We start from the raw sequence: 109681 nt of genomic DNA, 5'->3' as shown, positions 1-109681 counted from the left end.
CGAGCGCCAGCGAGCGTCTCGAAACCAGCGATCCCCGAGACGTGGCCGCTCGGCGCGCATTCCTGGCCACTCGGCGGGAGGATGGGGCCATGGGCGAGACGCGGGTCGGTCGGCACCTCGGAGCGCCGCCGGAGCGGGTGTACCGGGCGCTGACCAGCGCGGACGACGTGGTGCGGTGGAAGGTGCCGGGCGGGATGACGTCGCGGGTGCACCACTTCGAGGGGTGGGAGGGCGGCACGTTCCGGGTGTCGCTGACCTACGACGCCACGGACCGGCAGGGGAAGACCGCGGCGCACACCGACACCTACCGCGGGCGGTTCGAGCGGCTGGTGCCCGGCGAGATGGTGGTCGAGGTCGACGAGTTCGAGACCGACGACCCGGCGTTCCGGGGCGCGATGACGATCACGGTCACGTTGAGCGCGACGGCAGACGGCGGCACCGACCTGCTCGCGGTGCACGAGGGGCTGCCGCCGGGCGTGGCACCGGCGGACAACGAGCTGGGGTGGACCGAGGCGCTGGCCCGGCTGGCGGCGCTGGTGGAGTCTCCGGGGATCAGCGGTACGGCGTGAGCGCGGCGTACAGCACCGAGTCCTGCCACGTCCCGCGCAGCAGGACGTGGTCGCGCAGCCGGCCCTCGACCGACATCCCGATCTTCTCCAGCACCCGCCGCGAGGCGACGTTGTCGGGCCGGCAGGTCGCCCAGACCCGGCGCAGACCGAGCTCGTCGAACCCGAACCCGAGCAGGGCGGCGGCGGCCTCGGTGGCGTAGCCCTGCCCCCACCGGTCCCGGCGTACCGAGAGGCCCATCTCCGCGTGGTGCGGCCCGTCGCGGTAGATCCCGACCGAGCCGAACGTCTCGCCGCCCGGCTCGGTGACCGCGAGCGTGAAACCGGTCCGCGGCGCGGCCTCCTGCTCCTCCAGCCAGACCTGGAGGAACATCCGGGTCTGGTCGAGCGTGTTCGGTCCCCAGGTCACGAACCGGACGCTCTCGGGGTCCGAGGTGAACCGGTGCGCGGCACGCAGGTCACCGGGCCGGTAGTCCCGCAGCACCAGGCGGTCGGTGACGAGCTCCATGCCGGTCACTGTCGCAGAACCGGGTCGGTCCGCTCACCAGAACTGGCCGCTCGGCACACAACACCTCGCCGCTCGACGCACAACACCTGGCCGCTCGACGGTCAGAGCTCCTCGGAGAGGCGGATCTCGACCATCAGCTCGTCGGCGAGGCCCTCGAGCATCGCGCGGAGGGCGTCGGTGTGGGTGGCGGGCGGGGCGGTGAGCACGGCGTGCGCCTCGAAGAGCGTGCCGCCGGCCATCGGGGCGTCACGCACGTCGGTGCTGAGCTCGTCGATGCTGATGCCGGCGGCGGCCAGCGACGCGGAGATCTCGGCGACGATGCCGGGGTGGTCGGCGCCGAGCAGGTCGAGGTGGAGGACCAGGGAGTCGTCGGTGACCGGCTCGTCGGTGCGCTCGATGGACACCCCGAGGCCTTCGGAGCCCAGGGCGGACAGGTCGGCGAGCAGCGCGTCGAGCCGGCCGTCGGGGACCGTCACCAGGACGATCCCGGCGAACTTGCCGGCCAGCCGGGAAAGCTGGCTGCGCTCCCAGCTGCCGCCGTGCGCGACGATCGGGGCCGACAGCGCAGACACGACGCCGGGGCGGTCGTCGCCGACGACGGTGAGGATGCAGGTCGCCATCCCCGCAGGCTAGGGGAACCGCGGCACCCGCGTCACTGGCCCGCCCGGGCGGTGGAAGCGGGGTCAGGCCTCAGCCGGGACGGTGCGCGGCGAGCAGGCCGCGGAGGACGTCGTGGCCGTGGTCGAGGTGCCAGTGCTCGGCCCGCAGGCCGACGGCCCGGGCACCGTCGACGTTGCGGGTCGAGTCGTCGACGAGCACGACCTCGTCGGGCGCGGCTCCGAGGGCCGCCAGGGCGGCATCGAAGTACGCCGGCTCCGGCTTCGCCGCTCCCATCTCGCAGGAGTAGAAGGCCCCGTCGAACAGGTCGCCGTACCCCAGCGCCTGCCGCATGTACGCCGCCCGCTCGGGGTTCTGGTTGGTCGCCAGGTGGACGCCGAGCCCGTCGGCCCGGAGCTCCCGGACCAGCGCGACGCTCCCGGGCGCCACCGCGATCCGCTCCCACACCGCCGCGTGCAGCTCGGCCGCCGGGACGTCGACCCCGAGCCGGCCCAGCAGGTCGTCGAGCACGGGCAGGAACGGCTCGCCGCGCAGGCAGGCCTGCTCGTCCGTCGCGAGTGCCCCGAGAAGCTCCTCGCTGCGCTCACCGAGGAACGGGTCCAGCGCGGCCCGCCAGCCGCCGGGAAGGTCCTGCATGACGCCGTCGGCGTCGAGCAGGACGTGCCGCACCGGCGGTCGCTCCCCCGTCACCGGCGCTCAGTCCGTGCCGTGCGCGCGCACGAACGCGATGATCCTGTCCGCCAGACCCGGCCGGCACACGACGAGGTCGGGCAGGGAGACGTCGTCCTGGTTGTAGGCCAGCTCGGAGCCGTCGACCCGCGAGCAGAACAGGCCGGCCGCACGAGCCACCGCGACGGGCGCCGCGTTGTCCCACTCGTACTGGCCGCCAGCGTGCACGTAGGCGTCGGCCACGTCACGCACCACGGACATCACCTTCACGCCGGCCGAGCCCATCGGCACCAGCTCGGCCCCGATCTCCTCGGCCAGGGCCTCGACGAACGCCGGCGGGCGGCTGCGCGAGACCGCGATCCGGGGCACCGGCGAGGTGGACGGTGGGACCACCGGCGGCACGCCGGTGTTGAAAGTCTCGCCGAGCGCCGGCTGGGCGACCGCGCCGGCCACCAGCGCGCCGCCCTCCCAGAGCGCCACGTGGACGGCCCAGTCGTCGCGCGGCGGCTCGGAGAACTCCCGCGTGCCGTCGAGCGGGTCGACGATCCAGACCCGGTGGGCCGAGAGCCGGGCCTTGTCGTCGGCGCCCTCCTCCGACAGGACCGCGTCTCCCGGCCGGTGCTCGCGGAGCAACCCCATCAGCAGGTCGTGCGCGGCCTGGTCGCCGGCGTCCTTGAGCGCCTTGCCCTCGAGGCCCTCCTCCCGGACCTGCAGCAGCCGCTCGCCGGCGGTCGTGGCCAGCCAGGTGGCGAGCACGTGGTCGTCGGTCGCGGCCTGCTCGGGCGGGGTTCCGGGTTCGAAAGTCACCCGGTCACCCTACTCACGCCCTAGCCTGTGGGAGACACGGCCGCAGGGGCAGGGGGCGCGCGCATGAGCAGGCAGTACGACGTCGTCATGGTGGGGGCCGGCATCGTCGGCCTGGCCACGGTCCGCGAGCTGCACCGCCGCCATCCCGGCCTGCGGATGGCGGTCCTGGACAAGGAGGACGCGGTCGGCAGGCACCAGTCCGGACACAACAGCGGCGTGCTGCACGCCGGCGTCTACTACCAGCCCGGGTCGCTCAAGGCGCGGCTGTGCGTGCGCGGCAAGACCCTGATGGAGGAGTACGCCGTCGAGCACGGCATCCCGTTCGAGAGCTGCGGCAAGCTGATCGTCGCGCTGGACGACAGCGAGCTCGGTCGGCTGACCAGCCTGCTCGAGCGCGGCACCGCGAACGGCGTGCCCGGCCTGCGCGAGGTCGGCCCCGAGGAGCTGCGCGAGATCGAGCCGCACGCGGCCGGCGTCCGCGCCCTGCACAGCCCCGGCACGGGGATCATCGACTTCGGCCGGGTGACCCGGGCCATGGCCGACGAGCTGGTCGCCGACGGCGTCGACCTGCTGCTCGGCCACGAGGTCACCGGCGTCACCGGGCGCGACGGCGTCCGGGTCGTGGCGACGACGGGCGGCGAGGTCACCACCCGCGCGCTGGTCAGCTGCGCCGGCCTGCACTCCGACCGGGTCGCGGCGCTGACCACGCAGCCGGACGTCCGGATCGTGCCGTTCCGCGGGGACTACTACACGCTGAAGGCTGATGCCCGCTTCCTCTGCCAGGGCCTCATCTACCCGGTGCCAGACCCGTCCCTGCCGTTCCTCGGCGTGCACTTCACCAAGCGTCACGACGGCGAGGTGTGGGCCGGCCCGAACGCCGTGCTGGCACTGGCCCGCGAGGGCTACCGCCGGCGCGACGTCGACCTGGGCGACTCCCGCGAGGTGCTCGGCTACTCCGGCTTCCGCAAGCTGGCCCGGAAGTACTGGCGCACCGGCGCCCACGAGGTCTGGCGGGACCTGGTGAAGCGGGCGTTCGTGAAGGAGCTCCAGCGCTACGTCCCCGAGGTCCGGTCCGACCAGCTCACGTTCGGACCCTCCGGCGTGCGCGCCCAGGCCCTGGCCCCGGACGGCGCGATGGTCGACGACTTCCACCTCCAGGAGGGTCCGGGCTCGCTCAACGTGCTCAACGCGCCCTCCCCCGCCGCGACCGCGTCACTGGCGATCGCCGAGCTCCTCGCCGACCGCGCGGAGGAAGCGTTCTCCCTCGCCTCCTGACCCGGTCACCTCGGCGAGCAGCCCCGAGCCCAGCAGGTCGGTCGCCGCCGCGTGCAACCGCTCGAACGGCACAGCGCTGGTCTCGGCGATCTCGAGCAGGCTGGTGCGCCCGTCGGAGTAGCCGAGCGTCCACAGCATCGCCATCACCGCGTCCGAGGCCGCCTTGCCGCCCATCGACGGGTAGAGCCCCCGCGCCCCCAGCTGCGGCTCGCCGTACGGGCTCAGGTTGGTGTACGTCGTGTCGCGCTCGAGCACGTCGACGATCGAGGTCAGCGCCTCGAGGGACTCCGCCAGCTCGGCGTCGGTGACGAAGTCGAGGTCGTCCGCGGAGGTGTGGTACTCGGGGTACTCCCCGTGCGGGGTGCGGGTGAGCCGCCCGACCGGGAGGTCGAAGCCGACCGCGTTGAACTGCCGCTCGTCGTACCCGTACGGCGAGTAGTCGCGCAGCTCCGACCGGTAGCGGCGCAGCACGTGCGTCGCCGCCCGGTCGACCGGCCGGTCGCCGTGCCGGGTGCGCTTCCACACCAGCGGCCCGCCCCCGCCGAGGCCGGTCAGCACGATGCCGTGCCGGATCCGCGGGAGGACGTCGGGGTTCTGGCTCAGCCAGGTCAGCGAGCCGATCGTCCCCGGCGCGAACAGGAACCGCCAGCCGTGCCGGCGCCGCGGGCGGTCGGCCAGGTCGGCGGCCAGCTCGACGGCCACGGTCAGCCCGGTGAGGTTGTCGTTGACCAGGGACGGGTGGCAGACGTGCGAGCTGACGACAACCTCGTCCTCGGTCTCCCCGGGCAGGAACAGCTCGCCGTACGTCAGCTCGCCCGGCTCGAGCGTGCTGTCGACCAGCACGTCGAACGGGCCGTCGCCGAGCCGGTCGAGCTGGTGCTGCGACAGGCAGAAGCCCCAGCTGCGGTTGTAGTAGCTGGTGCGGTACGGGATCCAGTCCGGGTGGTCGGGCAGCGTGTGCAGGTGCGGGAGCAGCTCGTCGCGGGTGAACCGCCCGCGCACCGGCGTGCTGTAGGAGACCAGGTGCAGCGTGTGGTCGGCGAGGTCGACCAGCCGGTTGCCGTCGGTGTCCGCGATCCACGCCTCGCGCGCGTTCCACTCGTCGTTGAGGGTCCAGTCGAACACCCGGGTCCCCGAGGGCACGCCGACGCGACGCAACGGCACCGTCTCGGCGAGCACGTCCAGCGTCGCCCTCACCCCGTCGCCGCTGATGCTGCGCAGCAGGGGGTACAGCCGCTCCATGCGCCGACGCATCCGCGCCGAGCGCTGCCGGTCGGCAGCCGACGTCATGCTCAGGGAGCCAGGACGAGCATGTCGTCCATCCGGCCGGAGGCCTTGAGCCGGTTGATCTGCTCGAGGCGCACGAACCGCGACTCGAAGTCCTCGCGGGACAGGCCGTTGCGCTCCATGGCCGCGGCCAGCTGCTCGATGCCGTTCGGCACGGTCCACGCAGGTCGGAACGACGGGAGCAGGCTGGTCACCTTCCCGAAGTCGACCCGGTAGTCGCGCTTGTCCGCCGACGCGCCGTCGGCGAAGGTCACCGGGCAGGCGAACCGCTCCGACACGGCGTTCGCGATGGCGCGCACCTGGACCACGTCCTCGTCGCGGCCGATGTTGAACGCCTGGTCGTGGACCGCGTCGCGGTCGGCCTCGAGCACCGCCAGGAACGCGCGCGAGATGTCCTCGACGTGCACCAGCGGGCGCCACGGCGTGCCGTCGCTCTGCAGGCGCACCTCTCCGGTGGTGAACGCGGCACCGCTCAGGTTGTTGACCACGATGTCGGCGCGCAGTCGCGGCGACGAGCCGTACGCGGTGGCGTTGCGGAGGTACGTGGGGCTGAAGTCCTCGTCGGCCAGCTTGCCGATCAGCCGCTCGGCGATCACCTTGCTCTCGCCGTACGGCGTGACCGGGTTGAAGTCGCTCTCCTCGGTGACCGGGGCGTCCCCGGCGGCGCCGTACAGCGAGCACGAGGAGGAGAACAGGAACCGCGGCACGCCCGCGTCCTTCGCCACCCGCGCCATGTGCGCCGCTCCGTGGGCGTTGACCGAGTACGTCGCCTCCGGGTTGAGCTGCCCGACCGGGTCGTTGGAGATCGCGGCCAGGTGGATCACCGCGTCGAACCCGGCCAGGTCCTCCGGCCGCTGGTCGCGGATGTCACCCGTGCGCGATTCGTACCCGGTGGGCTGCGGACCGAAGTCGCACCCGTCGTACCAGCCGGCGTCGAGGCCGGTCACCTCGTGACCGGCCTCCCTCAGCAGGGGGACCAGCACGGCCCCGACGTACCCGCGGTCACCGTCGACCAGAACCTTCATCTTCTCTTCTCCCTCAACCTGTGTAGACGGCGTGCGCGAGGAGCTCCTCGGGAACGCCCTCGTCGAACGGCGCGATGACATCTGCGGGCAGGCGCTCCAGGTCGGTCACCCGGAGGTAGTCGCGCAGGGTGGTGCCGGTGCAGTGCGAGTCCACGTTCGGTGCACCGCGGCGGGCCTGGACGTCGGAGCGGTGGACCGTGCGGAAGTCGACGCTGATCCGGGTCCGGCCCGACGTGTTGGGGACCGACGAGTGCAGCTGCGCGCCGGAGAACACCATCATTCCGCCGACCGGCGGCACCGGCCGGATCTGCGGCTCGAGGTCGATCTCCTCCTCGGGCTTCGGCTGCACCCTGGTGTCGACACCGATCTGGGTGGCCGCGATCGCGCGGCTGTCGCGGTTCCACTCGTAGTAGTTGTAGTTCGCGCTCCCGTTGGAGATGGCCCGGTCGAAGTACGCCGGGTGGAACGCGACCACGTTGTCGGGCTCCACGTCGTAGATCGGGAGCCACCAGTTCACCTGCATCATCGGCGCGGAGTACCACGTGTCCCGGTGCGCGTGGAACGCGTAGGCGATGCCGGTCGTGAGGTAGTCGTCCGACGTGGACGTGCGCAGCCGCGGGACGTCGAAGTAGGTCAGGTCCGGGTCGCAGCCGTGCTCGGTGAGGATGGCACGCAGGTGGGTCTTCGAGTCCGGGTGGTGGATGAACGCCGGCTTGAGACGTGCCAGCGTCATCGCGTAGGACTCGACGTCCATCTCGTGCTGCGCGCTCTCCGGATCGCGCCCCCCGAAAGCCTCCTCGACCATCCCCCGCGTGAAGGCGACGAACTCACGGATCGCCGGTGAGTCGGTGTGCACGAACAGCTCACCTCGGTAGAGGAGCTCGCGTCGCTGGTCGTCACTGATGGTCGGGTCGACGATGATGCTGGTCATGGTGTTGTTCTCCTTGGTTCACGACAGCCCCCGTGCTGCCGAGTCTGCGGGGAGTCGAACGCTCCCGTAGGGCGGGCGCGACCGGACGGCCGTGCAACAGGCCGTCGACGCCTCCCGCGCCCAGGCTCCGGCGGTAGACCTGCAACGCGTGTCGCACGGCCCCGACCGTGAGCTCGATGTCCTCGTCGGTGTGAGCGGCGGAGATCACGAACGACTGGCCCAGCACCCCGTGCTTGAGGAGCTCCTGCAGGAAGAGGGTCCGGTGGGCCTGCGACGGCTTCCCGTCGGCGTCGCGGGTCACGAAGACCAGGCACGACGGGCGCCCCGTCACCTCCACGTGGTCCTCCAGCCCGGCGACCCGGATCTCCTCGGTGACCGCCTCGGCCAGCTTCACCCCTTGGCGTTCCATCTCTCCGACCACGTCCCGCTCGCGGTAGGAGCGCTCGACGGCGAGGTACGCCGCCAGCCCGGCCGTCTCGGGTCCGTGCGTGGTCGAGAGCAGGAAGACCCGCCGCCCGGAGGTGCGCAGCCCGCCGAGCTCCATGAGCTCCCGTCGGCCGGCCAGTGCCGAGATCGCGAACCCGTTGCCGAGGGCCTTCCCCCAGGTCGAGAGGTCCGGGGTGACGCCGTAGACGTGCTGGGCGCCGTGCAGCGACCACCGCATCCCGGTGATCATCTCGTCGAAGACCAGCACGAAGCCGTCCCGGTCGGCGAGCGCCCGCAAACCCTCGAGGAAGCCCGGCGCGGGCTCGGCGAGGGCCGTGCCCGCCTCGAGGATCACGCACGCGACGTCGCCCGGGTGTGCCGCCAGCACGGCCCGCAGCGAGTCCAGGTCGTTGTAGTCGAAGCCCAGCGTCAGCGCGCTCTCCTCCGGAAGGGTGCCCGCGTTCATCGGCGTGGTGCCGATGAACCAGTCGTCGGTGGAGAAGAAGGGCTGGCTGCGGCAGATCGCGACGTGCCGGCGCCCGGTGGCGGCGCGGGCCAGCTTGACCGCCGCCGTCGTCGCGTCGGAGCCGTTCTTGGTGAACTTCACCATGTCGGCGCCGGGCACCTGCGCCAGGAAGGTCTCCGCCGCCCGCAGCTCCAGCTCGGTGGGTCGCGTGAAGCTGGTGCCTTCACCGATGGCGCGTCGTACCGCCTCGACGACGGGCTGGTACGCGTGCCCCAGCGTGACCGACCGCAACCCCATGCCGTACTCGACGTACTCGTGGCCGTCGAGGTCGACCACCCGGGCACCGCGACCCCGGACCAGGATCGGCGCCATGTCCTCGGGGTACTGGTCGGCACCACGGGCGTAGGTGTGTGCCCCGCCGGGCACGAGCTCGTGCAGCCGCTGCTGCGCGGCGTTCGACGCCGCGTAGCGTCCGGTCGCCGCTGCGCCCTCCGCCGGTGCGCGAGGGTCAGGCTCCGTCATCGTCACGACTCCCCCTCCCCGGTCGGGTCGATCAGTACCTTCCCTGCGAAGAAGGCCTCGGCGTACTGGTGCCGCGACTCCATGCCCCTGATACGCATCAGCCCGAGGAACATCTCGTCGTCCCACCAGTCGCGGTCGGCCTGGCTCGGGTAGGACTCGTCGAGGAGCTCCACCTTCCGGTGGGCGTCCTCCGCACTCAGCCCGACATAGTGCGTGGGGGCCGCCATGTCCCCGTCCCACTTCGGGATCTCGTAGTGCAGCACGAGCGCGTTCCGCCAGACCGTGGTCGCCAGGCGGCCCACCAGGCGGTGGTCCTGGTGCGCGTCGTCCACCCGCGGTACCAGCACCAGGTCCGCGCGGCCGGCCGCGGCCAGTCCTTCGAGCGACTCCTTCACCGCGTCCCAGTGGGCCGGGAGCCGACCGTCGGGGAGACCGAAGGCCTCGAGCTTCGCCCCCGGGACGAAGCGGTCCAGGGCGCCGCGTGCCTCGTCGACCCGGTCGGGCCTGCCGGTGAGCACTGCGCCGGACAGGCGCAGGCCGGGCCGTCGCGCGAGCCGCAGCAGCGTCCCCCCACAGCCGATCTCGATGTCGTCGGGGTGGGCACCGAGGCACAGCACCTCGAGCGCACCCGTCGGCAGGGTCAGCCCGATCATGTCGCCCCCCTCTGACGCGGTCGGGTGAATAGCCACGCTATCCGAATCGATCGGGTGGCGGCATCGTCCCGTAGGACACTGCTGCATGGTCCTCCCGGGTCGTGGGCTGGTCCACTCGGACCCCGGACACCCCGAGGGATCCACTGGGGTGGGTACGGCGTCGGCGCACGGCTGGCGCGCGCTGCGGTGGCCGTCCCGGCGCCGTTCCGGCTCAGCGCGTCCCGTTGACCGCGGTCAGCTCGGGCTCGACCGGCAGCACCGGGCGCCCCGCCTCGACCGGATGGTCGCGCCACAAGGCCCACGGGCTGATGCCCTGCTTGTACTGCGACTCCAGGGCGGTGCGCTCCTTGAGGGTGTCCATCGGCGCCCAGAACCCGCCGTACGGGACGGCGCGGACCTTGCCGAGCCGGGCCGCCTTCACGCACCCGTCCATCACCAGGTCGTCGCCCTCGTCGAGGTAGTCGAAGATGCCCTGGCGCAGCACGAAGTAGCCGCCGTTGATGCGCATGTCCATGTCGGCGACCGGCACCAGGCCCGACACCCGCCCGTCGGGACCCACGTCGACCACGTGGAAGGAGTCCTGCGGCTTGACGGCGAGGAACTGCGCGACCGCGTCGGTCCCGGCGAACTCCTCGATGAGGTCGTTCATCGGGGCGTCGGTGAGCACGTCCCCGTAGTTCGCGAGGAAGAACTCGTCGCCCTCGAGGTACGGGCGGACCCGGCGCAGCCGCTCCCCGATCGCCGTGTCCATGCCGGTGTCGATGAACGTGATCGTCCAGTCGCTGATGTCCGTGCTCAGCATCTCCACGTGCTGGCCGCCCTTGGTCAGCACGAAGTCGTTGGACGCGGTCTCGCGGTAGTCGAGGAAGTAGTCCTTCACCGCCTGGGCGCCGTAGCCCAGGCACAGGACGAACTCGGTGTGCCCGAAGTGGGCGTAGTAGCGCATCACGTGCCACAGCACGGGCCGACTGCCGATCGGCATCATCGGCTTGGGCAACGACTGGTTGTCGGCACGCATCCGCATACCGAGTCCCCCGCAGAACAGAACGACCTTCACGTCTGGCTCCCCGTCAGAAGATCTCGAGCTCGGGCAGCGCCACCACCAGCTGGCCGCCCCACTCGCGTACGTACTCGAGCTGGGAGCTGATCTCCTTGCGCAGGTTCCAAGGCATGATCAGCACGTAGTCGGGGCGGGCCTCGGCCAGCGCCTCGACGGGATGGATCGGGATGTGCGTCCCCGGCAGGAACTTCCCGTGCTTGTGCGGGTTCCGGTCGACGCTGAACTCCACCAGGTCGCTGCGGATCCCGCAGTGGTTGAGCAGGGTGTTGCCCTTGCCCGGGGCGCCGTACGCGACGACCTTCCGGCCCTCGCGCGAGCAGCCGATGAGGAACTCCAGCAGGTCGTTGCGGACCTTCGCGACCGACCCCGCGAAGCCGGCATGTCCCTCCAGCGTGTGCAGACCGGCCGCCGCCTCGTCCGCCAGCACCCGGGCGACCGCGGTCGACGGCTCCCCGGCGGACTCGGTCGGCATCGACCAGGTGCGCAACGAGCCCCCGTGGCTCGGCAGCTCCTCCACGTCGACGACGGTGAGACCCGCCGCCGCGAGCACCCGCTGCGTCGTGAGCAGCGAGACGTAGCAGAAGTGCTCGTGGTAGATCGTGTCGTACTCGTTGCCCTCGATCAGCCGCAGCAGGTGCGGGATCTCGATGCTGAGCGTGCCGTCGTCGGCGAGCAGCGAGCGCAGCCCCTTGCTGAAGTCGACGATGTCGGGCACGTGTGCGAACACGTTGTTCGCGCAGACCAGGTCGGCCTTGCCGTGCACCTCGGCCACCTTCGACCCGCTCTCCTCGCCGAGGAACATCACCTCGGTCGGCACGCCGCGGGCCACCGCCGCCTCGGCCACGTTGGCCGCCGGCTCGATGCCCAGCGAGCGGATGCCGCGGGCCACGCTGTGCTGGAGCAGGTATCCGTCGTTGCTCGCGACCTCCACGACGAACGAGCCCTTGCCGAGCCCCAGGCGCTCCACGGCAGTGTCGACGAAGTCCTTCGCGTGCTGCACCCACGAGTCCGAGTACGACGAGAAGTAGGCGTAGTCGGTGAAGATGTCCTCGGCCGGGATGTAGGCCGGGAGCTGGACGAGCAGGCACTCCGAGCACACTCTGACGTGGAGCGGGTAGAACACCTCCCCGGCGTCGATCTGGTCGGCACTGAGGTAGCTCTCGCACGGAGGCGACATGCCCAGGTCGACGAACGTGTGCGTGAGCTCGCTGCCGCACAGACGGCACAGCGGATTGGACACCGTGGTTTCCCCCCTTGGTGGTACATCCCCGAATGGCGCCGCTCGGGCGCTGCCTAGAAGGGTGTCAAGAAAGTCCGCCCCGGATACGCGGCGATGGGAAACACTGGGGGAAGACCAAGGGAGGGGCTAGGCCATGGAGTTCATGCCGACAGGCATCCCCGGACTAGTGAGGTTCCGTCCCACCCCGCACCGGGACGAGCGCGGCTTCTTCAGCCGCACGTTCGACGCGGAGGTGGCCCGGGACGCCGGGGTGGATCCGGACTCGTTCGTGCAGGACAGCATGTCGCGGTCAGCCCTCGGCGTGGTGCGTGCCCTGCACCTCCGGGTGGGCCGGGGCGAGGCCAAGCTCGTGCGGTGCTCGCACGGGCGGATCTTCGACGTGGTGGTCGACCTGCGGCCCGGGTCCCCGACGTACGGCCGCTGGGAGTCGTTCGACCTCGACGGCGACACCCAGGAGTCGATCTACATCCCCGCCGGGTGCGCCCACGGGTTCCAGGCGCTCACCGACCCCGCGGACACGTCGTACCGCATCGACCGGGAGCACGACCCGTCCGAGGCGCTCACCATCGCGTGGGACGACCCGGAGCTGGCCATCCCATGGCCGCTGCCTCCCACCGTGATGTCCGAGGCCGACCGTGCTGCGCTCCCGATGTCCCAGCTGCGCGACCGGCTCGGCGACGTGCAGGCGACGCATCACCCGTGAGCCGGCAACGGCTCGTTCGCGCTACGCACCACCGTCGTCACGCGCGTGCTCGGCTCGGCGCGAGGACGACTCGACCGGGCCCTGCCCGACACGAGCCGGCGCATCGGGGCCCCGGAGAGCGAGATCGGGCGCGTGCGTCGCACCCACCGTCTCGAGGAAGCTGATCAGGCGAGGGACCACGACGTCCGCGGCGTAGTCCCGCTCGAAGCGCGCCCGGGCAGCGAGCCCGGCGCGCTTCGTCTCGGCCTCCGAGGCCAGCAGCCCGACCAGCACGTCGGCCGCACGCGCCGGCTCGTCCAGGGGCCAGTACCGGCCCTCCTCCGGGTCGTCGATGAGCTCGGCCAGGGCCCCCGCATCCGTCGTGACCACCGGCAGCCCGGCGGCCATGGCCTCCATGACCGCGATGCACGACGACTCGGAGTACGACGAGTGCACGTAGGCGACATATCCCGGCAGCTTCTCCTCGACGTCGGGCTGGAAGCCGAGGAACCGGACCTGCTCCGCGATGCCGAGCTCCTCTGCCAGGCGGGCGAGACGTGCGTGCTCGATGCCCTCACCGAAGAGGTCCAGGGTGTAGACCTGTCCACGCGACCGGGCCTCGGCCAGGATCTGGAACAGGTAGCCGTGGTTCTTCACCGGCAGCAGGTTCCCCACGGACACCAGGTCCCCGCGGCGCGGACCCGGTCGTGCGGCCGCGGGACGACCGACGAAGTTCGTCACGACGCGACTCGGGACCTGTGCCGCCTCGGGCAGCCACTCCAGCAGAGCGCGCTGCGCCCAGCGCGAGACGTACACGAGACCGTCGACCGTGGGCACGACCTGCCGCTCGAGCCGGCGGATCGCCCGATGGGTGCGGCCGTTCCACGAGATGTAGGAGCGGTGCGCCCACTCGTCGGACTGCGAGCTCACGAAGTGGACCGCCAGCACGACCCGCTGCTCGGGACCACTCCGGGCCCGCAGCGCGGCCCGGGCAGATACCGGGCAGTGCACGTAGACCACGCACGGTCCGGTGCGCGCAAGCTCGTGGCGCAGGGCCCAGCGGAGGAAGACCTCGTGTGAGCGGCGGTACCACCGGACGTGTGCCGCGCTGCTCACCCTCTCGAGCACCGGCGAGACCGCGAACACCGCCAGGATCACCAGCCGTCGCCAGGGACTGGACCCGGCCCAGGTTCGTGGTGTGACGAGCTGCGGTGCTTCTCCGGATCCTGCCGCGACGTGCTCGCGCAGCTGACGCACGTGCGTGTGCACCCCGGTGATCCCCTGGTCTCGAGCCAGCATCGCGACGACCAGCGGCACGTGGTGCCGCGACCTCGAGTCGGCCGTGGTGGTCACGACACGGCCTCTGGCAGCGCCTGGGCCCGCAGCGCCCGGTCCTCGGCGACCTGGTTCCGGAGGGCACGCCATGCCAGTACGACGCCAGTCCATGCGGCGATCGCCGTTCCGATCATGGTGCCGGGCAACCCCGCCACGACGGCGCCACCGACAGAGAGCACGACGACGAGCGTCGAGCAGGCCAGCATCACCCGGAGGCTGCGTCGGGCCCCACCCAACGCATGCAGTCCGGCACCCGCTCCGGCCATGAGGCTCGTGCCCATCAGGGAGACCGTCGCCAGCGGGACCAGCGGACGGGCCTCCACCCACAGGTCGCCCACGACCAGCTGACCCAGACCGTGGGGCAGCAGGATCCAGAGCAGCAGCCCCCACGAGAGGGCCGCGGCCGCAAGGGCCATTCCCCGCACCAGGCACGCGGATCTCACACGGTCCAGGTTCTCGCGGGCGAGGACTCCCAGCTCCGGGATGAACACGGCACCGGATCCGTGCAGGAGCACCTGGAAGGGACCCATGAGCGTGTTGACCACCTGCAGGTACCCCACCGCACTCAGGCCGAGCGTGTAGCTGACGCCGGACGCGCGCAGCTGACCGGACCCGCTGCCGGCCATTCCCTCCATCATGAACCGGACATTCAGGTCGCGGTGAGCAACGAGCCAGGCGCGGGTCTGACCGGGCCGGGGAAGGCACCATGCCTGCCAGCACCCGGCGAGTGCCGCCACACCGGCACTGCAGCCCCACGCCAGGACGAACCCGAAGGCGCTCGGCTCGCTCATCTCCGCCACCACGGTGATGGTGGGCACGAGAGCTGCCGCCCACACGAGGTCGTTCACCAGCGCGGCCTTCGGTCGGCCGTCGACGAAGAAGGCGTAACGCCAGGCGTCCTGCAGCAGCAGGAAGGGGAGCACGAGACCGAGCGCGAGCATGGCACCGCTGATCGGCGCCGGCACGTAGAGCGCCACGAGCATCACGATCAGTCCGGCCGTGACACCGACGACCGTCGCGGTACCGGTGCTACGGCGTACCGCGGACCGCCACGTCGCGGGATCCGAGCCGCTGAGCCGCACCATGAGCGGATCGGTGGCGAGGCCGCGGGAGGCCGTCAGGGCGACCGTGTAGGTGAGGAAGGCGAGACTGTAGGCACCGAGGTGCGTCGCGTCGAGCTGGTGGGCGGCCGTGGCGGCCACCACGAAGTTCGTCAGGCTGGACACGGCCTGGTCCCCGATGCCCCAGCCGAGTCGGCGCAGCAACGAGATGCGCGGCCATGCGCGCCGCCGGCGATGCGCCGCAGGCACAGACGCCATCAACACCTCACTTCGACGCCCCCGCCCCGCCTGTGCATGAAGCTCCTGGGGCCTGATGCTCCATCCTCGCGCGTCCAGTCCGCACGGTCGCACTGATTGACCGAACACTGGGGTGACATGGTCCGGTCGGGGCATGTTGGGAGAACTTCGCCCGAAACCTGCATGCGCTCTCGCGCCCGGCCTAGGCTGGTGAGCACCGGGGACTCACATCGGTCCTCGCGTCGACCCTGCCGGGGGAAAGCAGAGGTGGAGGACGCATGCCGCCCAGGCTGAGCATCGGACTGCCGGTCTACAACAACGACGACTTCCTCGCCGAGTCGATCGACGCGCTCCTCGGCCAGACCTTCAGCGACTTCGAGCTGATCATCTCGAGCAACGCGTCCACCGACGGAACCGACGACATCTGCCGCGAGTACGCAGCACGGGACTCGCGGATCCGGTTCTTCCGGCAGGACCGCAACATCGGAGCGGCCCCACACCACGACTTCGTCTTCCGCAAGGCGCAGGCCGGGCTGTTCAAGTGGGCCTCCGGAGACGACCTCTACGCCCGCGACCTGCTCGAGCGCTGCGTCGACCTGCTGAGCGTCCACCCCGAGGCGGTCCTCGCCCACAGCTGGACGGCGGCCGTCGACTCGACCGGCACGGTCGTGCAGGCGTTCGAGTACCCCCTCGCCACCGACTCCCCGGATCCCCGCACCCGCCTCCACAGCATGCTGTTCGGCGGCGACGACCTTCCCGGCGCGATCCGGGCGGACGACTTCTACGGCGTGATCCGCTCCGACGTCCTGCGCAAGGTGAAGCCGCACGGCAGCTTCCACCATGCCGACCAGACCTTCATGTGCGAGCTGGCCCTGCACGGCCCGTTCGTGCAGCACCCGGACTTCCTGTACTTCCGGCGGCACCACCCCGGCCGTGCACACCAGGCCAATCCCAGCATCAAGTCCTGGTGCTCCAACCTCGATCCTCGACGGAGCGGCCCCCTGCACCCCACGGTCCGTCTGCTCGCCGAGTACCCACTGATGAACCTCGGGATGGTTGCCCGGGCCCCGCTGTCCGCTCGCGACCGCCGACGGTGCTACGTCGAGGTGGCACGGTGGATGGTCGACCGGGGGCTCCAGCGCTCTCACGGGCGCCCCGAGGACTCGCTCGAGATCGAGCCCGTCGAGCCCGGCTCGATCCCGATGCGCTCCCTCGTGGCCGGCCAGCAGTCCGGATCCTGATCTTGCCGCGACGGAGGAGGAACGGACCTGCCGTCGGCCTGTTCGGCCGCCTCGGCGCCGGGAACATCGGGAACGACGCGACCATGGAGGTGGTGCTGGCCGGGATCCGCGCCCGACAGCCGTCCGTGGTGATCGACTGCATGTGCTCCGGCCCGGAGGAGATCACCCGCAAGCATGGCCTCCCGGCCCAGCACCTGCACGCGTTCCACACCCAGCCGCGCGGCCGCCGCGGACCGGCCCGGACGATCGCGCGGATCGCTGCGGGAGCCGTCGTCGACGCCTGGCGCACCGCCGCCTGGGTACGCCGCCACGACGCGGTGATCGTCCCCGGCATGGGAACCCTCGAGGCGACCCTGCAGGAGCGCCCCTGGCAGATGCCATGGTCGCTCTTCCTCCTGGGTGTGTCAGGACGGCTCTTCGGCGTCGACGTCGCCTTCCTCTGCGTGGGAGCGAGCCACATCCCCGAGCCCGCGAACCGGTGGCTGATGGTCACGGGGGCGCGCCTTGCGCACTACCGTTCGTTCCGGGATTCCCGGTCGCGCGACGAGCTGGCCGCGATGGGCGTGCCGTGCCGCGCCGACGCGGTCTTCCCGGACCTGGTGCTCTCCCTTCGTCGTCCGGAGACACCCGCACCCGACGGACCCCTCACCGTCGCCGTCGGCGTGATGGCGTTCCGCGGGTCGAACACCGAACGTGGTCGCTCGGAGGCGGTCCACGCCACGTACGTCGACGCGATGGTGCGCGCGGTCGTCCGGCTCCTCGACGCGGGTCACCGGGTCCGGCTCGTCATCGGGGACGCCGAGGACCGCGACACCGCCCTGGCCATCGAGGAGCAGGTGCTCGCACGACGTGCCGGCGCCGCTGGGTACCTGCCCTTCGCCGCCGCGTCCTCCTTCGACGAGGTCCTGGCGCAGCTGGCTGCCTGCGACGTCGTGGTCGCAGCCCGCTACCACAACCTCGTCGCTGCGCTCGTCCTCCACAAGCCGACGCTCGCGATCGCCTACGGGGACAAGCACGAGTCCCTGCTCGCGTCGATGGGCCTGCCGGGCCACACGCTGCCGATCAGGACGCTTGACGTCGAGCTGCTCGAGTCGCGCGTCGTTGCCCTCCATCGATCACGGGAGCAGGTCGAGGGTCTCCTGCGGCAGCACCACGAGGCCGTCCTGGCTGAGGTCGACCGCCAGTTCGACGAGCTCGACTCCGCCCTCTTCGGTCAGCGGCGGACGTCGCCGTCGTCGTCGCGCTCGATGCCGTGAGCCGGTCCCGCGCCGGACTGGGGTGGATGTGACCCGTCTGGGTCAAGAGACGAACGAGGTGTACTGGGTAGGGTCGAGCCTCCGCGCCGTGGGAACGCGGGAGGGGGGCCCTCATGGTCTTGGGCACGGCCCGAACGGGGACCCGCCGGAGGTACGCCCTGGTGCTGGCGGTCGCTCTCGGGGTGGCCCTGACGTCCCTCGCCGCGGTGGGACTCGCCAGCGGTCGCCTGTCCGGCCCCGGGCCACTGCCCGGGTCGTCGATCGTCGACGACCCACCGGCCGACCCCGCCTCGGACCCAGGAGCCTCGGTGCCGGGCCCGGCGGCGCCGCGCACGCCCCCTGCCGAGGTCTGCGGCTCGCGGACCCTCGACGGTCCGGGGCGACCGCCGACCGGGGCGATCCGCATCACCACGGACCAGAACCTCATGACCGCCGCCGAGAACCACCCCGAGGGAACCACGTTCTGGCTCACGAGTGGGCGGCACGTCCTCGGTCCCGGAGAGTTCACGCAGGTTGTGCCCAAGGACCGACAGCGGTTCATCGGTGCCCCCGGTGCGGTGCTGGACGGTCAGCGGCAGAACAGCTACGCGTTCGGCGGCCCCGCGCAGCACGTGCGGATCTCCCACCTCACCGTCCAGAGCTTCGGAACCACCATCCGCGACAACTCCAGCGAGGCCGTGGTCAACCACGACGGAGGAGCCGGCTGGGTCGTCCAGCACACCACCATCCGCTGGAATGCCGGCGCCGGCCTCTTCCTCGGCAGTGACAGCGTGACCACCGGGAACTGCCTCGAGGCCAACGGCCAGTACGGCTTCACCACCGGCAGCGCCGACGGCGTGCTGCTCCGCCGCAACGAGATCACCGGCAACAACACGGCGGACTGGGAACGTCTCGAGGACGGCTGCGGGTGCACCGGCGGCGGGAAGTTCTGGGAGACGACGCGGGTGAGGGTCGTCGACAACTGGGTCCACCACAACCGCGGGGCGGGACTCTTCGTGGACACGAACAACGCGGGCTTCCGGGTGGAGGGCAACCTCGTCGAGGACAACACCGAGAGCGGCCTGATCTACGAGACCAGCTACAACGCCGTCGTCCGCGGCAACACGTTCGCCCGGAACGCGCTCGTCTCCGGCCCGACGGATCCCGGGTTCCCCCGCTCGGCGATCTACATCTCGGAGTCGGGGAGCGACACGCGTGTCGGCGCACCGTACGGGGACCGGCTCCTCATCGAGCACAACCGGTTCATCGACAACTGGGGCGGCGTGGTCGGCTGGGAGAACGCCGACCGGTTCGCGGGTTCGCCCGTCAACACCAGCACGGGCTACTCCACCCTCGTGAATCCGCGCGTCGCCACGGTCGAGGCGTGCGCGGACCCCGACCTGATCGGGACCGAGCCGTACGTCGACGACTGTCGCTGGAAGACGCAGCACCTGCGCGTGCGGGCCAACGTCTTCCAGTTCGACCCGTCCCACTTCGAGGGCGGCTGCCGGGCCGAGCAGGGATGTGGCTTCAACGGGCTCTTCGCGAACTGGGGCACGACTCCGGACTGGTCGCCGTACATGGAGGACGTCGTGATGAAGGCGATCACCTTCGACCAGGACAACGTCTGGGCCGACAATCGCTACACGGGCCCGTGGAGGTTCATGGTCGAGGACCAGGGCAACGTGGTCGGCTGGGAGGCGTGGCGCGGGGCGCCGTACCACCAGGACGCCGGGAGCACCCGTGACTAGCCGTACGAGAGCGGCATGACCCGCCGCGCGAGGACGGTGTTCGCCGCCGTCTGCGTCGCGGCGTTCGGGCTCCTGTCGTTCTGCGTCGCCCGGTCCCTCACGGACGGGCTCGATGACCGGGTGCGCCAGGTGTTCCGCCCGGACGACATCTGGAGCACCAACCAGCTCATCTTCGGCAACGTCGTCGACGGTCTGGAGCCCCCGATCGCCGTGGCCATCCTGGCCGTGGTGGCCTCGGTCGCCGCGGTCGTGCGTCGCTCGCCTGCTCCGCTCGTCTTCGCCGGCGCGATCACCGTCGTGGCCGCGGCCCTCACCATGGCGAGCAAGGCGCTCGTGGGACGCGCGGACCCGCACGGTGACCTGAACGGCCACGGTGGCGCCTACCCGTCCGGCCACATGGTCATGCTCGTCGTGGCGCTCAGCGGGTGCGTCCTTCTGCTGCGCCGACGCAGCCACTGGGGCGACTGGGTGCTGGTCACCGCGGTGGTCGTGACCATGGGCGTCAGCCTGCTGTTCCTCGCGACCCACTGGTTCACCGACGTGGTCGGGGGTGCCCTGCTCGGTGCCGTCGTCGCGACCGTGGCGACGCTCGTCCCCGCCCCTCGTGGACTACGCAGGGAGGGTCCGGAACAGCCGGCCTCAGCTCCAGATGTCCCGGTGCACGTTGAAGATGACGCGTGAGCCGAGTGGATCGATCTTGATCGGGAGCTCCTTCATGTCCGCGAACGACGCCCGCACCGCGGTCTGGCGCTCGATCGGGCAGCTGACCAGCACGAACCCGCCACCTCCGGCGCCGGCGATCTTGGCCCCGGTCGCGCCCTCGGCCAGCGCGCTCTCGACCGCCTCGTCGAGCCGTGCGTTCGAGACGCCCGAGGCCAGCGCCCGCTTGGCCTGCCAGCTCTTGCCGAGCGCAACCCCCACCGCGCCCGTGTCACCCGCCCGCAGCCCGTCGGCGGCCTCGCCGGCGAGGTCGCGCAGCTGGTGCAGCTGGGTCAGCTTGTCGCCGATGTTGGCCTTCTGCTCGCTGAGGATGGTGTCCGCGCTCCGGGTGATGCCGGTGTAGAAGAGCAGCAGCTCGTCCTGCAGCCGGCGGTGCGCGGTCGACTCCAGCCGGATCTGGTCGACCAGCACCCGGTCGCCCGGGCCGAACCGCAGGTCACAGATCCCGCCGTACGCCGCGGCGTACTGGTCCTGCTTGCCGATCGGCTTGCCGCACCGGTCGATCTCGATCGTGCAGGCGCGGTCGGCGAGCTCCTCGGCCGACACCTGCCGGCCGGCGTACGCGAAGAGCGCATGCAGCAGCCCGACGGTGACCGCCGACGAGGACCCGAGCCCGGACCCGGCGGACGGGATGTCGGCGAGCGTGGTGATCTCGACGCCGCCGCGCACCCCGGCCATGTGCATGGCCTCGCGGACCAGGTCGTGCCGGACGTCCTCGACCCGGCTGACGACCTCCTTCTGCGAGTAGTTGACGTAGATGTCGTCGTCGAAGCGCTGCTTGACGACCACGTAGACGTACTTGTCGATCGCGGCGTTGAGGACCCGCCCGCCGTGCTCGCGGTAGTACGCAGGGATGTCGGTGCCGCCGCCCACGAGGCCGACCCGCAGCGGGGTCTGCGTGATGATCATGCGCTCCTCCGTCCGATCCACTCCCGGCGCGCCCGGTCGAGGGCCTCGGGGGTGCCGATGTCGCACAGCCAGGCGTCACCGAGGTCGACGACGCCCGCGCGGCCGACCAGCCGCGGCAGCAGGTGGAAGCCGATGTCGCGGGGGTCCGGGCCCTCGACCAGGTCGAGCACCTCGGGCCCGAAGGCGTACATCCCGGCGTTCGCGAGGTCGCTGCGCGGGTGGGCGGGCTTCTCCTCGAAGCCGGTCACCAGCCCGTCGGTGACCTCGACGATCCCGCACTGGGTCGGGTCCGGTGCGTGGAACACGCTCAGTGTCGCCGCCTGCCCGCCGGTCCGGTGCGCGGCCACGAGGACCGCAGGATCGAAGTCCGTCAGGTTGTCGGCGTTCAGCGCGAGGAACATCTCCTCGCCGCGCAGGAAGGCGGCGTTGGCGCGCAGGGTGCCGGCGCTGCCGAGCAGCACCGGCTCCAGCACGGTGTGCACGACCGGGCCGACCCGGCGGGTGAGCAGGTGTGCCTCGACCAGGTGGGGCAGGTGGTGCAGGTTGACCAGCACCTCGTCCACGCCGGCTCCGGCCAGCGCGTCCAGCCAGGTGTCGAGCAGCGTGCGGCCGCCCACCTGCACCAGGCACTTGGGGGTGTGGTCGGTCAACGGGCGGAGACGCGTGCCCAGCCCCGCAGCGAGCAGGACGGCCTTCACGTCGCCGCCTTCCGCACCACGCCGAGCTCGCGCATCTTCGCGTCGGCGTCCGCCAGGACCCGGTCGAGGTCGGGCATCCCCTCCAGCCACGCGGCGTACTCCGCGACCGAGTCGGCGGGCGTGCGCGCCGGCTTCCAGCCGAGCTCCTCGAGCGCGGCGACGTCGGAGATGATGTGCCGGGTGTCGCCGAAGCGGTACTCCCCGGTGACCCGGGCCGGCTGGTCGGAGGCGTACTGGCGGCGCACGACCTCGGAGAACTCCAGTGTCGTGTACGGCGTCCCTCCGCCGACGTTGAAGACCCGTCCGGCGGCACGCTGGTCGGTGAGCACGAGCTCGTTCGCGTCGACGACGTCGTGGATGTTGACGTAGTCGCGGATCGCTCCGCCGTCCTCGTAGACCGTCGGCGCGCCGCCGAGCAGGTAGTGCAGCGAGAAGATCCGACAGGCCCCCGAGTAGGCGTTGTAGACCGACTGCCGCGGCCCCTGCACGATGCTGTAGCGCAGGGCCGCCGTGGGGATCCCGTAGCGCCGGCCGAGGTTGACCGCGACCATCTCCTCGCCGTACTTGGACATGCCGTAGGCGTTCTGCGGGTTCGACACGCGCTCGGGGGTCCGCTGCAGCTCCAGCGGCCCGCCGCACGCCGGGCACGGCACCTCCCACTCGGCGGCCAGCAGCGCCGACTCAGGCCGCATGCCGGGCGTCTGCTCACCGTCGCGCGGGCAGAGGTAGAGCCCCTCGCCCATCGCCGACTGCGAGGAGGCGACCACGACCCGCTGGAGGTCGAGCCCCTCCGCGACCGCGATCTCGTAGATCAGGGCGGTCGAGGTGACGTTGACGTCGGTGAACCGCGAGAAGTCCGGCAGGTAGTCCTGGTAGGCCGCGAAGTGGTAGACCGCGTCGGTGTCGCGCAGCAGGCGGGTCATCAGCTCCCGGTCGCGGACGTCGCCGACCACGAGCTCGGCGCCGGGCGTGAGGTACTCCGGCCGGCCGTCGCGGTGCACCGGCGGCAGCAGGGCGTCGAGCACCGTGACCCGGTGACCGAGCTCGGCCAGCCGGTCGGCGGTGTGCGAGCCGATGAAGCCGGCCCCTCCGGTGACGAGGATCCTCATGCTTTCGCCTTCCTGGCCGCATGCACGGTGCGGTACACCTCGAGCGTCTGCTCGGCGGTGGCGGCCCACGTGAAGTCGGCGGCCCGCTCGGGACCGAGCCGCCTCAGCTTCTCCCCCGCCTCACCGACCGCGTCCACGATCGCGCCAGCGATCGAGGCCGGGTCGTGCGGGTCGGCGAGCAGCGCGGCCCCGCCGGCGGTCTCGGGCATCGCGCTGCGGTCCGAGGTGACCACCGGGCAGCCGCAGGCCATCGCCTCGAGCAGCGGCAGCCCGAATGTCTCGTTGAACGACGGGTAGACGAACACGTCCGCGGCCCGGTAGAAGTCCGCGGTCTCCGCGATCGGCACGCCGCCCACCCACACCACGTCACCTGCGACACCCAGCTCCTCGGCCAGCGCCCGCAGCCGCCCCGTGTACGCCGTGTCCCGGCCCGGGCCGACCACCACCAGCTGGTGCCCGCCGAGCTCGCCGCGCGCCTGCGCGAAGGCCCGGATCAGCCCCTCGCAGTTCTTGTACGGCCACAGCGAGGAGACGAACAGCACGAACGGCCGCCGCACGCCGTACCGCTCGCGGACGAGCTCGGTCGCGGCCGCCCGGTCCCCGCGGTGGAACAGCTCGTGGTCGACGGCCTCGCGGATCAGGTGCAGCTTGGCAGGGTCGACGTCGAGGTAGCGCTCCACCTCCGAGCGCAGGCTCTCGGAGTTGATGATGATGGCGTCGGCGACGTCCGCGGTGTGCGGGTAGCCGCGCTGGCGGTACCACCGGACCAGCGGCGGGATCGCCTCCGGCTCGGTGAACGCGTGCATGGTCTTGAAGTGCGCCACCACCGCCGGGGCCGGCTTCACCATCGGTGCGATCAGCGTGTTGAACACGTCGATGCCCGCGGCCCGGAGCCGGGGCGGCGCCCACACCTGCTCGCTGAGGGTGCGCAGCCTCGGGTGCTCGTTGGACCACGGGAACGTCAGGTAGCCGACGCCGTCGCCGTAGTCCTCGTGCATCGCGCGGGACCGTGGGCTCACCAGCAGCCGGATCTCCTCGTCGGGGCGCAGACGGGCTGCCATCTCCGGGATGATCCGGGTCCAGAACCAGTGCGCCCCGGACGGGTGGTCCGGGTGGTCGGTGAGCAGGTTGATCGCGACGCGCATGTCAGAACACCTGGGCCGCGACCATCGACGAGGACATGCGGGACTGGCGCACGTACTGCGCGAGCAGGTGCATGCACGCCTGGTGCGCGTCCTCCACGACCCCGTAGTTGGTGCAGTCGACGTGGACCGACACGTTCGCCAGCGTCCGCGCCGGCCCGCCCTCGAAGCCGGTCAAGGCGATCGTGTGCATCTCGTGGGCGGCCGCCCACTCCAGCGCGCGCACGATGTTCGGGGAGCGGCCCGAGGAGGACACCACGACCAGCACGTCGCCCGGACGGGCCAGGGACTGGAGCTGGAACTCGAAGACCGCCTCGTAGCCGATGTCGTTCGCGATCGCGCTGAGGATCTCCATGTTGGAGCTCAGGCTGGTGACCCGGGTGTGCAGGTCGGTGCCGACGCGCACCCCCTTCACGTGGTCGCACATCAGGTGGTTGGCGATGGACGCGGAGCCGCCGTTGCCGCAGGCGAACACCGCGGCGTCGCGGTCGTAGGCCGCGTTCAGGGTCTTCGCGGCCCGCTCCACCTCGCCCAGGTCGACGCTGGCCATGGCCCGGCCGATCTCGGCCGTGTAGTCCTGCGCGAACAGGTCGGCCGACTCGTAGCGGGCAGCCGGGAACCGCATGGCGGCACTCTCGTCGAGCAGGCTCGGCTCGTCCGACTCGGGCCCGAGGATCAGCTGGACGGCGGCTGCCAGGTCGGGCACCGAGCGCACCTGCGGGTCGGTGGTGGCGCACCCGATGAAGATCGGCCTGGCGCCGATGGCGCGGGCCAGACCGACGTCGACCGGGCTGTCGCCGACCACCCACGAGGCGGCCAGGTTGAGGTCCAGGGCCTGGGCGGCGGCCAGCGCCATGCCCGGGGCCGGCTTGCGGTCCGCGCTGACCCGGGCGTACTCCGGCACGGTGCCGTCCGGGTGATAGGGGCAGAACAGCCACATGTCCACGCGTGCGCCGGCAGCGGCCAGCACCTCGTCGATGTGGGCGTGCACGCGCTGCACGTCGTGGACGCCGTAGAGCCCCCGGGCAACCCCGGACTGGTTGGTCACCACGACCACGGGGATGTCGGCGGCGTTCAGCGCGGCGATCGCCTCGACGGCGCCCGGGAGGAGCTCGACCCGGTCCACCGAGCCGACGTAGCCGGTGTCGACGATGATCGTGCCGTCCCGGTCCAGCAGGACCCCCGCGCGGCTCACCGGACCGGTCCCGTCAGGCTGTCGTGCTCGAACATGTTCCCCCACCCCTGTTCGTGATCGTAGGTACTCGGAATGCCGCTCGGGGCGGCTCGGCGCAAGACTGGGGTCGATGGCCCAGTCGGATTGGTCACGGGGGCCACCCGGCTACGCTCGTGCTGCACGGGCACCCCCTCCTTCGGCACTGGCCATGGGATCGCGTCCCGGCGCCGCGAGCAGCGAGGCCGCGATCGCCAGGTCGAGCGTGTACGTCGACGCCGTTCCGAGGCCCGTCTCGGTGATCGAGGCCACGATGCAGTAGACGACCAGGAACAGCGCCACCGCGCGCTCCGGCCCCCGACGGTGGCTCGCGGCCATGAGCAGCAGCACGAGCACGAGCGCGGCGTCCACCAGCACCCCGAACCAGCCTTGGTCGACGTAGTTGGCCACCCAGCTGCTGTCGATCGCCAGGCCGCGGAACGTGTTGTTGGACAGGCCCGTCCCGAACATGTCCTCGAGCGGGGGCCGGGAGTGGCTGAAGACGTCGGACCACACCTTGGTCCGACCCGTCAGCTGCCCGGCGTCCTCGGCGCTCTCGCCCCGCAGGGCCCACGACTTCACCTGCGACGCGAAGACCGTCGTCAGTGCGACGACGGCGACCGCCCCGAGCGCGGAGGTGCGACGGACGCGCACGTGCCCCAGGAAGAGGCTCGCCGCAGCGATCGCCAAGCCGATGGTGAGTCCGAGCAGGGCAGTCCGCGTGTGCGTCAGGAGCATCACTACTGCGGGTACCACGATCCCGAACGCCGCGTTCCTGCTCGAGATGACGCGACAGAGCCAGAGCACCGCAGAGGTGCCGACGAGGACGGCTGAGTAGTGGGCCACCTGCGTCGGTGGGATCGGCCACACGGCGCCCGCGAGTCGTCCGTCGAACCCGAAGGCGTAGCCCGGGGCCACCAGCGCACCCACGACGACACTCCCGACGATCACGCCCAGCACGCGACGGTGGCAGCGCAGCAGGAGCATGTCGCTGCGTCCCCACCACCTCGTGGTCAGCCACAGAACCAGGACGAACCCGGCCAGGCGAAGCGATCGGTAGGTCGATCCGATCGGAAACTCACTGTGGAGGCTGACCATGAGTGACACGACGGAGAGGACCGTCAGCAGCACGAGGAAGAGGCTCGGCCTCACGAGGCCGCCCCGGTTGGCGGCGAGCGCGAGCAGCAGGGCGAGGGGCAGGGCGGCCTGGTTCGCGAGCTGTCCCAGGGGACCGGGGATGGGGAGGATGGTGGGGTTCCCCGCGACGGTGAGCACGTTGAAGTAGAGAGCGGCCCACACCAGCTGGACGCTCCAGGGGACCTCGCGAGCTCGAGGCCCTGTTCGTCGGAGCGCGAACTGCAGACTGGTCATGTCGAAGATCCGCGCAGGTCCCGACCCAGGCTGTCGTCGCGGCGGTCGTCCGCGACCAGCACGGCGAACTCCGGCTCCAGTCCGGCGGCCCGGATCAGCTCCCCTGCCGTGCGAAGGCGCTCGGCGCTGCACTGCCCGGCCGTGACGACCATGCGCACCTCGTTCACCCACGAGGAGAGCTCGTAGACGCCGACCGCAGGGTCGACGTCGACGAGCACGAGCACGACGTCCGCGTCGTCCCACCGGGCGCGAAGCGGGTGGTCCTCCCCCAGCGGTCCGCCATCCCGACGGTGTCCGTACGGACCGCTGGCCAGGGAGGGGATGCCGTCGGGTCGGAACACCACCAGCCCGTCATCCCCACCGTCCTGCGCCTCGGGTCCGGCCTGGCGAGCGAGGTTCCCGTCCTCGGTCAGGTCCACCACGAACACGCGAGCCCCCCGCTGACGGACCCGCTGAGCGAGAGCCGACATGAGGGCGACGCCGTCGCTCGTGTTGCCGATGGTCGCCAACGCCATCCGGACCGGCTCGTTGCGCGAGCGGGTCAGGTCGGGCTCCAGCGCGCTGACGAGCAGCTGCCGGTTCCGGTCGGGCGACCCCCCCCTGTGCACCAGCAGGTGCCAGAGGTGGTTCCCGCGAACCGGTCCGGCGCTCATCCACACCGGCACCCCGAGCGCGACCGCGATCTCCTCGCGACGCCGGAGCCGGTCAGAGGTCAGGGCCCAGAAGAGCACGAGTCCCGCGCCGAGGCAGAACCCACCCACGAGTCCGGCAGCTCCGGCCAGGACCGTGCGCATGCCGGACATGGGAGCAAGGGCCGGCGGGTCGAGCACGTGGCTGGCCGCGCGGACCCCGCTCACCTCGAGCTCCTGCTCCTCGATGAGCGACTGGAGCCGGTCGATCTCCGCGTTCAGCGACGCCCGTTCCGTCAGCACCTCGGCCGCCTCGGCCTGTCCGGCGCCGCCCACGCCACCGAGGGCGTCGTACTGCGCGGTCAACGACTCGACCCGCTTCCGCAACCGGTCGATCCGGGCCTGGTAGCCCCCGACGATCGCCTGCACGTGATCGTCCATCTGCTGGTTCCGGAGTTCAAAGAACTGCTCCACCACCGCGTCGGCCCGGGCCACCGCCTGTTCGGCGTCCGGAGCGGCGACGGTCAGGGCGATGACCCGACCGCTCTCCGGCAGCACGCTCACCGACGCTCGCAGAGCCTCGGGCGAGATCCGCAGGTCCATGTCGTCGACCACGGCCGCCGCCAGCCTCCGGGTGCGCAGGAGCGTCATGTCGGTCGCCAGGCCGTCGGCGGGGTCGACACCCTGCTCCTGGGTGAGCACGAGGGTCGCGGTGGCCTTCGGCGCGACCGGCACCAGTACCGAGGCGAGCACGCCCAGCGCGAGCCCGGCCACGGCGAAGGCGGCCCACACGCGCCAGTGGGTCATCAGGGCCGAGCGGAGGAAGTGCAGGCTGACGAGCGTGGCTGCCGGCTCTCCGGCGAGCTCTTGCTGCTCCGGGACTTCCTCGAGGATCCAGCCGCGGTTCATCGCTTCCTCCTGCGGCGCAGGTCGGAGACGCTCCCGGCGACCTTGGACGGATCCTGCTCGGAGCGACGCTTGGAGCCGCGGTGCGACGTCGCACCGCCGGGCAGCCCGGTCAGGCGCATCGGCAGTGCTGCCTGCTGGGCCCTCTCGCCGGCAAGAAGGCGACCCGTCGTGCGGTCGAGGTTGTCCGGGTCGGCGACGACGATCCCGTCGATCCAGTAGCCGGCGTCGTCCGCGACGACCGCGAGGCGCGCCAGGTCGTCCGCCGTCGCCGACCCCGCTGAGACAGCGAGGACGGTGGCCGCGGTCCGCGGCAGCTCGAGCAGCTCGGGATCGCGCCGGTCGACGACGGCGAGGACGACGGTCAGCTCCGCCTCGTCGTCGTCGCGGTCGTGCGTGTCGACGGTGAGGCCGGGCCGCACCTCCCCACCGATCAGATGACCGCACGCCGCCCACAGTGCGGCAGCGGACTCGTGGCTCTGTGCTGCGACGAGGCGGGTCTCGACGCCGACCGAAGCGACGTACGACGCCAGCTGCGGTCCCATCGACAGGCCCTTCATGTCCTCGGACAGGCTGATGACGGTGAGAGAGTCGGGATGCTTGATCGCGCCCTCGGAGCCCTCGGCGGCCTGGGCGTCGGTGCGACCCCGGCCCATCACCTGGCGCAGCGTCTGACGTATCGACCACGCATCCACGGTGGACGGCGCATAGTTTCCGAGCAGCGACGCCCAGCCCGCCACGTTGGTCGGGACCCGCGCGTGCAGGGATCCCACCACCGTCGTTCCGAGCGCGTCGGCGAGCTCGTCTCGGAGCCTCAGCCGCTGGTCCCGGCGCGCCAGCGCGACGATGACGGCGCTCGCCAACCCCATCACGGCCATGGCGCTGATGAAGGCAGGCACCCCGAACCGCACCACCGCGGACGGGCGGGCGGCCGGTGTGGCCGACTGGATGACCTGGGCATCCGCGGTGACGCCACTCCCGGACAGCTGGTCCTTGACCCGGTCGATCTGCAGGGACAGGTTCGCCTGCTCCGCGGTGAGCTGGCCCAGCGCGGCGGCGTCCGCCCGGCCGGCAGCGCTCAACGGGTTCGTCGTCCTCTTGCGCGCCAGCGCCTTCTCGATCTCCGCGTTGACCGTGGTCAGGCTCTTCTCGAGCGTCTGCTGGCGCTCCTGGAGGCCGGCCTTCTCGGCGTTCGACAGCGAGCTGGCCGCATCCTGCACGTAGGCCACCATGGCGGCCGCAACCGCGTTCGCCATCGACTCCGCCCGACCCGGGTTGTCGGCCTCGGCGGTGAACTCGAGCACGTCCTTGCTGGCCGCCATCACGTCGACCTGACGGCTCATCGCCCTCGCGCCGAGCACGGGCGACAGGTGGGCACCCGCGGGACGGAGGACGGCCTCGCTGCTCGCCACACGGATCTCGGTGGCGACGTCGCGCTCGATGCTCTGGCCGTTGGCGTCCTGGGCCGGCGGCAGGAGGACCTGGGTGGTGCTCGAGTACATCGGCGGGTTGTCGAGCACCAGACCGACACCCATGGCCGCTCCCACCAACGCAGCGCCGGCCAGCACCGCGCGCCTGCGCCGCAGGATGGTCAGCGCGGACCGGAGGTCGACGACCTGCTCACCCATGGACCACACCCCCCGTCGTCGCTCCGGCCAGCGCCACACAGCGTGTGGCCCCCTGGAGCCGGAGGGCCTGCTGGCCGCCCGAGCAGCCCAGCCGCGTCCGAGGCGCAACGTTCGCGCTGGTGTTCTCGGGGGGGACGAGCCCAACGACGACGTTGCCTCCCTTCGCGGCGAGCGTGCTCGCGACGGCCAGCAGACGTCCGTGCCGTCGTGGGCACGCTGCCCACGCACGGAGAACCGGTGTCTTGTCAATCACGACGAACGCCTCCTGCAACCTTGGCGTAGGTCCTGCCACGAATCGTCGAGCCCTCGAACACCAGGGCCGTCCGGAGCTCGAGCCGCCCTTCCAGGCTGCCGTTGCCGAGCAGCGTGGTGGTGGGAACCCGCTCGCCGAAGCGCGGGGAGTACCACCCGAGCACCGGTGCGGTCTCGCCGCGGTGCGCGGACCAGCGCAGGGCGGCAGGCAGCGTCATCGTCGCGGTCATCGGCCCGTCCGGGCCCTCCCACGACAGCAGCGCGGTGGCGCCGCGCAGCTCGACGGCGACCTCGGGACCGAGGTGCAGGGCCAGCCGCACGTGGTGCCGGGACTCGCCCTCGACCACGTCGGTCAGGGTGAGGCCGCGGGTGGCCCGGTCCAGGGTGACCGTACGACGGTGCGCGACGCCGAGCCGCGCGTAGCCGTCGTGCCGGGCGGTCCAGCACAGCCGGTCGGCGGCCGGATCCACCTCGGAGGCGAGCACCTCGCTGTGCGGCTGGGTGCTCCACAGGAAGGGGCCACCCTCGACGGCCTGGCTCTGCCCGTCGACCTCGAGGGTGTTGTGTGCGACCGTCGACCGGAAGTAGCTCCGCCACTCCGGCTCGCCGTGGTAGCAGTACGTCCCGGGGTCGACCAGCACCTCCACGCCCCCGTGCCGCACCTCGACCGCGAGCGCGTCGGCGTGGCCGTGTGCGGCGATCGACAGGAACCCGTGCGGGCCGGCGTCGCAGCGGCACCACACCTCGGAGCCCTCCTCCGGCGCCGTGCGCAGCAGGGTGATCCCGGCGTCGTCGAAGACCCGCGGCGCTGCGACCGGACGGCCGGGCACCCGGACCCGGCCCCCGAGCAGCGCCGGTACGACGGTGCTCGCGACGGTGCCGGTCCGGCGCTCGGGCCACCACGGGAGGGAACCGACGACGCCGTCGCCGAGCGCGAGCATCTGACCCCAGGCGGCCGCCTCGGGGTCGTCGAGCACCAGCGCGCGCCCCTCGTCGCCGTCCCCCTGGCGGGGCGGGTTGCCGGCCGCGTCGGTGAGAGCGGCCGCGGCGTCGAAGGAGCGGCCGAGCAGCGACCAGGTGCCGGCCGAGAGCGGGTGCCCGGCCGCGGCGGCCTCGGCCCCGGCGACCACGCCGAGCTCGGTGACGAACCGGTGGTAATCGGTGGCCAACTCGCGGTTGACGCCGCTGGGGAACGTGTTGGCGTGCAGCTCCCGGTGGAGCTGGGCGGCGGCGTCGGCGCGCCAGCGGGAGCTCTCGGCGAACCAGGGGAACGCGCAGGCCCCGGCCACGCGGCCGACCGCCTCGGCGACGACGTGGTTGTTGGCCGAGGAGCCGGTGCTGCGGAACGCGTCGAGGTACTCCTGGTGCCAGCGGATCTGGTGCAGCGCGACCGGGTTCTGCTCGAACAGGTCCGCGGCCCCGGCCCACCCGTCGAGCAGCCGTCGCGCCCACGCCCAGGCGGTGAGTCGGACGCCGAGCTCGATGCCGCTGGTCCAGTGGATGCCGGACAGGAACGGGTTCGCGTCCCACCAGGAGCGCAGCTGCCGGTCGACCGCCTCGGCGTACCGCGCGTCCCCGGTGAGCCACCAGCCGGCCGCGAGGACCGTGAGGTGGTGATGCCGGGAGAGCTCCCAGACCGACTTCACGTTGCCGGTCACCGCCTCGTCGCGGTGGTCGACCCGGAAGGCGAGCGTGCGCTGCGGCGCCCGGCGGCCGGTCACCGGGTCCCGGAACCAGTCGGGGTCCGCGATGTCCGGCCGGGGCGTGCCGAGCAGCAGCCACTCACCGGTCAGCACCCGGTCCGCGGCGGCGACGGCGGCGGCCCGGGCCGCAGGAGGCACCAGCTCCTGCGTCCCGGACGGGATCACGGTGGTGAACCGGCGCTCGTCCCGCAGGCGCGGGACCGGGCCCGGGTCGGCGCCCGGCAGGACCTGGCGGCGCGCCCAGGCACGGCGCCGGGCCTCGTCGGCGGTCCGGGAGGCGATCTCGGCGGGTGACATGCGCCGGAGGCGACGGGCGTACCAGCCCAGGCTGCGGCTCACAACGGCACCGCCCGTCCGCTCGAGGCGCTGGCGCCGGCGGCCAGCGTGGCCCGGGTCGTGGTGACCAGGGACTCCCAGTGGATCGGCATCGTCCCGCCGCTGCGTACGGCGTCCAGGAACGCCCGCAGCTGCGCCTTCTGGCCCTTGTCCTGGCCGAGCGCCCGCTTGGTGTCGCGGCCGCCGCGGCCCCAGACCGTGGCCCGGGTGAAGTTGTCCAGCCGCGCGTTGCGGCCGCCGCCGGTGACGTCGAGGGTCTCCTTGGGGAACCGGGCGTGGCCGCCGGTCGCGTAGGTGATCGACCCGAGCGAACCGTCGGCGTACCGCAGCGTGACCTGGAGGTCCTCGCCGCCCGGGGTCTGCCAGGCGTGCACCTCGACCGGGTCCTTGCCGACGATCGCGGTGAGCGCGTCGACGAAGTGACCGCCCTCCCCCGCGAAGCGGGACCCCTCGAGTCCCTCGTTGAGGTACCAGCTGTCCGCGGCGAGGCGTCCGGCGTTGACCAGGTAGCGGGCGCTGACCGGCTGCTCCAGCGGGCCGAGCTTGCGGCGCAGGTCGACGAAGAGCGGGGCGAACCGGCGGTTGAAGCCGACCATCAACCGGTCGTTGCCGGTACGGACGACGGTCTCGACGACCCGCTGCACCTGCTCCTCGCTGAGGGCCAGCGGCTTCTCGACGAAGACCGCCTTGCCCGCCTCGAGCGCCCGGCACACGAATTCGGCGTGCGAGGCGTGCCGGGTGACCACGAAGATCGCGTCGAGGTCGGGGTCGTCCAGCACGGCGTCGGCGTCGGTGGTCAGGCGGTCGAAGCCGAACTTCTTCTGCGCGTTGACCGCCGACAGCGACCGCGTGGTGGCGACCACCGACAGCCTCGCGGACTCGTCCTCCGCGAGGTGCGGCAGCAGCATCGACGAGGCGTAGTTGCCGGCGCCGACGAAGCCGATCCGCACGTCGCGGCGTCCGGTCGTGCTGGTCCCGGCCCGGCGCGGTTCCTGCACCGGGAGGGCGCCCCCGTGCGCAGGCACCGCAGTCGGGCCGGGCGTCTCGGTGGAGGTCTCCGCGTCCTCGACGCGGGGGTACTCCAGGAGGAAGCCGACGCCGGTCAGCGTGCCGGTCCGCAGCTCCTCGTACGTCGCCTCGGCATCCGCGATCGGGCGCACCGCCGAGACCAGCGGGGCGACGTCGATCGCGTCACCGGCGATCAGGTCCAGGAAGCACCCGAGGTTGCGCCGCTCGGTCCACCGGACGTAGCCGGCGGGGTAGTCGACGCCCTCGAGCTCGTAGCTGTCGTCGTAGCGGCCCGGGCCGTAGGACCGGGAGAAGCGGACGTCCAGCTCCTTCTCGTAGTAGTCGTTCCACGGCAGGTCCAGCCTGGTCTTGCCGATGTCGACGACCGTGGCCCGGTCGCGGGCGATCCTCGCGGCCAGCTCGACCGGCCCGTTGGTCGGACCGCCGGCGGCGATCAGCACGTGGTCGGCACCGAGCCCGCCGGTGGCCTGGCGGCACACCTGCTCGATGACCGCGGCGCCCTCGGCGTCCGGGCCGGCTGCGGCCAGCGCGCCGGCCTTCTCGGCCATCCGGCAGCGCTCCTCGACCGTGTCCACGCCGACGACGCGGACCCCGGCGGCGACCAGCAGCCGGACCGCGAGCTGGCCGACGAGGCCGAGCCCGATCACGCAGGCCAGCTCGCCGAGCTGCGGCTCCGCGCGGCGGACGCCCTGCATCGCGATCGCGCCCACCGTGGCGAACGCCGCGTGCTCGGGGTGCACCCCGTCGGGCACCTTCACGCACAGGTTGGTCGGCACCCAGTTGACCTCGGCGTGGAGCGCGAACTCGTTGCCCGCCGCCGCGACCAGGTCGCCGACCTGGAACTCCTCGGCGCCGGCCCCGACCTCGACCACCACGCCGCACAGCGAGTAGCCGAGCGGGGTGTAGCTGTCGAGGCGGTTCATCGCCTTCTTGTACGTCGCCACCGGACCCTGCTGGGCGACAGAGTCGACCAGCTTCCTGACCTGGTCGGGACGCGCCCGGGCCTTGCCGAGCAGCGACAGCCGGGCCTCGCTGACCTTCATCATCTCGGTGCCGGTGGAGATCAGCGAGAAGAGCGAGCGCACCAGCACGCCGCCCGGCCGGCAGGCCGGCTCGGGCACGTCGAGCACCACGAGCTCTCCCGACTTGTAGTTCTGCGCCACCTGCTTCATGCCGCCGTCACCCCTGCCCCCCGGACGTTGCGGTACCACAGCTCCAGGCTCAGGAGCTGCCAGATCTGCTTCGAGTTGTCGCGGCGCCCGCTGCGCTGGTCCGCGATGAGTCGGTCGAGCGGCTGCCGGCGCAGGTAGCCGGTCGAGACGAGGTCGCCCCCGACCAGCACGTCGTCGATCAGCGGACCGAGGTCGTTGGTCACCCAGGCGCGCAGCGGGGCCCCGAACGAGGCCTTGGGGCGGTCGATGATCTCGTCCGGCACCCAGTCGCGCGCGGCCTGCTTGAGCGCCGCCTTCTGCACGCGGCCGTGGATCTTGTCGCGGCCGGGCAGCGAGAACGCCGCCTCGAACACCACCGGGTCCACGAACGGGACCCGCACCTCGGTGGACGCGGCCATGCTGGCCCGGTCGGTGTAGGCCAGGTTGAGGCCCTGCAGGAACAGCCGCGAGTCGGCCAGGCACATCCGGTTGACGTGGTCGGTCAGCCCGGCGTCGTCGACGTACACCGCGCGGTGGCTGTCGAGGACCGCGTCCACGGTGCCCGCGAGGTCCGGGTCGAGCAGCTCGACCAGGTCGTCGCGGCCGTGCAGCGTGTAGCTGCGGCGGAACGCCTCCTCCTCCCCCAGCTCGGCGAAGGTGAGGAACCGCTGTGCCCAGCGGACGGTGCGCAGCCCCCGGCCGCCGGCGACCACCGGCATCCGGTCGACCAGCGGCGCGATCACGCCACGGCGGATCGGGCCGGGCACGTGCCGGTAGCGGCCGCTGAGCAGGTTGGCGAGGTGCTTGCGGTAGCCGCCGAACAGCTCGTCGGCGCCCATGCCGGAGAGCAGCACCTTGACCCCGGAGGCCCGGGCGGCGTCGCACATCAGCAGCGTGTTGATCGCGGCCGGGTCACCGATCGGCTCGTCGAGCACGTCGACGATCCGCGGCAGCAGGTCCACCACGTCGGGGGCGATCTCGATCTCGTGCAGCGGTACGCCGAGGTGCGCGGCCATCTTGCGCGCGTAGTGCGCGTCGTCCGGCATCGCCTCGAGCTTCTGGTCCTGGCTGCGGAACGCGATCGTGTAGGTCTCGACGGACGGGTCCTGCCGGGCCGCGACCGCGGTCACCATGCTGGAGTCCAGCCCGCCGGACAGGAACGAGGCGACCGGCACGTCGGCGACCAGGTGGTGCGCCACCGAGGACGCGATCACCTGGTGCAGGTCGGCGCGCGGCCCCGCCGCCGCGCGGCGCGCCACCTCGACCGGGTCCCAGTAGACGGCGCCCGTGCTGGTGCCGTCCCGGTGGTAGGTGCGCCACGAGCCGGCCGGCAGCTTCCGCACACCGCGGACCGCCTCCTGCTGCGGTGGCAGCCAGTAGAACAGCGTCGAGGCGACCATGCCGGCCGGGTCCACGGCGAGCTCCGGGCCGACCGCCGAGACGATCGCCTTGAGCTCGGAGGCGAACACGATCCCCGGACCGCGGCGCATCACGTAGAGCGGCTTGATGCCCAGCGGGTCGCGGGCCAGGGTCAGGTCACCCGTGGCCGCGTCGTGCACGGCGAAGGCGAACATGCCGCGGAACTTCTCGAGGGCGGCGGGTCCCCACGCCCGCCACGCCTCGAGAACGACCTCGGTGTCGGAGTGGGTCACGAACCGGACGCCCAGGCCCTCGAGCTCGTCGCGGATGACCCGGTAGTTATAGAGCTCCCCGTTGTAGCTGAGCGTCAGCCCGTCCTTCACGAGCGGCTGGTCGGCCGCCTGGCTCAGGTCGATGATCGACAGCCGCCGGTGCGCGAGGCACACGTCGGTGGTCGGGTCGACGATCTCGAGCACGCCACAGGCGTCGGGGCCGCGGTGGCCGATCCGGTCGATCATGGTGTTCACCACGACCTTGCCGTCGGACTGCTGGTAGGTCCCCGCCACGCCGCACACGTCAGGCCTCCGTCGCCGGAGCCGCGCCGGCGCCGCCGGTCAGCTCGTCGTACACGCCGACGTACGCGTGCTGCTGGTGGCTCCACGCGAGCTCGCGCTCCACCCGCTCCCGCCCCAGCCGGCCCATCTTCTCGCGCCGGTCCTCGTCGTCGACGAGCTCGACGATGCGGGCCGCGAAGTCGGCGACCTCGTTCGGCGTCGCGTAGACCGCGGCCTCGCCGGCCGACACCCGGGTCTCCTTCAGGTCGAAGGCCACCACCGGGAGGCGGAACGACATGTACTCCATCGTCTTGTTCATCGTGGAGACGTCGTTGAGCGGGTTCTTCGGGTCCGGGCACAGGCCGACGGTGGCCGTGGACAGGACCGCCTTCACGGTCTCGTCGGGCACCCGTCCGGTCAGCTCGACGTGGTCCTGGAGACCGCGCCGGTCGCGATCGGCGACGAGGTCCTCCCAGCAGTCCCCTCCGCCCATCAGCGTGAACGCGATGTCGGTCCGGCCGAGCGTGTGCACGATGTGGTCGGCGGCGGCCAGCACCAGGTCGACGCCGTCCTGGGGCCCCATCACGCCGAGGTACGCCGCGAGGTGGCGGCGGCCGCGCCGCAGCACCGGGTCCGGGTCGACCTGCTTGAGCTTCTCGGGATCCGGGCCGGTGCGCACGACCGTGACGTGCTCGGGGCGCTTGCCCCCGCGACGTACGGCGATGGCGGCGTAGGACTCGTTGGTCGAGGTGACCCGGTCGGCGGTCCGGAAGGTCATCCGCTCGAGGAACAGCAGCCCGCGGTGCGGCAGGGTGGCCCCGTCCGGGAACCGTGACTCGTAGAGCTCCGGGCACAGGTCGTGGTGGTCGAAGAGATATTTCGAGCCGTCCCGCCGGCGGTACCACCGGCCCAGCGGCCAGAAGATGTCCGGTGGGTTGCAGGCCTGGATGACCGCGAAGGAGCCCCGGCGGCGTGCCCTGCGCACCAGGCGGGCCGTGGCCAGGAACGAGTAGAGGTACTCGATGACGAAGCCCAGCGCGCTGCCGCCCGGCGCGTACGGCTTGTAGGTGTGCACCGCGACGCCGTCGATGACCTCGTACGGCTTGGAGTCCTTGCCGCGCGGGCAGACCACCGTGACGTCGTACCCGGCGTCACGGAGCGACTGGCACTCCAGCCACACGCGCCGGTCGAACGGCACGTGCAGGTTCTGGATGATGATGAGGACCCGGAGCCCCCCGACCCGGTTCGTCACCATCCGACCCCTTCGTAGCCCGGCAACGCCTCGACGGCGTCGCCGAGGCGACCGTGCAGGTCGATGACGACCCGGGGCGAGGCGGCCTCCAGCGCCGCGAGCAGGCCCGGGTCGGACGAGGCGACCACGACCACCTCGGCCCCGGCCAGCGCCTCTCCGGGGTCGCAGGCGAGCAGCCGGTTGAGGTGCGGGAGCTTGGCCTCGACGTGTCGGCGGTTGGCGCCGACCAGCCGGTCGGGATTGATGATCGGGTCGTAGATCGTGACGTCGTAGCCCTTGCCGATCAGCCGCTCGGCGAGCTCGACGTTGGGGCTCTCGCGGAGGTCGTCGGTGTCCATCTTGAAGCTGAGACCCAGGATGGCGACCCGGCGGTGGCCGGTCGCGATGATCCGCTCGACGACGCCGCGCACCACCATCTCGTTGGTGAGGGCGGTGCCGGCCAGCAGCGGCACGTCGACGCCGCTCACCCGGGCGAAGTGCTGGAGGGCGCGGAGGTCCTTGGGCAGGCACGAGCCGCCGTAGGCGAAGCCGGGACGGAGGTACGTCGGCGCGATGTTGAGTTTGGTGTCCTCCACGAAGATCTCCATGACCTCGCGGGAGTCGACGCCGTGGAACCGGAAGACCCGGGCCATCTCGTTGGCGAACGAGACCTTGGTGGCGTGGAAGGCGTTGCAGGCGTACTTCAGCGCCTCGGCGGTGCCCACCTCGACCCGGCGGACGTCGCGGTCGAGGAACGCGAACAGCTCGGTGAGGTCCGCGGCCACCGCGTCGTCAGCGGTGCCGACGACCACGAACGGCGGGTCGAAGAAGTCCTTGACGCCGACGCCCTCGCGGAGGAACTCCGGGCACATCGCGGTGCCGACGGTCCAGCCCTCGGGGCACAGCTCGCCGGCGAAGGCGGGGGCGACCACGCCGGCGCCGGTCCCGGGCGGGACGGTGCTGCGCATCACCACGGCGTGCCGGCCGCTCGCGGGCGGGGCGGTGACCAGCATCGCCTGGCGCAGGTCCTCCAGCGCGCGGCGTACGTAGGTCAGGTCGGTGTCGCCGCTGGCCGCCGACGGCGTGCCGACGCAGATCAGCGACACGTCGGCGCCGGCCACCGCCTCGCGGGTGTCCGTGGTGGCACGCAGGCGCCTCGCGGAGACGCCCTCGGCGATCAGCTCCTCGATCCCGGGCTCCACGACCGGGCTGCGCCCGCTCGCGATGGCCTCGACCTTGCCGGGGTCGACGTCGATGCCGACGACCTCGTGACCGCGGGACGCCAGGCCCGCGGCGGTCACGGTCCCGACGTAGCCGAGACCGAAAACTGCAACCTTCATTGTGTTTCCCCCCAGTTGACGCACGGCGCTCCTACGCCGTGACGGATGTCAGTAGGCGCCCTTCGCGCTGATCACGGCACGGACCGTGTTCGCCCCGATGGCGAGGTCGTCGGCCAGGCGCCAGTTGTCGGTGTAGAAGACGTCGAGCTGGATCGTGGAGTCGTAGCTCAGCGCGGCCCGGCCGTTGACCTGGCTCAGCCCGGTCAGCCCCGGCTTCACGGCGAGGCGCCGGAGGGCGACTTCGTCGTACTGCTTGACCTCCTCGGGCAGCGCCGGACGGGGCCCGATGAGGGACATGTCACCCCGCACCACGTTCCAGAGCTGCGGCAGCTCGTCCAGCGAGGACTTGCGGAGGAACCGGCCGACGCGGGTGACCCGCGGGTCCGACTCCATCTTGAACAGCACCCCGTCGCGCTCGTTCAGCGCGAGCAGCGAGCTGCGCTGCTGGTCGGCGTCGGCGCACATGCTGCGGATCTTGTACATCGTGAACGGCTTGCCGTTCCTGCCGATGCGGGTCTGCTTGTACAGCGGCTTGCCGCGGCTCTCGATCCGGACGGCGGCCAGGAGCGTGAGCATGACCGGCGCCGCCACCACCAGCGCCAGCGTGCCGACCGTGCGGTCGATCGCGCCCTTGACGACGCGGACGAACATGGACCGGTGGCCCGGCTGGATGTGCAGGATCGTCGATCCGGCGAACTGCGTGGTGTCGATGCGGTGCGGCGCCACGGTGTCGAGCAGGCTCAGCACGGCCAGGGTGGTGCCGGTGTCCTCGAGCGACCAGGCGATCCGGCGCAGCGAGTCGGAGTCGATGTCGTGGCCGGGCAGGGCGACGGCGATCTCGGCGTCCCAGTCGACCGCGCGCTCGCGCAGCCGTCCGAGCCCTCGCTCGACCGGCACCCCGAACAGCTCGACGTCGTCCTCGGCGTCCTCGCCGACCAGCATGGCGCCGACGACCGCGACGCGGCGGCTGCCGGCCCACGTGGTCGCGGTCCGGGCGATGGCCTCGGCGTCGCCGATGAGCAACACCCGGACCCGGCCGGAGAGGTGGCGGCGGGCCAGCGTCGCGGCCGCGGCCGCCAGCGTCCCGGCGACGACCATCTGGATCGAGTCCCCGATGACGCCCCGGCCTCGTGCGTAGAACTCGGCGGCCGAGGCCATGGCGGCAATCGGGATGGCCATGTCGCGCAGCACGCGACCGAAGTGCGGCAGTCCCTGCCGGGTGACCTGGCGGCCCGAGTGGTAGAGCGTGACCAGGACGAGCGCGAGGCAGGCGGCCACGGTCAGCGACGGGCCACGGGTCACCCACCCGGTCCAGACGACGACGGTCGCGACCAGGGCGATCTCCGCCAGCAGCGCGACGTCACCGCGTCGGCGGCGCGCCCCCGGCAAGGTCACCGGTGCAGCCAGGTCGACCCCCGTCGACGAGGCGCTGAGTACGTCGTGTTCCCCCGTTCGTGGGCGCACCCACGCTGTCACAGATGGCTGCGTCTGAGCCATGACATCTCCCCGCTTCAACCCCCCAGGCGTGCCGTCCCAGACCCAACGTCACGCGCATCCGGCGCCGCCCCTGTCGGCACCTGCTGGCAAGGCTAGGTCTCGGGAATCGAGGAGGTCCGCCCCAGAAGGGAGATACCGGGGCACCCATGGTCCCTTTGGGCCAATGGTGACTAGGCCTGTCGATTTCGTCTGTAGGCAGGGCGTGCCGACTTGGCGGATGGTCCGCGCGGAATCAGGAGTTGAAGCGGGACTGGGTCTTGTCCAGGCCCTCGGTGACCAGGGTCACGACGGCGTCTGCCGCGTCGCCGACCTGGAAGGGCAGCTCGGCCCGTTCGGTGCTCGAGTAGTTGGACAGGACGAAGTCCGCGACGGGCTGCCGGCCGGGCGGTCGGCCGATGCCGGCGCGTACCCGGTAGAAGTCTCCGGTGCCCAGCGAGGACCGGAGGGAGCGCAGCCCGTTGTGCCCGTTGTCGCCGCCCCCGAACTTCACGCGCAGGGTGCCGAAGGGGATGTCGAGCTCGTCGTGGATGGCGACGACGTGGTCCGGCTTCACGCCGTAGAACTTCGCGACGGCCGACACCGGGCCACCGGACTCGTTCATGTAGCCGCGGCCGCGCACGAGAACGACGCGGGGTCCGGGGGCACCGGGCGGGGTCAGCCGCCCCTCGACCACATCGGCCCGCCCGGACTTGTGCGCCCGGAACGGCGAGCCCATGCGCGAAGCCAGCTCGTCGGCGACGAGGTAGCCGACGTTGTGGCGGTGCCCGGAGTAGGACGGGCCGGGATTCCCCAGCCCGACCACGAGCCACAGGTCCTGTGGTGCGGTCATGGCAGAAGTATCCCGGCCCCTCGACGGCCGGGCCCGCCGGCCTCCGGAGAGACGGCCTCCGAGGAGGCGGCGGACCCAGCCGGTGGTCACTCCTCCGTGGACGCCTCGGCGGCCTCGCCCTCGGCGGCCTCGCCCTCGGCGGCCTCGCCCTCGGCAGCCTCGGCGGGCTCCTCGGCCTCGTCGCGCTCGATACCGACCTCGGCCTCGGCCTCCTCCAGCTCCGCCTCGAGCTCCTCGGCGGTCGGCGCGTTGGTGATGTTGACGACCAGGATCTGGCCGTCGGTGAGCAGCGTGGTGCCTTCGGGCAGCCGCAGGTCGGAGGCGTGGATCTGGGTGCCGACCTCGGCGCCCTCGATGGAGACCTCGACGTACTCGGGGATGTGGGTGGCCTCGGCCTCGACCGACACCACGGCGTTCTCGGTGACGACCAGGGTGTCCGGGCCGGCCTCGCCGACGAGGTGCACCGGGATGTCGACGGTGACCTTCTCGCCCCGACGGACCGCGACGAAGTCGATGTGCTCGAGCACCCGGCGGATCGGGTCGACCTGGACCTGCTTGGTCAGGGCGAGCTGGGCGGTGCCCTCGATGTCGAGCTCGAGCAGCGCGTTCGCACCGCCGTGCTTGAGCGCCATCATCGTCTCGTGGCCCGGCAGGGTCACGTGGACCGGCTCGTTGCCGTGGCCGTAGATGACGGCGGGGACCTTGTGCTCACGGCGGATGCGGCGGGCGGCACCCTTGCCGAACTCGGTCCGGGTCTCGGCGGCGATCTTCTCGGCGGCCATGCGTCTGTTCTCCTCGTGCGTACGTCGTTGTGTGCGTTCGTGCAGCGACAGTTCGTCGGCGACTGGTGGCTGCCCCGCGCGGACCCCGCGGCCCGGAGACGACGAGCGCCGCGCGACCGGGTCAGCGCGGCGCAGCAGGAGGTCTGGCCGGCCCAGTCGATCACGGACACCCGCGTGAGGCGCAGGTTCCCTCGCCGAGGCAACTGTCCGATCTTAGCCGCGGGCCGGGGCGGGCGCGAATCCGCGTCCGCCCACCATCGTCCACGCCGGGGTCACGCCCAGGGGTCGGTGATCTCCCGCAGCGACGTGAGCGCGTCCTGCAGCGCGGCCATCCGCTCCTGGCCGAGGTGCTGCTCCCACTCGTGCCGCACCTGTCGCTCGACGTGACGCGCCTCGCGCTGGGCCTCGCGCCCGCGCGGGGCCAGCCGGACCAGGCGGGCCCGGGCGTCGGTCGGGTCGGGCACCCGCTCGACGTACCCCAGGCGTTCGACCTGGTCGACGAGGAACCCCGCGCTCTGCTTGGTGATCTGTGCCCGCGCGGCCAGGTCGGTGAGCCGGGTCCCCTCCCCGTCGATGCCGGCCATCAGCCGGCCCTGGGCGAGCGTGAGCTCGTGACCGGCCTCGTGCAGGGCCCGCATCACCCGCATCTCGACGTGTCGAGCGGCGATCGACATGAGCAGCCCCGGGTGCAGGTCGGGCACGCCTCCTCCTCGACGGTCGAGCCTTGACAACCTAGTCAGACAGACTGACCATAATGGTCAGGGACTCTGACCATCCTACCGAGGTCGACCATGGACCACGCACAGCTCTGGAAGCACATCCACACCGAGCGCGCCGTCCTCGCGGCGACCCTGACCGGGCTCTCCGACGAGCAGTGGGAGCACGACACCCTCTGCCCCGGCTGGACGGTCAAGGACGTGGCGGCGCACGTGATCTCCACTCCGCAGACCGGCTGGCGGCAGATGCCGGGCATGCTGCTGCGCAACCTCGGCCGCGGCTACAACACGATGATCTTCCGCGAGGTCAGGCGGCTCGGCGAGCGGGAGACGCGGGAGTCGATCCTGGCCGACTTCGAGCGCTTCGCGACCTCCACGCACCACGTGCCCACGACCACGTCCGTCGAGCCGCTGATCGACGCGCTGCTGCACCACCAGGACATCGTCCGCCCGCTCGGCCTGCGGCGGGACATGCCGCCCGAGGCCGCCGCGGTCGCCGCCGACCGGGCTCGCCTGCTGTGGTCCCTGATGGGCAACCGACGCGTGGTGCGCGGGACGCGCATGAGCGCCACCGACATCGACTGGGTGCGCGGGTCCGGCCCCACGATCGAGGGACCGGTGCAGGAGCTGCTCATGCTCTGCTCGGGCCGGTCACCCGACCCGGACCTGGTCGGCGGTGACGGACTGGCGCTGCTCGCCACCGGTTGAGCGGGGACGTGCGGCGTCGTGCGCCCGGGTCAGGCGTGCCCGTCGAACATCGAGGTCACCGAGCCGTCCTCGAACACCTCGCGGATCGCCCGGGCGATGAGCGGAGCGATCGACAGGCAGGTGAGCTTGTCGAAGCGCCGGTCGTCGGTGAGCGGGAGGGTGTTCGTGACGACCACCTCGGTGGCCGGGCTGTTCTTGAGCCGGTCGACCGCCGGCTCGGAGAGGATCGCGTGGGTCGCGGCGATGATCACGCCCGCGGCGCCGTCGGCCATCAGCGCGTCGGCGGCCTTCACGATCGTGCCGCCGGTGTCGATCATGTCGTCGACCAGCACGCACATGCGGCCCTTGACGTCACCGACCACGCGGTTCGCCACGGTCTCGTTGGGCCGGTCGATGCGGCGGGACTTGTGGATGAACGCCAGCGGGGCGCCGCCGAGGCGGGCGGACCAGCGCTCGGCCACCTTGATCCGTCCGGCGTCCGGAGACACCACGGCCAGCCGCTCGTCGCCGTACTTCTGCTTGACGTAGTCGGCGAGGATCGGCAGCGCCATCAGGTGGTCGACCGGGCCGTCGAAGAAGCCCTGGATCTGGTCGGCGTGCAGGTCGACCGTGATCAGCCGGTCGGCGCCGGCGGTCTTGAACAGGTCGGCCATCAGCCGGGCCGAGATCGGCTCGCGGCCACGGTGCTTCTTGTCCTGGCGGGCGTACCCGTAGAACGGCATCACGACGGTGATGCGCTTGGCCGAGGCCCGCTTGAGCGCGTCGACCATGATCAGGTGCTCCATGATCCACTCGTTGATCGGAGCGGTGTGGCTCTGGATCACGAAGGCGTCGCAGCCGCGGACCGACTCCTCGTAGCGGACGTAGATCTCGGAGTTGGCGAACTCGTACGCCGACTGCGGGACCAGGCCGGTACCGAGCTGCTCGGCGACCTCCTGGGCGAGGTCGGGGTGCGCCCGGCCGCTGAAGACCATGAGGTTCTTCTCGGTGGTCCGCTTCATTCCGCTCACGCCGGATGCTCCTCGTGGTGTGCGTGCTGACGAGCCGGTCACCCGATTGTGCCTCCCCGACCGGCCCGGCCGCGAATCGGGTCCGGCGTGGCGAGACGGCTCATCCGGACGTGCTGTCGGAGGGGGCGCCGTCGGTGGCTCCGGGGAGCGCCTGCTCGGCGGCCTCGGCCTGCTTCGTGCCCGCCCGACGGGAAAGCACCCAGCCCTCGAGGTTGCGCTGGGGACCACCGCTGACCGCGAGCGACCCGGGCGGCACGTCGCGGCGGATGACCGCCCCCGCGCCCGTGGTGGCGCCGTCACCGATCGTGACGGGCGCGACGAACGTGTTGTTGCACGAGGTCTTGGCGTAGCGGCCGACCACCGTGCGGTGCTTGGCGACGCCGTCGTAGTTGGCGAAGGTCGTGCCGGCGCCGATGTTGGCGCCCTCGCCGACCTCGGCGTCGCCGACGTAGGACAGGTGCGGCACCTTCGCGCCGTCCCCGATGTGGGAGTTCTTGACCTCGACGAAGGTGCCGATCTTGCCACCGGCGCCGAGCCGGGCCCCGGGCCGCAAGTAGGCGAAGGGGCCGACGGTCGCGTTCTCGCCGATCACCGCGAGCTCGGCATGGGTGCGGACCACCCGGGCACCGGAGCCGATCTCGCAGTCCTTGAGCGTCGTGTCCGGGCCGACCACCGCGTCCTCGGCGACCACGGTGGCACCGAGCAGCTGGGTGCCGGGCAGGATCGTCACGTCGGGGGCCAGCACCACGTCGGACTCGATCCAGGTGGTCTCGGGATCCATCACGGTGACCCCGTCCCGCATCCACCGGTCGACGATGCGGCGGTTCATCTCGCGCCCCAGCGCCGCGAGCTGGGCGCGGTCGTTGGCGCCTTCGGTCTGCATGACGTCGTCCACCGGGAACGCCCCGACGGTCAGCCCGTCCGCGCGGGCGATGCCGACGGTGTCGGTGAGGTAGTACTCCCCCTTGGCGTTGTCGTTGCCGACCCGGTCGAGGGCGTCGACGAGGAAGGCCCCGTCGAAGGCGAGGATGCCGGAGTTGATCTCGTCGATCTCTCGCTGCTCGGGGGTCGCGTCCTTCTCCTCGACAATCCCCTCGACGTCGCCCTCGGTGTTGCGGACCACCCGGCCGTACCCGAACGGGTTCGCGACCCGTCCGGACAGGATGCTGACCGCACGCTGGGCCGCGTCGTGCTCCTCCGCGAACGCGCGCAGGCTCTCTCCGCGCAGCAGCGGGGTGTCGCCGGTGACCACCACGACCGTCCCGTCGACCTTCCCGCCGAGGGCCTCGAGCGCCACCTTGACCGCGTGCCCGGTGCCGTCCTGGGTCTCCTGGACGGCGAGCACCGCGTCGGGCACCAGCTCGTGGATGTGCGGACCCACCTGCTCGCGCTGGGTGCCGACCACCGCGACGATGCGCGACGGCTCCATCTGTTGCACCGCGGTCAGCACGTGGCCGACCATGCTGCGGCCGCCGACCGGGTGCAGGACCTTCATGGTCTTGGACTTCATGCGGGTGCCGCCGCCGGCGGCGAGGACCACCACGGTCAGGTTGCTTGCCACAGACTTCCTCCTGGGTAACCGAGACCAGCTCCCCGGGTAGGAGTCGAACCTACGTCGCTAGTCCTGATTCAAAGTCAGGCGGGCCCTGCCGGCAGACCAACCGGGGAATGAACGGCATCACCCTAATCCCCGCCCCCTCCCGTTGAGTTGCGCCTCCCTCGCCGTCGAGTTGCGCCTCGCTGGGCGAGGGAGGCGCAACTCGATGTGCAGCGGGGCGCGACTCGACGGTGCGGGCTAGGGTCCCGGGTATGGACCTGCCGGTGATGCCTCCTGTCCTGCCGATGCTGGCCAAACCGGTGAAGGGGATCCCCGACCCCGCGAAGTACGGCGGCCTCTCGTTCGAGCCGAAGTGGGACGGCTTCCGCTGCCTGGTCTTCAAGGACGGCGACGAGGTCGAGCTGGCCTCGCGCAACACCAAGCCGCTGACCCGCTACTTCCCCGAGGTGGTCGCCGCGGCCCGCGAGCAGCTGCCCGACCGGGTGGTGCTCGACGGCGAGCTCTTCGTCGCGCTCGGCGAGGAGGGCGAGGCCCGGCTGGAGTTCGAGACGCTCCAGGAGCGGATCCACCCGGCCGAGTCCCGGATCACGATGCTCGCCGAGAAGACCCCCGCCGAGTTCGTGGCGTTCGACCTGCTCGCCCTCGGCGACGCGTCGTACGTCGACCGGCCGTTCGCCGAGCGCCGGGCCGCGATGGAGGAGGCGCTCGCCCACCTCGACGGCCAGGACGGCGCCTGCCACCTCACCCGCACGACCACCGACCCGGCCGAGGCGGAGCAGTGGTTCCACACCTTCGAGGGCGCCGGCCTCGACGGCGTCATCGCGAAGCCGCTGGACGCGGCGTACCAGCCGAACGCCCGCACCATGCTCAAGATCAAGCACTCCCGCACCGCCGACGTGGTGCTCTGCGGCTACCGCGAGCACAAGACCTCGACGAAGGACCGGCCGCTGCTCGGCTCGATGCTGCTCGGTCTGTACGACGAGGGGACGCTGCAGCACATCGGCGTCTCGGCCTCCTTCACCGAGAAGCGCCGGGCCGAGCTGTTCGAGGAGCTCCAGCCGCTGGTCTGCGCCATCGAGGACCACCCGTGGGGCGCGTGGCAGAACGGGGCGATCGCCAACCCCGACCGGGTCCCGGGCACCCAGAGCCGGTGGAGCCAGGGCAAGGACCTCTCCTTCACGCCACTGCGCCCCGAGCGGGTGCTGGAGGTCGGCTACGACCACATGGAGGGCCGGCGGTTCCGGCACACGGCGCAGTTCAAGCGCTGGCGCCCGGACCGCGACCCGGAGTCGTGCGGATACGGCCAGTTGGAGGAGCCTTCGGGCTACGACCTCGCTAAGATTTTGAGCATCCGTTGAGCTGGCCGGAGGCGAGTGACATGAGCGGTGAAGCGGCTGCCGGGCAGACCGGCGCCTACGACGTCGTGCTCCTTTGTGAGCAGGCGCTGTCTGCCGAGGACGCCCGCCAGGTGACCTCGCTGCACCAGGAGCTCGACGGGCCGGTGACCTACCACGTGCTGCTGCCCGTCGAGGACGCCGCCGCCCGGGTCGAGGCCGCGATGGGCTCGCTGGCGGCCGGCGAGGTGATGGCCTCCCCGGCGATGGTGATGAACGAGGTCGACCTCGACCAGGTGCGCCAGGACTGCCTCGACCGTTCGAAGCAGGAGCTCCAGGCCACGCTCACCCGGCTGCGCGAGGCCGGGGCCACGGCCGAGGGCCGGGTGGTGCACGAGCACCCGATCGACGCGCTGTCCACGGCGGTCACCGAGTCCGGTGGCCGTGAGGCGATCATCCTGACCCGGCCGCACGTGGTCGCGGAGTTCTTCCACCTCGACTGGACCTCCCGAGCCCGGCGCAAGATCGGTGTGCCCTGCCTCCACCTGCTCGAGCACGAGACCGTCGAGGAGCAGGCCGGTGGCGGCGAGGGCGTGACCGGCCTCTGAGCGTGGAGTCGGAGGGCCGGACGGCGTTCGTCCTCGGCGGCGGGGGCCTGCTCGGTGCCGTCGAGGTCGGCATGGTCCGCGCCCTGCTCGAGCACGGCGTCCGCCCAGACCTGGTGCTCGGCACGTCGGTCGGCGCGCTGAACGGCGTGGTGGTCGCCCAGGACCCGACCGTGGGCGCGGTCGACCGGCTGCGCGCGATGTGGCGCTCGGTCGCCGAGGAGCGCGACGTGTACGCCGACGGGCCGTTCAAGCAGGCCCGACGCGCGCTGGCGACCGGCACCCACCTGCACGACTCGGCTCCCCTGCGCCGCCGGCTCCAGGAGGAGTTCGGCGACACCACGTTCGCCGACCTCGCGGTGCCGTTCCAGTGCTGCGCGGCCAGCATCGAGCGGGCCACCGAGCACTGGTTCAGCGCCGGGCCGGTGGTGCCCGCGGTGATGGCGAGCGCCGCCGTACCCGGCCTGCTGCCCCCCGAGAAGGTCGGCGCCGAGCACTACCTCGACGGCGGCATCGTGAACTCCATCCCGGTCGGGCGGGCGGCGGACCTCGGGGCCACCCGGATCTTCGTGCTCCAGGTCGGGCGGGTGAACCGGCCGCTCACGGTCCCGCGCCGGCCGTGGGAGGTGGCCCGGGTGTCGTTCGAGATCGCCCGCCGGCACCGCTTCCACCGGGAGATGAACGAGCTGCCCACCCACGTCGAGGCGCACGTGCTCCCCTCCGGCACCGGGACGGAGCGCGACGACAACCCGCTCTCCTACCGCGACCATGCGCGCGTGCAGCAGCGCATGGACGAGGCGTACGCCGAGAGCGCGGCGTACCTCGAGGGCCTGAGATGAACCACCCCCCGAGATCACTGGCGAGCTCGCGATCCCGCGGGGACCCCGGATGATCGCCGCCCTCGTGCGCCGGGTGGTGCTCGCCCCGGCGGTGATCGCGCTGACCGTCTTCCTCTGGGTGTTCGCACCGTTCTGGCTGATCGGGACCGGCATCGCCTCGGCGTTCGTCCCCGGCTGGCTGCGGCCGGTGCGCCTGGCCTGGGTGGCCATCGTGCACCTCACCCTGGAGAGCCTCATCCTGGTCGAGCTGCTCGGGCTCTGGATCGCCAGCGGGTTCGGGCTCTTCATCCGGCGGCCGTTCTTCGAGCGGATCCACTACGACCTCGTGCACGCCTACCTGGTGGTCTTCGTGCGCGAGTCCCGCCGGGTGCTCCGGCTCAAGATCGAGACCGTCGGCCCGACCCCGGACGCGTTCCCCGGCGACCCGCTGCTGGTGTGCTGCCGGCACGCGGGACCGGGCGACTCGTTCATCCTGATGTACGCGCTCATGCACTGGTACCACCGCGAGCCACGCGTGGTCCTCAAGGACACCCTCGCGTGGGACCCGGCGATCGGGATCATGCTGCACCGCCTCCCGGCCCGGTTCGTCCAGCCCAACCCCGGCGCCGGCGAGGACGTCGAGAGCCAGATCTCCGAGATGGCGCGCGGCCTCGACGCCAACGACGCGTTCGTGATCTTCCCCGAGGGCGGCAACTTCACCCCGGCCCGGCGCGAGAAGGCGATCCGCAAGCTGCGCTCGCTCGGCCTGGAGCGGATGGCGCAGCGGGCGGAGCGGATGAAGAACGTCCTGGCCCCGCGGCCGGGCGGCTTCCTCGCCGCGCTCGATGCCGCCCCGGACGCCGACGTGCTGCTGGTCGCCCACACCGGCCTCGACCACGTGCTGACGCTGCGCGACGTCTGGCACGAGCTGCCGATGGACAAGCAGATCATCATGCGCTGGTGGCGGGTGCCGCGCGACGAGATCCCGACCGAGCGGGAGGAGCAGATCGACTGGCTCTTCGACTGGTGGGCGCGGATCGACGCCTGGGTCGAGGAGAACCGGCCGGCCGAGCTGCCCCGACGGTAGGACCGGGTCCCGCGTCGCCGTACCGCCGCGCGCTAGTGTCGAGAGACCGGCTGCCGCGGGCAGCCCACCACCAGGAGGTTCGTCGTGCAGGTCCTCGGTCTGATCGTCATCGGGCTCGTGATCGGCTACCTCGCCCGGCTGTTCAAGCCCGGCCGGCAGCGGATCGGTTTCCTCTGGACGCTGCTGCTCGGCGTCGCAGGTGCGCTGATCGGCGGCATCGTCGCGAGCTGGTTCGGCACCGGCGACATCTGGGAGCTGAACTTCTGGGGGACGGTCGTCGGCATCCTCGCCGCGATCGTGCTGATCGGCCTGGCGGAGGGCCGGGTCGGCAAGTCGAAGGCCTGACCCCCTCGACGATCGATGAAGGATCCCCGGCACCCGGTGCCGGGGATCCTTCACTGTCCGGCGGGATCCGCGGCGCCCAGCTCGCGGACGATGTCGAGGTGGCCGGCGTGCCGGGCGTACTCGTGGACCACGTGCTGGCAGATCCAGCGCAGCGTCGGCGTGCCTTCGTCGAACCGGGGGCCGGGCACCGCGCGCGCCTCCGTCGGGAACTCCCGCAGCAGCTTCCGCACCCGCACCGCGAGCCGCTCCAGCCGGGCCGCGAGGTCGTCGGCGGACACGCCGTCCGGCACCTGCCAGCGCACGTCCGGGTCGTCCTCGTGCTCCCACGGGTCCGGCCGCGACCAGTCGCCCCACACGTCCGGGACGTCCTCGCCGAGGAAGCCCCAGAGGAACCAGCGCCGCTCCATGTGCAGCACGTGGCTGAGCAGCTCGATCGGCGTCCAGCCCGACGGCACCATGCTGCGCCGCTGCTGGTCCGGCGGCAGCGAGGTCACGCCGTCGGCGATCGTGGCCCGGTAGAAGTCGAGGTACGCCGACCAGTGCGCGCCCTCGTCGCCGATGTCCCCGCGGGGCTCCTCCGGTTCCACCGCGCTCAGTCCTCGACCCGGTTGCCGTGCTCGTCCCAGTGGGCCGCGACTTTCTTCGACGGCTGCACCCGCGGCGGCTCGCCCGGCATCTTCGGGTAGTCCGGCGGGAACGGCATCTCGCCTCCGGGCAGCTCCTCCCACAGCGCCAGCAGCGGCTCCAGCGAGAACGCCTCGTCGTCGATGTCCGCCCACGGGTCGCCGTCCTGCACCCGCCCGGGCACGGTGAACAGGTTGAACCCACGTGGGTCGGTGAGGTCCGCCAGCTCCGCCCAGGTGACCGGCGTGGAGACCGGGGCGCCGGGGATGGGCCGCAGGGAGTACGCCGAGGCGATGGTGCGGTCGCGGTTGTTCTGGTTGAAGTCGACGAAGATCCGCTCCCCGCGCTCCTCCTTCCACCAGTTCATGGTCACCCCGTCGTCGCGCCGGGCCAGCTCGCGGCCGAACCCGATCGCGGCGTGCCGGAGGTCGGTGAAATCCCACCGCGGCTCGATCCGCACGTAGACGTGCACCCCGCGGTTGCCCGAGGTCTTGGGGTAGCCGCGCAGCCCGAGCTCCTCGAGCAGCTCCTTCGCCACCCCGGCCACCCGGACCGCGTCCGAGAACGTGGTGCCGGGCTGCGGGTCGAGGTCGATCCGCAGCTCGTCGGGGTGGTCGACGTCGGCCCGCCGTACCGGCCACGGATGGAAGGTCAGCGTGCCCATGTGGGCGCACCACACCGGCACCGCGATCTCGGTCGGACAGACCTCCTCCGCGGTCCGCCCGGACGGGAAGGTGACCTGCACGCTCTCGAGGTAGTCGGGCGCTCCCTTGGGCACCCGCTTCTGGTAGAACGCGTCGGCGTTGCGGTCCTGCGGGCCGGTGGCCAGCCGCATCCCCTCGCGGACCCCGGAGGTCCATCGCTCCAGTGCGGTCGGCCGCTCCCGCAGCGCCCGCATCAGCCCGTCCTCGACGGAGGCGAAGTACTCCGCGACCATCAGCTTGGTCACCTCGGGCGTGTGCTCGGTCTTCTCGTAGATGACCCGGTCGGGGCTGGACACGCGCACGGAGCGCTCGCCTGCCCGGACCTCGGCTGCGGGTGGCTTGGCCATGCCGCCAACCTAGCGGTCCCCCGGGTGCCACACTGCCGGCGTGGATCCCCGCCTGAGCACCGCCGTGCAGACCAGCGTGCGCTGGTACGACGACATGGCCGCCCTGCACGCCGTGCCCACCACCGTCACCGACGGGTTGTGGCACGCGCTCGCCCCGATGCCGCCGCTGCACTCGGCGGCCAAGACCCTGCGCCCCGGCGTGCCCCGTGAGACCGTGCTGCGCGCGGTGGCGGCGTACGACCAGGTCAGCGTGGCCGACTCCTTCGGCGACCTCGACCTCACCGCGGACGGCTTCGACCTGCTCTTCGAGGCCACCTGGATCCACCGCCCCGCGCTCGACACCGGGCCGGTGCCGGCAGGCTGGGCGCCGGTCACCGACCCGGCCGGGCTCGACGCGTGGGTGGCGGTGCACGGCACCGGTGGCATCTTCGTGCCCGGCATCCTCCGCCGGCCGGAGTTCACGATGCTGGCCCGGCACGACGGCGACCGGGTCAGCGCGGGGTTCGTCGTGCACGACGGCGGTACGGCGGTCGGGGTCTCCAACGCCTGCACCCCGGCCGGCGACGAGCTCGGCTGGTCCGAGGTGCTGGCGGTCACCGCCGCCGTAAGGTCCGGTCAGCCGGTGACCGACTACACGTACGGCGATGAGCTGGCCTCGGCCCTCGCACACGGGTTCAGCCCGCTGGGCCCGCAGCGGGTCTGGGTGCGCTGAGTAGGCTGAACGGCATGCGGAAGTCGAAGTCCGACGCGCCGGCCGGGGACACCGGCAGCTACGCCGTCACCAAGAGCGACGCCGAGTGGCGTGAGCAGCTCTCCCCCGACGAGTACGCCGTGCTCCGCCAGGCCGGCACCGAGCGCGCCTTCACCGGCACCTACACCGACACCGAGACCGTCGGCGTCTACCGCTGCAAGGCGTGCGACGCGAAGCTCTTCGAGTCCGACACCAAGTTCCACTCGGGCTGCGGCTGGCCGTCGTTCTACCAGCCGCTGCGCACATCCGAGGGGGCGGACACCATCGAGTACCTCGAGGACTCCTCGCACGGGATGAAGCGGGTCGAGGTGCGGTGCGCGAGCTGCGGCTCGCACCTCGGCCACGTCTTCCCGGACGGCTACGGCACGCCCACCGGCGACCGCTACTGCATCAACTCGATCGCGCTCACGCTCGAGCCGAAGGAATGACCGCCAGGTCCGCCTCGCGAGGGGTGGACGCGAGCACCGGCCGTTCGGCCACGGGCAGCCCGGCCTCGCGCCAGGCGGCGAACCCGCCCACGACGTCGGTGGCCCGGCGCACCCCGAGGCGGACCAGCGCGTCCGCGGCCAGCGACGACGTGTAGCCCTCCTGGCAGAGCACGATCACGCGAGCGTTGTACGACGCCTGCTCGACGCGGGCGCTGCTGCGCGGGTCGAACCGCCACTCGAGCACGTTGCGCTCGACGACCAACGGGTGGACGACGGAGTGGACCTCCCCCTCGGCGGTCCTCTGCGCCTCCGGCCGGATGTCGACGAGCACGGCCTGCCGGGCCAGCAGCTCGCGGTACGCCGCGCGGGGCGGCACCCGGTCCAGGCGCGACCGGGCGTCGGCCAGCATCGCGTCGACGCCGTCGAACCAGATCTCGGGAAACGGCTGGTGGAAGCGGTGCACCGTCACCAGTCCGCCCCCGCCTTCTCGACCCCGGCCAGCACCAGCCGTCCATCGGTCACGTCGTAGCGGGTCATCGTGGTCAGTCGCGGCGAGTAGGCGTGCACGGACACCGCCGCCTTCTCGCCGAGGTTGCGCACGTCGTGCAGGTGTCCGGGCGCGAACGAGCGGCTGTCGCCGACGACCAGGCCGTGTGGCTGTGGGCCGTGGTCCCAGGTGTACTCGTGCAGCCGGCCGGCGATCGTGGTGAACGCACCGCCGGCGGTCCCGTGGTCGTGCCAGCCGGTGCGGGCTCCGGGTGGCCAGGTGATCAGCCAGACCTGGAGGTCGGGCGTCGCGTGCAGCTCGGTCCAGGCCCGCTCGGTGGCGGTGGGGTCGTGGAGCTCGAGCAGGTCGGGGTCCGCCGCGATCTCACGCAGCGTCTGGAGCAGGGGCAGGACGGTCAAGGCAGTCATCGGTTCTCCTGTGGGTCGAGGTGTGCGGGTGGCGGATGCTCACCCCGCGACACAGGTCGCTCGCCGTGCGGAGCAGGTCGACATGCAGCCGTCGCTGTCTCTCGTCAATGTTTATCAACTTACTCATGTTTAAAGAATGCACGGCCCCCCAAGCCCGGGCAAGTCGAAACGCCGGCGTCTCAGCCGGTGGTCGGCCAGAGCCGGGAGCCCGTCTCGAAACCACCACCAACCCCGGTGGTTGAGGAGGGCGAGGAACGAGCCCGTCTCGAAACCACCACCAACCCTCGGTGGCTTCGAGACGCTCGCTGGCTGCTCGCTCCTCGACCACCGGCGCGAGGCGTCAGGGCAGGCGGGCGACCAGGTCGGCGACGTCGGCGCGGGCGCCGGTGTAGAACGGCACCTCCTCGCGCACGTGCCGTCGGGTCTCGGAGCCGCGCAGATGCCGCATCAGGTCGACGATGCGGTAGAGCTCGTCGGCCTCGAAGGCGAGCATCCACTCGTAGTCGCCGAGCGCGAAGCTGGAGACCGTGTTCGCCCGGACGTCGGGATAGTCGCGCGCCATCTGGCCGTGCTCGGCGAGCAGGCGGCGGCGCTCGCCGTCGTCGAGGAGGTACCACTCGTAGGAGCGGACGAACGGGTAGACGCACACGTGAGCGCGGGCCTCCTCCTCGGCGAGGAACGCCGGGATGTGGCTCTTGTTGAACTCCGCCGGGCGGTGCAGCGCCATCTGCGACCAGACCGGGTCGAGGCGTCGGCCGAACGTCGTGCGGCGCAGCTCGTGGTAGGCGCCCTGGAGCTGCTCGGAGGTGGCGGCGTGCCACCAGACCATCAGGTCGGCGTCGGCGCGCAGGCCGGCCACGTCGTACGTCCCCCGCACCACCACGTCGTCGGCGGCCAGCTTGTCGAACAGCGCCTGCACCTCCTGCGCCTCGGCGGCACGGTCGGCGTCGCCGAGCAGGTCCCGGAGCCGGAAGACCGACCACATCGTGTAGCGGATGGTGTCGTTGAGCTCGCGGGTCCGGGCGGCGTTGCTGGTCATGCCTCCATTGTGCAAGGGCGCCACCGGAGACCCCTCGGCGACCCCGTCGGTCGAGGACGCCTCAGCCGAGGTCGGCGACCGCGCGGCGGGCGGAGGCGATGCAGGCCGGGATACCCAGCCCGTCGTACGCGGCGCCGCAGACCGCCAGCCCGGGCACCCGGGCGACGTCGGCGCGGATCCGGGCGACTCGGTCGAGGTGGCCGACGGCGTACTGCGGCAGTCCGCCGCCCCACCGCTGCACGAACGCGTCGACCGGCGCCGCGGTGAGCCCGGTGGCGTCGGCGAGGTCGGCCAGCGACACCGCGACCAGCTCCTCGTCGGAGCGCTGGAGGGCGGCCTCCTCGCGGTGCCGTCCGACCGAGGTGCGCAGCAGCAGGACGCCCGCGGCGGCGCCGGCCTCGCGGACCCACCCCCACTTGGTGGCGCTGAAGGTCGAGGCCTTGATCGTGCGGCCGTCGACCGGCGGCACCAGGAACCCGGAGGCCTCGTCGAGCGCGGCGACGCCGGCGACGTCCTCGACCCGGAAGGCGAGGGTGACCACGGCCATCGAGGCGTACTCCACCGCGGCCAGCTCGGCCGCCGCGGCCGGGGCCAGGTCGGCCAGCAGGCGGGCGGTCGGGGTGGCCGGGGTGGCCAGCACCAGGCGGTCGCAGGCAACGGCCTCGGGCGCCACGGTCGGTCCGACGGTGAGCTCGAAGCCGGTGGCGGTACGCCGGGCCGCACGCACCGTGGCGCCGGTGCGGACCGCGAACCCGCCGTCGCGGGCGAGGACCTGCGGCAGCCGGCCCACGCCCCCGGCCAGCCCGGCGAAGACGGGGGTCGCGGGGGCGTCGGCGGGCACGCGGGCGGCCGCGGCCACCAGCGACGGGCCGCGGTCGAGCAGCGCCACCACCTGCGGGACGGTCGCCCGGGCGGACAGGGATCGGGCGTGGCCGGCGTACACCCCGCCGAGGAGAGGCTCGACCAGCCGGTCCACCACCTCGTCGCCGAGGTGGGTGGCGATCAGGTCTCCGACGGAGACGTCGTGGCCGGGCGCGGGCGCGGCCACCTCGGCGCGGGCCCGGGCCAGGCCCGCGTCGGAGAGCACGCCGGAGGCGGCGAGCTGGTCGAGGTCCGCCGGGACGCCCATCACCGAGCGCGGCAGCGGCCGCAGCGCGCCGCGGGTCCAGATCCGGGAGGCGGTGGTGACGGGGTGGACCAGCTCCAGACCGAGGCCGGTGGCCAGGTCGACGCCCTCGGGCCGCCGGGCCAGCATGGCCTCGGCCCCGACATCGACGGTGACGCCCGCGACCTCGGCCACCCTCAGCTTGCCGCCGACCTCGGGCGAGCCCTCCAGCAGCACGACGTCGTCGCCGGCCGCGGCCAGCTCCCGGGCCGCGGCGAGGCCCGCGATGCCCCCGCCGACCACGGCGGTACGGCGGGTCCCGGTCACGTGCCCAGCCTGCCAGACGGGCTGCCGGGAACCGGCGGGGCCCCGCTCCCGTCCGACCCCCATGAGAGCAGCCCTCGTCATCGCACCCACGCTCCTCCTCGCCGCCCTGGTCTCGGGCTGCAGCGGCGGCTCGTCCAGCGACGCCGGGGGCGACGGCGGGAGCGTCGCCGCCGAGACCGCGGACTCGGCCGGCGGGTCCGGCGACCGGCCCACCCCCGCCCGGCGTACCGCCGTGCGCACCGAGGCGGTGATCTACACCGCCTCCGTGGAGCTGCACTCCGACGACGTCGCCAAGGCCCGGCTCGACGTGCTCGCGATCACCGACCGCTACCGGGGCGAGGTCGCCGAGGAGGAGACCGCCAGCGGAGAGCAGGGCAGCCTGGCGCACGCCCGCCTGGTGCTCCGGGTGCCGAGCGAGGACTACCCGGAGGCGAAGCGGGACGTCGAGCAGGTCGCGGAGTTCGGGTCGTCCACCGGCGGTCGCGAGGACGTGACCACGCAGGTGATCGACAACGAGTCACGGATCCGGGCACAGACGCGCGGGGTGCGCCGCCTCGAGCAGCTGATCGGCCGGGCCGACGACCTGTCGGAGGTCATCGCGCTCGAGAACCAGCTGACCCGTCGCCAGGCCGACCTCGACTCCCTGAAGCAGCAGCAGGCCTACCTCACCGGCCAGGTGGCGATGGCCACCATCACCGTGAACATCGAGGCCGACGACCCCGCCGGCACGGACGACCGCCGGGCCGGCGGCTTCCTGGCCGGCCTCGAGGACGGGTGGCACGGCCTCACGGGACTCGTGACCGGCACCCTCACCGCCGTCGGGCTGCTGCTCCCGTTCGCCGTGCTGTTCGGGCTGCTCGGCGTCCCGGCGTGGCTCGCCACCCGCGCCGTACGACGCCGCCGGGCGCCGGGCGCGCCACCCGAGGCGGGCTGAGCGCCTTCCTCAGGCGGAGTCGGCGACCCGGCCGAACCCGCTGCGGTGGAAGACCAGGGGCGAGCCGCCGTCGTCGTCGACCGCGTGCAGCCGCAGCAGCACGATGGTGTGGTCGCCGGCGACGATCTCGCGGTGGACGGTGCAGTCGAACGTCGCGACGGCGTCCTCAAGCAGCACCGCACCGTCCGCGGTGGCGTGCAGGTCGAGGCCTGTGAAGCGTTGCTCGGCCGGGCCGGCGAGCCGGGCGCACGCCGCGTCGTGGTGGTCGGCCAGCACCGACAGCCCGAGGTGCGAGGCGGAGCGCAGCACCGGCCACGTCGACGAGGTGTTCGCGACGGAGACCGACACCAGCGCGGGCTCCAGGCTGACCGACGTGAACGAGCTGGCAGCCAGGCCGACGTACGCCCCGTCGACCTGGGCGGCCACCGCCACCACGCCGCTGGGGAAGGCACCGAGGACGCGGCGCAGCGTGCCGGGGTCGAGGGCGGGCTCCAGACGGGTCACGGTCACGCCGCCACCCCGTCGCCGACCAGGGACGCCACCACGGGTCGGGCGACCTCCAGCCACGCGTCGTACGCCGCGGGGTCGTCGTACGAAGCGTCCAGGACGTACGCGCCGGGCACCGGCACCGTCGCCCCGATCTCGGTCAGCACCGGACGCAGGGTCAGCTCCGGCGCCAGCGCGTGGGCCGGGCCGGCGCCGAGCATGAGGGGCACCGTGACCACCCCGCGCAGACCGCCGGGCGGGAACCGGTCGAGGAACAGCTTGAGCAGGCCCGTGTAGGTCGCCTTGTACGTCGGGCTGGCCACGACCAGCAGGTCGGCCGCCCGCACCTCGTCCACGACGGCGGTGACGGCCGGGTCCGCCCAGTCCAGCAGCGCGGCGCCGAGGTCGGCGAGGTCGACGATCGCTTCGGGGGCGGTGCCGGTGAGCTCGGTGGCCAGGTGCACGGCCGCGTCCCGGGTCCGGGACCGCGGCCTGGGGTTGCCGACCACCACGGCGGCGCGGGGGCTCACGAGGCCGCCCGGCCGGGCCCGTCGGCGAACGGGACGCTCGCAGGCGAAGCCGCGGCCGGGCCGTACGGGTTGCTCCAGAGGCCGCGCTCGCGGAGCACCGGCAGCACCCCTTCGCCGAACCAGTACGACGACTCGAGGTGCGGGTAGCCGGAGAGCACGAACTCCTCGATGCCGAGGTCGGCGTACTGCTGGACCAGGTCCGCCACCTCCTCGTGGCTGCCGACCATCGCGGTGCCGGCGCCACCGCGGACCAGGCCGACCCCCGCCCACAGGTTGGGGTGGATCTCGAGGTCGTCCTTGCGGCCGCCGTTGAGCTCGAGCATCCGGCGCTGCCCCTCGGACTCGCTCTGGCGCAGGCCCGCCTGGACCCGGGCCACGGTCTCGTCGTCGATCGCGTCGAGGAGCCGCTGCGCCTCGGCCCACGCCTCCCCGGAGGTGTCGCGGTTGATCACGTGCAGACGGATGCCGAAGCGGAGGGTGCGGCCCTCGGCAGCGGCGAGCCCCCTGATCCACTCGATCTTCTCGGCGACCGCGGCGGGTGGCTCGCCCCAGGTGAGGTAGACGTCCGCGTGCTTCGCGGCGACGGTCCCGGCGGCCGGCGAGGAGCCACCGAAGTAGATCTCGGGGACCGGCGACGGCAGCGCGCCCAGCTTCGCGTCCTCGACGTGCAGGTGCTCGCCCTCGAAGGTGACGCTCTCGCCGGCCCAGAGCCGCCGGACCACGTCGAGGAACTCGCCGCAGCGGGCGTAGCGCGCGTCCTTGTCGAGGAAGTCCCCGTAGGCGCGCTGCTCGGCGCTCTCGCCGCCGGTGACCACGTTGAGCAGCAGCCGGCCACCGGACATGTTCTGGAAGGTCGCCGCCATCTGTGCGGCCAGGGTCGGCGAGGTGAGGCCGGGCCGGAACGCGACCAGGAACTTCAGCCGCTCGGAGACGCTGCTCAACATCGCCGTCGACAGCCACGCGTCCTCGCACCAGGCGCCGGTCGGGGTCAGCGCGGCCTCGAAGCCGAGCTGCTCGGCGCTGCGGGCGATCTGCCCGAGGTAGCCGACCGAGGCCGGTCGGCCGGAGGCGCCGGCCGCCACGCCGTGGCCGCCACCGACCACGTGCCGCCCGTCGCCGCCGTTGGTGGGCAGGAACCAGTGGAATCGCAGGCTCATCGTGTCCTCTCTCCATCGTGTCTCCGCCGGTCCCCGGCCGCTCGGTCGGGGCCGGCGACGTCGCGCGCCACCGGGCGGCACCCCGGAGAGTGGCCCGGTGGCGACGCGCGCCGCCTCATGGGACCCCCGTCCTGTGGCAGATGTTCCGGGTCGGGGGGAGGTTCAGGATTAATGTCTACTAAGATACTTCACAAAGATCGGCGGAAGTTCAAGGCGAGACCCGCCTTCGCGCGTCACGAGTCGGCGACGGGGTGATCGGTTCCGCCTCTCACCGCCACCACCGGGATCCCCCAGGAGGGCCCTTGCGCATCGAGCAGCTCGAGTACCTCGCCGCGGTCACCCAGCACGGGTCGCTGCGCCGGGCCAGCGAGCGACTGCACATCTCCCAGCCTGCCCTCAGCGAGGCGGTGAGCAAGCTCGAGCGCGAGCTCGGCGTCATCCTGCTCGACCGCCGGCGCACCGGCGCCCGGATCAGCCGCCAGGGCCGCGACCTGCTCCAGAACATGGTCGAGGTGCTCGAGGCCGTCGACCGATTGCGCACCGCGGCCGGCGACCAGAGCACCGCGGCGCGGACCCTCCGGATCGGCACCGTGAACGCCGCCACCTCCACCCTGCTGGTGCCGGCGATCCGCGACTTCCGCGCCGGCCACCCCGGCACCACGGTCGAGGTGGTCAACACCCAGCAGGCCGAGATCGTGCAGGGCCTCACCGAGGACGGGCTCGACCTCGGGCTGGTCAACGTGCTCCCCGGTGACGACGTACCGCCCGGCCTCGCGGCCAGCGAGCTGGTCCACGGCCGACCGGTGGTGGTGCTGCCCACCGGGCACCCGCTGGCGGACCTGGACGAGGTCCCCGCGGAGCGGCTCCGCGACGAGCCGTTCGTCGCGATGCGGGCCGGCTACCTCATGCACCGCTTCGTGCACCGGCTGTTCGCGGGCGAGACCCCGCGGATGACCTACTCCACCGACGGCGCCGAGATGGGCAAGCAGATGGTGGCCGAGGGACTCGGTGTCACGGTGCTGCCGGACTTCAGCGTCGAGCACGACCCGCTGGCCCGTGCCGGGGTGATCACGCACCGCCCGCTGGCGGAGGACTCCACCTCGGTGACGCTGCTCCTCCTGCACCGCCGGGTCGAGCACGTGCCGCCGGCGATCCGGGACCTGGCCGCCGCGCTGGTCGAGCGGGGCCGGGCGTACGGCGAGTCCCGGTCCGCGGCTCAGCGAGGGTAGGACTGCACGAACTCGGTCAGCCGCGCGAGCTGGTCGGGGTCGGTCGAGGGGATCACACCGTGGCCGAGGTTGAAGATGTGGCCACGGGCGGCCTTGCCGGCCTCGATGATCGCGCCGGCCCGCCGCGTCATCACCTCGGTGGGCGCGAACACCAGGGTCGGGTCGAGGTTGCCCTGCACGCTGCGCTCCCCCACCTGCGGGACCGCGGCGGCCAGCGGGGTGCGCCAGTCGACGCCCACGACGTCCGCACCGGCCTCGGCCATCAGCGGCAGCAGGTTGGAGGTCCCGACGCCGAAGTGGATCCGCGGCACCCCGAGCTCCCCGGCCGCCGCCAGCACCCGTGCGGAGTGCGGCATCACCTGGTCGCGGTAGTCGTCAGGGGTGAGCGCGCCGGCCCACGAGTCGAAGAGCTGGACCGCCGAGGCCCCGGCACGCACCTGCACCTGGAGGTACGCCGCGGCGATGCCGGCGATCTTGCGCATCAGCGCGTCCCACACGTCGGGGGCGCCGAACATCATCGCCTTGGTCTTCGCGTGCTCCTTGGAGGGCCCACCCTCGACGAGGTACGACGCCACGGTGAACGGGGCGCCCGCGAAGCCGATGAGCGGCGTCGCGCCGAGCTCGCCGACCAGCGAGCGCACCGCCTCCGTGATGTAGGGGACGTGCCCCGCCTCGAGGTCCGGGATCGCGGCCACGTCCTCCAGCGTCCGCACCGGCTGCGCGACCACCGGACCGACACCCGGCTTGATGTCGAGGTCGACCCCGACCGCCTTGAGCGGCAGCACGATGTCGGAGAAGAAGATCGCCGCGTCGACGCCGTACCGGCGCACCGGCTGGAGGGTGATCTCGGTGACCAGCCCGGGGTCCATGCAGGCGTCGAGCATGGCGACGCCCTCGCGCACGCGGAGGTACTCCGGCAGCGACCGGCCGGCCTGGCGCATGTACCAGACCGGGGTGTGCGGCACCGCCTCCCCGCGCGCGGCGCGCAGGAGGGCGGAGTCGTGGAGGTCGGGGTGCGGGCTGCTCACGACCGAATCTTCGCAGGTCAGGCGGCGTGGCGGGACACCGGGCGGGGTGCCCCGGCCTAGGCTGGCGGCATGGTCGTCCGGCAAGAGACGCACCCGGGCACGGGCGCGGGCGGAATGCCCGAACCGTTCCGGGCAGCCGTCGCCGACATGCGGGCCGCGCGGATGCGGCCGGAGGTGCTGTGCGAGGAGATGCCGGCACCCCAGCGCATCGCGCCCTGGGCCTCCGCGCTCTCCGCGGACGTCACCGTCGACGGCACCGACGTCGGCACCGGACGGATCATCCTGCTCCACGACCCGGCGGGCAACGACGCGTGGGAGGGCACCTTCCGGTGTGTGGCCTACGTCCGCGCCGAGATCGACCCGGAGCTGATCACGGACCCCATGCTGGCCGCCGTCGGCTGGTCCTGGCTCACCGAGGCGCTCGACGCGCACGGGGCGTCGTACGCCGCAGCGTCGGGCACCGTGACCCGGGTTGCGACCGAGAGCTTCGGCGGCATGGGCGACGAGGAGGCGACCGCACAGCTGGAGCTGCGCGCGTCGTGGACACCGGTCGAGGACGAGGACGGGTCGCTCGGGATGGCCGCCCACGTCGAGGCCTGGGGCGAGCTGCTGTGCACGACCGTCGGCCTTCCGCCGGTTCCCGAGGGCGTCACCGCGATGCCGAGCCGCCGCGGCCAGCGCGGGCAGTGATCTCCCGGTGACGGACCATAGCCACGACGACACACCCGAGCAGGAGCAGTCCGCCCCCGTCCAGGACGTTCCCCTGCTGGAGCTCCGCGAGGGGCTCCCGCCCGTCACCGACTCCGCCCCGGCACTCGCCGAGGTCGCCGCGCGGCTGACCGCGGGCACCGGCCCGGTGGCCATCGACGCCGAGCGGGCCTCGGGCTACCGCTACTCCTCCCGCGCCTACCTCATCCAGATCCGCCGCGAGGGCTCGGGCACGATCCTGCTCGACCCGATCGGGCTCGACGACCTCGCCCCGCTGGCGGAGGCGATCGACGGCGTCGAGTGGATCCTGCACGCCGCCACCCAGGACCTCCCCTGCCTGGCCGAGGTCGGGCTGCGCCCGGTCAGCCTGTTCGACACCGAGCTGGCCGGCCGCCTGCTGGGCTACCCACGGGTCGGGCTGGCCACCCTGGTCGAGTCCCGTCTCGGCAAGTCCCTGCGCAAGGAACACTCCGCGGTCGACTGGTCGCGGCGGCCGCTGCCGGAGCCGTGGCTCGAGTACGCCGCCCTCGACGTCGAGGTGCTGGTCGAGCTGCGGGCGGTGATGGCCGCCGAGCTCGAGGAGCAGGGCAAGGCCGAGTGGGCGCGCCAGGAGTTCGAGCACCTGCTCGGGTTCGAGCCGGTCCAGCGGGCCGAGCCCTGGCGCCGTACCTCCCAGCTGCACCGGATCCGCGGCCGCCGGGCGCTGGCCGCGGTGCGGGCGCTGTGGCAGACCCGCGACGAGATCGCCGAGCGCCGCGACGTCACTCCCGGCCGGATCCTGCCGGACTCCGCGATCATCGCGGCCGCCAGCGCGATGCCCACCGACAAGGCCGCCCTGCTCGGCACCAAGGGCTTCCACGGCCGGGGCGCGGAGCGGTACGCCAACCGCTGGGCGGCCGCGATCGACGCCGCCCGCGAGATGCCGGAGTCCGAGCTCCCGCAGCGCGGCCCGCGGGGTGACGGGCCGCCCACCCCGCGCGCGTGGGCCGACCGCGACCCGGCCGCGGCCCGCCGGCTGGTGATCACCCGCGAGCTCATGCAGGGCCTCTCCGACGAGACCGGGGTGCCGGTCGAGAACCTCCTCACCCCCGACCACCTCCGTCGGGTGCTCTGGCAGCCGCCCGCGACCCGCGACCCCGACCGGCTGGCCGAGCAGGTGCGCGCCGCCCTCACGTCGTACGCCGCGCGGCCGTGGCAGGTGGAGCTGGTGGCGCCGCTGGTCACCGAGGCGATCGTGCGCGGCGACGAGGAGCCACCGGCCGATGCCGCGGCGGAGGACACCCAGGAGGACACCCAGGAAGACGCCGCCTCCTGAGTGGGGTCACTCGTCGGTGCTGTTCTCCCCGGCGCCGACCACCGACCGGCTCGCCTCGTCGATCGACTCGGTGACCGCCTCGATGTTGAGGATGCGCGCGTAGAAGAGCCGGTAGATGCCGGGGTGGATGACCTGCTCCAGGCGCTTGAGGTCGACGTCCGGCGGGGAGATCACGATGTCGCGGACCGACTTGTTGAACACCTCGGGGTGGGCCGGCAGCCGGTCGGGCTGGAGGAAGGCATCGGACTCGGCGACCTCGTTGTTGGAGGGGACGAGGTAGCCGGCCTCGGCGACCCGCGAGACGGACTCGGTGGAGATCGCGTCGACGATGAAGTCCGCGGCCGCCGAGACGCTCGACGGCTCCGAGGACATGCACAGCCCGGTGGTCGTGCCGACGGTGCGGCTGCTCTCGATGGCCGGCATCGGCATCACGTCGAAGCTCAGGCTCGGGGTCTTGCGGAGCTCGGGCACCAGGTCGCGGTAGCCCGCGATCATCCCGAGCTTGCCCTCCTTGAACCGCTGCAGCGCCGACTTCCTGCGCAGCTGGCGCGGCGACAGGGTCAGCCGGTCGGTGCGCAGCAGCTCCATCGTGGTGCCCAGCGCCTCCCGCGACGAGTCGTCGGAGAGGGTCAGCGTGGTCGGCTCCTTGGGGTCGTCGAAGACCTGGCCGCCCCCGGAGTAGACGAACGGCGCCAGCCCCTGCAGGGAGGCCGCGACGTAGACGCCCTTGGTGCCCCTCCGGGTGGCGTAGTCGGCGGCCGCCGAGAACTGCTCGAAGTTCCAGGAGGTCGACTCCGGGCCCGGTGCCGGCAGCCCCTGCTCCTTCATCGTCTCGAAGTCGATGAGGTTGGTGTTGTAGTAGATCACCATCGGGGACACGCCGTACGGCATGCACTGGAGGCGGTCGTCGAGCGAGAAGGCCTGCAGCGCGTCACGCTTGTAGTAGTCGCCGAAGTCGACCCCGCGGGAGTCGAGCAGCTCGTCGACCGGCTGGTTGCGCTGGTCCCTCACGATCTCCGCGAGGTCGCGGCGGGCGAGCAGGAAGACGTCGGGGTTGACCCCGGCCCGCAGCGCCCGGAGCGCGGCGTCCTGGTTGTCGACGTGGTGCAGCTTGACCTCGACCCCGTCGTGGGTCTCGTTGAAGTCCTCGACGATCGACTCGTAGGCCTCGACCTCCTCGTCGGGGCCGTAGGTCATGAAGCTCAGCTTGACCGGGTCGTCCTTGGTGCCGACCGGATCCGGGGTCGGCTCGTCGTCGCTGGTGCAGGCAGCGAGCATCGAGGCCAGCACAACAGCACACACGAACGACGCAGCCCTACGCACCCTGAAGCCTTCCCTGATCACCACGTGGGGCCCCACGATATCGGGACACGCCACACGCACGGCCGGGCGCGACCTCCGGTGCGCCCTACAGTGAGGCGACATGGCACCCCTGCGCCGCCGTGCGCCCTCCAGCGTGACACGTCGGACCCTCCGAACCGGAGCCGTGGTCGCCGTGTTCCTCATCACCCTGGCCGGCTGCGGGAACGACCCCGACACCACCAGCGGCGACCGCGGCGCGGTCGTGGACGACCCGGCCACGCCCTCGGAGACCGTCACCACCGAGGCGGCCGAAGAGGCGACCGGTGCGCCCACCGAGGACACCTCCAGCGAGCCCGCGGAGGCCGGGCTGGAGGCGCGGCTGCTGACCGCCGCGGAGCTGCCGGGCGCGAACGACGAGACCGAGTGGACCGTCGCGTCCACCGCAGCGGAGGACGGACCCTTCGGCACCTGCCAGCGCTTCGACATGGCCTCGCTGGGCGCCGGGGACGCCGTCGTGCGCACGTTCACGAGCAACCAGGACACCGTCGAGGGCGGCCAGGTGCTCGCGGAGTTCTCCGACGCCAAGTCCGCCTGGCGCGCGCACCAGGTGCTGAAGACCTGGCACAAGAAGTGCGCCGAGCAGGTCGAGGCGGGCACGGTCGAGGTCGGCCCGCTCGACTCCCTCGCCCAGGGCACGGCGGTCGCCGACGCGTACGTCGTGCACTACGGCGACAAGGGCGCCGACGAGCAGCAGTGGGACGGCGTGGGGATCAGCCGCACGGGCCCGCTGCTCTCCGTCGTCCAGATCGGGCTGGTCGGGCAGGACTACAACTACCCGGCGGGCCAGGAGCCGGCCGCCGAGGCCGCGCGCCTCGCCCTCGCGAAGCTGGGCTAGCCCTTCTCCAGCGCCGTGAACTGCTCGGGCGTGAGCTCGACGTGCACCGCCGCGGCCGAGTCGCGGATCGACGCCGGCCGACTGGCCCCGGGGATCGGCACCACGTTCGGCGACTTGGCCAGCAGCCAGGCGACCGCGACCTGGTAGGGGCTGACCCCGTGCTCCTCGGCGACCTCGCCGAACGGCGCGAAGTCCGCGGCGAGCTCGTGCGCGTGACGCATCCCGCCGAGCGGGCTCCACGGCAGGAACGCCAGGCCGAGCTCGTCGCACAGGTCGAGCTCGGGCTCGCTGGTGCGGAAGGACGGGGAGAGCTGGTTCTGGACGGCGACCAGCGCGTCGCCGAGGATGCCGTGCGCCTCGCGGATCTGGGCGGGGTCCGCGTTGCTCAGGCCGACCGCGCGGACCACGCCCTCGTCGTGGAGGTCCTTGAAGGCGCCGATCGTCTCGGCGTAGGGCACGTCCGGGTCGGGCCGGTGGTGCTGATAGAGGTCGATCACGTCGACGCCGAGCCGGCTGAGCGAGCCGTACGCCGCCTCGCGGACGTAGCCCGGGCGGCCGCAGATCGGCCACGTCGCACCGTCGCGCTGGATGCCGCCCTTGGTGGCGACCAGCACGTCGGGGTTGCCGGCCCGGCGCAGCGCCTCGGCGACCAGCTCCTCGTTGTGCCCGAAGCCGTCGACGTCCGGTCCGTAGCAGTCGGCGGTGTCGATCAGGGTCACGCCAACGTCGAGCGCCGCGAGGACGGTCTCGATCGCCTGGGCGCGGTCGGGCAGCTCCCCGGTCGCGTGGTGGGGGCGCGAGAGCGGCATGGCGCCGAGGCCGATCGCGCTCACGGTCCGGTCTCCGAGTCGACGGGTCTGCATGGGATCTCCTCTAGAACGTGTGGTGCTCGCGGGCGGCCGCGACCACGGCGGCGTACGTCGTCGGGTCCAGGGCGGCGCCCTCGCGGCGTACGGCGGCGGGGTCGAGGCGCAGCAGCCGGTTGAGCCGGACCTCGCTCGGGCGGCGCTGGCTGTCCCACGCACCGGAGCCGACGTCCATCCAGTACCGCCCCTCACGCGCTTCCTGCGCCGCGTCGAGGTCGTGGTCGGTCGACGTGAGCTGCAGCGCCAGCACCTCGCTCCCGGTCACCGACAGGACCAGCACCGGTCGGTCCTTGCCCTGGCCCGGGTCGTCCTCGTAGGGCACCCAGGCCCACACCACCTCGCCGGGATCCGGCTCCCCGTCCAGCTCCGGCGCGTAGGTCGGGTCGCCGTCCCGAGTGGCGCCGTCCGTGGGGTCGAGGTCCATGCCGCCCACCCTAGGCCCCACCTCCCCACCCCGCCGAACCGTGCGAAATGGCGGCCGAGCGATCCCCGGTGGTCGAGGAGCGAGCGCCAGCGAGCGTCTCGAAACCACCGCCCCGCGACCGTCGAGCGCACTGGTCTGGCGTGCTCCTCCACACCTTTGCCACAATGCCTTGGCTCCCGTGAACGGTCCCTTAGACTCGACGGAGGCACGCCGGACCGCGGCAGCCCCGGGTCCCAACACAAGCCGCTACGAGCGGCCACGCGCCGTGAGGCGCTCCCGGTCCGGCGTGCCTTTCACCTCCCGCCGAGGTGCCCCTTCTTGCGGCCCGAGGTGCCCGGTCTTGCGGTCAGGCCAGCTCGCCGGCCAGCTCCAGGTGGGCCGCCGCCTCGAGCTGCTCGCTCATGGTGAGCATCCGCGACGCGTCCGGGCTGTTCAGGTGCGCCCTGCCGACCGCCACGACGCGCGCGAACGCCGCGGCCCGCAGCAGTACGTCGGCGAAGTCGCCGCCCGCGATCCCCTGCAGCACCTGGTCGACCATGGCCCGCACCTCGTCCGGGCCGGGCGGGTCGGCGACGCCGGCGACAACGCGGGCGACCTGCGCGGTCGCGCGTCCGGACTCGAACTGCTCGGCCGCCTGCACCGGGGCGCGGTGCACCCAGGCGCGGAGCACGTAGAGCCGCCACAGGCACCCGGCCAGCGAGTCCGCCGGCGACCCGGCCCAGACGTCGGCCAGGGTCTCGAGGCCCTCGTTGTCGGCGAGGTGCAGCAAGCGGCCGGCGACCTCGGCGTCCCCCGAGTCCCGGGCACCGCGGACCAGCAACGTGGCCGCGCGGTCGGCGGCCTCCGAGACGAGCTGCGGGTCGGCGCCGCCGTCCAGCTTCTCGAAGAAGAGCGCGCCGGGGGTGGTGGGCCGGTGGTGTCGCCGTTCGGTCACCGGCTCAGCCTATGTCCGGCGGGTAGCCACGGATCGCACCTCGGTTTCGAGACGGCGCTGGCGCGCCTCCTCAACCAGCGGTGACCGGCGATCGTGGGGAGTCAGGTGAGGGCCTTGCGGATCCGGGCGTCGCTGACCGGATACGCCGTGCCGAGCTGCTGAGCCCACAGGGAGACGCGGTACTCCTCGAGCATCCAGCGCACCTGGCGCAGCGCGGCGCCCGGAGGGCGGCCCTCGGGGAGCGCCTCGACCCGGTGCTCCCAGGCCGCCTGGAGGTCGGCGATCTGGCCCATCAGCTGACGGTCGCGTACCACGTCGCCGTCGAGCCGCTCCCGGCGCAGGTCGACGGCGGCGAGGTAGCGCGGCAGCTGCCGCAGCTGCTCGACCCCGGCCTCGGCGACGAAGCCGCGCCGCACCAGCCGGGCGACCTGCGCCTTCATGTCCGAGAGCGCCGGCAGCGTGGACATCTCGGCCCGCCCGCTCAGCGTCTTGTCCGTACGGCGCCACGCGGCCAGCACCGTGAACACGTCCTGCACCACCGCCCGCACCCGCGCCTCCAGGTCCGGGCGCACCGCGGCCAGCAGCGCGGCGTACTCCTCCTCCGACCGGACCGGCGGCCGCGCGTCCACGGCGCGCTGGAGCACCGCCGCGACGCAGTCGTCGAGCAGCTCCGCCACCGTCGGGTACGGCGATCCGGCCAGCGCCAGCTTCTCGGTGTTGCCGAACGAGTCAACGATCGCCTTCGCCGGCGACGAGGTGTTCAGCTGCAGCAGCCGGCGTACGCCGAGCCGGTGCCGCGCCTCCTGCTCGTCCTCGGAGCCGTACACCTGGAGGCCGATGCTCGACACCTCGTCCACCAGCGCTGGGTAACCGCGCACCTCGTGCCCCGCGCGCACCTGCGTGAACGCCTTCTCGATGGTGCCGAACGTCCACGTCGTCTGCCCGGTCGCGGTGATCCCCGAGTCGGACGCGACCGACGCCATCGCCTCGGCGAACCGCGGCCGCAGCGGTTCCTTGAGCGCCTCGAGGTCCTTGCCCCGGCCCTGCTCGCGGCCGCCGTCGTCGACCACCCGGAACGTCGGCCGCAGGTGCTCCGGCACCTTCGTCCAGTCCCACGCCTCCTCGGGCACGACCACCCCGGTGGTCGACCGCATCCAGCGGGTCAGCGCGGTCAGCAGCGGCTCGTCACCGGCGGGTACGGCGGCCAGGAACTCGCGCGCCTTGTTCGGCGCCGGCACGAAGCTCACGCGCAGGTTCTTCGGCAGCGACCGGATCAGGGCGGTCACCAGCTCCTCGCGCAGCCCGGGCACGATCCAGCTGAACTGGTCGGCCTCGACCCGGTTCAGCGTGGCTACCGGTACGTCGATCGTGAGGCCGTCGTCGGCGGCCCCCGGCTCGAAGTGGTAGGCGATCGGGAAGGTCAGCCCCTCGCTGTGCCACAGCTCGGGGTAGTCCTGCGCACGCACCTCGGCCGCGGTGTCGTGGGTGAGCATCTCGGGGTCGAACGTGAGCAGGTCCGGCCGCTTCTGCCGCTCGCGCTTCCACCACTGGTCGAAGTGCGCACCGCTGACCACGTCGGCCCCGACCCGGGCGTCGTAGAAGTCGAACAGGGTGTGCTCGTCGACCACGATGTCGCGCCGCCGGGCCCGGTGCTCGAGCTCCTCGGCCTCCTCCAGCAGCCGGAGGTTCTCGGTGTAGAAGCGGTGCCGCGTCTGCCACTCGCCGTACACCAGCGCGTGCCGGAGGAACAGCTCCCGGCTGAGCTCGGCATCGATCCGGCCGTAGTTCACGAGCCGGTCGGCGACCAGCGGGACGCCGTACAGCGTGACCCGCTCGTAGGCGACCACCGCGGCGCGCTTCCGCGACCAGTGCGGCTCGGAGTAGGTCCGCTTCACCAGGTGCGCGCCCAGCCGCTCGGCCCACTCGGGCTTGATCGCGGCGTTCTGGCGGGCCCACAGGCGGGAGGTCTCCACCAGCTCACCGGCCATGAGGTACTGCGGGTTGGCGCCCTTGAGCCCCGAGCCGGGGAAGATCGCGAACCTGGCACCGCGGGCACCGAGGTACTCCCGCGGGCCGGGTCGCCGCTGGCCCGGCTGGGTCTTGTCCCGCTCCTCCAGCAGGCCGATGTGCGACAGCAACCCGGAGAGGAGGGCCTGGTGGATGCCGTCGGCGTCGGGTACGTCGGCCGGCTGGCCGACCTGCACCTTCATCTCCTTGCAGACCTGGCGCAGCTGCGACTCGAAGTCCTGCCACTCGCGCACGCGCAGGTAGTTGAGGAACTCGCGCTTGCACATCCGCCGGAACGCGCTCGAGGACAGGTCTCGCTGCTGCTGCTTGAGGTGCCTCCAGAGGTTGAGCCAGGTGAGGAAGTCCGAGCTCTTGTCCTTGAACCGGGCGTGCGCCTGGTCGGCCTGCGCCTGCTGCTCGGCGGGCCGCTCGCGCGGGTCCTGCAGGGACAGCGCGGCGGCGATGACGATCACCTCGCGCACGCAGCCGAGGCGCTCGGCCTCGAGGATCATCCGGGCCAGGCGGGGGTCGATCGGGAGCCGGGCGAGGCGGCGGCCGATCTTCGTCAGTCGGGGGCCCGGCCGGCGCCCCGTCGCTGGTTTCGAGACGCTCGCTGGCGCTCGCTCCTCAACCAGCGGCCCGCCGCCCTTCGGTGGTTGAGGAGGGCGCTCTGCGCCCGTCTCGAAACCACCCGAGTCCAGCGCGCCGAGCTCCTCCAGCAGCTGCGTGCCGGCGGAGACGTTGCGCCGGTCCGGCGGTTCCACGAACGGGAACCGGGCCAGGTCGCCGAGGCCCAGCGAGGTCATCTGGAGGATGACCGAGGCCAGGTTGGTGCGCAGGATTTCCGGCTCGGTGAACTCGGGACGACCGAGGTAGTCCTCCTCGGAGTAGAGCCGGATCGCGACGCCGGCGGCGACCCGGCCGCAGCGACCCGACCGCTGGTTGGCGGACGCCTGGCTGATCGGCTCGATCGGCAGCCGCTGCACCTTGGTCCGCACGGAGTAGCGGGAGATGCGTGCGACGCCGGTGTCCACGACGTACCGGATGCCCGGGACGGTCAGCGAGGTCTCGGCGACGTTGGTCGCGAGCACCACCCGGCGGGTGAGCGAGGAGGCGGTCGGCCGGAACACCCGGTGCTGCTCGGCGGCGGAGAGCCGGGAGTACAGCGGCAGCACCTCGAGCCCGGCGCGGCCGTCGAGGGCGTCGGCGGTGTCGCGGATCTCGCGCTCGCCCGGGAGGAACACGAGCACGTCGCCGGGTCCCTCCTGCAAGAGCTCGGCGACGGCGTCCAGGATCGCCTCGGTCTGGTCGCGGACGAACGCCTCCCCTTCCTCGTCCTCTTCGGGCAGTTCGATGAGCGGGCGGTAGCGGACCTCGACCGGGTAGGTGCGCCCGGAGACCTCGACGATCGGCGCCGGCCTCCCCCGCCGGTCGGCGAAGTGCGCGGCGAACCGCTCCGGGTCGATGGTGGCGGAGGTGATGATGACCTTGAGGTCGGGCCGCTTCGGGAGCAGCCGCTTGAGATAGCCGAGGATGAAGTCGATGTTGAGCGACCGCTCGTGCGCCTCGTCGATGATGATCGTGTCGTACTTCCGCAGCTGGCGGTCGCGCTGGAGCTCGGCGAGCAGGATGCCGTCGGTCATCAGCTTCAGCCGCGAGGAGCGCGAGGTGCGGTCGGTGAACCGGACCTGGTAGCCGACCAGGTCCCCGAGCTCGGTGTCGAGCTCCTCGGCGATCCGTTCGGCCACCGACCGGGCCGCGATCCGGCGCGGTTGGGTGTGCCCGATCAGGCCCTTCAGCCCGCGACCGAGCTCGAGGCAGATCTTCGGCAGCTGCGTGGTCTTCCCGGACCCGGTCTCGCCGGCGACGATGACGACCTGGTGGTCGCGGATCGCCGCGGCGATGTCGTCGCGCCGCTCGCTGACCGGCAGCTCGGGCGGGTAGCGGATCGTCAGGGACGGGGCGGAGGACTCGGACACAACGGGCGCCATTGTGCCCGAGCCCCGAAGTGCCCGCGCGGGGGTTTGCTCGCGTGTGCTGTCGTTCGGCTGCAATTGCGGCCGCATGACAGGTCCCGCGCCCGATTCCCTGTCATACGGCTGCGATTGCGGCCCCATGACACGTCCCGCGCCGACTCCCTGCAATACCGCTGCCATTGCCGGGGCTCGGGACAGGCCGGGCGCCAGGGTCAGCTCTGCGGGAGCGGGAACGCGGCGGGACTCCGCTTCCCGCCGCAACACCCTCGGCGAACAGCCGGATGCTGCGCGGGTCGCGCTTGCCGTCGTCGGCAGTGGAGCTGCCCACGATGTCGTTGGTGAACATGCCCTGCACGTCCTTGCCGGCCGCCTTCAGCTGCTCGGCCAGGTGGGTGGAGCCGTAGAGGCCCTGCTCCTCCCCCGCCACCGCGGCACAGACGATCGTCGCGGCCGGCCGGTGCGTGGCCAGCACCCGCGCCACCTCCAGGGAGACCGCGACCCCGGACGCGTCGTCGTCGGCGCCGGGCGCGTCCGCGGTCGCGTTCATGACGTCGGTGACCCGGGAGTCGTAGTGCCCGGAGATGAGGTAGACCCGGTCGGGGTCGGTCGAGCCCTGCAGCGTGGCGAGCACGTTCGTGATCCGGGTGGCCACGGGGACCCGATTGGCCGGCGGCTGCACGTAGGACTGCTTCTCGACCGTCATCCGGCCGCCCGAGGCGGCGGCGTACCGCGAGAACTCGTCGAACAGCCAGTCCCGGGCGGCCCCGATGCCGCGCTCGGGGTCGTCCTGGTCGGAGAGCGTGTGCCGCGTGCCGAAGGAGACCAGCGTGCGGACGTTGGCCTCGATCCGGGCTGGGTCGATCGCGGCCAGGATCGAGGTCAGCTCCGGATCCGGTCGTTGCGGTTGGTTGCGGCTGCCGGGCCCGTCGGGCCAGGCCGGGCCGCCCGGTGCGGCCGCCGCGGCGGCCGCACCGAGCCCGATCGGGGCCGCAACCGCGAGGCCGAGACCGGTCCCGGCGGTGCCGGCCAGGAAGCCGCGTCGGGAGGTGGAAGGGGTGCCGAGGTCCGAGAAGTCATCGGTCATCCCCCCATCCCAACCGCCGATCGCGGCGGAGATCAACCCCGACTGGCCGCGACCGGCCGGTAGCCCCGGTCAGTTCCGCTCGTCGGCTCCGCTCGTCAGTTCCCGTCGTCGGGGCCGTCGTCGTCGCCGCCGGGCGGGACCTGCCCTTGCTGGAACTGCTGGCCGCCGAACGGCTGCTGACCGTTCTGCCCCTGCTGGAAATTGCCCGGGCCGCCTCCGAACCGGCCGCCGTCGCGCTCGTCGTTCCCCGAGGAGACCGCACCGAGCGCGGCCCCGCCGACGCCGCCGAGGATCACCGAGGCCAGGGCGACGCCGGCGACCGCGCGCATCCCGAGCACGCGGTCGCGGAAGCGGGTCGGCGGCCGTGCCGGGGCACCGTACGCCGAGGGCTGGCCGTACGGCGCGCCGTACCCCTGGCCGTAGGCCTGCCCGTACGGCGCCCCGGCGCCGTACGGCGGGTAGCCCGGCGGCTGCTGCGGGTAGTGCGGTGGGGCCTGCTGCTCCGCGGGCGGCGCCGCCTCTGCGCCCGCCCCTGCGCCCGCCCCTCCGCCCGCCGCTGCGCTCGCCGCTGGGCCCGCCGCTGGGCCCGCCTCGGCGGCGGACTCCCGGGCCGGCGGCTGCGGGACCTGGTGGTACTCCGGCGGCAGCGGGGCGTCGCCGGGCTTCTTCTCATCGTTCATGCCCGCCACGGTGCGCGCGCTCCCTGTGCGGAGGCTGTGCGTCGCCCCGGCACCGGCTGGGTGTCCGACCTTTCACAGGATTCGCACAGGAACGTGACAGGCTGACGGCAAGCGCACAGGAGACGGTGACCGCATGAGCTCCCAGACACCCCCGCCCCTCACGCGTCCCGACGGCAGCCCGCTCCGGGTCCTGGTCGTCGACGACGAGCACAACATCGCGGAGCTCATCAGCATGGCCCTGCGCTACGAGGGCTGGGAGACCCAGCAGGCGCACACCGGGTCGAAGGCGGTTGCGGCGGCGAAGGACTTCCGGCCCGACGCCGTGGTGCTCGACATGATGCTGCCGGACTTCGACGGCATGGAGGTACTGCGCCGGATCCGCGGCTTCGCGCCCGACGTACCGGTCGTCTTCCTCACCGCCCGCGACTCGGTCGAGGACCGGGTGGCCGGCCTGACCGCGGGCGGGGACGACTACGTGACCAAGCCGTTCAGCCTCGAGGAGCTGGTGGCCCGGCTGCGCGGGCTGCTCCGCCGGGCCGGGGCCCGGGCGGCCCGCGAGGAGTCCGTGCTCACCGTCGGCGACCTGACCCTCGACGAGGACAGCCGGGAGGTACGCCGCGACGGCGAGGAGATCACGCTGACCGCCACCGAGTTCGAGCTGCTGCGGTTCCTCATGCGCAACCCGCGCCGGGTGCTGTCCAAGGCCCAGATCCTCGACCGGGTCTGGAACTACGACTTCGGCGGCCAGGCCAACGTGGTCGAGCTGTACATCTCCTACCTGCGCAAGAAGATCGACGCCGGGCGCGAGCCGATGATCCACACGATGCGCGGCGCCGGCTACGTGCTGAAGCCATGAAGCTGCCCGCCTCCCTGACCTCGCGGCTGGTGCTGACCACCGTGCTGCTGGTCGCGGTCATCTCGCTTCTGGTCGGGGTGACCACGACGTTGGCGATGCGCGCCTACCTCACCAACCAGCTCGACACCGAGGTCACGGCCGCGCTGCACCGCGACTCCCACTTCGGTGACGACCGCGACCACGACCGCCCCGCACCTCCGCTCGCTCCGGACGGCGACCGCGACGACATCCGGCCGATCGCCCGGCAAGGGGTCGGCACGCTGACCGCGGTGTACATGCCCGACGGCCGCACGGTGGGGCAGGTGCTCACCACCGAGGACGAGAAGCGGCTCTCCAGCGAGGCGCTCGCCGCGCTCCAGGCCGTGCCCGCCGACGGCAGCGTGCACACCGTCGACCTGCCGGGCGTGGGCAGCTACCGGGTGACCGGGGTGCAGACTCCGGGCGGCACCGTGGTCACCGGCCTGCCGACGCGCGAGGTCGACAACCTGATCTCCTCGCTGATCTGGTGGGAGCTGCTGCTGGCGCTGGCCGGGGTGCTGACCGCGGCCGCGGTCGGGTCGATCCTCGTCCGCCGCCAGCTCGCGCCGCTGCGCGAGGTCGCCGCCACCGCGCACGAGGTGAGCGGGCTGCCGCTCTCCGGCGGTGAGGTCGACGTCAGCCCCCGGGTGCCCGAGCGGCTCACCGACGAGGCCACCGAGGTCGGCCAGGTCGGTGCCGCCTTGAACACCCTCCTCACGCACGTCGAGACCTCGCTCGAGGCCCGGCACGAGAGCGAGCAGCAGGTGCGCCAGTTCGTCGCCGACGCCTCCCACGAGCTGCGGACCCCGCTGGCCACGATCCTCGGGTACGCCGAGCTGTCGCGGCGCACCCCCGAGGACGCGGCCGCGCTGCTCGGCGCCCTGGAGAAGGTGGAGTCCGAGGCCGGCCGCATGTCGTCGCTGGTCGACGACCTGCTGCTGCTCGCACGGCTCGACGCCGGCCGTCCGCTGGAGCGGCGACCTGTCGACCTGACCCGGCTGCTGCTCGAGGCGGTCTCCGACGCCCGGGTGCTCGATCCGGGCCACCACTGGCGGCTCGACCTGCCCGACGAGGCGGTCGAGGTCACCGGCGACGAGGCGCGGCTGCACCAGGTGGTCACGAACCTGCTGGGCAACGCCCGCCGGCACACCCCGCCCGGTACCACGGTCACCGTCGGCGTCCGGCCCGGCGACCGCCACCCCGGGCAGCCGGTCCGGATCACCATCCACGACGACGGCCCCGGCTTCCCGCCGGAGCTGGCGGGGCACGCCTTCGAGCGGTTCACCCGCGGCGACAGCGCCCGTACCCGGGACGCCCACCCCGGTGGCGCGGGCCTCGGGCTGTCGCTGGTGCAGGCGATCGTGACCGCGCACGGGGGCGCCGTACGCCTCGACTCCCGGCCCGGCTCGACGACCTTCGTCATCGACCTGCCGCTCACAGGGGACTGACAGCCGCACCCCACGGGCCACCCAGCGCGGCCGTCGACGGTGGCTGGCATGGACCTCTCGACCACGGCGCCGACCGCGCCCACCCGTACCCAGACCACCTCTCCCCCGGCGCGCGCGGCCCGGGCCGCGCGCGCCGGGTCGCGCGTGGACGCGGCCGCCGTACGCCGCCACCTCCCGCTGGCGCTGCTGCTCGGCGGCACCGCCGTGCTCTACCTCTGGGGGCTCGGCGCGTCCGGCTGGGCGAACTCCTACTACGCAGCCGCCGTGCAGGCCGGGTCGGAGTCCTGGAAGGCGTTCTTCTTCGGGTCGTTCGACGCGGCCAACGCGATCACCGTCGACAAGACCCCGCTCAGCCTCTGGCCGATGGTGCTGTCGGTGCGGCTGTTCGGGCTGTCGTCGTGGGCGATCCTGGTCCCCCAGGCACTCGAGGGCGTGGCGGCGGTCGCGCTGCTGCACGCCACCGTCCGCCGTACGACGGGGTCCGGTGCCGCCGGGATCCTCGCCGGCGCGGTGCTGGCGCTGACGCCGGTGGCGACGCTGATGTTCCGGTTCGACAACCCGGACGCGCTGCTGGTGCTGCTGATGGTCGGCGCGGCGTACGCCACCACCCGGGCGGTCGAGGTGTCCGCGACCGGCCGGGCGGGGACCGGTTGGCTGGCGCTCGGCGGTGCCCTGGTCGGTCTGGCGTTCCTCACCAAGATGCTCCAGGCGTTCCTGGTGCTGCCCGCGCTGGCGCTGGCCTACCTGCTGTGGGCCGGGATCCCGCTCGCGCGCCGCGTCGTGCCGCTGCTGGTGGCGTTCGGCTCGCTGGTGCTGGCCGGGGGCTGGTGGGTCGCGATCGTCGAGCTGTGGCCGGCGTCGTCACGGCCGTACATCGGTGGCTCACAGTCCAACAGCGTGCTGGAGCTGACCCTCGGCTACAACGGCCTGGGCCGGCTCACCGGTGACGAGACCGGGTCCGTCGGCGGCGGCGGAGGCTGGGGCCAGACCGGGATCTGGCGGATGTTCGACTCCGAGATCGGCGGCCAGGTCGCGTGGCTGCTGCCGGCCGCGCTGCTGCTCGGCGTCGCCGGCCTGTGGTTCGCGCGGCGGCTCGAGGTCGGCGCCGACGCCCGCCGGCTGGTGCGGGCCGGGCTGACCCTGTGGCTGGCCTGGCTGGTGGTCACCGCGGTGACGTTCAGCTTCATGGCGGGGATCTTCCACGCCTACTACACGGTCGCCCTGGCTCCCGCGATCGGCGGGCTCGTCGCGATCGGCGGCTGGGTGCTGTGGCGGCAGCGTGCGTCGTACACCGCGGCGGCGACGCTGGCGTTCGCCACCGCCTTCACGACAGCGTGGGCGTTCGTGCTGCTGGACCGCGACGGCTGGATGCCGTGGCTGAAGTACCTGATCGCCACGATCGGCTTCGCGGCCGCGCTGATGCTGGCCGGCGTCCGGCACCTGCCGCGCCGGGTCGGGACCGTGGTCGCGACGGTGGCGCTGCTGGCCGGCCTCGCCGCCCCCGCGGCGTACTCGCTCGAGACGGCCGCCACGCCGCACACCGGCTCGATCCCCTCGGCCGGACCGGTGTCCGCAGGCGGGTTCCCGGGCGGGATGCGGGGCGGCCCCGGCGGGGCCATGCCCGGCAATGCTCCCGGAGCCGGGGCCGGTGGGACCGGGGCCGGGGGAACCGGGGCCGGGGGAACCGGGGCCGGGGGAACCGGGAACGGCGGCGTCGGCGGGCTGCTGAACGGGTCGACGTCGACCGCCGAGCTGACCGCGATGCTCCGCGCGGACGCCGAGTCGTGGACCTGGTCGGCCGCGGTGGTCGGTGCGAACAGCGCGGCCGGCTACCAGCTCGCCAGCGGCGAGCCGGTGATGGCGATCGGCGGCTTCAACGGGAGCGACCCGAGCCCCACCCTGGCGGAGTTCCAGGAGTACGTCGCGAACGGCGCGATCCACTGGTTCATCGCCGGTGGCGGCGGGATCGGCGGCGGTCCCGGCGGGATGGGCGGAGGCTCCGGCACCGCGTCCCAGATCGCCGAGTGGGTGGCAGACAGCTTCACCGCGACCACCGTCGACGGCGTCACCGTCTACGACCTCTCAGGCGGCGTGAAGTGAGCGCGGCGGAGCCGCTCGCGGAGGAGGCGCCGCTGCTCGACGTGGTGATCCCGGTGCACAACGAGGAGGCCGCGCTGGCCGACACGGTGCACCGGGTCACCCGGCACCTCGAGCGGCTGCCCTGGTCGTGGCAGGTGACGGTCGCGGACAACGCGAGCACCGACGCGACGCCGATCATCGCCCGGCGGCTGGCGCGCGAGCTGGCCGGCGTACGGGTGGTGACGATGTCCGAGAAGGGCCGCGGCCGGGCGCTCAAGCGGGTGTGGTCGGAGTCGACCGCCGAGGTGCTCGTCTACATGGACGTCGACCTGTCGACCGACCTCAACGCGCTGCTGCCGCTGGTGGCGCCGCTGCTGTCGGGGCACTCCGACCTGGCGATCGGGTCGCGGCTGACCCGCGGGTCGAGCGTCGTGCGCGGCCCGAAGCGGGAGCTGGTCTCGCGGGGGTACAACGTGCTGCTCCGCTCGACGCTGCGGGCCCGGTTCACCGACGCGCAGTGCGGGTTCAAGGCGATCCGGCGTCCGGCGGCGCAGGCGCTGCTGCCGCTGGTCCAGGACGACACGTGGTTCTTCGACACCGAGCTGCTGGTGCTCGCCGAGCGGTCCGGGCTGCGCATCCACGAGGTACCGGTGGACTGGGTGGACGACCCCGACTCCCGCGTCGACGTGCTCCGGACCGCGCTCGACGACCTGCGCGGCATCCGCCGGCTCGGCTGGTCGCTGCTCACCGGTCGGCTCCCCCTGGCCACGGTCTCCACCGAGCTCGGTCGCACGCAGTCTCGGGCCGCCGCCGGCCGCACCGGCACCCAGGTCGCGCTGTTCGTCTGCGTCGGGATCGCCTCCACGATCGCGTACGCCGTGCTCTACCTGCTGTTCCGGCAGGTCACCGGCGGCCAGGTGGCGAACCTGCTGGCGCTGCTGGTGACCGCGGTCGGCAACACCGCCGCCAACCGGTGGCTCACCTTCGGCGTCCGCGGCCCGCAGCACCTCGTCCGGCACCAGGTCCAGGGCCTCGCCGTCTTGGGCGCCGGCCTCGCCATGACCAGCGGCTCCCTCGCCGTCCTGCACGCCTGGTCCGCGACCCCGCACCCGGTCGTCGAGGTGCTGGTGCTCACCGTCGCCAACCTGCTGGTCACCCTGATGCGCTTCCTGGCCATGCGCCTCTGGATCTTCCGCCCCTCGCCGGCGCTGGTCGAGGAGCTCTCCGCTGGTTGAGGAGCGAGTGCCAGCGAGCGTCTCGAAACCACCGCCCGCCGGGCGGGGGCCGTCAGAGGTACGGACGCAGCGCGGCGACCGACTCGGTCGGCACCTTGACCTTGATCCCCTCGCCGATCGCTCGGAGCCGCCAACGGTCGCCGTCACGCGACAGCTTCGCCATCGCCATGCCGGTCTCCGGTACGCCGTTGGTGAGCGTGAACCGGGCGAGCTCGACGTCGTTCTCGTCGACGATCCGGCAGTAGGCGTTGCGGATCCACTCGAGCTCGTGGCCCTGGTAGCTGCTGACCAGGAACACGATCGTGTCGATCCGCGGGTGCACCTTCTCGAGGTCGACGGTGAGCTCCTCGTCGTCTCCCTCGCCGCTGCCGGTCAGGTTGTCGCCGAGGTGCACGACGGAGCCGTCGCGCGAAGTCAGGTTGTTGTAGAACGCCGCGTCGAGGAGCTGGCCGTCCCCGAACGACACCGCGGACGCGTCCAGGTCGATGTCCGGGGCACCCGTGCCCGCGAACCCGGCGTTGCGTGCCTTGTCCCAGCCGACGCCCATCCGTATCCGCTTCAACGGCGTCCCGTCGTCGGTGACCAGCACGAGCTCCTGGCCCTTGGTCAGCTCGATCACGGCCGTCCTCCCTTCGCTGCCCCCGAACCTACTCTCGGCGCCCTGACTCGGGGCACCGGTCAGCCCCGGATCCGGAACAGCTCGGCAGGGCGGCCTCGGCCTCCGGCGGCGGGCTCGCGGCGGCCGGTCGGCGTCACCAGCCCCTGGGTGGTCTTCACCCGGCGCTGGAAGTTGCCCGGGTCCAGCTCGCGCCCGAGGACGGCCTCGTAGACCGAGCGCAGCCTGGACAGGCTGAACTCGTCGGACGGCAGGAACGCCGCGGCCAGGGGGCGGGTGCCGGGCGGTGGGCTGTCGACCAGCACGCGGGCACGGTCGCGGGCGTCGGCGAGGATCCGGTGGTGGTCGAAGGCGAGGTCCTCGGCGAGCAGGTCGTCGACCGGCCGCCACTCGGCGTGCGCGGCGTCGGTGCCGGCGACCACCGCCGAGGCGTCGGGTACGGCGGCCAGCCAGGCCACGCTGACCACCCGCAGGTAGCGCGGGTCGCGGTCGGGGGCGCCGTACGTGCCGACCTGCTGGAGGGCGTCCCGGTGCACGCTGAAGCCGGTCTCCTCCTCGAGCTCGCGGCGCGCGGCCGGCTCGAGGTCCTCGTCGATCCCGACGAAACCACCGGGCAGCGCCCACTTGCCCTCGTCGTGGCCCGGACCGCGGCGGATCGCCAGCGCGTTCAGCCGGCCGTCACGGATCGCCAGGACGACGATGTCGACGGTGACGTAGAACGGTGGGTACTCGCTCTCGTAGGCCACGCCCCGACCGTAACTTGTCTGCTCGACAAGTCAACGAGGGACGAAGAGCCGGTGCCACACCAGCATCAGCAGCGTCCCGAGCACGTAGAACCCGTGCAGGAACCAGATCGGCCCCACCGGCAGGCTGAAGACGTAGACCGAGTGCACGGCGTTGCCGACGTTGGCGAGCACCAGGTTGCCGAGGCTGTACGACGTGAGGTCGCGGGTGCGGAACGCCTTGACCAGCATCGGGAGGTAGCTGCCGACGAACAGGACGGTCGAGACCATGCCCGCGAGCACCGGTGCAGCAGCCAGCGAGTCCACGGTCCACCTCCTCGGCTCGTCGACGGGGACGTCCTGCAGGGCGCCGACCACCGGCGCCGGTCGAGAACCTACGCAGCGGAGGACGTGAGGACACCGGGACAAGACCCGGGATACCCACCTACGTTGCGCGCGGTCCGCGGGCCTGACCGGGAAGTCAGGAAGGCGCGACGCCCAGCAGCGCGGCCAGGCTGGCGGTCAGCGACCCGACCAGGGCCTCGCGGGAGACCCCGCGATCGTCCTCGACCCACGACAGCACGACCTCCTCGACCAGCGCGGCCCAACCCCGCACCACGAGCCGCACGCCGGGTGAGTCGGTGATGCCGAGCGACGCGAGGCCCTCGGCGCCGGCGGCGTCGAAGATGCGGTCGGTGAGCGCCGACCGGGTCGACTCGTAGATCTCGCGCAGCCGCTCGTTGCCGCCGGAGGCGGCGCGGACCAGTGAGACGTAGCCCTCGTGGTTGGCCTCGACCCAGCCGAGGTAGCGGTCGATCGAGGAGGTCAGGCGGGCGGCCAGGTCCCCCTCGCCGCCGGGGGCGGTGATCGCGACCAGGTCCTCCGCGGCCCGGCGGACGACGGCCTCGTGGAAGTCGTGCTTGTTGCCGAAGTAGTGGTAGAGCAGCCCGCGCGAGATCCCGGCCTCCTCGGCGAGGATCTCGATCGACAGCTCATCCAGCGACCGGGTCGCGAGCAGGGTGACCCCGAGGTCGAGCAGTTGCTCGCGCCGGCTCTCCGGCGTCATCCGGACGCGAGGGCTGGACGTCATGGGCCGGATCCTACTGAACGTCGTTCAACAAATGCGGCCGATTCTGTTGACGGACGTTCAATAGCATGCCTACCGTGACCGGCATGACCCCTCCCCAGCCGCGGCGCGCGCCCGGTTCGCAGCACGTGCAGCACCTCGTGGTCGGCGCCGGCTTCGGCGGCCTCGGTACCGCGATCACCCTTGCCGAGGACGGCGAGGACGACTTCCTCGTGATCGAGAAGGGCACCGAGGTAGGCGGCACCTGGCGCGACAACACCTACCCCGGCGCGGCCTGCGACGTCCCGAGCCCCCTCTACTCGTTCTCGTTCGCGCCCAACCCCGACTGGTCGATGTCGTTCTCACCGCAGCCGGAGATCCAGGCCTACCTCCGGCGGGTCGCGGCCGAGTCCGGCGTGCTCGACCGGTTCCGGTTCGGCACCGCCGTCGAGCACGCGGCCTGGGACGACGCCGCGCAGTGCTGGCGGGTGCGGCTCTCCGACGGTCGCGAGGTCACCTCGACCACACTGATCACCGCGTCCGGCGGGCTGTCCGAGCCGAGGCTGCCCGACATCGACGGCATCGACTCCTTCCAGGGCGAGATCTTCCACTCCGCCCGCTGGGACCACGACGTCGACCTGGCCGGGAAGCGGGTCGCGGTGATCGGCACCGGCGCCTCGGCGATCCAGATCGTGCCCGAGGTGCGGAAGGTCGCCGGCCACCTCGACGTGTACCAGCGCACCGCGCCGTACGTCATCCCGCGCAACGACCGCGCCTACACCCGCCTCGAGCGGCTCGCGTTCCGGCACCTGCCGGTGGTGCAGCGTGCCTACCGGACCGCGATCTACTGGGGCCGCGAGACCTACGTGCCCGGCTTCACGCGGCAGCCGAGGCTGGCCTGGCCGGCGAAGCAGCTGGCGCTGGCCAACATCCGCAAGGGCATCGCGGATCCGGAGCTGCGGGAGCGGGTCACCCCGGACTTCGAGATCGGCTGCAAGCGGATCCTGATCTCGAACACCTGGTACCCCGCGCTGGCCAGCGACGACGTCGACCTGGTCACCGACCGGATCGTGAAGGTCACCGGCGACGCGATCGTCACCGCCGACGGCGTCGAGCGGCCGGTGGACGTGATCGTGGTGGCCACCGGGTTCCACACCACCGACCAGCCGATCGCGCAGCACGTGGTCGGGCGCGAGGGGCGCAGCCTGGCCGAGGTGTGGAGCGAGGGCGGGATGGCGGCGTACAAGGGGACCACCGTGCACGGCTTCCCCAACCTGTTCCAGGTCGTCGGCCCCAACACCGGCCTCGGGCACTCGAGCATGGTGTTCGTGATCGAGTCCCAGCTCGCCTACGTCCGGGACGCGATCCGGACCATGCGGGCCCACGACTACGCGGCGGTCGAGCCGCGTCGCGACGCCCAGGACACGTGGAACGCCGACCTGCAGCAGCGCATGGGGCGCACGGTGTGGAACCGTGGGGGCTGTGCGAGCTGGTACCTCGACGAGCACGGTCGCAACACGGTCCTCTGGCCGCGGGCCACGTTCACCATGCGCCGGCTGCTCTCCCGCTTCGACTCCGCGGCGTACGACGTGACCGCGCCGCACCCGACCACCCCGGCCCACGCACGAGAGGACGTCCTCGCATGAAGACCCTGAACGACAAGGTCGTGGTCATCACCGGCGCCGGCTCCGGCATCGGACGGGCGCTCGCCGTCGAGGTCGCGCGCCGCGGCGCGCTGGTCGCGATCTCCGACATCGACGAGGCCGGCCTCGCCGAGACCGTGGAGCTGGTCAAGGAGGCCGGGGCCTCCGAGGTGCGGGCCGACCGGCTCGACGTGTCCGACCGCGCCGCGTTCGCGACCTACGCCGCGGCCGTGGCCGAGCAGTTCGGTCGGGTCAACGTGGTGGTCAACAATGCCGGCGTGACCATGACCGGCCACTTCGAGGAGATCTCCTACGACGACTTCGAGTGGATCATGGGGATCAACTTCTGGGGCGTCGTCACCGGCACCAAGGAGTTCCTGCCCCACCTGATCGCGAGCGGGGACGGGCACGTGGTCAACATCTCCTCGCTGTTCGGGCTGGTCAGCATGCCCGGCCAGTCGACGTACAACGCGTCGAAGTACGCCGTCCGCGGCTTCACCGAGGCGCTCCGCGAGGAGATGCTCGTCGACGGCCACCCGGTCGGCGTGACCTGCGTGCACCCCGGCGGCATCCGGACCGGGATCTCCCGCAACGGGCGCAAGACCGAGGGCGTGGACGGGCCGGCCGTGGACGAGCTGTTCGAGAAGAAGCTGGCCAGGATGTCGCCGGAGAAGGCTGCCTCGGTCATCGTCGACGGGATCCTCAAGAATCGCGCCCGGGTGCTGGTCGGGCTCGACGCGCACCTGATCCACCACGCCGCCAAGCTGCTGGGCAGCCGCTACCAGGACGTCGTCGCGCGGGGCAGCAGGCGCGTCCTCCCCTGAGTTCAGGCCCGGGGCGTCAGGATGGCCCCATGCAGGAGGTCCCCCCGCCCCCGGGCACCCGCGTCGACGTCGTGATGACGAAGTGGCGCGAGCGCCCGCACTGGGAGTTCGCGGCGGTCCTGCTCGGCACCGACGAGCACGGCGACTGGCTCGGCATCCCCGGCGGCACGCACATGTCGCGGCCCGGCGCGGAGTACGTCGCGCCGGTCGACCAGGTCGGCCTGGTCCCGGCCGCCGCCGCCGCCGAGCGCGGCTGGCTCGCGACGTTCCACGCCCGCGGCGGCCAGGTCGAGGTGTACGTCGACATCACCACGCCCCCGCACTGGGACGGCACCGTCCTCCGCGCCGTCGACCTCGACCTCGACGTGGTCCGCGGCACCACCGGCCGGGTCTGGGTGGACGACGAGGACGAGTTCGCCGAGCACCGGATCGCCTACGACTACCCGACCCCGCTGGTCGTGCACGCCACGCACTCGTGCGACCACGTTCTCGGGGCCGTGCAGCGCCGGGTGCCGCCGTACGACGGGTCCCCCGCCGCCTGGCTGGAGCAGGTCGCGACCCTGCGCACCTGACCCGGGCCGGGTCGGGGAAATTGCTGCCCTGGCGGGGAAAGCATTCCGTGCCCGGGCAGGGATTCCCCGGGCGCCCGGGGAATCCCTGGGGCCTACCGGTTCGTGCGCGCGCGGAACGGGCCGACCAGGCGGGGGCCGGAGAGCCGGCGCTCGAGCCGCCGGGCCTCGCGGCGCAGCGGCTGGGCGACGTACTCACCGAGGATCACGCCGGCGGCCAGCGCGATCGCGACCGACGCCGCGGTGACCAGGGCCAGGATCCCGCCGGCGGAGTCGCCGTCGTCGCCGAGCAGGGAGAGGCCGCGGTAGATCGAGAGGCCCGGGAGCATCGGGACGATCGCGGACACCACGATGACCAGTGGCGGCACCCGCACCATGGTGGAGACCGAGAAGCTGACGAGGCCGATGAAGAACGCGGCCAGGCCGACCGACCAGGTCCGGCCGAAGCCGCTGGTCTCGACGACCTGGGAGATCACCATCGCGGCGCCGGCGATGAGCGCGATCGGCAGCATCACCCGCTTCGGGGAGTACGCCGAGAATGCGAACGCTGCGGCCGAGACCGCCGCACCCAGCGCCATCAGGGACAGGCCGATCAGCGAGGTGCTGCCCGGCTCCAGCCGCCCGATCGAGACCCCGGCGATGTCGGCGACCGCGAGGCCTCCGCTGACCCCGGCGATGATGCCGGAGGTCGCCAGCAGCGCCTCGATCATCCGGGCGCCGCCGGTGACGTAGTAGCCGGTCAGGCAATCTTGGAGAGCGCCCATGAAGCCGATGCCCGAGAGCAGCATGATGATGTTCGCGGTGATCGCCTGCGACGGGTCGACGCTGCCCTCCAGCGCGGCGGCACCGACGGCCAGCAGCGTGGCCACCGCCGCCCCGGCGATCTGCTGGTAGAAGAACGGCAGCCGGCGACGCGACATCACCAGCTGCAGCCGGTCGATCAGCACCGCGGCCGTGGTGGCGACCGCCATCACGGCCGCATTTCCGCCGAGCATCAGCGCCACGCCGGCGCACATCACGCCGTACCCGGCCGTCACCAGCCAGCGCCTCCGGTGGTGGCCGGACGACGCGATCCTCGCGATCACGGCGCGCGCCTCCATCAGGTCGACCTCGTCGTCGAGGACGTCGCGCACGAGGCCGTCGACGCTGGTCAGGTCCTCGTAGTCGATGTCGCGCTGGACCACCTGCCGGAACAGCGCGAGCGGCGCCTCCTCGGAGGAGATCGAGTAGCCCATCGACAGGCTGGTGAAGGTCACGTCGATGACCGGGTTGCGGAGCCCCAGGTGGCGGGCGACCGACTGCATGGTGGCGGTGACGTCGGCCGCGCCGGCCCCGGACGACAGCAGCATCTCGCCGATCCGCAGGCACAAGTCCATGGTCAGGTTGATCGTCCGCGCCTCCTGCATGGACCCCATGCTGACATCGACCGTTCCGGCGCCCGCTCCGGGTGTGGTTCGCTTTTCGTGTGCAGCTCGACTTCCGCTCCTCGCCGCGGCCGACCGTCGGCGTGGAGTGGGAGTTCGCGCTCGTCGACAAGGAGACCCGGGACCTCTCGAACTCCGCCGCGGACCTGTTCGCCGCCGCCCACGACCGGCTCGCCAACGAGGGCAAGCTGCACAAGGAGCTGCTGCGCAACACCGTCGAGATCGTCACCGGCGTCTGTGAGAACGCCGCCGAGGCGGTCGCCGACCTCTCCGACTCGCTGGCGGTGGTGCTGCCGGCCGCGGACCAGGTCGGGGTCGACCTCTTCGGCGGCGGCGCCCACCCGTTCGCGGCCTGGTCGGCGCAGCAGCTGACCGCCGGGCACCGCTACGAGGAGCTGATCAACCGGACCCAGTGGTGGGGCCGGCAGATGCTGATCTGGGGCGTGCACGTGCACGTCGGGATGCCCGAGAAGAAGCGGGTGATGGCGGTGCTGTCCTCGCTGCTCAACTACTACCCGCACCTGCAGGCGCTCTCCGCGTCGTCCCCGATCTGGGCCGGCGTCGACACCGGCTACGCCTCCAACCGGGCACTCATGTTCCAGCAGCTGCCGACCGCCGGTCTGCCGTTCCAGTTCCAGACCTGGAACGAGTTCGAGGCGTTCGCGCACGACCAGCTGACCACCGGGGTGATCGACGAGCTCTCGGAGATCCGCTGGGACCTGCGTCCCTCGACGAAGCTGGGCACCCTGGAGAACCGGATCTGCGACGGCATCTCGACGATGCACGAGATGGGGGCGCTGACCGCGCTCATGCACTGCCTGGTCGTCGACCTCGACACCCGGCTCGCGTCCGGCGAGGAGCTGCCGACGATGCCGCCGTGGCACGTGCAGGAGAACAAGTGGCGCGCCGCCCGCTACGGGCTCGACGCGATCATCATCCTCGACGCCCGCTCCCACGAGCGGCTGATCACCGACGACCTCGACGACCTCCTCGAGCGGCTCTCCCCGGTGGCCCGGCGGCTCGGCTGCGAGGACGAGCTGCGGGCGGTCGCCGACATCCCGCGCCGGGGCGCGTCGTACCAGCGGCAGCGGGCGGTCGCCGAGCGGACCTCCTTCGACCTGGTCGCGGTCGTCGACTCGGTGGTCACCGAGCTCCGGGACAGCCTGGCCGGCTGACCGCACGAAGCTGGTCGACCAGCAGCGACTACTTCGGGTAGCCACCCTCCGGGGTCACCATCTCCAGGCGGACGCCGAGCAGCCGGACCGGACGATCGCGGTCCCGCTCGTCGAGCCGGTCCAGCAGGGAGACGGCCGCGTCCGCCAGCACCGCCGGGTCGTTCGTCGGGCCGGGCAGGGTGAGGCTCCGCGAGACCGTGAAGAAGGGCCGGAACCGCACCTTGATGCCGACCCGCTCGGCCGGCCGGCCCTCGGCGTCGATGTCGGCGACCACCCGGGCGGTCAGCGCCCGCACCTCCGCCGCCACCCGGTCCCAGTCGTCGAGGTCGGTCTGGAAGGTGGTCTCGCGGCCGTGCGCGCGCGGCACGTACGGCGTCGGGTCGACCGGGCTGCTGTCGACACCGCGGCCGAGCCGCCGGAACCACGGGCCCATCGTCGGCCCGAGCTCCGCGGCGAGCACCGCCGCGTCCGTGGTCGCGAGCTGCGAGACGGTCTCGATGCCCAGCGCGGCCAGCTTCTTGCGGGTCTTGCCCCCGATCCCCCACAGCGCGTCGGTCGGCCGGTCGCCCATCTCGGCGAACCAGGTCTCGTCGCTGATCCGATAGACCCCGCGTGGCTTGCCGAAGTCGGTCGCGATCTTGGCCTGGAGCTTGTTGTCGCCGATGCCCACCGAGCAGTGCAGGCCGGTCGCCTCCAGCACCGCCTCGCGGATCGTGCCGGCGAACGCCACCGGGTCACCGAGGTCGCCGTGACCCGGACCGGCGCCGAGGAACGCCTCGTCCCAGCCGAGCACCTCCAGCAGCACCGGCACCCCGCCCCACTCCAGCGACCGCAGGGCGGCCATCACCTCCGCCGAGGCGGCGTCGTACGCCGGCCCGTCGACCGGCAGGAACACCGCGTCCGGGCACTTGCGCCGGGCCAGCCGCAACGGCATCCCCGAGCCGACGCCGAACTCCCGGGCGGCGTACGACGCGGTGGACACCACGCCGCGCTCGGTCGGGTCGCCCCGCCCACCGACCACCACCGGCAGCCCCTCGAGGTCGGGGCGGCGCAGGATCTCCACGGCCGCGATGAATTGGTCGAGGTCGACGTGCAGGACCCAGTCACGCTGCGACGTCCCGGGTTCGGCCACGGCTCAGCTCCGGGGCCGCGGCAACGAGTCGGTCGCCTCCAGCGAGTCCATGCCGGTGAGCAGCAGCAGGTCGGTGACCACCGAGCGGAGCTGGGCCAGGATCGCGTCGGCCGAGAGCTCCTCGGCCCGGTCCACCTCGCCGGTCGCCTCGCCCACGGCGAGCACCGCGGAGCGAGCCTCGACCGCCATCCGGTTGTTCTCGAGCTCGACGGCGACCTGGTCGCAGGCGGTGGCGAGGTCCGCGGCGAGCAGCGCGTAGGACCGGGGCACCGGCCGGCGGTGGTAGGCGCAGACCGCGGTGTGCCGGACCAGCACGCGGGTGCTGCGCAGCGCCCGGTCGAGCGGGTCGACCAGCTCCGACATCTGCCGCATGCCGCCACGATGTCGCACCCGGAACGGCGACGACGCGACCACGGACAGGCCCTCGTCCGCCGCCGACTGCAGCTCGCGGATGAGGTAGTCGGTGGACCGGGCGTCGGCGAGCAGCGCCATCGCCGGCTCCACCTCCCCGTCGACCATGACGCCGCTGGCGGCCCGTAGCAGGTCGGCGACCTTGCGGACCACCAGGGCGGCCTGCTCCCGCGGCCGGCGCAGCGGCGCGGCCGGCACCACGGTCGCCGCGACCAGGGCCACCGCGCCACCGATCAGCGCGTCGGTCCACCGGGTGAGCCCGGCGTCGGGGTCGGGCAGCAGCGTGCTGACCACGATCGACTGCACCGCCGCCTGGGTGACGAAGAGCTGCCCGCCGTCGAGCAGGAACGCGACCGCCATCGCGGTGCCCACGATCAGCGTGAGCTGCCAGGCGCCCACCCCGATCGCCTGCACCACCAGGTCGCCCACGAGCACGCCGAGCGCGACCCCGATCGCGACCTCGACCACGCGGCGCAGCCGCTGGCCGTAGGACGTGCCGAGGCTGAGCACGGCCGCGATCGGCGCGAAGAACGGGGTGTCGTGGCCGAGCAGGTCGGCGGCGATCAGCCAGGCGACCCCGGCGGCGACCGCGCACTGGGCCACTTGCCAGGACTTGTCGTGCAGCCGGTGCACCCGTGCGGCGAGGGAGGTGCGGCCTCGGGTCCACGCCCGGTCGAGCGGCTGCGCCTCCATGCCCCCGATCGTGCCAGACGCCGGCGGCGGCGCTCGACCGGGCGGTGGAGGACGGGCACCGTGCCTACGACCGGTGTGCCAGGCGCAGCGCCTGCTTGAGGTCGGCGAGGTCGCGGTACCACACACGGACGCCGACCCGGCACCGCACCCGGGCGACGCGGGTGTCGTACTCGTTGCACTCCGCGATCGCCTCGGAGTCGGTGGGCGGGAACAGCGCGCTGCCGTCGTAGTGGTGAATGCCGAAGCCGTCCTGTGCGTTGCCGGTGACGCGGACGATGGTGTCCGGCGGCGGTGTCCAGCCGCGCCCGGCGGCGGAGCCGGGCTGGGCGGCCAGGGTGACCGCCACGGCGGCGGCGAGGCACGCCAGCACCACCACGAGGCGGACCGGACGGAAGGCCGCGGAGACAGGCGGTGCGGGAACAGACGGGCCGGAAACAGACACAGGGAACCCCCGATCGACGAGGTGGCCGGCGGGTCCGGCCACGACGAGGACGCTAGGGACGGCCGCCCGCCAGCGGCGCACCCCCGCGGTGCCGCTGTGGACGACCGTCCCGGACGTCGTGCCTGTGTGCGGAAACCGGGTCGGTCAGCTCGCCAGGGTGACGCTGATCGTGGAGCTCGTGCAGGTCGCTGCGAGCGACTGCACGGCCGACTTCTCGGCACTGTCGGCCTGGTTGACGTTGTCGGTGACGCTGACCAGCGTGCGGTAGTCGCCGAGGTCGTTGGCGTAGGCCCGCCGGGTCGCGGTGGTCCACGAGCGAGCACCCGAGTCCCACGCCTCGGCCAGCGGCACCATGTGGTCGATGTCGACGTCGGCGTCCACCCAGTGCGGCAAGAGGTCGCGGCTGTAGCCGGTGCGCACCTCTGCCGCCACGGTCAGGTCGGCGATCGCAGTGGTCAGCGGCGCGGAGCACGGCGCCGCGGCGGCCGGCGCCGACGTGCCCGCGACCAGTGCGAGCGGGGCGGCCACGGCGAGGGACAGCGCGGAGAGGGTACGGCGCAGCACGGCGGCTCCCGAGGGTCGGCGACGGTCTCGGGACCAGCCAACCCCCGGGCGGCGTGGCGGCGGTACCGGGGTAACCCTCGTCTTCCGCGGGTGGCCGGGTCAGCCCTCGACCGACTCCTCCAGCGGCACCTCGCCGCCCGACGCGAACACCGCGGCGTACGCGTAGCCGGCCAGCAACCCACCGGCGATCGGCGCCAGGATGAACAACCACAGCTGGGAGATCGCGTCGCTCCCGGCGAAGAGCGCCGGGCCGATCGAGCGGGCCGGGTTCACCGAGGTGTTGGTCACCGGGATGCTCACGAGGTGGATCAGCGTGAGCGCCAGGCCGATCGCGATCGGGGCGAAGCCCTTGGGGGCGCGGGTGTCGGTCACGCCGAGGATCACGAACAGGAAGACCGCGGTCAGCACCACCTCGATGACCAGGCATGCGAGCAGGTTGTAGCCGCCGGGTGACCGGTCGCCGTAGCCGTTGGTGGCGAAGCCCGAGTCCTTGGCCGAGAACCCGTCGACGCCGTTGGCGACCACCCACAGGACGGCGGCGGCGACGATCGCGGCGACCACCTGGGTGGCGATGTAGGCGCCGGTGTCGCGCCACGCGAAGCGCCGGCCGGCGGCCAGGCCGAGGGTCACGGCGGGGTTGAAGTGACCACCGGAGAGGTGACCGACCGCGTAGGCCATCGTCAGCACCGTCAGGCCGAAGGCCATCGCGACGCCGAAGAACCCGATGCCGAGCTGGACGTCGCCGGAGAGGAAGGTCGCGGCCAGCACGGCCGAGCCACACCCCCCGAAGACGAGCACGAAGGTGCCGAGGAACTCCGCTGAGAGCCGTTGCACGGTGGTGGGCATGGGACGGTCTCCTCCCGTTGAGTGTGACGATCGTGGCCCGTGTGACGAACGGCGAGCCTCCCCCGAATCGGGCGACCCCGGCATGTGGGCGACACCACCACGCTCGGTGGTGACCCGCGGCGCCCGGATCCGTTGTGCTTGTCCGGAGCCGTCCGGTGCGGGAGGCTCGGGACCTGGAGGCGGTACGGCGTGCGGTGGGCGCCGACGAGGAGGTACGGCGTGGTCAACCCGATCGACCCGACGGCGGTGGCGTTCCTGATGGCGGAGAACCGCCGGATGCCCATGCACGTCGGGGGGCTGCAGCTCTTCCGCAAGCCGGAGGGGGCGGGTCGCAGCTACGCGACCGAGCTCTACCACCAGATGCGGGACGTCGAGACGATCGCGCCGCTGTTCCTCAAGCACCCGAAGCGCTCGATCCGCACCGGCGGCCAGCTGGTGTGGGTGGAGGACGAGCAGTTCGACATCGAGCACCACGTCCGGCACAGCGCCCTGCCCAAGCCCGGTCGGGTCCGTGAGCTGCTCGACCTGTGCTCACGGCTGCACGGCACCCGGCTGGCGCCGGAGCGCCCGCTGTGGGAGGCGCACGTCATCGAGGGCCTGCGCGACGGCCGGATCGCGATGTACACCAAGATCCACCACGCGCTGGTCGACGGGGTCTCGGCGATGCGGCTGCTGCAGAGCGTGCTGTCCACCGACCCCGACAGGCGCGACATGCCGGCGCCGTGGGCGCTGCGGCCGCGAGCCGTGCAGGACCCGCCCGCGAACGCCGACGAGGTCACGACGAGCGCGCTCCGCACGGCCTTGGGCATCAGCGCCGAGGCGGTGGGGCTGCCCGGCGCGATGGTGCGGACGCTGCGCAAGAGCGTCCGCAACGAGACCTCGGCGCTGTCCCTCTACGCGCCGCGGACGATCCTCAACCAGACCATCACCGGGTCCCGCCGGTTCGCCGCCCAGGACTGGCCGATCGAGCGGATGCGGGCGATCGGCAAGGCCACCGGCACCACCATCAACGACGTGGTGCTCGCGATGTGCAGCGGCGCGATGCGCACCTACCTCTCGGAGCTCGACGCGCTCCCGGACTCCACGCTGGTGTCGATGGTCCCGGTCGGCCTCAACGCCAAGCAGTCGCAGCTCGCGTCCGCCGACGGGGGCAACGCGGTCGGCTCGATCATGGTCAAGCTCGGCACCGACCTCGACGACCCGGCCGACCGGCTCTCGGCGGTGCACACCTCCATGCGCGACGGCAAGGAGGCGCTGTCGAGCATGACGCCGGTGCAGATCCTGGCGATGAGCGCGCTCGGGCAGGCTCCGGCCATCCTCACGCCGCTGCTGAGGATGCAGGGCCTGGTGCGGCCGCCCTACAACCTGATCATCAGCAACGTGCCCGGCCCGCGCACCACCCACTACCTCAACGGGGCGCAGCTGCTCGGCACCTACCCGCTGTCGATCCCGATCGACGGCATGGCGCTCAACATCACCTGCACGTCGTACGACGGCCACATGTGCTTCGGCCTGACCGGCTGCCGGCGCACGCTCCCGCACCTGCAGCGGCTGTTGAGCCACCTCGACGACGAGCTGACCGCGCTGGAGAAGGCGGCCGGCGTCTGAGCCGCTACCTCAGGTAGACCCGGGTGACGATGCCGTCGAAGAGGTAGTCCGGGAGGAACCGACGCGCCCGCAGGATGGTGCCGGCACCCTTGCCGACCGGGTAGCGGGCCCGCGGAGTGGTGGCGAGCGCCGCCTTCACGATCTTGCGGGCGACCGTCCTCGGAGGGCTGCCGAGCATCCGCGAGTCGCCGCGCTCCATCGCGGCCGCGACCTTGGTGGACATCTCCTCGTAGGCGCCGCCGGCGGCGGTGGCGACCAGGCTCTCGCGCGAGATGCGGTTCCACTCGGTGATGACCGGCCCGGGCTCGATCAGCACCACGTCGATCCCGAACGGCTTGAGCTCGACCCGCAGGCTGTCGCTGAAGCCCTCGACCGCGAACTTGGTGGCGTGGTACCACGCGCCCATCGGCTCGTAGAACTTGCCGCCGATCGAGGAGATGTTGACGATCCGGCCCTCGCCGGCCGCGCGCATGTGCGGGGTGACCAGCTGGCAGAGCCGGGCCAGCCCGAACACGTTGACCTCGAACTGCCGACGCGCCTCGTCGATCGGGACGTCCTCGACCGCGCCGTAGGACCCGTAGCCGGCGTTGTTGACCAGCACGTCGACCCGGCCCTGCTCTGCGACGATGCGCTCGACCCCGGCCACCATCGAGGGGTCGTCGGTGACGTCCATCGCGAACGTCGTGACGCCGTGCTCGGCGAGGCGAGCCATGCGGTCGACGCGGCGGGCGACGGCGTACGTCGTGAAGCCCGCCTGCTGGAGGGCGATCGCCGCCTGCTCCCCGATGCCGCTGGACCCACCCGTGACGAGGGCGACGCGTGTGCTCATGCGGGTCATTGTGCCCGCAGCACCCGCAGTCCCCCGCCGACCGTCTGCGCGACCCGCTCCAGCCGGGCGACCGTGATCGCGCTGACCGTCGGGTAGCCGGCCAGGTCGGCGTTGGAGCCGGCCCGGGTCGGCTCGGCGGAGTTCACCGAGAGGCAGGTGCGCCGGCCGCCGTCCCCGGCGTTGGCCAGCGCGGTCGCGTGCCCGGTGGTGCCCGAGCCGGCGAAGAAGTCGAGCACCCGGGCGTCGTCCGGGAAGCACTCGAGGATCCGCCGCACCAGCCCGGTCGGCTTCGGGGACTCGAACACCGGCCCGATCAGCGACTTGAGCTCGGCGACCGCGGTGTCGGTCGACCCGATCTCCTCCGCCAGCCAGATCGTCTTGAGCTTCTTGCGGCGACCCTCGTGCAGCCAGTCCTTCTGGAACACGTCGACCCGCTCGCCGAGCTGGCCGCGGATCCTCCGGCAGACAAGGTCGTCGGCGCGCGCCTCGATCCGGGGCGCCGACCAGCGCCACACCGCCGGCGTGCCGTCGCCGAACACCGGCTTGATCTCGACCGCCCCGGGGAACGGGTCGGTGTCGACCCGGCCGGACTCGGGGTCGCCCCAGACCGCGAAGTGCAGGGTGCCGGCGGTGGCCGGGTTGAACTTCTTGTTGGTGTTGCGCAGCGGCAGGTGGCGGTAGCGCCGGCCGTCGCCGTCGACCAGCGGGAAGTCGGCCTCGACCACCAGCGACTCCGAGCTCGCGTCGAGGACGCACCGGGACTCGTCGCGCGCGTAGACGAGGAGGTACTCGTGGGAGGTGGCGAAGAAGCTGCCGAGCTGGCGCCCCTTCGGGTTGAGGTTGACCACCACCTGGGCGACGAAGTGGCGCTCGCCGAACACCTCGTCGCACAGCAGCCGCAGGTGCGCGACCTCGTTGTCGTCGATGGAGCAGAAGAACGCGCCGGTCGGGGCCAGCGCCTCGCGGGCAGCCTCCAGCCGGGGCCGCATCATCTCCGTCCACGCCCGGTGCCGGTCGCGCCCGGTGCCGTGCTTGTCGCGGTAGGCGAAGTCGTTGCCGGTGTTGTACGGCGGGTCGACGTAGACGACGTCGACGGAGGCCGGCGGGAGAGTGCGCAGCACGTCGAGGTTGTCGCCCTCGACGAAGGTGTTGGTCGGCCCTCCGGCGGCCCCCGGGTCAGCCACGCGGGCCGGAGTCCCGTCCGAGCGCCTTCGGTCCTCCGGGGGCGGGGCGACGCGAGCGGACCGGCCCCTGGGACGCCGGCACCCGCCGGCTGAGGTCCACGTGGGCGAGGAGCACGGGGTAGGGCAGGTCGACCGAGGGGTACGTCGCGATGGGCTCCTCGCCGCTGAACACGACGTACGCCGTGCTGCCCTGGGGCGCGACCTTGAGCACCGACCCGTCGACCACCGTCGAGGCATGGGTGAACGCCTTGCGTCGCGAGGTCAGCGACCGCGCCCGCGCGGTGGCGGCGGCGGTGGCCTGCTTGCCGCCCTTGTCCCACGCGATCTTCGCCTGGGGGCCGTACTTCACCGCGAGCTTGGCACTCGTCCCGATGACGACGGCCGCCTTCGCGACCTTGCCGCCCTTCCCGCTTCCCTTGGCCATGGGCTCAACATAGCCAACCGGCCGTCCGGGATCCGGGGTTCCACAGCGCGCCGGACGGAGGTGGTGCACCATGGTCCGGTGCCAACCGGGGGACCTCTCGGCGCGCTCGGACGCGCCCGCCGCACGCGCGCCATGCTGCGCCGGCGCGGGGAGCTCGACCGCCTCGACGCCCGCTACGGGCTCGGCTCCGACCCACGCGGCGTCTCCGGCGGACCGACGTACCGCGCCCGGCACCGGTTCAACGGCCTGGTCGCGACCGTCGCGACCGTCGGCATGCTCGGCCTGCTCCTGCTGATGGACGGCGGCGGCGTCGCGGTGGCCACGCGCGCCCTGGTCGGGCTCGGGCCGGAGCCGCCGGTGCGGGTCGCGCTGGTGGACCCGGGCAAGGGGACGTATGCATTCATGGCGCACCAGCCCGGCAGCCGGGACCCGGTCGCCTACGACCCGTGCGAGGTGATCCGGGTCGAGGTGAACCCCGACGGCGCTCCCGCCGGCTACCGCGAGCTCGTGGACACCGCGGTCGACCACGTGTCCGAGCCGACCGGGCTCCGGTTCGCGGTGGTCGGCGAGACCGACCGGCGCCCGCACTCCGACAACCGCCGTACGGCGCTCCCGGGCGGCGGCTGGCCCCCGGTCCTGGTCTCCTGGGCGGACTCCGACCACGTCCCGGGCCTCGCCGGCGACGTCGCGGGACTCGGCGGCAGTACCTCGATCGAGGAGCTCGGACGCCGTCGCTACGTCACGGGCGAGATCACCCTCGACCGAGGTGCGTTCCAGCACATCTCCGGACGCCCGGACAGCCGCGCGCAGATGCAGGCGATCCTCGACCACGAGTTCGGCCACCTGATCGGGCTGACCCATGTGCACGACCGGGGTGAGCTGATGAGCGACGACAACGTCGGGCGCACGACCTGGGGCCCGGGCGACCTGGCCGGCCTCTCCCGGCTCGGGCGCGGGCGCTGCGGCTGAGCGTCCTCAACCGGGCATCAGCCCAGCATCAGCCCCGCGATCCACCCGCCGAGCGCGAACGCGAGGTCCGCGACCGGCTGGGCCAGCAGCATCACCGCGACCGCGATCCCGATCAGCGCCAGGCTGCGCAGCAGTGCCGACCGGTGGCGTGAACGGCGGTGCTGGTGCTCGCGGCGGGGCACCCGACCGGGCGCCGCGCTGATGGTCACCCGGCGCCGGGACCGCTGGTCCGGCGCCGTTGCCCGGTGTCGCGAGGCCTCACCCGCCATCCGCGGCCGGGGCACCACCGGCCCCTGGGCGGCGGCAGCGGTCCGGAACTGGGCGTCCAGCTCCTGGGCCACCGCGCGCACCTGAGCCGGACCGAGGACGACCTTCTTCGCCATCAGGACCCGGACGACGTTGTCGGGGGTGCAGAGCACGACCTCGCGGGCCCTGTTGCCCACCAGGTCGGATCCCGAGAAGCAGAGCACCGGCTGGGTCACCGACAGCCGCGACGACATCTGGCCGACCTGCAGCGCGGCCTCGGCCACGCTGGCCACGGCCCGCTCGCGGGGACGGCCGTCCTCGCGGAGCACGTCGTCGGTCACGGAGACCTCTCCGGACGATGACTCGCTCGAGATCACGAACACACCTCCCGATCCGACCACCACGTGGTCGATCCGTGCTCCCCGCCGGCCCGGCCAGGGCACGTCGTGGAACACCGTCCAGTCCGGAGGGAGGGCCGCGAGCGCGCGAGCCGTGGCCCGCTCCGCGTCACCGCGGTGCACGAGCGCACCGGCGCGGGCCAGCCGCTCAGCGCTCTCACGCCGACGCTGGACAGCGTCGTTCCTCGCATCCCCCGTCATACTGCCCTCCCCAAGGACATTCCCCACGCTACCCGCGGAGACGCCTTGCAGAACAGGACACGTCGGCGACTTCGCCCGGAGTGACTAGGCAGGGGGGTGGGCACCCCAGTGGCCGTCAGCGGCTGCTCAGAGGGCGTCGTCGTCGACCAGGACGAGGGCGACCGTGGTGACCGGCGCGAAGCACTCGACGGTCGCCGACTTCACCGCGAGCGCCGTGACCTCGAGGCCGTCCCCGGTGCGGTGGACGGCGACCCCCGGCGGGACGTCGCAGCCGATCGCGACGACCGCGCCGACCAGGGCCTCCCCCTCCGGTACGTCGGTCGCGGCGACCTGGTCCTGCACGTCACCGGCCAGCTCGCCGCCGTCGAACGCCGCCGTGAAGTCCTGCACCGCGGCGTCACTGTCGAGCGGAACCGCCGTCGGGTCGACCGTGCCGCCCGCGGCCGTCGCGTGCGGCAGGCCGACCTCGGTGAACGGCACGGAGCCGACCGGTGCCGGGTCGGACCTCCGGCTGGTCTGCCCGTCCGAGGCGGTGCGGTCGCCGGCGGCGGTGCCGCCGCTGTCGTCGCCGCAGCCGGCCAGCAGCAGGATGGACAGGAGCAGGGCGGTGAGGGACGGCCCGATCTGGCTCCCGAGAGTGCGCATCATGTCCTTCCGACGAACGCAGGTGCGGTCCGGTTCCGTCCGTGTCAGCCGACCGGGACGTCCTTGTGCCAGGACTGGGTGACGTACTTCGTCCGCCAGCCCATCGCGACGTACAGGCCGTCGGCGCCGGTGGGGCTGTCCGCGTCCACCTCGAGGCCGACACGGTCGCGGCCACGCTCGGCGGCGTCCGCGATGATCGTGTTCAGCAGCCCGGTGGCGACGCCGCGGCCGCGGGCGGACTCGAGCACGCCGAGGTAGGACACGTAGGAGCCGGCCGGGCCGGGGCCGCCCTCCGAGACGGTGCCGACCAGGGCGCCGGCAGGCTCGGGCGCTCCCCCGCCGTCGACGATCTCGGCGATCCACCAGTGGTCCCACCGGTGCCCCGGGTCCTCGCGGAGCCGGTGCTCGAACTCCTCGAAGCTCTCCTCGGCGGAGTTGAAGTGGTCGGTGAACGCGCTCTCGAGGACCTCGTGGACCGCGCGCAGGTCGTCCTCGTCGGGCATCCCGTCGACGCGCCGTACCTGCCGGAACACCACGCCCTTGCGCTCCCACCGCTCGGCCGAGGCGACCAGCGAGGCCTCCTCCGGGCGGACCGGTCGGCTCATCTGCCACCACGTGCGGACCTTCGTGAAGCCGGCCCCGGACAGCCAGGCGTGCTGCCGGTCGTCGCCCTCGAACGCACCCGTGTCGATCTGCTGGACGTCGAGGCCGCGGGCCGCGCCGACCTCCCGGGCCTGAGCCTCGGCCCACCTGAACAGGATCGTCGAGCAGGCGCGGGCCAGCCGGTCCTCGAGGCTCCGGTCGACGATGTGGACGTAGAGCATGCGACCGGACGCCCGGTCGTGCACGCTCCCCCAGGCCCGGATCTCGCCGGCCGGGTCGCGGACCACGAGGTTCTCCCGCGTCCGCAGCCCCTGCTCGGAGACCTCGACCAGCACGTCCTCCTCCGAGGCACCCGCCCAGCCGCGCCCGGCGTCCTCATGGGCCCGCAGCAGCTCGGTCAGCCGTGCGGTGACGGCGGAGTCACCGGGGTCCGGTGCCTCCGCCGTCCAGTCCGCGGGCAGCCCCGGGTCGTCGGGAAGGATCTCGTCGGGGTCGCTCTCGAACCGGTTGTCGTCGGGAATCACGAGCGACGATTCTGCCGTACGCCCCGGACCGCCTCAGATCACCAGTCCCAGCAGCAGGACGAAGACCAGACCACTGACCGACAGGAAGGTCTCCATCAGGGACCAGGTCTTGACGGTCTGGCCGACGCTGAGGCCGAAGTACTCCTTCACCAGCCAGAAGCCGGCGTCGTTCACGTGGGAGAAGAACACCGAGCCGGCGCCGATGGCGAGCACCATCAGCGAGGTCTCGCCGGTGCTGAGGGTGTCCACCAGCGGCGCGAGCAGGCCGGCGGTGGTCACCGTGGCGACGGTGGCGGAGCCGGTTGCGAGGCGGATCAGCACCGCGACCAGCCAGGCCAGCAGCAGCACGGAGAAGTCGCTCTGGGAGACCCACTCCGCGACCAGGGTGCCGACGCCGGTGTCGACCAGCGACTGCTTGAACCCGCCGCCCGCGGCGACGATCAGCAGGATGCCGGCGATGGGGGGCAGCGAGGACTCGACGGACTTCGCGATCTCTGTACGGCCCATGCCGGACCCACGGCCCAGCGTGAACATCGCGACGAGGGTCGACAGGATCAGCGCGACCAGCGGAGTGCCGAGCGCGTCGAGGACCTGGCGGGAGGTGTTGGTCTCGTCGTCGACGAAGATGTCGGCCAGCGCCTTGCCCATCATCAGCACGACCGGGAGCAGGACCGTGAACAGCGTGACGCCGAACGACGGGCGCGTGCGCTCCTCCTCGGCGTCCGCGGAGCCGGCGGCGCCGGCGTACCCGCCCGCCGAGCCGCCGCCGCTGGTGGCGCCGGCGGTCACCGTGGAGCGGGTCTCGAAGCGGTCCGGAGCCGGTACGTCGACCCACGCGCCGGCGTACTTCGCGAACAGCGGGCCGGAGACGATGATCGTCGGGACCGCGACCGCGATGCCGAGCGCCAAAGTGGTGCCGAGGTCGGCGCCGAGGTAGTCGATCGCGGTGAGCGGACCGGGGTGCGGCGGCACGAGGCCGTGCATCGCGGAGAGGCCCGCGAGGGCCGGGATGCCGACCGTGATGATCGAGAGCTGGGCGCGGCGGGCCACCAGGTAGATCACCGGCATCAGCAGGACCAGGCCGATCTCGAAGAACATCGGCAGGCCGATCAGCGCGCCCACCGCGGCCATCGCCCACGGCAGCGCCCGCTGCGGGGCCTTGCCGACGATGGTGTCGACGATCTGGTCGGCGCCGCCGGAGTCGGCGAGCAGCTTGCCGAACATCGCACCGAGCGCGATCAGCGTGCCGACCCCGGCAGCGGTGGTGCCGAAGCCCGTCGAGAAGCTCTCGATCGCGACCGCCAGGTCGACGCCCGCCGCGACGCCGACGGTCAGGCCGCCCAGGGTCAGCGCCAGGAACGGGTGCAGCTTCGCCCAGGTGATCAGCACGACGATGACCGCGATGCCGAGCAGCGCCGCGGTCACCAGACGCACGTCGGAGGCGACCGGCTCGATCAGGTCGGTGCCCGCGAGGGGGAGCAACAGGGTGGACATGGTTCTCCTTCTGGTGGTTCGGCGTCCCCGGTCAGCCCACGGCCGACAGGTCGACGTACTCCTGGACGATCGCGTCGACGCTCTGGTCGACGTCGACCACCTCGCCTGCCTCGTCGGGGGCGAGGCGCTCGAGCGTGGCGAACTGCGAGGCGAGCAGGGAGGCGGGCATGAAGTGGCCCGGGCGGCTGGACTGGCGGCGGCCGATGACCTCGGGGGTGCCGTCGAGGTGGAGGAACCGGACCCGCGGCGCGTGGTGGCGCAGCTGGTCGCGGTAGGTCCGCTTCAGCGCGGAGCAGGCGACCACGCCCCCGCTCGCGTCGTGGCCGGCGAGCCACTCCCCGATCGTCTCCAGCCAGGGCCGTCGGTCGTGGTCGTCGAGCGGCTCGCCCGCCGACATCTTGGCGATGTTGGCCGGCGGGTGCAGGTCGTCGGCGTCGACGAACGCCACGCGCAGCCGCTGCGCGAGGGCCGCGCCGACCACGGACTTGCCGGAGCCGGAGACGCCCATGACGACGAGGAGGGGGGCCCCGTGGTGCCCGGTTGCTGCCATGGTCCGACCGCCTTTGATGTGATCATTGTCCGTGCGCTGCGTCACATGATGCGATCATTGATCCGTCGATTGCAACCCCTGGGTCACAATTAGTCTGATTTATCTTGTTGCGGAGAGTGCCCGCCCACCCGCCCACACGCGTGAAAGGATCCGCCCATGTCCGCCTCGTCCGACCGCCCGCGCGGCCTGCACTCGAGCGTGCTCGACGCGCTCGGGTCGCGGATCGTGGCCGGCGAGCTGGCCCCCGGGCAGGTGCTGACGCTCGACCGGGTGGACACCGAGTACGGCGTGTCCCGGTCGGTCTCCCGCGAGGCGATCCGGGTCCTGGAGTCGATGGGCCTGGTGGCGGCGCGCCGTCGGGTGGGTGTGACCGTGCAGCCGCGCGAGACGTGGAACGTCTTCGACCCGCGGGTGATCCGCTGGCGGCTCGACGGCGCCGACCGCAGCAACCAGCTGCTCTCGCTCTCCGAGCTGCGCATGGGCTTCGAGCCGGTGGCCGCCGCGCTCGCCGCCCAGCGGGCCACCCCCGAGCAGTGCGGCGTGCTGGCCGCGGCCGTCTCCGACATGGTCGTGCACGGCACCAGCGGCGACCTCGAGTCCTATCTCGACGCCGACACGGTCTTCCACCGCACCCTGCTCGAGGCCTCCGGCAACGAGATGCTCCGGGCGCTCGGCGGCGTCGTCGAGGAGGTCCTCGCCGGCCGCACCCACCACCACCTGATGCCGTCCTCCCCCAACCCGGACGCCATCGCCCTGCACGAGACCGTCGCCCGCGCCGTCCGCCTGCGCGACCCCGCCACCGCCCGCGACGCCATGCGCCGGATCATCGACGAGGCCGCCGACGCGATGCGGGAGCAGTTCGCGGAGGAGTGAGGGGCCGGCCGGCCGGCGGATTCCCCGGTTGACCGGGGAATCCTGCGCATGACAGGCAGAACTTCCCCCGACATGTGCAGGAACTGCCCGTCAAGTGGCGACGGTCGGGCTCAGAAGACGAACGGGATGCCGACCAGCGCGGGTACGGCGCCGAGCGCGAGCCAGGGCGTGAGCAGCGGCTTCTGGTGGATGGCGCGGGCCGCGGCGACCGACAGCACGCCGAACGCGCCGGCGATGATCAGCAGCCCGACCTGCGCGTCGAGACGGTCCTCGTCGACCACGGCCGCGGCCACGACCAGACCCACGACGAGGTGCAGGATCGTGGTCACCGCGAGGGTCGACATGACCCACTTCTGCACCTGGGTCAGCGACATGCCACCCGGCGACGACCGGCGCGGGTTGGCCGGGTCCATCAGGTGCCGGCGGCGCTTCACCGGTGCAGGCTCGGACATGGCTCCATTGTCCCCGGGGCTCCGACGGCACGTGCGACCGGGTGCCCGCCTGGGCGGCGTACTCGAAGATCGGCGGGGTACCACGCGGGCGAGAGCGAAGGAGGAACCATGACTGTCACCCACTTCCAGGACGTTCCCCTCGCCGCCCGCGAGCACGAGTGGGACGGGGACGCCGCCGACAAGGGCGTCCGGGGTTGGACCGATGCCGCGGACGAGCCGACGCCGGCCTACCGCGATCTCCACGTCGGGTACGACGCCGACAACGCGAACAGCTTCACGTCGTACAAGCTGCTGATCGCCGACGTCGTCGACGGCCGGTTGAAGGCCGTCCCGCACGCGATCTTCGCCGCCGCGGTGGTGGTCCAGGGCGGTCGTAGCGGGCTGGACGTCCCCCACGAGGAGCTCGGCCGCATCCGCGGTCACCTGAAGCGCTACTACGACAAGCTGGACGACATCCCGCCGTGGGAGTGAGGCTCAGAGCTTCGCGCGGAGGTACTGCTCCGGCCAGCGCACCGCGTCCGTTGCGCCGAGCTCGTGCGCGGCGCGCAGCGGCCAGTGCGGCTCGCGCAGCAGCACCCGGGCCAGCAGTACGACGTCCGCGGAGCCGGTCGCCACGATCTCCTCGGCCTGCTTGGGCTCGGTGATCAGCCCGACCGCACCGGTCCGCATCCCGGCCTCGCGCACGGCCCGCGCGAACGGCACCTGGTAGCCCGGCCCGACCGGGACCTGGGCGGGCACGTTGCCGCCGCTCGACACGTCGACCAGGTCGACCCCGGCGTCCTTCAGCAGCCCGGCCAGGCGGACCGACTGCTCGACGTCCCAGCCGCCGTCGGTCCAGTCCGTCGCGCTGAGGCGGACCACGACCGGCACACCGCTCGGGACCCGGCCACGCACCTCGCGCACCACCTCGAGCAGCAGGCGGGCCCGGTTGTCGAAGCTGCCGCCGTACTCGTCGACGCGGTCGTTCGACAGCGGCGACAGGAACTCGTGCAGCAGGTAGCCGTGGGCCGCGTGCACCTCGAGCACGTCGAAGCCGGCGTCGACCGCGCGGACGGCGGCGTCGCCGAAGGCGGTCACGACCTCGCGGATCCCGTCGAGGGTGAGCGCCCGCGGCTCGCGCAGCCCCGGGTACGGCGTGGTGCCCGGCCCGACCGGCTGCCACCCGCCGTCCTTGTCGGCCACCGCCGCACGGCCGACCCACGGCGGCTCGGTCGACGCCTTGCGGCCGGCGTGCGCGAGCTGCATGCCCGCGGCCGCGCCCTGGCTGTGCAGGAAGTCCACGATGCGTCGCCACACCGCCTGCTGCGCGTCGTTCCAGATGCCGGTGTCTGCCGGCGAGATCCGACCCTCGGGCAGCACGGCGGTGGCCTCGGTGAACACCAGCCCGGCGCCGCCGGATGCGAACGAGCCGAGGTGGACGAGGTGCCAGTCCTCGGGGACGCCGTCGGTCGCGGAGTACTGGCACATCGGCGCCACCCACACCCGGTTCCGGATGGTGAGGTCGCGCAGGGTGATCGGGCTGAACAGCTGGGAGTCGGTCACGTCCTCATCCAACGCTGCCGCGCCCGCCTTTGTTTCGGCGACCCCGGCCCCGCGACGTACGTCACCCGCCGTGGAGGTCCTTCGCGGTCGGCGAGGTCGGCACGGTGGCCGGGTCGGGGTAGGTCCCGAACAGTCGGTCGGCGGTGGCGGTGGTGGTGACCGTGAACCAGTAGTGCTCGTTCTTGTAGTGGTGCAGCCGGTGGTTGCGCCAGACCGCCTTGTAGGCCCTGGTCCGCGGCTTGTAGTCGGAGTGGATCAGGTAGTGCGTCCACTCGTAGAGCAGCCCGAGCACGGCGACCGACAGCATGAAGGACAGCGCCTGCCCGACCCGCGGGAAGGCCAGCAGCGCGACGGCGTTGTAGCCGACCAGCACCCAGACCAGGGCCCGCCACGGGATGAAGACGAGGGGTACGTCGCGGGGGTCGCCGTGGTGCTCGCGGTGCTTGCGCGCGAGCAGCGTGTCGAGGGTGACCCCGGCGACCCGGCGCGGCCGCCAGTGCAGCACGAACACGTGGATCAGCCACTCGAGCACCGGGAACAGCGCGACCAGGGCCACCGGCCCCCACAGGTCGGAGAGCCGCCAGCCACCCACCGCGACCCGGACCGCCAGCGTGACCACCAGGGTCCCGCCGATCATCCACGGCGACGGGTAGCGCCAGAACCCGCGGAACGTCCCCCCGAGCGTGACCGGGCGCCTCGGCCGGCGCAGCGCCTCCTCGTCCGCCGCGAGCCGTCGCCTCGCGGTGGTCTCGGCAGTCGGTGCTCGGTCGGTGCTCGCATCGGTGCTCGCATCGGTGCTCATGGCACGGCTCCTCGGGGGTCGGGTCGGGGTCAGCGTCCGAGGGCGTCCATCGCCTCGGTGAGCGAGGTGGTGGCCACGGAGAGCAGGTCGTGGGCGGTCTCACGGGCGGCGGCGGCGTCGCCGTCGATGATCGCGACCGTCAGCGCGGCGTACGCCTCGACCCGGTCGACCTCGTCGGCCATCACCACCGAGAGCGCCTCGATGACCGGCTCGTACGCCGCGCGCATGCTGTTGAACATCAGCCGGAAGGTGATCGAGTCGGCGCCGCCCACGACCAGGTCCCAGAAGGCGAGCGCCAGGTGCTGGCGTCTTACGCCGTCGGTCGCCGCAGCGAGCGCCTCGACGGCCCCGCGCAGCGGTTCCTCGAGGGCGGCCCCCGATCGGACCGCGGCCAGCTCGGCCACCTTCGGGCCGACGTGCAGCCGGGCCTCGAGGATCGAGCGCGCCACCGCGAGGTCGAGGTTCCCGCCGACGACGAGCAGCCGGGGCAGCAGGTCGAGCCCGCCGAGACGACGGAAGTCCCGGACCGTGGTCGACCCGCCCTGACGTACGTCGACCAGGCCAGCGGTCGCCAGCCGCTGCAGCGCCTCGCGGACCGCGGGCCGGGAGACGCCGAGCACCTCGGCCAGCCGCCGCTCGCTGGGCAGGGTCTCGCCCGGACCGAGGTCGCCGTCCATCACCTCGGCGACGAGCTGGTCGAACACCTCGTCCGGCACGGAGCGGCGGTTCACGGGCTGCAGGGGCATGCCCGCGACCGTACGACGCACCAGCCCGGTGGTCAAGTGGTCAGACCAGTCTGTTGACCGCCTCGGGTCGACCCTGAGGTACCTAGGGCCCACCTCATCCCTGGGTGGGGAGACATCTAGGGCGGTCGCCCGATTCGCCGTGCCCGGCTTAGCACCACGCTGGGGGTTGTCCGAAGAAAGCAGCACCACTCACAGCCCGGAGACCGTCATGTACACCACCACCATCACCGCCGAGATCGCCCGCCAGCACCAGACCCAGATGCAGCGCTCCGCCGCTCGCTGGTCGCTGGCATCCTTCTTCCGCCGTCCGCCGGAGCCGGAGACCCGACCGGCACCGCGCTTCGGCGGGATCACCGCGGTCCCATCCGTGCCCAGCGCACGGACCACCAGCCCCCAGACCACGAGCCCGCAGACCGAGGGCTCCCGCGAGCACGCGGCCCACGCCGCCTGATCCGGACCGGTCCACGGGCTGGACCAGCAGCACCCGCACCAACCCAGCACCAACCCCCGCCACCGCCCCGGGCGCCCCTCGCGCCCGGGGCGGTCACCTGTCCGGAGCCGGCGCCACCCGCGATGGCCGTCTCGGGTCATGTCCCGCGCGCCGCCCGGACGGCAGACTGCTCCCATGGCGCAGGCGACGACGGGGACCACCGGGGACTCGGCACCGCCGCCCGGTCCGACCGCGAGCGAGGCGCTGCGGGCGTACGTCGCCGCGCAGCACGCAGACCTCGAGCGCGACCTTCCCTCCCTCGACGACCCCGAGGCCGTGCACCGCACCCGCACCCGCGCCCGGCGGGTACGCAGCGTCCTCGGCGCGTACGCCGCCCATGCACCCGCGGCCGGACGGCTGCGCAAGGACCTCCGCGCACTCGGGCGGACCGCCGGCCACCTGCGCGACCTCGACATCATCCGGGACCGGGTCGCCGAGGTGCCGATGGCGACGACGCTGCTCGACCACGAACGACGCGGCGTGCTGGACGACGTCCACGAGGAGATCGCGTCCGGGCGGTTCCGGCGCATGATGCGCACGCTGGCCGAGCTGGGCGAGCCCGACGCGTGGGCCGACTGCCCGGAGGCGCCGATGTCCACCGTTGCCCAGGAGGTGCTGGCCGACGAGCTCGAGCGGGTGTTCCGGCGGGACCGGGCCGCCGCACAACCGGGCGCCAACCGGGCGGTGGCGCTCCACGACGTCCGGAAGGCGGCCAAGCGACTGCGGTACGCCGCCGAGGCCGGCGGTCCGGCGTACGCCGACCTGGCCGGGCGCGCGCAGGCGCTGCAGGACCTGCTCGGCGAGGCCAACGACGGGCTGGCCACCGCCGCCTGGCTGGACCGGGCCGCCCGGGCGCACCCCGACCACGCGCACTTCGCCGAGCACGCGCGGGAGCACTGGTCGTCGGGCCACGTCGACCCCGCGTCGTACGAGGTGCTGCTCGCCGAGCTGCGCGAGTCGTCCGCCTGAGGAGGGCCCCGGCACCCGCGTGGGGCGGACGACCCCTTGGGCCGACGTGAAATACTCGCCGGTAGCCGACCCGAGGAGAGCCGATGCGACTGGAGCTGTCGCCGGAGGACGCCGCGTTCCGCGAGGAGATGCGCACGTTCTTCACCACCGAGGTGCCGCAGGAGATCCGCGACACCGTCGCCGCCCGCCAGGAGCTCACGAAGGAGCAGTTCGTCCAGAGCCAGCGGATCCTCAACCAGCACGGGCTGGCGGTGCCGCACTGGCCGGTCGAGTGGGGCGGCCGCGACTGGACCACGCTGCAGCGCCACATCTGGCACGAGGAGATGCAGCGGGCGTGCGTGCCGATCCCGCTGGCGTTCAACGCCTCGATGGTCGGCCCGGTGATCGCGGCGTTCGGCAGCCAGGAGCAGAAGGAGCGGTTCCTGGCACCGACCGCGAACCTCGACATCTGGTGGTCCCAGGGCTTCTCCGAGCCCGACGCCGGCTCCGACCTCGCGTCGCTGCGGACCACGGCGGTGCGCGACGGCGACGAGTTCGTGGTCAACGGGCAGAAGACGTGGACCACGTTCGGCCAGTACGGCGACTGGATCTTCACCCTTGTCCGCACCGACCCCGAGGCCAAGAAGCAGCGCGGCATCTCGTTCCTGCTCATCGACATGACCACCCCCGGCGTGACCGTGCGCCCGATCGAGCTCATCGACGGCGGCCACGAGGTGAACGAGGTCTGGTTCGAGGACGTGCGGGTGCCGGCGGAGAACCTGGTCGGCGAGCTCAACCACGGCTGGGACTACGCCAAGTTCCTGCTCGGCAACGAGCGGGTCGGCGTCGCGCCGGTCGGGCAGACCAAGCGGGTGCTGGCGCAGGCCAAGCAGTACGCCGGCCCGCTGCTCGACGACCCGCTGGTCGCGGCGCGGGTCGCGGAGCTCGAGAACGAGCTGCTGGCGCTGGAGCTGACCGCGCTGCGCGTGGTCGCCGACTCCTCCGACGGCAAGCCGCACCCGGCGTCGTCGGTGCTCAAGCTGAAGGGCTCCGAGCTGCAGCAGGCGGTCAGCGAGCTGGTCGTCGACCTGGCCGGACCGGGGTCGCTCGCCTCCGGCGCCACGCCCGCGACCTCCGACCTGGACCCGTGGGTCCACCGCGCCACCCCGGCCTACCTCAACCTCCGCAAGGCGTCGATCTACGGCGGGTCCAACGAGATCCAGCGGCAGATCATCGCGAAGACGATCCTGGGGCTCTGACATGGACTTCACCTACGACAGCGAGCAGAAGGCCCTCCGCGAGGCGGTGCGCGGCCTGGTCGGCAAGGCGTACGCCGACTACGAGCAGCGTCGCCGTACCGTCGCCGCGGAGCCGGGCTACGACGAGCAGCTCTGGGCCCGGCTGGCCGAGATGGGCGTCCTGGGCCTGCCGTTCGCGGAAGAGGACGGCGGCGTCGGCGCCGGGCCGATCGAGCTCGGCATCGTCGCGACCGAGCTGGGCCGGGTGCTGGCGCCGGAGCCGTTCCTGACCGCCGTCGTGCTGGCCGGTGGGCTGGTCGCCGCGGCCGGGTCGGCCGCGCAGCGCGCCGAGGTCCTGGGTGCGCTGGCCGCGGGCGAGTCGTTGCTGGCGTTCGCGCACGCCGAACCGGGCTCGCGCTGGCAGACCACCGCCGCCGATGTCAAGGCGACGCAGTCCGGCGACGACTGGACGCTGTCCGGGGTCAAGGAGCCGGTCCCGCACGGCGCCCGCGCCGACCGGCTGGTCGTCAGCGCGGTGCTGCCGTCCGGGGAGACCGGGCTGTTCCTGGTCGACGGCGACGCCGCCGGGATGACCCGCGACGGGTATCCCACCCACGACGGCGGCCGCGCCGCGCGGGTCACGCTGGCCGACACCCCGGCCGTGCCGCTCGGTTCCGGCGGGGACGCGAGCGCCGCCATCGAGCGGGCGTTCGTGGTGGCCCGGATCGTGGCCTGCAGCGAGGCGCTCGGCCTGATGGAGGTCGCGCTCGAGACCACGACGTCGTACCTCACCAGCCGCAAGCAGTTCGGGGTCACCCTCAACACCTTCCAGGCGCTGACCTTCCGGGCCGCGGACCTCTACGTCTCCCTCGAGCTGGCCCGCTCGCTGACGCTCTGGGCGACGATGGTGCTCGCCGACGAGCCGGCTCAGGCGGCCACTGCCGCGTCCCGGGCGGCGCTGCAGGTCAGCCGGTCCGGGCGGCACGTCGGGCAGGAGGCGATCCAGCTGCACGGCGGGATCGGGATGACCGCGGAGTACTCCGTCGGCGCCTACACCAGCCGGCTCACCGCCCTCGACCACCTGCTCGGCGACGGCGACTTCCACCTCGCCCGGCTCGCCGCCGACGTCGCGTCGTACGACGAGGTCGACCCGATACCCTGAGATCGGTGGTTGAGGAGGCCGAGGAACGAGGCCG

The 109681-nt window shown here is 72.5% G+C and carries 107 protein-coding genes and 1 tRNA gene; 36 read left to right on the top strand and 72 right to left on the bottom strand.

The window, feature by feature from the left end; all coding sequences use genetic code 11:
* Nucleotides 1–89: 89 nt before the first annotated feature.
* On the top strand, nucleotides 90–569 hold the full coding sequence (locus EKO23_RS12560) for an SRPBCC family protein (RefSeq protein ID WP_134717752.1): 480 nt from the start codon (nucleotides 90–92) through the stop codon (nucleotides 567–569).
* Here EKO23_RS12560 and EKO23_RS12555 read toward each other — a convergent pair.
* From EKO23_RS12555 to EKO23_RS12540, 4 genes are all read right to left on the bottom strand, one after another.
* Complete coding sequence (locus EKO23_RS12555; RefSeq protein ID WP_134717750.1) at nucleotides 553–1074, bottom strand: GNAT family N-acetyltransferase; 522 nt, start codon at nucleotides 1072–1074, stop codon at nucleotides 553–555. The two genes, EKO23_RS12560 and EKO23_RS12555, sit on opposite strands and share 17 nt — an antisense overlap.
* Nucleotides 1075–1175: 101 nt before the next feature.
* Nucleotides 1176–1694, bottom strand: a complete 519-nt coding sequence (locus EKO23_RS12550) for a glycine cleavage system transcriptional repressor (RefSeq protein ID WP_134717748.1) — start codon at nucleotides 1692–1694, stop codon at nucleotides 1176–1178.
* A gap of 70 nt (nucleotides 1695–1764) precedes the next feature.
* Nucleotides 1765–2382, bottom strand: coding sequence for an HAD family hydrolase (locus EKO23_RS12545; RefSeq protein WP_134717746.1), 618 nt, complete (start codon nucleotides 2380–2382; stop codon nucleotides 1765–1767).
* 6 nt (nucleotides 2383–2388) lie between these two features.
* Complete coding sequence (locus EKO23_RS12540) at nucleotides 2389–3168, bottom strand: 3'(2'),5'-bisphosphate nucleotidase CysQ (protein ID WP_134717744.1); 780 nt, start codon at nucleotides 3166–3168, stop codon at nucleotides 2389–2391.
* Nucleotides 3169–3231: 63 nt separating this feature from the next.
* On the opposite strand from EKO23_RS12540, the gene lhgO reads away from it, so the two are divergent.
* Entirely contained in the window at nucleotides 3232–4443 is a 1212-nt protein-coding gene (gene lhgO / locus EKO23_RS12535; protein ID WP_134717742.1) for an L-2-hydroxyglutarate oxidase, read from the top strand.
* Here the strand turns inward: lhgO and EKO23_RS12530 are convergent.
* From EKO23_RS12530 to EKO23_RS12500, 7 genes are all read right to left on the bottom strand, one after another.
* Complete coding sequence (locus tag EKO23_RS12530; RefSeq protein ID WP_134717740.1) at nucleotides 4381–5733, bottom strand: DUF4910 domain-containing protein; 1353 nt, start codon at nucleotides 5731–5733, stop codon at nucleotides 4381–4383. The genes lhgO and EKO23_RS12530 overlap by 63 nt on opposite strands.
* A 2-nt stretch (nucleotides 5734–5735) precedes the next feature.
* The gene (locus EKO23_RS12525) at nucleotides 5736–6755 is read right to left on the bottom strand and encodes an NAD-dependent epimerase/dehydratase family protein (protein WP_134717738.1); all 1020 of its coding nucleotides are present in this window, start codon (nucleotides 6753–6755) and stop codon (nucleotides 5736–5738) included.
* Between the two features lie 13 nt (nucleotides 6756–6768).
* On the bottom strand, nucleotides 6769–7686 hold the full coding sequence (locus EKO23_RS12520) for a phytanoyl-CoA dioxygenase family protein (RefSeq protein WP_134717736.1): 918 nt from the start codon (nucleotides 7684–7686) through the stop codon (nucleotides 6769–6771).
* Nucleotides 7652–9100 (bottom strand): glutamate-1-semialdehyde 2,1-aminomutase, encoded by a 1449-nt coding sequence (locus EKO23_RS12515; RefSeq protein WP_134717734.1) that lies wholly within the window; start codon nucleotides 9098–9100, stop codon nucleotides 7652–7654. The genes EKO23_RS12520 and EKO23_RS12515 overlap by 35 nt, the downstream gene beginning before the upstream one ends.
* 2 nt (nucleotides 9101–9102) lie before the next feature.
* The gene (locus EKO23_RS12510; RefSeq protein ID WP_134717732.1) at nucleotides 9103–9753 is read right to left on the bottom strand and encodes a PIG-L deacetylase family protein; all 651 of its coding nucleotides are present in this window, start codon (nucleotides 9751–9753) and stop codon (nucleotides 9103–9105) included.
* 211 nt (nucleotides 9754–9964) lie between these two features.
* On the bottom strand, nucleotides 9965–10810 hold the full coding sequence (locus EKO23_RS12505) for a sugar phosphate nucleotidyltransferase (RefSeq protein ID WP_217702601.1): 846 nt from the start codon (nucleotides 10808–10810) through the stop codon (nucleotides 9965–9967).
* A 13-nt stretch (nucleotides 10811–10823) separates the two neighbouring features.
* On the bottom strand, nucleotides 10824–12053 hold the full coding sequence (locus EKO23_RS12500; protein ID WP_134717730.1) for a class I SAM-dependent methyltransferase: 1230 nt from the start codon (nucleotides 12051–12053) through the stop codon (nucleotides 10824–10826).
* A gap of 133 nt (nucleotides 12054–12186) precedes the next feature.
* On the opposite strand from EKO23_RS12500, the gene rfbC reads away from it, so the two are divergent.
* Nucleotides 12187–12756 (top strand): dTDP-4-dehydrorhamnose 3,5-epimerase, encoded by a 570-nt coding sequence (rfbC, locus tag EKO23_RS12495; protein ID WP_134717728.1) that lies wholly within the window; start codon nucleotides 12187–12189, stop codon nucleotides 12754–12756.
* Nucleotides 12757–12777: 21 nt separating this feature from the next.
* On the opposite strand, the gene EKO23_RS25270 is transcribed toward rfbC, so the two are convergent.
* Both EKO23_RS25270 and EKO23_RS12485 read right to left on the bottom strand, forming a co-directional pair.
* Nucleotides 12778–14088, bottom strand: coding sequence for a glycosyltransferase family 4 protein (locus EKO23_RS25270; RefSeq protein WP_167880449.1), 1311 nt, complete (start codon nucleotides 14086–14088; stop codon nucleotides 12778–12780).
* Nucleotides 14085–15296, bottom strand: coding sequence for an MATE family efflux transporter (locus EKO23_RS12485; RefSeq protein WP_134717726.1), 1212 nt, complete (start codon nucleotides 15294–15296; stop codon nucleotides 14085–14087). Before EKO23_RS12485 ends, EKO23_RS25270 begins: the two co-directional genes overlap by 4 nt.
* Nucleotides 15297–15646: 350 nt before the next feature.
* On the opposite strand from EKO23_RS12485, the gene EKO23_RS12480 reads away from it, so the two are divergent.
* The 4 genes from EKO23_RS12480 (at nucleotide 15647) to EKO23_RS12465 (ending at nucleotide 20276) form a co-directional block, all read left to right on the top strand.
* Nucleotides 15647–16609 (top strand): glycosyltransferase family 2 protein, encoded by a 963-nt coding sequence (locus EKO23_RS12480; protein ID WP_134717724.1) that lies wholly within the window; start codon nucleotides 15647–15649, stop codon nucleotides 16607–16609.
* A gap of 2 nt (nucleotides 16610–16611) precedes the next feature.
* Nucleotides 16612–17865, top strand: a complete 1254-nt coding sequence (locus EKO23_RS12475; protein ID WP_167880448.1) for a polysaccharide pyruvyl transferase family protein — start codon at nucleotides 16612–16614, stop codon at nucleotides 17863–17865.
* Between the two features lie 113 nt (nucleotides 17866–17978).
* Nucleotides 17979–19595, top strand: a complete 1617-nt coding sequence (locus EKO23_RS12470; RefSeq protein WP_217702600.1) for a right-handed parallel beta-helix repeat-containing protein — start codon at nucleotides 17979–17981, stop codon at nucleotides 19593–19595.
* A gap of 15 nt (nucleotides 19596–19610) precedes the next feature.
* Nucleotides 19611–20276: a phosphatase PAP2 family protein gene (locus tag EKO23_RS12465; protein ID WP_134717720.1), complete on the top strand. Its 666-nt coding sequence runs from the start codon at nucleotides 19611–19613 to the stop codon at nucleotides 20274–20276.
* Here EKO23_RS12465 and EKO23_RS12460 read toward each other — a convergent pair.
* From EKO23_RS12460 to EKO23_RS12380, 17 genes are all read right to left on the bottom strand, one after another.
* Nucleotides 20235–21224 (bottom strand): GHMP family kinase ATP-binding protein, encoded by a 990-nt coding sequence (locus tag EKO23_RS12460; protein WP_134717718.1) that lies wholly within the window; start codon nucleotides 21222–21224, stop codon nucleotides 20235–20237. The two genes, EKO23_RS12465 and EKO23_RS12460, sit on opposite strands and share 42 nt — an antisense overlap.
* Complete coding sequence (locus EKO23_RS12455; RefSeq protein WP_134717716.1) at nucleotides 21221–21922, bottom strand: nucleotidyltransferase family protein; 702 nt, start codon at nucleotides 21920–21922, stop codon at nucleotides 21221–21223. Before EKO23_RS12455 ends, EKO23_RS12460 begins: the two co-directional genes overlap by 4 nt.
* On the bottom strand, nucleotides 21919–23031 hold the full coding sequence (locus EKO23_RS12450; RefSeq protein WP_134717714.1) for an NAD-dependent epimerase/dehydratase family protein: 1113 nt from the start codon (nucleotides 23029–23031) through the stop codon (nucleotides 21919–21921). The genes EKO23_RS12455 and EKO23_RS12450 overlap by 4 nt, the downstream gene beginning before the upstream one ends.
* Nucleotides 23028–24176: a glycosyltransferase family 4 protein gene (locus EKO23_RS12445; protein WP_134717712.1), complete on the bottom strand. Its 1149-nt coding sequence runs from the start codon at nucleotides 24174–24176 to the stop codon at nucleotides 23028–23030. The genes EKO23_RS12450 and EKO23_RS12445 overlap by 4 nt, the downstream gene beginning before the upstream one ends.
* A gap of 1 nt (nucleotide 24177) precedes the next feature.
* On the bottom strand, nucleotides 24178–25368 hold the full coding sequence (locus tag EKO23_RS12440) for an HAD-IIIA family hydrolase (protein ID WP_134717710.1): 1191 nt from the start codon (nucleotides 25366–25368) through the stop codon (nucleotides 24178–24180).
* Nucleotides 25369–25512: 144 nt separating this feature from the next.
* Nucleotides 25513–26754: an O-antigen ligase family protein gene (locus EKO23_RS12435; RefSeq protein WP_134717708.1), complete on the bottom strand. Its 1242-nt coding sequence runs from the start codon at nucleotides 26752–26754 to the stop codon at nucleotides 25513–25515.
* A complete protein-coding gene (locus EKO23_RS12430) occupies nucleotides 26751–28292 on the bottom strand; it encodes a hypothetical protein (protein WP_134717706.1) in 1542 nt (513 codons plus the stop codon). Before EKO23_RS12430 ends, EKO23_RS12435 begins: the two co-directional genes overlap by 4 nt.
* Complete coding sequence (locus EKO23_RS12425) at nucleotides 28289–29917, bottom strand: Wzz/FepE/Etk N-terminal domain-containing protein (protein ID WP_134717704.1); 1629 nt, start codon at nucleotides 29915–29917, stop codon at nucleotides 28289–28291. The genes EKO23_RS12430 and EKO23_RS12425 overlap by 4 nt, the downstream gene beginning before the upstream one ends.
* Before the next feature lie 245 nt (nucleotides 29918–30162).
* Nucleotides 30163–32169: an alginate lyase family protein gene (locus EKO23_RS12420; RefSeq protein ID WP_134717702.1), complete on the bottom strand. Its 2007-nt coding sequence runs from the start codon at nucleotides 32167–32169 to the stop codon at nucleotides 30163–30165.
* A gap of 38 nt (nucleotides 32170–32207) precedes the next feature.
* Nucleotides 32208–34409: a bi-domain-containing oxidoreductase gene (locus EKO23_RS12415; protein ID WP_134717700.1), complete on the bottom strand. Its 2202-nt coding sequence runs from the start codon at nucleotides 34407–34409 to the stop codon at nucleotides 32208–32210.
* Nucleotides 34406–36313 carry an asparagine synthase (glutamine-hydrolyzing) gene (gene asnB / locus EKO23_RS12410; protein WP_246051059.1) on the bottom strand — a complete coding sequence of 636 codons (1908 nt, stop codon included), beginning with the start codon at nucleotides 36311–36313 and terminating at the stop codon, nucleotides 34406–34408. Before asnB ends, EKO23_RS12415 begins: the two co-directional genes overlap by 4 nt.
* Before the next feature lie 10 nt (nucleotides 36314–36323).
* The gene (locus tag EKO23_RS12405; RefSeq protein ID WP_217702599.1) at nucleotides 36324–37553 is read right to left on the bottom strand and encodes a glycosyltransferase family 4 protein; all 1230 of its coding nucleotides are present in this window, start codon (nucleotides 37551–37553) and stop codon (nucleotides 36324–36326) included.
* Nucleotides 37550–38872 (bottom strand): UDP-glucose dehydrogenase family protein, encoded by a 1323-nt coding sequence (locus EKO23_RS12400; RefSeq protein ID WP_134717694.1) that lies wholly within the window; start codon nucleotides 38870–38872, stop codon nucleotides 37550–37552. The genes EKO23_RS12405 and EKO23_RS12400 overlap by 4 nt, the downstream gene beginning before the upstream one ends.
* Before the next feature lie 48 nt (nucleotides 38873–38920).
* Nucleotides 38921–40267: a sugar transferase gene (locus tag EKO23_RS12395; RefSeq protein WP_167880446.1), complete on the bottom strand. Its 1347-nt coding sequence runs from the start codon at nucleotides 40265–40267 to the stop codon at nucleotides 38921–38923.
* A 334-nt stretch (nucleotides 40268–40601) separates the two neighbouring features.
* Nucleotides 40602–41198: an aminoacyl-tRNA hydrolase gene (gene pth / locus EKO23_RS12390; RefSeq protein ID WP_134717690.1), complete on the bottom strand. Its 597-nt coding sequence runs from the start codon at nucleotides 41196–41198 to the stop codon at nucleotides 40602–40604.
* Nucleotides 41199–41284: 86 nt separating this feature from the next.
* On the bottom strand, nucleotides 41285–41980 hold the full coding sequence (locus EKO23_RS12385; RefSeq protein WP_134717688.1) for a 50S ribosomal protein L25/general stress protein Ctc: 696 nt from the start codon (nucleotides 41978–41980) through the stop codon (nucleotides 41285–41287).
* A 272-nt stretch (nucleotides 41981–42252) separates the two neighbouring features.
* A complete protein-coding gene (locus EKO23_RS12380) occupies nucleotides 42253–42681 on the bottom strand; it encodes a MarR family winged helix-turn-helix transcriptional regulator (RefSeq protein ID WP_246051058.1) in 429 nt (142 codons plus the stop codon).
* 90 nt (nucleotides 42682–42771) lie between these two features.
* Here EKO23_RS12380 and EKO23_RS12375 point away from each other — a divergent pair, with 90 nt between their 5' ends.
* Nucleotides 42772–43404 (top strand): maleylpyruvate isomerase family mycothiol-dependent enzyme, encoded by a 633-nt coding sequence (locus tag EKO23_RS12375; RefSeq protein WP_134717686.1) that lies wholly within the window; start codon nucleotides 42772–42774, stop codon nucleotides 43402–43404.
* Between the two features lie 29 nt (nucleotides 43405–43433).
* Here the strand turns inward: EKO23_RS12375 and EKO23_RS12370 are convergent, their stop codons facing one another.
* From EKO23_RS12370 to EKO23_RS12360, 3 genes are all read right to left on the bottom strand, one after another.
* Entirely contained in the window at nucleotides 43434–44414 is a 981-nt protein-coding gene (locus EKO23_RS12370; protein WP_281280914.1) for a ribose-phosphate diphosphokinase, read from the bottom strand.
* A 100-nt stretch (nucleotides 44415–44514) separates the two neighbouring features.
* A complete protein-coding gene (gene glmU, locus EKO23_RS12365; RefSeq protein WP_134717684.1) occupies nucleotides 44515–45975 on the bottom strand; it encodes a bifunctional UDP-N-acetylglucosamine diphosphorylase/glucosamine-1-phosphate N-acetyltransferase GlmU in 1461 nt (486 codons plus the stop codon).
* Nucleotides 45976–46003: 28 nt separating this feature from the next.
* A tRNA-Gln gene (locus tag EKO23_RS12360) sits at nucleotides 46004–46082 on the bottom strand.
* A gap of 141 nt (nucleotides 46083–46223) precedes the next feature.
* Here EKO23_RS12360 and EKO23_RS12355 point away from each other — a divergent pair.
* The 5 genes from EKO23_RS12355 (at nucleotide 46224) to EKO23_RS12335 (ending at nucleotide 50161) form a co-directional block, all read left to right on the top strand.
* Nucleotides 46224–47330, top strand: coding sequence for an ATP-dependent DNA ligase (locus EKO23_RS12355; protein ID WP_134717682.1), 1107 nt, complete (start codon nucleotides 46224–46226; stop codon nucleotides 47328–47330).
* Between the two features lie 20 nt (nucleotides 47331–47350).
* Nucleotides 47351–47914: a hypothetical protein gene (locus tag EKO23_RS12350; protein WP_134717680.1), complete on the top strand. Its 564-nt coding sequence runs from the start codon at nucleotides 47351–47353 to the stop codon at nucleotides 47912–47914.
* Nucleotides 47915–47916: 2 nt separating this feature from the next.
* A complete protein-coding gene (locus tag EKO23_RS12345; protein ID WP_246051057.1) occupies nucleotides 47917–48750 on the top strand; it encodes a patatin-like phospholipase family protein in 834 nt (277 codons plus the stop codon).
* A gap of 49 nt (nucleotides 48751–48799) precedes the next feature.
* Complete coding sequence (locus tag EKO23_RS12340; RefSeq protein WP_134717678.1) at nucleotides 48800–49816, top strand: 1-acyl-sn-glycerol-3-phosphate acyltransferase; 1017 nt, start codon at nucleotides 48800–48802, stop codon at nucleotides 49814–49816.
* Between the two features lie 84 nt (nucleotides 49817–49900).
* Nucleotides 49901–50161, top strand: a complete 261-nt coding sequence (locus EKO23_RS12335; protein WP_134717676.1) for a GlsB/YeaQ/YmgE family stress response membrane protein — start codon at nucleotides 49901–49903, stop codon at nucleotides 50159–50161.
* 50 nt (nucleotides 50162–50211) lie between these two features.
* Here the strand turns inward: EKO23_RS12335 and EKO23_RS12330 are convergent, their stop codons facing one another.
* Together EKO23_RS12330 and EKO23_RS12325 are read right to left on the bottom strand one after the other, a co-directional pair.
* Nucleotides 50212–50748: a mycothiol transferase gene (locus tag EKO23_RS12330; RefSeq protein ID WP_134717674.1), complete on the bottom strand. Its 537-nt coding sequence runs from the start codon at nucleotides 50746–50748 to the stop codon at nucleotides 50212–50214.
* Nucleotides 50749–50753: 5 nt separating this feature from the next.
* The gene (locus EKO23_RS12325) at nucleotides 50754–51836 is read right to left on the bottom strand and encodes a DNA polymerase domain-containing protein (RefSeq protein WP_134717672.1); all 1083 of its coding nucleotides are present in this window, start codon (nucleotides 51834–51836) and stop codon (nucleotides 50754–50756) included.
* A gap of 40 nt (nucleotides 51837–51876) precedes the next feature.
* On the opposite strand from EKO23_RS12325, the gene EKO23_RS12320 reads away from it, so the two are divergent.
* On the top strand, nucleotides 51877–52548 hold the full coding sequence (locus EKO23_RS12320; protein ID WP_134717670.1) for a hypothetical protein: 672 nt from the start codon (nucleotides 51877–51879) through the stop codon (nucleotides 52546–52548).
* A 14-nt stretch (nucleotides 52549–52562) separates the two neighbouring features.
* Entirely contained in the window at nucleotides 52563–53015 is a 453-nt protein-coding gene (gene msrB / locus EKO23_RS12315; RefSeq protein ID WP_134717668.1) for a peptide-methionine (R)-S-oxide reductase MsrB, read from the top strand.
* Here the strand turns inward: msrB and EKO23_RS12310 are convergent.
* The 4 genes from EKO23_RS12310 to hemG form a co-directional block, all read right to left on the bottom strand.
* Nucleotides 52993–53484, bottom strand: a complete 492-nt coding sequence (locus tag EKO23_RS12310; protein ID WP_246051056.1) for a rhodanese-like domain-containing protein — start codon at nucleotides 53482–53484, stop codon at nucleotides 52993–52995. The two genes, msrB and EKO23_RS12310, sit on opposite strands and share 23 nt — an antisense overlap.
* A complete protein-coding gene (locus EKO23_RS12305) occupies nucleotides 53481–53930 on the bottom strand; it encodes a cysteine dioxygenase (RefSeq protein ID WP_134717666.1) in 450 nt (149 codons plus the stop codon). The genes EKO23_RS12310 and EKO23_RS12305 overlap by 4 nt, the downstream gene beginning before the upstream one ends.
* Nucleotides 53931–54270: 340 nt before the next feature.
* Nucleotides 54271–54969, bottom strand: a complete 699-nt coding sequence (gene hemQ / locus EKO23_RS12300) for a hydrogen peroxide-dependent heme synthase (protein ID WP_134717664.1) — start codon at nucleotides 54967–54969, stop codon at nucleotides 54271–54273.
* A gap of 61 nt (nucleotides 54970–55030) precedes the next feature.
* Complete coding sequence (gene hemG, locus EKO23_RS12295; protein ID WP_246051055.1) at nucleotides 55031–56401, bottom strand: protoporphyrinogen oxidase; 1371 nt, start codon at nucleotides 56399–56401, stop codon at nucleotides 55031–55033.
* Nucleotides 56402–56462: 61 nt separating this feature from the next.
* On the opposite strand from hemG, the gene EKO23_RS12290 reads away from it, so the two are divergent.
* Nucleotides 56463–57335, top strand: coding sequence for a DUF4349 domain-containing protein (locus EKO23_RS12290; protein ID WP_167880445.1), 873 nt, complete (start codon nucleotides 56463–56465; stop codon nucleotides 57333–57335).
* A 9-nt stretch (nucleotides 57336–57344) separates the two neighbouring features.
* Here EKO23_RS12290 and EKO23_RS12285 read toward each other — a convergent pair whose 3' ends face one another.
* Genes EKO23_RS12285 through EKO23_RS12275 form a run of 3 tightly spaced genes read right to left on the bottom strand, consistent with a single transcriptional unit; the run spans nucleotide 57345 to nucleotide 59508 of the window.
* Nucleotides 57345–57845: a flavin reductase family protein gene (locus EKO23_RS12285; RefSeq protein ID WP_217702598.1), complete on the bottom strand. Its 501-nt coding sequence runs from the start codon at nucleotides 57843–57845 to the stop codon at nucleotides 57345–57347.
* Nucleotides 57842–58351 (bottom strand): NADPH-dependent FMN reductase, encoded by a 510-nt coding sequence (locus EKO23_RS12280; protein ID WP_134717658.1) that lies wholly within the window; start codon nucleotides 58349–58351, stop codon nucleotides 57842–57844. The genes EKO23_RS12285 and EKO23_RS12280 overlap by 4 nt, the downstream gene beginning before the upstream one ends.
* On the bottom strand, nucleotides 58348–59508 hold the full coding sequence (locus EKO23_RS12275) for an LLM class flavin-dependent oxidoreductase (protein WP_134717656.1): 1161 nt from the start codon (nucleotides 59506–59508) through the stop codon (nucleotides 58348–58350). The genes EKO23_RS12280 and EKO23_RS12275 overlap by 4 nt, the downstream gene beginning before the upstream one ends.
* Before the next feature lie 302 nt (nucleotides 59509–59810).
* On the opposite strand from EKO23_RS12275, the gene EKO23_RS12270 reads away from it, so the two are divergent.
* Nucleotides 59811–60737, top strand: coding sequence for a LysR family transcriptional regulator (locus EKO23_RS12270; RefSeq protein WP_134717654.1), 927 nt, complete (start codon nucleotides 59811–59813; stop codon nucleotides 60735–60737).
* On the opposite strand, the gene hemE is transcribed toward EKO23_RS12270, so the two are convergent.
* Entirely contained in the window at nucleotides 60725–61765 is a 1041-nt protein-coding gene (hemE, locus tag EKO23_RS12265; RefSeq protein WP_217702597.1) for a uroporphyrinogen decarboxylase, read from the bottom strand. The two genes, EKO23_RS12270 and hemE, sit on opposite strands and share 13 nt — an antisense overlap.
* A 69-nt stretch (nucleotides 61766–61834) precedes the next feature.
* Here hemE and EKO23_RS12260 point away from each other — a divergent pair, with 69 nt between their 5' ends.
* Entirely contained in the window at nucleotides 61835–62455 is a 621-nt protein-coding gene (locus tag EKO23_RS12260; protein WP_175582691.1) for a DUF3000 domain-containing protein, read from the top strand.
* A 7-nt stretch (nucleotides 62456–62462) separates the two neighbouring features.
* Nucleotides 62463–63788 carry an HRDC domain-containing protein gene (locus EKO23_RS12255; protein ID WP_134717652.1) on the top strand — a complete coding sequence of 442 codons (1326 nt, stop codon included), beginning with the start codon at nucleotides 62463–62465 and terminating at the stop codon, nucleotides 63786–63788.
* A 6-nt stretch (nucleotides 63789–63794) separates the two neighbouring features.
* Here EKO23_RS12255 and EKO23_RS12250 read toward each other — a convergent pair whose 3' ends face one another.
* Nucleotides 63795–65111 (bottom strand): ABC transporter substrate-binding protein, encoded by a 1317-nt coding sequence (locus EKO23_RS12250; RefSeq protein WP_167880444.1) that lies wholly within the window; start codon nucleotides 65109–65111, stop codon nucleotides 63795–63797.
* A gap of 100 nt (nucleotides 65112–65211) precedes the next feature.
* Between EKO23_RS12250 and EKO23_RS12245 the strand changes: the two genes are divergently transcribed.
* Nucleotides 65212–65985: a hypothetical protein gene (locus EKO23_RS12245; RefSeq protein WP_167880443.1), complete on the top strand. Its 774-nt coding sequence runs from the start codon at nucleotides 65212–65214 to the stop codon at nucleotides 65983–65985.
* Here the strand turns inward: EKO23_RS12245 and EKO23_RS12240 are convergent.
* The 6 genes from EKO23_RS12240 to EKO23_RS26465 all read right to left on the bottom strand — a co-directional run bounded on the left by EKO23_RS12240 (nucleotide 65982) and on the right by EKO23_RS26465 (nucleotide 73956).
* Nucleotides 65982–66848 (bottom strand): aldo/keto reductase, encoded by an 867-nt coding sequence (locus EKO23_RS12240; RefSeq protein WP_134717646.1) that lies wholly within the window; start codon nucleotides 66846–66848, stop codon nucleotides 65982–65984. The genes EKO23_RS12245 and EKO23_RS12240 overlap by 4 nt on opposite strands.
* Before the next feature lie 10 nt (nucleotides 66849–66858).
* A complete protein-coding gene (locus EKO23_RS12235) occupies nucleotides 66859–67275 on the bottom strand; it encodes a type II toxin-antitoxin system PemK/MazF family toxin (RefSeq protein WP_134717644.1) in 417 nt (138 codons plus the stop codon).
* Nucleotides 67276–67621: 346 nt separating this feature from the next.
* Nucleotides 67622–68209 carry a hypothetical protein gene (locus tag EKO23_RS12230; protein WP_134717642.1) on the bottom strand — a complete coding sequence of 196 codons (588 nt, stop codon included), beginning with the start codon at nucleotides 68207–68209 and terminating at the stop codon, nucleotides 67622–67624.
* A 101-nt stretch (nucleotides 68210–68310) separates the two neighbouring features.
* Nucleotides 68311–72207: an ATP-dependent RNA helicase HrpA gene (hrpA, locus tag EKO23_RS12225; RefSeq protein ID WP_167880442.1), complete on the bottom strand. Its 3897-nt coding sequence runs from the start codon at nucleotides 72205–72207 to the stop codon at nucleotides 68311–68313.
* Nucleotides 72208–72307: 100 nt separating this feature from the next.
* A complete protein-coding gene (locus tag EKO23_RS12220) occupies nucleotides 72308–73276 on the bottom strand; it encodes a M20/M25/M40 family metallo-hydrolase (protein WP_134717638.1) in 969 nt (322 codons plus the stop codon).
* 95 nt (nucleotides 73277–73371) lie between these two features.
* Nucleotides 73372–73956, bottom strand: a complete 585-nt coding sequence (locus EKO23_RS26465; RefSeq protein ID WP_281280912.1) for a hypothetical protein — start codon at nucleotides 73954–73956, stop codon at nucleotides 73372–73374.
* Between the two features lie 133 nt (nucleotides 73957–74089).
* Here EKO23_RS26465 and EKO23_RS12210 point away from each other — a divergent pair, with 133 nt between their 5' ends.
* Genes EKO23_RS12210 through EKO23_RS12195 form a run of 4 tightly spaced genes read left to right on the top strand, consistent with a single transcriptional unit; the run spans nucleotide 74090 to nucleotide 79592 of the window.
* Nucleotides 74090–74812 carry a response regulator transcription factor gene (locus EKO23_RS12210; RefSeq protein WP_134717636.1) on the top strand — a complete coding sequence of 241 codons (723 nt, stop codon included), beginning with the start codon at nucleotides 74090–74092 and terminating at the stop codon, nucleotides 74810–74812.
* On the top strand, nucleotides 74809–76278 hold the full coding sequence (locus tag EKO23_RS12205; protein WP_134717634.1) for a sensor histidine kinase: 1470 nt from the start codon (nucleotides 74809–74811) through the stop codon (nucleotides 76276–76278). The genes EKO23_RS12210 and EKO23_RS12205 overlap by 4 nt, the downstream gene beginning before the upstream one ends.
* Nucleotides 76279–76326: 48 nt before the next feature.
* Complete coding sequence (locus EKO23_RS12200; protein ID WP_134717632.1) at nucleotides 76327–78378, top strand: ArnT family glycosyltransferase; 2052 nt, start codon at nucleotides 76327–76329, stop codon at nucleotides 78376–78378.
* Nucleotides 78375–79592 (top strand): bifunctional glycosyltransferase family 2/GtrA family protein, encoded by a 1218-nt coding sequence (locus tag EKO23_RS12195; protein WP_134717630.1) that lies wholly within the window; start codon nucleotides 78375–78377, stop codon nucleotides 79590–79592. Before EKO23_RS12200 ends, EKO23_RS12195 begins: the two co-directional genes overlap by 4 nt.
* Before the next feature lie 52 nt (nucleotides 79593–79644).
* On the opposite strand, the gene EKO23_RS25265 is transcribed toward EKO23_RS12195, so the two are convergent.
* From EKO23_RS25265 to EKO23_RS12175, 4 genes are all read right to left on the bottom strand, one after another.
* Entirely contained in the window at nucleotides 79645–80211 is a 567-nt protein-coding gene (locus EKO23_RS25265) for a TerD family protein (protein WP_167880441.1), read from the bottom strand.
* Between the two features lie 59 nt (nucleotides 80212–80270).
* Nucleotides 80271–80954 (bottom strand): NUDIX hydrolase, encoded by a 684-nt coding sequence (locus EKO23_RS12185; RefSeq protein ID WP_134717626.1) that lies wholly within the window; start codon nucleotides 80952–80954, stop codon nucleotides 80271–80273.
* A 30-nt stretch (nucleotides 80955–80984) separates the two neighbouring features.
* Nucleotides 80985–81257: a hypothetical protein gene (locus EKO23_RS12180; protein WP_246051054.1), complete on the bottom strand. Its 273-nt coding sequence runs from the start codon at nucleotides 81255–81257 to the stop codon at nucleotides 80985–80987.
* Between the two features lie 154 nt (nucleotides 81258–81411).
* Nucleotides 81412–82020, bottom strand: coding sequence for a TetR/AcrR family transcriptional regulator (locus tag EKO23_RS12175; protein WP_134717624.1), 609 nt, complete (start codon nucleotides 82018–82020; stop codon nucleotides 81412–81414).
* An 83-nt stretch (nucleotides 82021–82103) separates the two neighbouring features.
* On the opposite strand from EKO23_RS12175, the gene EKO23_RS12170 reads away from it, so the two are divergent.
* From EKO23_RS12170 to EKO23_RS12160, 3 genes are read left to right on the top strand one after another with little or no spacing between them, the layout of a single operon-like run.
* The gene (locus EKO23_RS12170) at nucleotides 82104–83642 is read left to right on the top strand and encodes a flavin-containing monooxygenase (protein ID WP_217702596.1); all 1539 of its coding nucleotides are present in this window, start codon (nucleotides 82104–82106) and stop codon (nucleotides 83640–83642) included.
* A complete protein-coding gene (locus EKO23_RS12165) occupies nucleotides 83639–84463 on the top strand; it encodes an SDR family NAD(P)-dependent oxidoreductase (protein WP_134717620.1) in 825 nt (274 codons plus the stop codon). The genes EKO23_RS12170 and EKO23_RS12165 overlap by 4 nt, the downstream gene beginning before the upstream one ends.
* Nucleotides 84464–84492: 29 nt before the next feature.
* Nucleotides 84493–85035: a ribonuclease FAU-1 family protein gene (locus tag EKO23_RS12160; protein WP_134717618.1), complete on the top strand. Its 543-nt coding sequence runs from the start codon at nucleotides 84493–84495 to the stop codon at nucleotides 85033–85035.
* Nucleotides 85036–85127: 92 nt separating this feature from the next.
* Here EKO23_RS12160 and EKO23_RS12155 read toward each other — a convergent pair whose 3' ends face one another.
* A complete protein-coding gene (locus EKO23_RS12155; RefSeq protein WP_167880440.1) occupies nucleotides 85128–86438 on the bottom strand; it encodes a threonine/serine exporter family protein in 1311 nt (436 codons plus the stop codon).
* Between the two features lie 59 nt (nucleotides 86439–86497).
* Here EKO23_RS12155 and EKO23_RS12150 point away from each other — a divergent pair, with 59 nt between their 5' ends.
* On the top strand, nucleotides 86498–87631 hold the full coding sequence (locus tag EKO23_RS12150) for a glutamate--cysteine ligase (protein ID WP_134717614.1): 1134 nt from the start codon (nucleotides 86498–86500) through the stop codon (nucleotides 87629–87631).
* A 28-nt stretch (nucleotides 87632–87659) separates the two neighbouring features.
* Here EKO23_RS12150 and EKO23_RS12145 read toward each other — a convergent pair whose 3' ends face one another.
* The 5 genes from EKO23_RS12145 to aqpZ form a co-directional block, all read right to left on the bottom strand.
* Nucleotides 87660–88763 (bottom strand): DNA polymerase IV, encoded by a 1104-nt coding sequence (locus tag EKO23_RS12145; protein ID WP_134717612.1) that lies wholly within the window; start codon nucleotides 88761–88763, stop codon nucleotides 87660–87662.
* Nucleotides 88764–88766: 3 nt separating this feature from the next.
* Entirely contained in the window at nucleotides 88767–89867 is a 1101-nt protein-coding gene (locus EKO23_RS12140; RefSeq protein ID WP_134717610.1) for an FUSC family protein, read from the bottom strand.
* A 64-nt stretch (nucleotides 89868–89931) separates the two neighbouring features.
* Nucleotides 89932–90243, bottom strand: coding sequence for a hypothetical protein (locus EKO23_RS12135; RefSeq protein WP_175582690.1), 312 nt, complete (start codon nucleotides 90241–90243; stop codon nucleotides 89932–89934).
* Nucleotides 90244–90453: 210 nt separating this feature from the next.
* Nucleotides 90454–90873, bottom strand: a complete 420-nt coding sequence (locus tag EKO23_RS12130) for a GmrSD restriction endonuclease domain-containing protein (RefSeq protein WP_134717608.1) — start codon at nucleotides 90871–90873, stop codon at nucleotides 90454–90456.
* A 99-nt stretch (nucleotides 90874–90972) separates the two neighbouring features.
* Nucleotides 90973–91719, bottom strand: coding sequence for an aquaporin Z (gene aqpZ, locus EKO23_RS12125; protein WP_134717606.1), 747 nt, complete (start codon nucleotides 91717–91719; stop codon nucleotides 90973–90975).
* Nucleotides 91720–91938: 219 nt separating this feature from the next.
* Here aqpZ and EKO23_RS12120 point away from each other — a divergent pair, with 219 nt between their 5' ends.
* Complete coding sequence (locus tag EKO23_RS12120; RefSeq protein WP_134717604.1) at nucleotides 91939–93327, top strand: WS/DGAT/MGAT family O-acyltransferase; 1389 nt, start codon at nucleotides 91939–91941, stop codon at nucleotides 93325–93327.
* A gap of 4 nt (nucleotides 93328–93331) precedes the next feature.
* Here the strand turns inward: EKO23_RS12120 and EKO23_RS12115 are convergent, their stop codons facing one another.
* Genes EKO23_RS12115 through EKO23_RS26140 form a run of 3 tightly spaced genes read right to left on the bottom strand, consistent with a single transcriptional unit; the run spans nucleotide 93332 to nucleotide 95764 of the window.
* A complete protein-coding gene (locus EKO23_RS12115; protein WP_134717602.1) occupies nucleotides 93332–94156 on the bottom strand; it encodes an oxidoreductase in 825 nt (274 codons plus the stop codon).
* A gap of 5 nt (nucleotides 94157–94161) precedes the next feature.
* Nucleotides 94162–95340 (bottom strand): site-specific DNA-methyltransferase, encoded by a 1179-nt coding sequence (locus EKO23_RS12110; RefSeq protein ID WP_246051053.1) that lies wholly within the window; start codon nucleotides 95338–95340, stop codon nucleotides 94162–94164.
* Nucleotides 95333–95764 carry a hypothetical protein gene (locus tag EKO23_RS26140; protein ID WP_246051052.1) on the bottom strand — a complete coding sequence of 144 codons (432 nt, stop codon included), beginning with the start codon at nucleotides 95762–95764 and terminating at the stop codon, nucleotides 95333–95335. Before EKO23_RS26140 ends, EKO23_RS12110 begins: the two co-directional genes overlap by 8 nt.
* A gap of 78 nt (nucleotides 95765–95842) precedes the next feature.
* Between EKO23_RS26140 and EKO23_RS25260 the strand changes: the two genes are divergently transcribed.
* Nucleotides 95843–96733: a zinc metalloprotease gene (locus EKO23_RS25260; protein WP_167880439.1), complete on the top strand. Its 891-nt coding sequence runs from the start codon at nucleotides 95843–95845 to the stop codon at nucleotides 96731–96733.
* Nucleotides 96734–96750: 17 nt separating this feature from the next.
* On the opposite strand, the gene EKO23_RS12100 is transcribed toward EKO23_RS25260, so the two are convergent.
* The 5 genes from EKO23_RS12100 to EKO23_RS12080 form a co-directional block, all read right to left on the bottom strand.
* Complete coding sequence (locus EKO23_RS12100; protein WP_134717596.1) at nucleotides 96751–97578, bottom strand: NERD domain-containing protein; 828 nt, start codon at nucleotides 97576–97578, stop codon at nucleotides 96751–96753.
* Between the two features lie 126 nt (nucleotides 97579–97704).
* Complete coding sequence (locus tag EKO23_RS12095; protein WP_167880438.1) at nucleotides 97705–98223, bottom strand: hypothetical protein; 519 nt, start codon at nucleotides 98221–98223, stop codon at nucleotides 97705–97707.
* A gap of 44 nt (nucleotides 98224–98267) precedes the next feature.
* Nucleotides 98268–99350, bottom strand: coding sequence for a GNAT family N-acetyltransferase (locus EKO23_RS12090; protein WP_217702594.1), 1083 nt, complete (start codon nucleotides 99348–99350; stop codon nucleotides 98268–98270).
* 33 nt (nucleotides 99351–99383) lie between these two features.
* On the bottom strand, nucleotides 99384–100844 hold the full coding sequence (locus EKO23_RS12085) for a GntP family permease (protein ID WP_134717592.1): 1461 nt from the start codon (nucleotides 100842–100844) through the stop codon (nucleotides 99384–99386).
* A 31-nt stretch (nucleotides 100845–100875) separates the two neighbouring features.
* Nucleotides 100876–101394, bottom strand: coding sequence for a gluconokinase (locus EKO23_RS12080; RefSeq protein WP_134717590.1), 519 nt, complete (start codon nucleotides 101392–101394; stop codon nucleotides 100876–100878).
* A 156-nt stretch (nucleotides 101395–101550) separates the two neighbouring features.
* Here EKO23_RS12080 and EKO23_RS12075 point away from each other — a divergent pair, with 156 nt between their 5' ends.
* Complete coding sequence (locus EKO23_RS12075; protein WP_134717588.1) at nucleotides 101551–102267, top strand: FadR/GntR family transcriptional regulator; 717 nt, start codon at nucleotides 101551–101553, stop codon at nucleotides 102265–102267.
* Nucleotides 102268–102377: 110 nt separating this feature from the next.
* Here the strand turns inward: EKO23_RS12075 and EKO23_RS12070 are convergent, their stop codons facing one another.
* Nucleotides 102378–102719: a hypothetical protein gene (locus EKO23_RS12070; RefSeq protein WP_134717586.1), complete on the bottom strand. Its 342-nt coding sequence runs from the start codon at nucleotides 102717–102719 to the stop codon at nucleotides 102378–102380.
* A gap of 108 nt (nucleotides 102720–102827) precedes the next feature.
* Between EKO23_RS12070 and EKO23_RS12065 the strand changes: the two genes are divergently transcribed.
* Nucleotides 102828–103190: a hypothetical protein gene (locus EKO23_RS12065; protein WP_134717584.1), complete on the top strand. Its 363-nt coding sequence runs from the start codon at nucleotides 102828–102830 to the stop codon at nucleotides 103188–103190.
* 3 nt (nucleotides 103191–103193) lie between these two features.
* Here the strand turns inward: EKO23_RS12065 and EKO23_RS12060 are convergent, their stop codons facing one another.
* The 3 genes from EKO23_RS12060 to EKO23_RS12050 all read right to left on the bottom strand — a co-directional run bounded on the left by EKO23_RS12060 (nucleotide 103194) and on the right by EKO23_RS12050 (nucleotide 105809).
* Nucleotides 103194–104261, bottom strand: coding sequence for an NADH:flavin oxidoreductase/NADH oxidase (locus tag EKO23_RS12060; protein WP_134717582.1), 1068 nt, complete (start codon nucleotides 104259–104261; stop codon nucleotides 103194–103196).
* A gap of 61 nt (nucleotides 104262–104322) precedes the next feature.
* The gene (locus EKO23_RS12055) at nucleotides 104323–105063 is read right to left on the bottom strand and encodes a sterol desaturase family protein (protein WP_134717580.1); all 741 of its coding nucleotides are present in this window, start codon (nucleotides 105061–105063) and stop codon (nucleotides 104323–104325) included.
* A 29-nt stretch (nucleotides 105064–105092) separates the two neighbouring features.
* Nucleotides 105093–105809, bottom strand: coding sequence for a FadR/GntR family transcriptional regulator (locus EKO23_RS12050; RefSeq protein WP_134717578.1), 717 nt, complete (start codon nucleotides 105807–105809; stop codon nucleotides 105093–105095).
* Nucleotides 105810–106017: 208 nt separating this feature from the next.
* Here EKO23_RS12050 and EKO23_RS12045 point away from each other — a divergent pair, with 208 nt between their 5' ends.
* The 4 genes from EKO23_RS12045 to EKO23_RS12030 all read left to right on the top strand — a co-directional run bounded on the left by EKO23_RS12045 (nucleotide 106018) and on the right by EKO23_RS12030 (nucleotide 109647).
* The gene (locus tag EKO23_RS12045) at nucleotides 106018–106260 is read left to right on the top strand and encodes a hypothetical protein (protein ID WP_134717576.1); all 243 of its coding nucleotides are present in this window, start codon (nucleotides 106018–106020) and stop codon (nucleotides 106258–106260) included.
* Between the two features lie 174 nt (nucleotides 106261–106434).
* Entirely contained in the window at nucleotides 106435–107268 is an 834-nt protein-coding gene (locus tag EKO23_RS12040; RefSeq protein ID WP_167880437.1) for a CHAD domain-containing protein, read from the top strand.
* 83 nt (nucleotides 107269–107351) lie between these two features.
* Entirely contained in the window at nucleotides 107352–108506 is a 1155-nt protein-coding gene (locus EKO23_RS12035) for an acyl-CoA dehydrogenase family protein (RefSeq protein WP_134717572.1), read from the top strand.
* Between the two features lies 1 nt (nucleotide 108507).
* Nucleotides 108508–109647 (top strand): acyl-CoA dehydrogenase family protein, encoded by a 1140-nt coding sequence (locus EKO23_RS12030; protein ID WP_134717570.1) that lies wholly within the window; start codon nucleotides 108508–108510, stop codon nucleotides 109645–109647.
* Nucleotides 109648–109681 lie beyond the last annotated feature (34 nt).

It is taken from the genome of Nocardioides guangzhouensis (assembly GCF_004519545.1).
Lineage (GTDB): Bacteria > Actinomycetota > Actinomycetes > Propionibacteriales > Nocardioidaceae > Nocardioides > Nocardioides guangzhouensis.
Note: the sequence above shows the minus strand (reverse complement) of the source record. Positions and strands in the feature narration are given on the sequence as shown.

What these genes read in the sequence shown, in the direction of transcription:
- EKO23_RS12400 (WP_134717694.1), bottom strand. Translation starts at nt 38,872, where the DNA reads ATGAAGGTTGCAGTTTTCGGTCTCGGCTACGTCGGGACCGTGACCGCC.
- EKO23_RS12325 (WP_134717672.1), bottom strand. Translation starts at nt 51,836, where the DNA reads ATGGCCAAGCCACCCGCAGCCGAGGTCCGGGCAGGCGAGCGCTCCGTG.
- EKO23_RS12245 (WP_167880443.1), top strand. Translation starts at nt 65,212, where the DNA reads ATGGCACCCCTGCGCCGCCGTGCGCCCTCCAGCGTGACACGTCGGACC.
- EKO23_RS12525 (WP_134717738.1), bottom strand. Translation starts at nt 6,755, where the DNA reads ATGAAGGTTCTGGTCGACGGTGACCGCGGGTACGTCGGGGCCGTGCTG.
- EKO23_RS12420 (WP_134717702.1), bottom strand. Translation starts at nt 32,169, where the DNA reads ATGTCACCCGCCGAGATCGCCTCCCGGACCGCCGACGAGGCCCGGCGC.
- EKO23_RS12210 (WP_134717636.1), top strand. Translation starts at nt 74,090, where the DNA reads ATGAGCTCCCAGACACCCCCGCCCCTCACGCGTCCCGACGGCAGCCCG.
- EKO23_RS12220 (WP_134717638.1), bottom strand. Translation starts at nt 73,276, where the DNA reads ATGACCGATGACTTCTCGGACCTCGGCACCCCTTCCACCTCCCGACGC.
- EKO23_RS12260 (WP_175582691.1), top strand. Translation starts at nt 61,835, where the DNA reads ATGGTCGTCCGGCAAGAGACGCACCCGGGCACGGGCGCGGGCGGAATG.
- EKO23_RS12235 (WP_134717644.1), bottom strand. Translation starts at nt 67,275, where the DNA reads ATGGACCTCGACCCCACGGACGGCGCCACTCGGGACGGCGACCCGACC.
- EKO23_RS12425 (WP_134717704.1), bottom strand. Translation starts at nt 29,917, where the DNA reads ATGGGTGAGCAGGTCGTCGACCTCCGGTCCGCGCTGACCATCCTGCGG.
- rfbC (WP_134717728.1), top strand. Translation starts at nt 12,187, where the DNA reads ATGGAGTTCATGCCGACAGGCATCCCCGGACTAGTGAGGTTCCGTCCC.
- EKO23_RS12100 (WP_134717596.1), bottom strand. Translation starts at nt 97,578, where the DNA reads ATGACGGGGGATGCGAGGAACGACGCTGTCCAGCGTCGGCGTGAGAGC.
- EKO23_RS12115 (WP_134717602.1), bottom strand. Translation starts at nt 94,156, where the DNA reads ATGAGCACACGCGTCGCCCTCGTCACGGGTGGGTCCAGCGGCATCGGG.
- EKO23_RS12170 (WP_217702596.1), top strand. Translation starts at nt 82,104, where the DNA reads ATGACCCCTCCCCAGCCGCGGCGCGCGCCCGGTTCGCAGCACGTGCAG.
- EKO23_RS12340 (WP_134717678.1), top strand. Translation starts at nt 48,800, where the DNA reads ATGATCGCCGCCCTCGTGCGCCGGGTGGTGCTCGCCCCGGCGGTGATC.
- EKO23_RS12520 (WP_134717736.1), bottom strand. Translation starts at nt 7,686, where the DNA reads ATGACCAGCATCATCGTCGACCCGACCATCAGTGACGACCAGCGACGC.
- EKO23_RS12200 (WP_134717632.1), top strand. Translation starts at nt 76,327, where the DNA reads ATGGACCTCTCGACCACGGCGCCGACCGCGCCCACCCGTACCCAGACC.
- EKO23_RS12030 (WP_134717570.1), top strand. Translation starts at nt 108,508, where the DNA reads ATGGACTTCACCTACGACAGCGAGCAGAAGGCCCTCCGCGAGGCGGTG.
- EKO23_RS12075 (WP_134717588.1), top strand. Translation starts at nt 101,551, where the DNA reads ATGTCCGCCTCGTCCGACCGCCCGCGCGGCCTGCACTCGAGCGTGCTC.
- EKO23_RS12035 (WP_134717572.1), top strand. Translation starts at nt 107,352, where the DNA reads ATGCGACTGGAGCTGTCGCCGGAGGACGCCGCGTTCCGCGAGGAGATG.
- EKO23_RS12560 (WP_134717752.1), top strand. Translation starts at nt 90, where the DNA reads ATGGGCGAGACGCGGGTCGGTCGGCACCTCGGAGCGCCGCCGGAGCGG.
- EKO23_RS12515 (WP_134717734.1), bottom strand. Translation starts at nt 9,100, where the DNA reads ATGACGGAGCCTGACCCTCGCGCACCGGCGGAGGGCGCAGCGGCGACC.
- EKO23_RS12070 (WP_134717586.1), bottom strand. Translation starts at nt 102,719, where the DNA reads ATGTCCGAGCCTGCACCGGTGAAGCGCCGCCGGCACCTGATGGACCCG.
- EKO23_RS12160 (WP_134717618.1), top strand. Translation starts at nt 84,493, where the DNA reads ATGCAGGAGGTCCCCCCGCCCCCGGGCACCCGCGTCGACGTCGTGATG.
- EKO23_RS12275 (WP_134717656.1), bottom strand. Translation starts at nt 59,508, where the DNA reads ATGAGCCTGCGATTCCACTGGTTCCTGCCCACCAACGGCGGCGACGGG.
- EKO23_RS12550 (WP_134717748.1), bottom strand. Translation starts at nt 1,694, where the DNA reads ATGGCGACCTGCATCCTCACCGTCGTCGGCGACGACCGCCCCGGCGTC.
- EKO23_RS12290 (WP_167880445.1), top strand. Translation starts at nt 56,463, where the DNA reads ATGAGAGCAGCCCTCGTCATCGCACCCACGCTCCTCCTCGCCGCCCTG.
- EKO23_RS12530 (WP_134717740.1), bottom strand. Translation starts at nt 5,733, where the DNA reads ATGACGTCGGCTGCCGACCGGCAGCGCTCGGCGCGGATGCGTCGGCGC.
- EKO23_RS12480 (WP_134717724.1), top strand. Translation starts at nt 15,647, where the DNA reads ATGCCGCCCAGGCTGAGCATCGGACTGCCGGTCTACAACAACGACGAC.
- msrB (WP_134717668.1), top strand. Translation starts at nt 52,563, where the DNA reads ATGCGGAAGTCGAAGTCCGACGCGCCGGCCGGGGACACCGGCAGCTAC.
- EKO23_RS12040 (WP_167880437.1), top strand. Translation starts at nt 106,435, where the DNA reads ATGGCGCAGGCGACGACGGGGACCACCGGGGACTCGGCACCGCCGCCC.
- EKO23_RS12155 (WP_167880440.1), bottom strand. Translation starts at nt 86,438, where the DNA reads ATGCAGGAGGCGCGGACGATCAACCTGACCATGGACTTGTGCCTGCGG.
- EKO23_RS12510 (WP_134717732.1), bottom strand. Translation starts at nt 9,753, where the DNA reads ATGATCGGGCTGACCCTGCCGACGGGTGCGCTCGAGGTGCTGTGCCTC.
- hrpA (WP_167880442.1), bottom strand. Translation starts at nt 72,207, where the DNA reads ATGGCGCCCGTTGTGTCCGAGTCCTCCGCCCCGTCCCTGACGATCCGC.
- EKO23_RS12555 (WP_134717750.1), bottom strand. Translation starts at nt 1,074, where the DNA reads ATGGAGCTCGTCACCGACCGCCTGGTGCTGCGGGACTACCGGCCCGGT.
- hemQ (WP_134717664.1), bottom strand. Translation starts at nt 54,969, where the DNA reads ATGACCAGCAACGCCGCCCGGACCCGCGAGCTCAACGACACCATCCGC.
- EKO23_RS12375 (WP_134717686.1), top strand. Translation starts at nt 42,772, where the DNA reads ATGGACCACGCACAGCTCTGGAAGCACATCCACACCGAGCGCGCCGTC.
- pth (WP_134717690.1), bottom strand. Translation starts at nt 41,198, where the DNA reads ATGACCGCACCACAGGACCTGTGGCTCGTGGTCGGGCTGGGGAATCCC.
- EKO23_RS12305 (WP_134717666.1), bottom strand. Translation starts at nt 53,930, where the DNA reads ATGACTGCCTTGACCGTCCTGCCCCTGCTCCAGACGCTGCGTGAGATC.
- EKO23_RS26465 (WP_281280912.1), bottom strand. Translation starts at nt 73,956, where the DNA reads ATGAACGATGAGAAGAAGCCCGGCGACGCCCCGCTGCCGCCGGAGTAC.
- EKO23_RS12165 (WP_134717620.1), top strand. Translation starts at nt 83,639, where the DNA reads ATGAAGACCCTGAACGACAAGGTCGTGGTCATCACCGGCGCCGGCTCC.
- EKO23_RS12435 (WP_134717708.1), bottom strand. Translation starts at nt 26,754, where the DNA reads ATGACCAGTCTGCAGTTCGCGCTCCGACGAACAGGGCCTCGAGCTCGC.
- EKO23_RS12085 (WP_134717592.1), bottom strand. Translation starts at nt 100,844, where the DNA reads ATGTCCACCCTGTTGCTCCCCCTCGCGGGCACCGACCTGATCGAGCCG.
- EKO23_RS12355 (WP_134717682.1), top strand. Translation starts at nt 46,224, where the DNA reads ATGGACCTGCCGGTGATGCCTCCTGTCCTGCCGATGCTGGCCAAACCG.
- EKO23_RS12430 (WP_134717706.1), bottom strand. Translation starts at nt 28,292, where the DNA reads ATGAACCGCGGCTGGATCCTCGAGGAAGTCCCGGAGCAGCAAGAGCTC.
- EKO23_RS12065 (WP_134717584.1), top strand. Translation starts at nt 102,828, where the DNA reads ATGACTGTCACCCACTTCCAGGACGTTCCCCTCGCCGCCCGCGAGCAC.
- EKO23_RS12460 (WP_134717718.1), bottom strand. Translation starts at nt 21,224, where the DNA reads ATGATCATCACGCAGACCCCGCTGCGGGTCGGCCTCGTGGGCGGCGGC.
- aqpZ (WP_134717606.1), bottom strand. Translation starts at nt 91,719, where the DNA reads ATGCCCACCACCGTGCAACGGCTCTCAGCGGAGTTCCTCGGCACCTTC.
- EKO23_RS12385 (WP_134717688.1), bottom strand. Translation starts at nt 41,980, where the DNA reads ATGGCCGCCGAGAAGATCGCCGCCGAGACCCGGACCGAGTTCGGCAAG.
- EKO23_RS12050 (WP_134717578.1), bottom strand. Translation starts at nt 105,809, where the DNA reads ATGCCCCTGCAGCCCGTGAACCGCCGCTCCGTGCCGGACGAGGTGTTC.
- EKO23_RS12450 (WP_134717714.1), bottom strand. Translation starts at nt 23,031, where the DNA reads ATGAGGATCCTCGTCACCGGAGGGGCCGGCTTCATCGGCTCGCACACC.
- EKO23_RS26140 (WP_246051052.1), bottom strand. Translation starts at nt 95,764, where the DNA reads ATGGCCAAGGGAAGCGGGAAGGGCGGCAAGGTCGCGAAGGCGGCCGTC.
- EKO23_RS12175 (WP_134717624.1), bottom strand. Translation starts at nt 82,020, where the DNA reads ATGACGTCCAGCCCTCGCGTCCGGATGACGCCGGAGAGCCGGCGCGAG.
- EKO23_RS12055 (WP_134717580.1), bottom strand. Translation starts at nt 105,063, where the DNA reads ATGAGCACCGATGCGAGCACCGATGCGAGCACCGACCGAGCACCGACT.
- EKO23_RS12140 (WP_134717610.1), bottom strand. Translation starts at nt 89,867, where the DNA reads ATGGAGGCGCAGCCGCTCGACCGGGCGTGGACCCGAGGCCGCACCTCC.
- EKO23_RS12350 (WP_134717680.1), top strand. Translation starts at nt 47,351, where the DNA reads ATGAGCGGTGAAGCGGCTGCCGGGCAGACCGGCGCCTACGACGTCGTG.
- EKO23_RS12045 (WP_134717576.1), top strand. Translation starts at nt 106,018, where the DNA reads ATGTACACCACCACCATCACCGCCGAGATCGCCCGCCAGCACCAGACC.
- EKO23_RS12080 (WP_134717590.1), bottom strand. Translation starts at nt 101,394, where the DNA reads ATGGCAGCAACCGGGCACCACGGGGCCCCCCTCCTCGTCGTCATGGGC.
- lhgO (WP_134717742.1), top strand. Translation starts at nt 3,232, where the DNA reads ATGAGCAGGCAGTACGACGTCGTCATGGTGGGGGCCGGCATCGTCGGC.
- EKO23_RS12465 (WP_134717720.1), top strand. Translation starts at nt 19,611, where the DNA reads ATGACCCGCCGCGCGAGGACGGTGTTCGCCGCCGTCTGCGTCGCGGCG.
- EKO23_RS12470 (WP_217702600.1), top strand. Translation starts at nt 17,979, where the DNA reads ATGGTCTTGGGCACGGCCCGAACGGGGACCCGCCGGAGGTACGCCCTG.
- EKO23_RS12205 (WP_134717634.1), top strand. Translation starts at nt 74,809, where the DNA reads ATGAAGCTGCCCGCCTCCCTGACCTCGCGGCTGGTGCTGACCACCGTG.
- EKO23_RS12415 (WP_134717700.1), bottom strand. Translation starts at nt 34,409, where the DNA reads ATGAAGCAGGTGGCGCAGAACTACAAGTCGGGAGAGCTCGTGGTGCTC.
- EKO23_RS12240 (WP_134717646.1), bottom strand. Translation starts at nt 66,848, where the DNA reads ATGCAGACCCGTCGACTCGGAGACCGGACCGTGAGCGCGATCGGCCTC.
- EKO23_RS12445 (WP_134717712.1), bottom strand. Translation starts at nt 24,176, where the DNA reads ATGCGCGTCGCGATCAACCTGCTCACCGACCACCCGGACCACCCGTCC.
- EKO23_RS12095 (WP_167880438.1), bottom strand. Translation starts at nt 98,223, where the DNA reads ATGCGCACTCTCGGGAGCCAGATCGGGCCGTCCCTCACCGCCCTGCTC.